Consider the following 115,343-nt stretch of genomic DNA (forward strand, 5'->3'; position numbering starts at 1 on the left):
TGGCTACTGAATAAGTTTTTCGATCGTATTTTTGTTCAATTCTTTCTGTAGCTAAAAGGAAAAATGATTTTCTAATCTTAGTTCCTACTAATTTTTTCTTTATCTCTTTAATTGATATCCTATCCTCATTCTGAAAAGAAATATTAGTAGCCTCTGTCAATTTTTTCCTTAAAAAATTATTAAGACGTTGAGAGTTTTGATGGCTTCTCTTTACCATACCACTTTCCTTATCCCAATCTTTTTCCAAAACATACTGTCCTAGAAAACTATAATTAGTAGCATAATTTTCACTTATTCTAAGTGCTAAAGGCGCTGTACCATCTTTCCGTTCTTTATTCTTTCTTCTTACTACTTTTATAGATGCCATAACAACAATGTTTCTTCTAATAAAGATAACGGAAACATTCTAAAAATGGGTACAGAATAGGTACAGAATAATTTAATTTTAAATGATATTATTTAATATCATTTAAAATTAAAAAACACATAAACAGCTAATTACCAGTATATTTGATATATTTCGATATAATAATTTTTAGGTTCATAACCCGGAGGTCCCGAGTTCAAATCTCGGTCTCGCTACGACTTAAAATCCCTTCAATATTGAAGGGATTTTTTTATTCTCAAAATTTAAATCCTGCTCGATTCCCCTAATTAAAAAGTGAACTATAAATCTGGATTTTAGGCATTAAATTCAATTCTATCCAAGGAATAGTTATCTTAATAATGATCGTAATCATTTATCTCCTTAAATTAAGATACTATCTTAGATAGGATATTCAAAGATCATAATATGCGAACAGGACTGGTTTTATCGGGCGGAGGCGCCCGGGGTGTTGCTCAAATTGGTATTATAAAAGCGCTTGAAGAGCATGGTATAGAGATCACTCATATTTCTGGTAGTAGTGCCGGCGCTATAATTGGTGCGATGTATGCCTATGGCGCTTCCTGGGAACAGATACTCAAGTTTTTCAAATCTGTGCCTATTTTTCATTATAAACGTTATGCCAGAAATAAACCAGGATTTATTGACACAATCAAATTTTATAATGACTTTGCTAATTTTTTCCCCGAAGACAATTTCAGTATATTAAAAAAGAAATTATATGTAAATACCACTAATTTGATCACTGGTCACAAGGAGATCTTTGAAAGCGGAGAATTGATAAAACCACTGTTAGCCTCTGCTTCTATTCCCGGTATTTTTACCCCGGTATCATTTAATGAAGGACTATATGCAGACGGAGGAATTACGAATAATTTTCCAGTTGAATCACTCATTCCAGAATGTGATACGATTATTGGCGGTTATGTGAATCCTTTAAAAAATATTCAATCTAACCGACTTAGGCATTCATACCAGGTTATTACACGTGCATACCAAATTAGCCTAGATCATCAATGTCGTAGAAAGTTTAAAAAATGTGATCTTTTGATCGTTCCTAAGGAATTGGAGAATTATGGATTGTTCAGTTTAAAGACCATGGATGCGATCTTTAATATTGGGTATAATGAGGCTAAAATGGTATTGGAAGAAAAAGCAGGTCATTTACTTTCGAAAAAAGGTGAAAACAACCTATAAATTCCCTAAATATTAATTATTGAATAGTTCAGTTGCTCTCATTTTTTTCTTTCATTTCTTCCTTCTCTTTTTTACGTTCCAGTTTTCTGAAATATCCACGGAACAAAAAGTTATGCTTTAATGCTTCCATATTTTCATTTAGTTTTTTTGTAGATTCTTTCATATTAATAAGAGTTGTGTCAATATTATAAACAAATCCCTTATCCTGAGTTAAATAATTCAAGGCCCCTTCTCCATTCTTAATTTCTTTGATAAGTACACCTATATTATCTGTTATTGTAGAAATTCGATAACTCGAGGAATCCAGGTTTTTAATAATATTATCCATACGATCCCTGGAAATTGTATCGCTCAATAATACACCGGCCAGACTTTCGTTAAAATTGATATTCGCCAACTCCCTATTCACCTTTTTCATGGCCCTGGTAGTTTGCTCACTGGTTTCTTTGAGGTTACTTAAAGTTAGTTTTATATCTTCTGCCAGTAGTGTATCACTAACCAACACTCCCAATGTTCCTTTGGCTTCCAGAATCTTATTAGTGATCTTTAAGAGGTCTGAAGTAAGCAATGCCGCATTCTCATTAGTAACATTTAATGTAGATAGCATATCATCTGCACCAATTCTACTATAAGTTTCAATGGTATCCCCTGGCTTCACAATGGCCAGATCTTCTCCTCCAGGTAGGATATTCACTACCATACTACCAACCAGTCCATCAGATCCAATGGTTGCGATGGCATCCTTTTTAATAAATCTGCCTGTAGACTCTTCTATCATCATTTGAACAAGAATACGGGATTCAGCAAACATTTCAATTTTACTAACTGTGCCTACATTTATTCCGGAGTATCTAACATTATTACCTATTTGCAATCCATTTACATTTTCAAATTCTGCAAAGACAGGAATATTCTTTGTAAAAATATGCTGCCTGTTTCCAATGAAATAAAGGGCTAATATTAGAATAGTCATTCCTAATACTACAAATACCCCTAATTTAATTCTTTGTGAAGCTGATTTTTTCATGACTCCTAATTTTTAAAAAACGCCTGAACCTTTGGATCTTTAGATCTCGATAATTCACTATAGGTTCCTTCGGCATAATTAACTCCATCTACCAAAAGTATCATCCTGTTAGAGATCACTCTCGCGCAATCCATATCGTGGGTGATTATAAGAGAAGACGTATTATAAGTTGCCTGAATATTGCGCATTAATTGAATAATTTCTTTTGAAGTTATGGGATCTAAACCCGTTGTAGGTTCATCATAAAGAATAATTTCAGGTTTTAATATTAAAGCTCGCGCCAGGGCTATTCTTCTTTGCATACCACCAGATAACTCTGATGGCATAAGATCTAAAGTATCCTCTAGTCCCACATTTTTTAAAGCTTCTCGTACTAAAACTTCAGTATCTTGCTTTAGATGAAGTTCCTTCTTATGTCTTCTTAAGGGAAATTCTAGATTTTCACGAACTGTCATAGAATCATAAAGTGCACTTCCCTGGAATAGAAACCCTATATGAGTCCTTAATAGATCCAGCTCCTCTCTACCTAATATTTCAATATCCTGTTCCTTGATCCTTATAGTCCCGCTATCAGCCTGCATCAAACCAACCAGGCACTTAATCATGACCGATTTTCCAGAGCCAGATTTCCCCATTACTACCAGGTTTTCACCTTTATATAGATTTAAGTTGAAACCATTCAATACAGAGTTATCTTTAAAGGACTTTTTTAAGTCTTTAATTTCTAAAATTGGTACTTTATTTCCTGAATTGTTTTCCATCATCCAAAGAAAATATCAGTTACAAAAACTGCTATAAAGTCTATAACAAATAGTAACATCGAAGTATACACTACCGCAGCGTTCGAAGCTTCACCTACACCTACCGTTCCATTAGTACAGTAATATCCCTTATAACACCCCACCAGACCAATAGCAAAACCAAAAAAGAAAGATTTTACCGTAGCTGGTATCACATCTGCAAATCGCAGAGCATCAAACACCTGGTTAAAATACAGTAAGAAAGAAACCTCTCCCTTTAAATTTTCAATTATTGCAGATCCAAATAAGGCAATAGCATCGCCCACTATAATTAAAAGGGGGAGCATTAAAGTGGTCGCAACTATCCTCGTAACCACTAAATACTTAAAAGGATTAGTGCCAGAAACCTCCATGGCATCTATTTGTTCTGTAACTCTCATAGATCCCAATTCAGCGCCAATTCCTGAACCTATTCTTCCAGCACAAATAAGCGCGATAATTACGGGGCCAATTTCGCGAACAATAGATATGCTAACCATAGATGGCATCCATGATTCTGCACCAAACTCCATTAAGGTTGGCCTGGATTGCAGGGTGAAAACGAGTCCCAGAATAAACCCGGTCACCGCAACAAGCAATAGAGATTTGTTACCCATATAGTAACACTGCCTTAATAATTCCTTGAATTCAAAAGGCGGTTTAAAAACTTCCCTGAAGAAGCGAGAGGTAAAATATACCATACCCCCAGCTTCTTCAAAGAATAATCTTGTTCTGCTCCAGATCGTATTTCCTTCAACCATACTTTAATAATTCGGATTTTTATAAATAAAAACCAAAACAAACTGATTTACAATGACATATATCAGGTTTAATACAAAACGATTGAATAAATATCGGTTACAGAATTACCGAACAAAGACCAATAATATTTAAATTGAGGAATTACCAAACGCTGTTAAACTTATTTAAAATCTATACTGGACCTTTTATACCACCGGAACAAAATTTATATTCAGAAAAAAGAACTCATGAAAAAATTAGGTAATACTTCGCTTAACTGTCCACCCATAATTTTTGGCGGAAATGTATTTGGATGGACTGCCAATAAAAAGGAATCTTATAAACTGATGGATGAAATGCTGGATCTCGGTATTAATATGATAGATTCTGCAGATGTTTACTCCCGGTGGGCTACTGGAAATAAAGGTGGTGAGTCTGAAAGGATCATAGGAGAATACTTAAAAGATCGCAAAAATAGAGAGGATTTGATCATCGCTACTAAAGTTGGCTCCAGCATGCAGCAGGGTGGCGATAAAGATATTTCTGAAGCCCATGTCATCGTAGCTATTGAAGACTCCTTGAAAAGACTTAAAACAGATTATGTAGATCTTTATTTTACGCACTGGGATGATAATAAAACTCCTGTGGAAGAAACCCTGGGAGCTTATGAGAAATTAATAAAACAGGGAAAAGTAAGATATATAGGTGCTTCTAATCTATCTCCGGAAAGACTACAGGAATCACTTGATGCTGCAAGGACCAATAATCTACCTAAATATGAAGTCTTTCAGCCGGAATATAGTTTAGCCGTGAGGGATAAGTATGAAGGTAAGACCAAACAAATATGCATGGATAATAATTTAGGAGTTACAGGATATTTTTCTTTAGCTAGTGGTTTTTTAACTGGAAAATACCAGAGTGAGGAGGATATAAAAGGAACCGATCGTCAGCAATTCTTAAAGTCATATTTCGATGAAAGAGGCAAGAAAATTTTAAAGGCTTTAAAAGACATTTCAGATCATCATAATATCTCACAAGCTGCTATAGCTTTAAGGTGGATAATGCAACGCCCGGGAATTACTGCGCCTATAGCCAGCGCCTCAAAACCTGAACATTTACAGTCTTTTAAAGAAGCTATGAATATGGATTTAAGTACAGAAGAAATGGAAAAATTGAACCAGGCTAGCAGATAAAAATAAAGCCTTCAAAATTTTTGAAGGCTCTATTTTAATTATTCAATATATGATATTATTTCAGGATACTTGAAAGTCCTTCAAAATCAAGATTTGATTGTTCTCCAGATTTCATATTCTTTAGGGTGAATTTTTGCTGTTCCATCTCTTCTTCCCCCGCCAACACTGTAAAAGGAATATTCCTTTTATCGGCATATTTCATTTGTTTTCCCATTTTAGCTGCATCTGGATAAAGTTCCGCTGTGATATTTTCACCTCTAAGCCTATTAATCGCCTTCATTGCATACAAAGCTTCCTTTTCACCGAAATTGATAAATAAAACTTTAGTATTCTCTGTCACCGTAGCCGGAAATAGCTCCAGTTCTTCCAGCACTAGGTAAATACGGTCCAGGCCAAATGAAATACCAATTCCGCTCATATCTTTTAAGCCAAAAATTCCGGTAAGATCATCGTAACGGCCTCCACCACCAATAGATCCCATTTTTACTTTCTCTGGAGCGGCCACTTCGTAGATCGCCCCGGTATAATAATTAAGACCTCTGGCCAGCGTCACATCAAGGTCGAGTTTTGCAGTTTTCAAAGGCATTTCATTTATTGCATCCTGGATAAATTGAAGTTCCTCAATCCCTTTCTGTCCAGTATCTGAACCCTCCAGGATAGATCTTAGACCTTCTATCTTTTCAGCAAAATTACCATGAAGATTAAAAATAGGCTGAATTTTAGTCAATGCATCTTCAGAAATTCCTTTCTCTCTCATTTCCTTTTTCACCCCATCCTCACCAATTTTATCCAGCTTATCTAAAGCCACAGTGAAGTCTATCAATCTATCCTGCTCACCGATCACTTCAGCAAAACCTGAAAGGACTTTTCTATTATTGATTTTTATAGTGACACTCTCGAGCCCAAGTTTACTAAAAACAGCATCATATAATTGAACAAATTCAACTTCCTGCCATAGACTTTTACTCCCAACTACATCTGCATCACATTGAAAAAACTCTCTAAACCTTCCCTTTTGTGGGCGATCTGCCCTCCATACCGGTTGTATCTGGTATCTCTTAAATGGAAATTCGATCTCATTCTGATGCTGAACCACGTACCTGGCAAAAGGAACAGTTAGATCATAACGCAATGCTTTTTCACTTATTGAAGAAGTTAGATTAAGACTGTCTTTTTCTGAAAGCGCTTTTTCATCAGCTTTTTTAAGAAAGTCTCCTGAATTAAGAATTTTGAAAATCAATCGATCACCTTCATCACCATATTTCCCCATCAGGGTAGATGAGTTTTCAAAACTTGGAGTTTCAATAGGCTGAAAACCAAATCTTTTAAATTCGGATTGAATAATTTCAAAAATATAATTTCTCTTTGCGACTTCTTCCGGTGAAAAATCCCTTGTACCTTTTGGTATTGATGGTTTTTGTGCCATGATCTGTATTAAGCTGAATTTGCTATTTAGGACTGCAAATATCTTAATTTTTAGACGAACCCAAACAAAATTGAAATTTTAAGTAACAAAGTTCTAATTTTATAGTCTAACCGGTAAGCCAGAAAAATCAACCCATGTTCTCACTATTTCGGGAAAATATAAGGATCGCCCTAAATTCCATCAAAAACCAATCTTTAAGAACTATCCTAACTGTTCTTATTATTGCCATTGGAATAACTGCCCTCGTGGGTATATTAAGTGCCGTAGCGGCTCTTGAAAACACAATAAGCAATGATTTTGCTTCCATGGGTTCGAATACTTTCAACCTTCAGCGATATGAATTCCGTACGCAGAGTTCCCGTAATGAGGACAGAAAAGTAAATCCTGTGATAAGCTACCGGGATGTAAAAGAATTTGAGGAAAAGTTCGAGTATCCCTATACTAAAACGGCAATTTCCTTTACCGGAACATCTTCTGCTGAAATAAAATATGAAAATGAAAAGACCGATCCAGAAATTGCAGTTTTAGGAGTTAATGAATTCTACCTGGAAAATAGCGGAATTAATGTTGAAGATGGGCGGGAATTCAATGTCTTTGATATAGAGAATAATAATAATGTGGCCGTCATAGGATCAGATTTTAAAGATGGTATATTTAAAGGATTTGATCCTGTAAACCGTACTATTAGTATACGTGGTGCAAAATTTAAAGTTATCGGGGTTTTAGAATCTAAAGGAAGTACCTTCGGGAATAACCAGGATCTAAGAGTATTTATTCCAATTCAACATGCTCGTTCCATTTTTTCTCAACCCAATATAAATTACAGTTTAAGTGTAAAAGTTGAAGACAAGGAATTACTGGATTCTGCAATGGATGAAGCAATTATTACATTCAGAAATATTCGTGCTTTAAACCCTAAAGAAGAAAATAATTTCGGACTAGAACGCAGCGATGATCTTATTAATAGAATTTTATCTATCACCGGCGCTTTAAATGTAGCAGCCTGGATCATTTCTATAATCACCATTTTTGGTTCGTCAATAGCATTAATGAATATTATGCTTGTAACCGTAACCGAAAGAACACGAGAAATTGGAGTTCGTAAAGCACTTGGAGCTAAGAAGAATACTATTGCTACGCAGTTCTTTTTAGAAACCCTGGTGATTGGTCAAATTGGAGGTTTATTAGGAATTCTCCTGGGAATAGGAATTGGTTACGCTGTAGCAACTTCTCTCGACTTCGCCTTTACTACTCCATGGAAAGCAATGCTTTGGGCAACAGGGATTACTATACTTGTAGCAATACTTGCAGGAAGTTACCCGGCAGCGAAAGCAGCAAAACAGGATCCAATAGAATCACTTAGATACGAATAATTAACTTTCTACAATATCCTCGAAATACCCATATAATTTTCCCTGAGTGATATTTGCTCCTTGCTTGATCAAAGCGAAAATATCTTTATTCCTGTCTTCACTAATAGCCTTGGTGGAAGTATAGATATTTACAGTTTCATCCATAAGATTAGTCTGCAACCATTGATATCCTTCCCTGGTTGTAATATCTATCGCCTCATTTTCAACTTTAATCGCTATAAGCTCGATGGTTGCCGTATTAATGTGAAAAAGGAAGATCTGGTTAGAAGAAAAATGCTCGAGATATTCTACTTTATTTAAAACCCCTTCCCAGATAAGGTCACTAAAGATATCCAGTTCTTCTTCAGCTGCCTCTGGTTTATCCTTTTTAATTTGCTCCCATTCATTGGCAGTAATAGATTGTGTCGCCAGGAAATTGATAAATTCCTGGTGCATTTCTTCAAACTGCTCTTTTGTTAATCTTGCGTATTTCATACTATAGTTTAAAAAAAGAAAAGCCCACTCAAAAAATGAGCAGGCTTTTTTCTATAAGTAAAATAAATTAAGCGTCTCCTACAACGTCGAAAGAAAAGTTAGAAACTACTTCACGGTGAAAACGTAAAGTTGCATCATACTGTCCTAAACGCTTGATGTTTCCACCGGCGATGCTAATATATTTCTTTTCAATCTCTACACCTTCTTTAGCAAGAGCGTCAGCTAGATCACCATTAGTGATAGAACCAAATAACTTATCACCTGCACCTGCCTTAGCAGTGATCTTGATCTCAAGATTGTTAAGTTTTTCAGCTTGCTTCTTAGCTTCGTCAATATGCTTTTGTTCTTTATAGGCACGCTGCTTCAAAGTTTCAGATAAAACTTTTCTTGCAGAAGGAGTTGCCAATTCAGCGTATCCATGTGGAATAAGATAATTTCTACCGTAACCGTTCTTAACAGCCACTACATCATCTTTAAAACCTAGATTGTCTACGTCTTTTTTAAGTATTACGTCCATAACTGCCTCTTTTTATTTTAATAAATCACCTACGTAAGGCATTAATGCTAAGTGACGAGCACGTTTAACCGCTGTTGCCACTTTTCTCTGAAACTTTAAAGAAGTACCTGTTAAACGACGAGGTAACAATTTACCCTGCTCGTTTACAAAGCCCATTAAGAAATCAGGATCTTTGTAATCAATGTACTTAATACCAGATCTTTTGAATCTACAGTATTTTTTAGCTTTGGTTGTTTCTATATTAAGAGGAGTAAGATACCTGATCTCTCCATCTTTTTTTCCTTTTGCTTGTTGTTCAATAGATGTTGCCATGATTACGCTTTTTCCTTGTTACGTTTTCTTCTTTTTTCAGCCCAGGCGATAGCATGCTTATCTAACTTCACAGTTAGGTAACGCATCATACGCTCTTCTCTTCTGAATTCTAACTCTAGCGGCTCAATAGCATCACCAGGAGCTTTGTATTCAAATAAGTGATAAAAACCACTTTTCTTGTGTTGGATTGCATAAGCCAGTTTTCTTAGGCCCCAATCTTCTTTAGCTACCATCTCAGCTCCTTTAGAAACAAGAAAATCTTCGTATTTCTTAACTGTCTCCTTTATCTGCTCATCAGATAAAACGGGATTCAAGATGAAAACAGTTTCATAATTGTTCATAAAATTATTCTTTAAATTAAATCGGGTGCAAAAATATAATTAATAATCCATATTTCAAAGCTTATTAAGAAGGATAAAACACTATTTATATCGGTGAAAATTTATTTTACCTTGTATTTCTTATTTTTAATGAGTAATATTGTTAGTGACTAACCTATTAACCGTGGAAGAAGTATTACTTAAATGTGCTGTTGTAGATGACTCTAGCCTCCAAAGGCTATCAATTGTCAAGTTGATAAAAGATCATCCCAACTTAAAATTAGTAGCAGAATATAATAACGCAATCGAAACCAAAAATGGTTTACTTGATACAGAAACAGATCTAATATTTCTGGATATTGAGATGCCTATTTTGTCTGGTTTTGAACTTTTAGATAACCTTCCGAACAAACCACAAATTATATTCGTAACCGGGAAGACCAAATATGCCTTTAAAGCATTTGATTATGATGCTGTGGATTATATACATAAACCGGTAACTAAAGACAGGTTTAGTAATGCGGTAAATAAAGCCGTAAATCTTTATAAACTTAAACACCAGACTGCTGTTCCAGAAGATGACGACTTTATCTTTGTTAAGAGTAATCTTAAAAACAGAAAAGTATTCCTTAGTAAACTAAAGTATATTCAGGCGCTTGGTGATTATGTAAAGTTTGTTACTGAAAAAGACAATTTTGTAGTACTGGCTACTATGAAGAGTTTTGAAAAGCAATTGCCTAACGAAAGATTCTTAAGAACTCACAAGTCTTATATTGTAAATCTGGATAAGATTGAAAGATACAACAGTAAGAACATAGAGATCGATAAAGAAAAATTACCTCTTAGTCGCCATAAGAAAGCGAATCTTGTAGAAGCATTAAGCGCCATACAATAGAGAAAATATTACCCTGTTATATATAAAGCCACTCCTAAAGTGGCTTTTTTTTATTGCGGATCTACATTCACCACTACCCTAACCGACCTATAAGCACCAATAGAATTAAAGGTTTTTAGAATACGGTGAACCATTTTTTTTGTTTTCCCCAATGATTGCTTCTTCGGAATCTTGATAAGTATATTCTTATAATATTCATTCCTGATTCTCGCTACAGGAGGGAATTCCGGACCTAATACATATCTATCAAAGACATTCTCTAGTGCCCTGGCCAACCATTCTGCAGCTTCATTGGTTTTAGAATAATCCCTGCATTTTAGTGTTAACCGTATTAAGCGAAAATATGGAGGATATTGATATTGATAGCGGTCTTCCAGCTGTTCCTTATACATTTCAGCATAATTACCAGTAGATACCTGCTGAATGATCTGGTGATGCGGATTATAAGTTTGAATAAGTACTTTACCTCTCTTCTTAGTTCTACCCGCCCTGCCAGCAACCTGCAGCATTAGCTGAAAACTTCTCTCATGTGCTCGAAAGTCGGGAAAATTCAAAAGATTATCTGCATTCATAATTCCTACAAGACTTACTTTTCTGAAATCAAGTCCTTTTGTAAGCATTTGCGTACCTATTAAAATATCGGTTTCCTCATTTTCAAAGGAAGCGATGATCTTTTCGTAGGCATATTTTCCACGCGTAGTATCCTGATCCATTCTACCTATACTGTGCTTTGGAAAAAGCGCTTTCAATTCTGTTTCCACCTGTTCAGTTCCAAAACCTTTTGTAGTGACCTCATTACTGCTACAAGCCATGCATTGATGCTGCATAGCAATATGATAACCACAATAATGACAACGCAACTGATTATTATGACTATGATAAGTCAAACTAACATCGCAATTTGGGCATTGAGGAGAATGCCCGCAGGTATTACATTCCATAATTGGAGAAAAACCACGCCGGTTCTGAAAAAGAATTACCTGCTCACCTTCCTTTAAGCTTTCCCGGATTTCCTCAATAAGCCTGTCTGAAAAATGGCCGGTCATCCTCTTTTTTCTATGGGCCGTTTTTATATCCACTACTTCAACCTCTGGCATTAAAACATCTCCATAACGTCTATTTAGCTGGACTAACGCATATTTGTTGTGTTCTGCGTTAAAATAAGATTCAATAGAAGGAGTAGCTGAACCCAGAACAATATTTGCTTTGAACATATTTGCCAGGACTACAGCCGCATCACGGGCATGGTATCTTGGCGCAGGATCAAACTGCTTGAAGGTTGATTCATGCTCTTCATCTACGACAATCACTCCCAGATCCTGAAATGGAAGAAATATACAGGACCTCGCCCCTATCACAATTTTTCCTTTTTCTGAATTATCCAGAACCTTACGATAAATTTCGACTCTTTCGTTCAGGGAATATTTACTATGATATACCAATACTCTATCCCCGAAATAATTTTGAAGTCTTTTAATAAGCTGGGTAGTAAGCGCAATTTCCGGAAGGAGATACAATGCCTGCTTTCCTTTATTTATTGCTTCCTCAATTAGCTTAATGTATATCTCTGTCTTTCCAGATGAAGTCACTCCATGTAAAAGACATACTCTATCTTCCTCAAAATTCTGTCTTATTTCGTTAAAGGCCTGCTGCTGGGCATTATTAAAGTTGATCTCATGCGAAATGATCTCTCCCGAAAATTTTACACGATCTGTTTCCTGGTAAAATTCTTCAAAAATATCCTTATCAATAAGACTTTTTAATACGGCCGAACTTGCCCCAGATTCCTTTAATAGATTTTTTACTTTAAGGGATTTCTTAGATTTTGCAGTGATAGCAAAATACGAAAGCAGGATTTCTCTTTGTTTAGGTGCACGGGAAAGTTCATCCAGCAATTTGTGCATTTCAGCTTCTGCCTCATAGGTTGGATTTAACCTAACGTAGCGAATTTCCTTAGGCTTAAATTGTTCATAGATCTCCTGATTAAGATCCACAAGCCCTTTAGATACCAGTTTATTGATAACCGGCAACACTTTTTTTCTATCCAGTAATTGCTCAATCTCCTGGATCTTCATAGAAGATTGTCTTTGCAATGCTTCTATCACAAGATATTCATCATCGTTAAGGACTTCAGATGCTATTTCAACGTCCTTAGATAACTTAACAATACTTTCGCTTTCAAGTAAAAATGCTCCCGGCAGAGCCGCTCTCATAACCTCCCCTTCTGTACATAGATAATAAGCCGACAGCCAGGTCCAGAATTTCAGCTGATTTTGAGTGAGTAAAGGTTTTTCATCAAGAATCTGATGTATTGGCTTAGCCTCGTAGACTTCAGGTGGAATTTGGTGTACTTCAGCTACTATACCTGTATATATCCTGTTTTTCCCAAATTGAACCGCCAATCGCATCCCAGGCTGAATAAACCTAGATTCCTCTTCAGTCAAGCTATAGGTGAATCGGTTATCCAAGGGCAACGGTAAGATAAGATCAGCGAAATAGGACATTTAAAATATCGGTTGGTTCATATAAAGAATAAAGCTGTTCTTAAGTTCAACTTACTTTCTAACTAGAGATTCAAAAATATCAAGAATCTTTAGTTTTTTTGAAAGTAAAACTGAAAGTTTAAGAACAGCTTTTAATTTCTTAGAATATTATTTGGCTCTGCGCCACTTCTTAGTTCTATAGAATAGTGAGATATAACCTCTAACCTTTAAAACATCTGGATTATCATCGTCAAGCCAAATCTTGCAACGGTATTCTTTACCAGATTTTGGGTCAACAATCGTTCCGCCTACATACTCATCTCCATCCTTTTCCAGTCCTTTCATCAACTCCATACCTTCTATGGGCTCATTCTTTAGATCTCCCTCGCATTTGGTACAAACACGATCTCGATCTTCTTCCTTCATTATCCTGTCTACCTTTCCAAAGACCTTATTTTCTTTTTCATAGATATGGATAATAGAATTCACCTTTCCTTGTTCGTTGGTGTTCTCCCATTTCCCAAGCACAGTTTGTGATTGAACGGGAAAACTGAGAAATAATAAAAGAATTATTTTAAGGGGCAGGTACTTCATATTATTTACCTAGCATGGCTTCTTTAAGATCATCATCGGCAGGTCTGTTAGACAACCAAATTCCGAAAAGAGCCTTTTTGAAATCCATACCCTCAATAGTTCCTAATTCCTTATCATTCTTATAAGCTACTACACCTTTAGAGGGCATATAAACAATATCGAAAACATCATTTTTCTTGATCTCTTCCATAAAGAACCCCTGGAATTTTTTAATCTCAGCAGATAAAGGTTTGGTATTTCCACCAGTAGAATTCTGAAAACCTTCATTCACGGCATCCATCATTTTCTCACTGGTAATTAGCTTAGAAACTATATGTAATTTAATACTCATAGGTTCGTTTGCTGAAACAATAGCAGATGCATCTGAAGATTTTTTTGCAAGATACAGGCCTCCAGCATAAAGGTCTATCCACAATTTTTCTCTGACACCTGCACCATTAAGATTTAGGGTTTGTCCCTGGTAAGTTTCACTATTTGGAAGATTAACTCCTCCTACTTCGGTTTGAGCTGAAGTCAAACCAGCACTCATTAGAGCGATAAAAACAAAAATTATTTTTTTCATTATTAAGGGTTTAGTTTGGTTTAAAGTTATTTAAAATTTTTCTTCAGTTTAATTAAAGATGCATTTAGTTCAAAACCTAATAGTAACATATTAGAATTTAACCATATATAGAACATCAAAATTAAAAGCGCGCCAATAGAGCCGTATAATTCGTTATAATTTGAAAAGTTTGTAATATACAAACTAAATAAAAATGTGGTTATCATTATTAATATCGTGGTAAACAAAGCTCCCACTGAAAAGAACCTGGCTTGCCTTGCTTCCCTGGTCCCGAAGTAATAAAGTATTGCCACCGCTGTATAAATTAATATCACAAAACCGATATATTTTATTAGATCTGCTCCAAAACCATCAGAATTCACAATTCCCAGGGAGTTAAGATCATCTATAGCATAGGTTATATAAACTGCTCCTATTACAGATGTGAGCAACAACAGTGCCAATATAACCGAAACTCCCACAGCTACAGCATATTGACGTGGTATGGATCGATTTGTTTTAGTATGGTAGCTAAATTCAAAACCTGTAAAGATCGCATTAACACCATTGGTCATTAAAAAAATAGACAATATAAAGGCTACAGAAAGCAATCCACCGCGGGGAGTACTAGCGATATCCTCGAAAATAGTTCCAAAAAAATCAGAAGTCTCGGGAGGCAAAAGATTTTCATCCATGAACACTAAAAACTTTATCTGGAAATCATCAATAAAGGTTATATATGGAATTAGGTTCAGTACAAATAACAGGAACGGGAATATGGCCATGAAAAAGCTAAACGCGATAGAACTGGCTCTGGTAGAAAAAGTTCCTCGCACTATCCCACCCCAATATATAATCCATAAATTATAAAGCGATAAACCTTCTAAACCCGGCAAAATAATCTTCTTGGTCTTTCGCTTCCACCAATCTGAAAAATTTTCAAGTTTGCTTTTAATCGCTTTTTGTGGGGCCATATTATACGGCTTTTAAGCTCAGGTCTAGATTGTACACAGAATGCGTAAGGGCTCCGCTGGAAATAAAGTCAACTCCACACTCCGCATAGCTTCTAGCGGTCTCGAGTGTAATACCGCCACTGGACTCTGTTAGGCACTTACCATTTATAAGGTCTACTGCCTTACGGGTATCTTCATAATTGAAATTATCGATAAGTATTCTATAAACCCCATCAGATCTTAAGATCTCTCTAATCTCATCCATATTCCTGGCTTCGACTATAATTTTAAGATCCAGATCTTTTTCTATCAAATAATTCGTGGTCTTCTGGATAGCCTTCGTTATCCCCCCAGCAAAGTCTATATGATTATCTTTTAGCATCACCATATCATAAAGTGCAAAACGGTGATTCTCTCCTCCTCCAATTTTCACTGCCCATTTTTCTATAGCACGAATTCCAGGAGTAGTTTTCCTGGTATCTAAGATTTTAGTCTTTGTACCCTCAAGTTTCTTAACAAATTCGGAAGTTTTCGTAGCTATTGCGCTCATTCTTTGCATAGCATTAAGCACTAATCTTTCAGCTTTTAAAATAGACTGTGAGCTGCCTTTAACATAAAATGCGACATCACCCTTCTTAATAGGATCCCCATCCTTTAAAATTTGCTCAATTTCCATTTCAGGATCCACATAATTAAAAACTCTTTTAGCAAATTCAACTCCGGCCAGGATTCCCTGATCTTTCACCAGTAATTTAGCTTTTCCAGTTGCATTAGTAGGAATACAGGCAAGGGAACTGTGATCACCGTCACCAACATCCTCTCGTATTGCGTTATTAATAATTAATTCAATTTCTTTTTCGAATTGTTCCGGTGAGATCATATTCTCTGCTTATTTTTGTAAATGTAGTAAAGTCTGTACTAAAATCACGGGATGACAATAAAATTAGTCTGTATAGGAAAAACAGATAAAAAAGAACTCGAGGAATTGATCAAGGTCTATTCAGATAGACTTCAGCATTATATAAAATTTGAATTTGAAATAATTCCCGATCTCAAAAAGACTAAAAATCTGGATGAAAATCAACAAAAATCTAAGGAAGGAGATTTGATACTTTCTGGAGTTCAGAATTCAGATTTCGTGGTGCTACTTGATGAAAACGGAAAGCAATTCAGTTCAGAAAACTTTTCGGAATATATTCAGAAACGTATGAATACCGGGCTTAAGAGATTGATATTTGTAATAGGAGGACCTTATGGTTTTTCTGAAGATGTTTACAATAGAGCTGACTCTAAGATCTCACTTTCTAAAATGACCTTTTCCCATCAAATGGTAAGATTATTCTTTACCGAGCAATTATACAGAGCATTTACAATTTTAAAGAACGAACCTTACCACCACAGATAATTTAAGAACATGAAATTAGTTTTCGCAACTCACAATCCCAATAAATTCAAGGAGATACAAAGCTTGCTACCCGATCATATTGAACTTCTATCCCTTAAAGATATCGGCTGTGATGAAGATATTGAAGAAACCGGGGATACAATAGATGAGAATGCTATAATCAAGGCTGAATATGTTAAAAACCACTATGGATATGACTGTTTTGCAGATGACACGGGCCTGGAAGTAAATTCTCTAGCCGGCGCTCCTGGAGTATTCTCTGCAAGATACGCAGGTGAGAAAAAAGATGATAATGCCAATGTAGAAAAGCTATTAAGTCAGTTAGAAAAAAGAGACGATAGATCTGCTCGTTTTAAAACGGTCATAGCTCTAAACCTTAAAGGAAATGAAAACCTATTCACCGGTATTTGTGAAGGTAAAATCACCTATAAACGAAAGGGTGATAAAGGATTTGGTTATGACCCCATCTTTGTACCAACTGGATTTGACAAGACCTTTGCGGAAATGGATCTAAGTGAAAAATCAAAAATCAGTCATCGAGGTATGGCGTTTAAAGAATTAATAGAGTATCTATCTAAATAGATTTCCATATAGCAGAGTTATAGGATGGTTGAAATAAAATCTGCACTTGATTGAAATATGGATTATTCAGAAGGCAGAATTACATATTAATTTCGTTCCTCAAAGACTTTCTGTTATAAACTAAAACTTGTAATCAAGTTTAAAATCACCTTCAAAACACTTGATTATCAGTAGTTTATTTTAAATAATTCACTTTTAGGGCTGGAACCAGAAATAAAAGTGTACATTTGCCGCTTGAAAAATTCCTCAGGGTGAGGATGTGTTACTGGAAGTTTAGGTTTAAGTATGTCGATTCGCTTCTTATGTAACACTTACATAATACAATCGAATACTTACATAAAAACGAATGAACGCATTCCAAAAACTTGGACTTGACGCAGACTTGCTTAAGGCCATCGAAGACATGGGGTTTGAAACTCCAAGTGAAGTACAGGAAAAATCAATCCCAATTTTATTAGAACAGGAAACAGACCTTGTTTCTCTTGCACAAACAGGAACCGGCAAAACTGCCGCTTTTGGTTTCCCACTAATTCAAAAGATCGATCCTAATTCTAAAAAGACTCAGGCATTGATCCTTTCTCCTACCAGAGAACTTTGTTTACAGATCACTAATGAGATCAAGAACTATTCAAAATATAAGAAATCTTTAAATGTAGTTGCCGTTTACGGTGGCGCTAGCATTACAGATCAGGCCAGATCTATTGAGAGAGGAGCACAAATCATTGTTGCTACTCCAGGTAGAATGCAGGATATGATTAGAAGAAGATTGGCTAACATCTCCTCTATTGGGTATTGTGTACTTGATGAGGCAGACGAAATGCTGAATATGGGATTTTATGAGGATATTAAAAGCATCCTTTCTCATACTCCAAAAGAAAAGAAAACCTGGTTGTTCTCTGCAACAATGCCAAAAGAGGTAGCAAAGATCGCCAAGAAATTCATGACAAATCCTATAGAAATTACTGTAGGTTCAAAGAATAAAGGTACTTCTAACGTATCTCATGAATACTATTTAGTGAATCATCGTAATAGATATGACGCTTTAAAGCGATTAGCCGATGCCAATCCTGAAATATTCTCAGTAATTTTCTGTAGAACCAAAAGGGATACTCAGAAGGTAGCTGAAAAACTTATTGAAGATGGTTATAATGCAGCAGCACTTCACGGAGATCTAAGTCAGAATCAACGTGACCTGGTAATGAAAAGTTTCAGAAGCCGTCAGATCCAGATGCTTGTAGCAACAGATGTTGCAGCTCGTGGAATTGATGTTGATGATATTACGCATGTAATTAACTATCAATTGCCAGATGAGATAGAAACTTACACTCACCGTAGTGGTAGAACTGGTAGAGCTGGAAAGAATGGTGTTTCTATGGTGATCATTTCTAAAAGTGAAGTTCGCAAGATTAGAACTGTAGAAAAGATTATTCAGCAGAAATTCGAGGAAAAGTCTATTCCAGATGGAAAAGAGATCTGTAAAACACAGCTTTTCCATTTAGCAAATGATATTAAAAAGACAGAGATCAATCACGATATTGATCCATATCTTCCAACAATAAATGAGGCTCTTGAAGATTTCACAAAAGAAGAACTAATCAAAAAATTCTTTTCTGTAGAATTCACCCGCTTCTATAATTATTACGAAAAGGCTCCAGACCTTTCATCTGAATCTGCAGGAGGAAGACCTGAAGTGTCTGAAGGAAATACAAGATACTTTATCAACGTAGGCTCTAAAGATGGTTATGACTGGAAGAGTCTAAAAGACTTCCTTACAGAAGAACTTAATTTAGACAGGGATGATATCTTTAAAGTAGATACCAAAGCAAGTTTTTCTTTCTTTAATACAGATGAAAAGCACGCAGATCTTATCCTAAGTACATTTACAGATTACCAGCAAAATGGAAGATTTGTAAATGTTGAAATCACAAAAGATCAGAAATCTGAAAGAGGCGGAGGACGAAGAAGAGAACGCAGCGGAGGCGGCGGAGGTAGAAGAAACTCCAAAGGCTTTGATGATAAAAAAGGTGGTAAATTCAGCGGGAAAAGAAGATCTGAAAAAAGAGATGATAAAAGCCCAAGAAAAGGTGGTCGAAATAAGAATATCGAAAACTCTATAAAGAGAAGAAGATCTAAAGCTTAATAATTTAAATTAATGCCAAACTTAAATCTCTAAGTTTGGCATTGTTTTTTATAAGGATTTTATATTTTTAGCCCCAATTGTTATGAAAAACATCTTCTTTATACTTTTTGTTCTCTTAACCGGGTACATGTCTGCTCAGGATATGGTATCAGGAACGGTTATGAATGCCGCCAATGATAAACCTATCGAGAACGTACATATTGTAAACCTGAACCAGGTTAAAGGGGCAACTACAGGCGAGAGTGGTGAATTTGAACTACAGGCTACAGTAAATGATACTTTATATTTTTCATACTTAGGATTCAGGTCTATACGAGTTAGAGTTACCAATGACTGGCTAAAATATGGTAATGTAAAGGTAAAAATGACTGAACTAGGTTTCGCTCTCGAAGAAGTAACGGTAAACTCTATAAATTTAACGGGTTATCTTGAGATCGATGCTAAGAATATTCCTATCTATGATAATTACAGGTATAGTATATCAGGCTTAAATTCCGGGTATGAAGGTGGAGACTCCTCTCCTAGTGCTGTAACAAAAGCCATACGTTCGCTTTCCAACCCTGCGGACCTCGTCTACAATATTTTTGGAACTAGACCACGACAAATGAAAAAATTAAGGCAAATGAAAAAGGATGATAACATCCGGAATTTGCTGCGTAATAAATTTGATCGTGAAACTTTAATGGCCTTGCTACAAGTGAACAGAGCCGAAATTGATGAGATTCTTAATAATTGCAACTACTCACAGGATTTCATGAAAACCGCCAATGATCTTCAAATACTTGACGCGATCAACAGCTGTTACGAAGAGTATAAGGTTCTTCAGAAAAATTAATTGGTCTCCAGAATATCTTTCAATTCTTTTAAACCATCCTGAAATTTATCTCCTAAAGCCTTTTCTGGTGGATAGAAAATACTGATTATGGTCAATGGAAATGCTAAATGACCACGCGTACCCCAAACCATTTTTGTCTTTTCGGCTTCAATTTCTTTTACTCCAACATAGGTAAGAGCATTGACTTTTACAGGTTTTACAAATAGAATTTTGGTTTCTAATACCCTTCCCTGTTTTGTTTTTACAATACGTTGGATTCCCTCACCTACCTTACTGTTTCCTTTCCAGTAAAAACTTGATCCAACTTTACCATCCTCGCCTTTATACTTTAATGTAGCCTCAGTATCTCTTTTGAACCAGGGATTCCAGAGAGGTTGCTTTTTTAATTGCCTTACAAAATTGAAAACCTCTTCTCTAGGCTTGTTTATTACCACAGTTCTACTTACATCATATTCTTTCTTAGCCCACGCGTGTAGGAAAGCAAAAAATGTGATAAATGCAATTATCAGATAAAAAAAGAGGGTCATCAATAAAATTTAAGGCGATGAAAAGTTACAAATAATTACTGATTCAAAAATCGTTCAATAATTTCTTCTGAATTTTTTATAGTTTTCTTTGTCCAGCTCATACGGATATTAGTCTTTTCTGTCTCAGTAAATTGCCAGTCAACACCTGAACTTCTTAATTTTGAAGTAAGATTTTGTAAAATTATCGCCGCCGAAACTGAAATATTCAAACTTTCTGTAAATCCGTACATGGGTATTTTAATGCTTGCATCTGCTTCTCGCATAATTTCTTCAGAAAGTCCATCTTTTTCGGTTCCAAAAAAAAGTGCTGCCGGAGAACTAATATCGAAATCATTCAACATCTGCGAATCATCATGAGGGCTGGTGGCTATTATCCTGTAGCCTTCTGCTCTTAATCTCTTTAGACAGGCTTTCGTAGAAGTATATCGGTTTATATCAACCCATTTTTGAGCTCCCATTGCTATTTCCTTATCAATACGTCGGGGGATCTTTTCTTCTATCACATGAATATTCTGAATTCCGAATACATCACAACTTCGAACCACAGCGCTTGTATTATGCAATTGAAAAACATCCTGTGCCACAACCGTTAAATGATTGGTACGTTCAGCCAGGACCTTCTCAAACAACATTTTTCGCCTTGGGGTGAGGTATTCCTGCAGGTGATCTAAGATTTCTTTATCGTTCATTTCGGGCATAAAATAAAAAAACCCGCCATGAAGTCGGGTTCTTTTCTGAAATAATTTTAAAGTTTATGTGGCATTCAACCCTATGTTTCCCTGAGCAACAAGAACTCCTAATTCTTCTGCGTTTAAATGAATATTAATGTAACCATCATACTCTATCAATGCGTTGTAATCTATAGTTTCAGCATCTTCTCCGTTAAAAGCCGATACATTTGTCACACTTATACCAGTAGTTCCATTCACGCTATTTAATGTAATAGCTATATCTCCAGGAGCATCAGCTATAGAACCCACATGAATATGAGCCGGATACATCGCACCTTCTACAGTGTTTTCTAAAGAGAGTATAACCAGAGTCTCTCCATTTACTCTTTTTTTGAATATTGCATTTCCCATAATTGCAGCTACATCTACACTATTTAAAGAATAAGAAGTCGTATCACCGGTTAATTCATTCTGTCCAATATCCCCCTGAGCTACCAATATTTCAAGTTCTTCAGCATCTAAATGAACATTGATATAACCGTCGTAATTCAATACATCAGCATAGCCAAACATTTCACCTTCGTCTAAAGCAGCTACATTGGTTTTACTCATTCCGGTAGTTCCATTAACTGAATTAAATGTAAAAGCGATATCACCGCTTTCTGCAGCCGTATTCATATGAATATGTGCTGGGTGCATACCTCCATCCGGGGTATTTTCAAGCTTTAAAGTAGCTAAGGCCTCACCATTTACTCGTTCTTCAAAAGTTGCGGTTCCCATTATTCCTTCAACATCTTTCTCCCCGAGTTCAAAAACTTTCGCCTGGCCGGTTAGATCATTTTCACCGATATCTCCCTGTGCTACTAGAGTTTCCAGTTCTTCAGTACTTAAATGTACATTAATATAACCATCAAAAGTTACAGCTTCAGCATAGGTAATTGGAGAACCATCATCTAAAGTTGAAAATGTTGTTGTACTCAATCCTGACGAACCATCAATAGGCTCAAAGGTTAAGGCGACATCCCCTCCTTCTGCAGCATTATTAAAATGAATATGTGCTGGATGCATTCCAGAACTGTTACCATTCAATTGAATCTCAACAGTTATGCTATTATCCTCATTTTCCATGAATGTTGCATTTCCAGAAATAGCCGCATCGCTAACAGCTGAAAGATCAAAAGTAACAGTAGCCCCGTTAAATTGCTGACCTACTGGCTGCATTGCATCATCACTACTACAGCTCAATAAAACAAAGGGCAATGTTATTAGAAAAGCTCGAAATAAATTTCTCATTAGAATAAGTATTTAGTAATTTTCATTGCTTGGATAGTTTTATTTCCTTTTCAACCTTTTATTTCTGTAAGATAATTACTCTGAATGATACTCTTAAGGTGAAAGCAAGAAAAGAAATTTATACTAATTAACGTTAACATGGAAAAAATTGTTGTCTTAACTGGCGCGGGGATAAGTGCTGAAAGTGGAATTAAAACTTTTAGAGACGCTGATGGATTATGGGAGGGTCATGATGTTATGGAAGTAGCCTCTCCTATTGGTTGGCAAAATAACATGGAGATGGTTCTTGATTTTTATAATCAAAGAAGACGGCAATTGCTAAAAGTTCAGCCTAATGAAGCTCATCATGCGCTGGTGAGATTACAGGACAAATTTGATGTAGAAATTATTACTCAAAACATAGATGATCTACATGAAAGAGCTGGGAGTTCTAAAGTAACTCATCTACATGGGGAATTGCTTAAAGCAAGAAGCACCTTTGATGATGACCTGGTTATGGACTGGAAAAAAGATATAAGTGTAGGTGATTTTTGCGAACACAATCATCAATTGCGCCCGCACGTGGTATGGTTTGGCGAGGCCGTACCCATGTTTCAAAAATCTGCCGAAATAGCTTCAACTGCCGATATTATAATTGTTATAGGTACATCTATGCAGGTTTATCCCGCAGCCAGCCTGGTAGATTTTGCCCCCAGACACGCTCCTATCTATTTTATAGATCCTAATCCAAATATTCAGGAGAGTAGTCGGCTTAAAATAATTAACGATAAGGCCGTAATTGGAGTTCCAAAACTTGTAGAAACCTTACTTCAGAAAGAGTAATGAAAATTCAGGAAATCCTAAATAAGACAGATGCTACCTTAATTAAAAGAACAATGGCTTCTCAAAAATTAATTGAATCTGAAGAATTAAGAAAACAGGCCGTTGAATTAATCAAAAATAGGGATACAGAATACTCTTTAAAAGCATTGATGGTATTAGAGGTATTCGCCAGAGAACATTTCGAATATTTAAAACCATATCTCCCGTCCCTTATAATTTATGGAAAGGAATATAATGATTCCTCCTCCAGAAGATGCCTATCTAAAATTTACAATTTCGCCATCAACAGTGCTAATAAATTTGAATCTAATTTCAATTTATCAAATCAATCAAAATCAGGGATAATAGAACAATCTTTTTTATGGCTTGTCTCAAAAGAAAAGACTGCCGTTAAAGTTTTTTGCATGCAGAATTTATATGAATTAAGGGAAGAAAAACATTGGATATCAGATCAATTAAAAGGAATTCTTGAGAAGGATATGGCACAATCATCTGCAGGTTTTAAATCTCGTGGAATAAAGATTTTAAGGAAATTAAAGCAGTAGTTTTTTTGTAAAATTTGAAGCGGTATCTTTACCCTTTTAATTTTTAAAAGTAAAAGATGACATCACTTTCTGCAGTTTCTCCAATTGATGGACGATACAGATCTAAGACCAAGAAGCTTTCGCCCTATTTTAGTGAAGAAGCATTGATAAAATACAGAATTCTTGTTGAAGTTGAATATTTTATTGCGCTACATGAGCAGGGTTTAGCTCAGCTGAAAGATGTTGATACTAATAATTTCAAAAAGTTAAGAGAATTATATGAGAACTTTACCAGCATTGATGCACAGGCGGTAAAAAAGATCGAAAAAGTTACCAACCACGACGTTAAAGCGGTGGAGTATTTTCTGAAAGAAGAGTTCGAGAAACTGGGAATGCAAACTTCCAAAGAGTTTATCCATTTTGGACTTACTTCCCAGGATATTAATAATACGGCCATTCCATTAAGCCTGAAAGATGCCGTAAATGAAGTTTATTTACCAGAATTAAATGAGATCATAGCAAGGCTTCAGGAACTGGCAGAAGGATGGAAAGACATTCCTCTTTTAGCAAGGACACATGGTCAGCCAGCTTCACCAACAAGGCTAGGGAAAGAAATAAATGTATTCGTTGTACGAATCCAGGAGCAAATGAGATTGCTGAAGGATATACCTCACGCAGCGAAATTTGGTGGCGCTACGGGTAATTTTAACGCTCACAAAGTTGCATACCCTGAAACTGACTGGAAGAAATTTGGAAATAACTTTGTAGAGAACAAATTGGGTCTACATCACTCCTTCCCTACTACACAGATAGAGCATTACGATCATGCTGCGGCACTATTTGACTCCCTTAAAAGGATCAATAATATTTTACTGGATCTTGATCGTGATATCTGGACCTATATTTCAATGGATTATTTTAAACAAAAGATCAAAAAAGGTGAAATAGGCTCTTCTGCGATGCCACACAAGGTAAATCCTATTGATTTTGAAAATAGTGAAGGAAACCTGGGAATAGCTAATGCGATCTTTGAGCATCTGTCTGCAAAACTTCCTGTGAGTAGATTACAAAGAGACCTAACAGATAGTACGGTTTTAAGAAATATAGGTGTACCAATAGGTCATACCCTTATTGCTTTTAAATCAACCTTAAAAGGTCTCAATAAGCTTTTACTAAACGAGGAGAAACTTAACGCCGATTTAGAAAATAACTGGGCTGTTGTTGCGGAGGCCATTCAAACAATATTGAGACGTGAAGGTTTCAAAAACCCTTATGAAGCACTTAAAGGATTAACCAGAACTAATGAAAGGATTACTGAAAAAAGTATGTCTGAGTTCATTGACCAACTGGAAGTTTCAGAGAAAATAAAAGAAGAGCTACATAAGATCACTCCTCAAAACTACACAGGTATATAATTAAAAAAGCCCCGATATTTGGGGCTTTTTCTTTCAACTAATTAAATCACTAATCTTCAGTAGAGTCTACATCTACTTCAGTCTCTTCTGAATCATCAGTGCTAATTTTCATATTTACCTTTATTGAATCGTTTTTAGATTCAGAATCTCCAAATATCTTCCCCAGGCCTTTGATCCCTTCAATATCGATATTATTCTTATCCAGGGATTTAATCATTTTCATGATCTTTTCAGGATCCATATCCTCTCCAAGAACTCTAGCCACTCCTAACCCCTGCTCATCATCATATCCATAAACAATAAGCTCATCTATAGCATCATCTTCGCCTGTGAAATAAAGAGCAGCTTTTCTATTACCACCTCCGTATTTCATTAATAACTGATACTTTTCATCTTTAAAGATCTCGTCCAGCTTCAATTTCTCTTCTTCAAATTTGGACGGATTATCTTCTTTTTTTAAAGCCAGTACATTAATTTTCTTGATACTTTCTAATGTTGCTTTCTCTTCAGCTTTTAAAGAACCGGTATTCGTGAACATACTGGTAGGTACGTCCAGAGCTAGGAAATCTGTATCTTCTTGATTCTCGACATAATATTTTTGAAGTGATTTCCCGTCATCACATGACGTAAAACCTGCCATCAATAGTATTCCTAGTAAAAATTTAATTGTCTTCATGATTTATGATTTTTTGTTGGCTTTCTTTAATTCTTCAGCTCCAGGAACTTTGAGATCTGAGGTTAACTTTGAAAGTTGAGAAAGATCTATTTCTCCGGTGATACTAAGTATTACAGACATTGGCTTATCACCTTCAGATCCTTCCAGATACATAAATAATTCTCTTACATAATTATCATTCTTACCTGGTAAGGAGTAGAATTTAATATTTTGCCCGTTATCATTTACTCGCATCAACTCCTCAAGAGAACCTTTTTGAAGGTAAGACTTCACATCGGTTGCCATTTGCGACATAATATTAGAGTTGGAAGACTTATAGATCTGGATACGATCTAAATTCTCAATGAGCTTCATATACTCCCTTGCTTCAGGATCATTTTCACTCAAATCTACTTTAGCCAGCATTTTAAACATTTTGCTGGTCATCACCATAGCATCCACATCTTTCATATCCTCATATTTCTCAAAATTTTGAGACTGAGAAAACATGGGAGCCATTGCTAAGAGGAGGGTAATTACTAATTTATTCATGATTTCTGATTTTAATCTATTTGAATTATTTTATTTTTCGTGTTATTAAACTCTTTAAGGTAAACAAGGTCTGATTTCCCCTCATTCATAAATTGAGACACCATAGCTAAGGTCTCCTTTGCCTTTTCAAGAGCAATTTCTTCCTCGGTAATGGTTCCAAGATCATTTTCGTTTAGATTTCGAGAATTATCGTTGAAGAAAAATACTCCCATTGCTACAATAAATATTGCGGCTATAGAAGTCCAGATGTACCATTTATTGGTTGATTTCTCTTCTGGCTGCTCTGGTAACTTTTCATTTACCTGTTTATTTGAAAACATGAACATGAGCTGATAGCTTCTTAAATTTTCAGGAATATCGTTACGGAGAAAATATTCCCTCAGCAACTTTTCCTCGGCTAACGAAGTCTTTCCTTCATCATATCGCTCCAGAAGCTTTTCAATTTTACTTAATTCCATAGTTATGTTTTTTTATTAAATTTTCTCTAATCGCTTTACGTGCACGGGATAAGGAAACCCTTATTGCCGTTTGATTCATTTCCATAATTTCAGCGATCTCGTCATAGTCGTATTGTTCTATATCCCTTAACTGGAATATCATTTTCTGTTGTTCCGGTAAACTGGCAACAATCCTGCCTAACCATTCCATTTCATCGTTTACTTCTATCTCAGATTGCAGGGATTGATTTTTACTTTCATAATTCTGATGAACGATTCTAAGATTATTATTTTGCTTCAGTTTTAACTGGTCCAAACAATAATTTTTAGTGACCGTCATTGCAAAAGCTTCGACATTGGCATAATGCTTGATCTTTTGTTTGCGATTCCATAATTTAAGAATCACCTCCTGAGTGGCATCTTCGGCTGCTTCCTTTGAAGTTAATAACCGCAATGCTAATCTATACATCTTATCCTTAACCGGATTTATTATTTCAAGGAAGGTATGTTCTTTCATTAGGTTGTGGTTAGTTTTATACTGCCTTCTCAACTTTACAACGAATCTCAAATAGTTTTGTTACAAATTATTTTTTAATTGTAGATATGTAGCTATTTTTAGAAAAAATTGTTAGAAAAATATTAACCCTAAACTTAATTATGAAAATTTATAAATTTTTACTCCTTACCATTCTTTCATTCGGCCTTTTCACCTCCTGCTCAGACGATGACAGTCCAGGTCCAAAATCGACCGACTTACCGGGAGAAGAACCAAATAGTAGCGTCCAGTTAGAAGTTAAAGATTTTGTCTGGAAGGCTATGAATAATATATATGTTTATAAAAGTGATGTGCCTGTTTTAGGAGATAGCTATTTCTCTACTCAAAATGAATTAAATGATTATTTAGAAGATTGGGATTCACCTGAGGATTTGTTTTATGAAGGGCTCCGTTCAGATCAGGATAGATTTAGCTGGGTGGTTGATGATTATGAAATCCTGGAAAGTCAACTACAAGCTACAAATAAGTCTGCTGGTTTTAAGTACGATTGGGCAAGAGTACCAAATAGTGATACTAGGCTGGTTGCCTTTGTAGTTTATGTATCTCCTAATGGTCCGGCAGACCAGGCTGGGCTCAAACGAGGGGATTATATCACTGAAGTAAATGGCCAAACGATCACCATTGATAATTATAGAAACGGGATATTTAATCCTGATATTTTAAATCTTGGATTGTCTGTGATTGAAGAAGGCCAGGCAGTTTCTTCGGGAGATCCAATTTCAATTACTAAAAATGTTTTTAAGGAAGAGACTATTCCAGTAAAAAAGGTTTTCACTCAAGACGGTGTGAAAATAGGTTACATACTTCTTTCAACCTTCTTAGGTGAACGTGGAGTAGATGATGCCAGGCTGAACGATGTATTTGGTGAATTTAAATCGGAGAATATTGAAGAGTTAATAGTCGATGTCCGTTATAACCAGGGAGGATGGTCAGACTTCTCTTCAGACTTAGGAAGTATGGTAACTGGTCAATTTGAAAATAAAATATTCACGAAACAACAATGGAATGATACTTATCAAACCTATTTCGAGGAGGAAAACCCAGAAAGACTAGTTAGCAGATTTGATTCAAAAGTAATTAATGGAGATGAAATTAACAGTCTTAACCTCAACAAGGTTTATGTAATTGCAACCGGAAGGAGTTATTCGGCTAGCGAAAGCTTTATAATTGGTTTAGAGCCTTATATTGATGTAATTCATATTGGAACCGCTACTGGAGGTAAATTTCAAGGTTCAGTAACCATGTATGATGGTGATAATTTCGGAAAAACCAACATAAATACAAATCATAAATATGCCATTCAGCCTTTGGTATATAAATATGCCAATGCTAATGGATATACAGATTTTGTGAATGGATTAGAACCTGATGTTATAATTGAGGAATATCCATCAACTCTGGGACAGTTAGGGGATCTGGATGAGCCATTATTATCTGAGGCAATTTCCCAGATAACAGGTGTTAGAAGCCAAATACCTGAAGAAATTAATCGATGGGAATCTGGCAATTTAAAAGTAGAGTCTGAAAAAGGTTACTTCATTGATTCACCAGAACCTTTTAAAGGCCTATCTAGAAAAAAATCGATTTTTATAAAATAATTTTCTTTAGACAAAAATAAACCCGCTGTATAGCGGGTTTTTTTATGTTTATAAATTAGGTGCTAATTAAAGTAAATCCCATTAGGATTTATTCCAGTGGTATACCTATCCAGTAGACTTCCATCATTCAGATCATAAATTAAAAGATCTCCATTTCCAGTAAAATCTACTCTTGGAGAGGCTACATAAATTTTATTTTCAACGATCTCAAAGCCATATAATACAGAAACTTCTTCCAGAGTAAATTCTGGAATAATAGGTAGATCACCACCTATATCGTATTTATATACAGATTTATTTATAGTTAGGTAAACTGCACCGTTAGAAAACCTTAAATTATTAGGGTGTATTGTATTATCAGGAAATTTGAAACTCTCTACAACTCCATTGGTAGTTAAATCTATACGAGTCAATTCTCCGGCAGTTTCTTCATCAGCATAAGCAGGCTTCCCAGATGAAAGGACCCATAGATCATTACCGTTAACAACTATAGAATTTGGAATATGCCCCACTTCAATTTCATTTGCGAGCTCATTTGAAGTTCCATTAATAACTGACACTATATTATTAAAGGAAAAACCTCCTTTATGAGCTACATAAAGTAAACCGGCGTGCTCTATTAATTTTTCCGGACCTTCGGCAACTGGTATGGCTTGTTTAAAACTAAAGTCTAACAAACTGAATACAGCAACAAAATCGTCATTAGGGTCCATCCCATCTCCCCAATTACTTACATATAAATTATTCCCTATTATTTCGGCAAATCTTGGATTGGACAGATTCGAACTAATTGTACCTAAACTTTCAAAAGTAAACCTGTTTACGATCTCGATCTTATTAGAGACATTAACCACGACCGCAGCTATATTTTCATGTAATTCGATACTTTGTGCTGTATCGCCAAGTGGAGCGCCATTAATATTGGCAAAAATTGAAGCGCTGTTTACCTGTTCCTCTTCATTAATAAAACTCACAGATGCATTTGAAGATCCAAAATTTCCTTCATTCAAAACAAAGATACCAGACTGGAATTCAGCTTCAGTTTCTGGCATAGGGCAGCAATACTGGTCATCTTCACAGGAGTTTAAAAAGATCGCGATAGAAAATAATAGAAATAAGTGTTTGTAGTTCATGTTTAAAAATTGAATGTTAGTGTTGATTGTAAAGATCTACCGGGCATAATTCGAGAAGGCAGACTTTGATATTTCTCATTAAAAAGATTATTTACCTGTACGCTTAATCCAATTTCGGGTTTGCTAGAGATTGTATATCCAACTCTAAAATTGGATAATAAATAGGCTTCTATTTCGTAGGCATTATCTGAAGATGTATATATGCTTCCATTATATAGCGATTGCCAAAACAATGAAAAACCTTCAATATCATAACCTGCAGAAATTGTCCCCTTATGTTTTGGAGTATAAATAAGCTGTTTATCTGTTTCCTTATCTATAGACCTGGTAAATGCATAGGTCCCACTTAGATTTAATGGCTTTCCAAGCAAATTTGAAGTCCAGTCAGCAAAGAGTTCCAGGCCATAATTATTTGCTTCGGCAGTATTTACAGGTCGCCAAAGTCCAGCCTCATCTGGAACCCATCTAATAAGGTTATCAATATCAATAAAATACGCGGTCAGGTTTAGATTAAGTTCATTGAAACTGAATTCATTACCAATTTCTGCCTGAATAGAAGTTTCTGGGTCCAGATCTAAATTCCCTCCATTAGGCCAGTAGAGATCATTAAAGGTTGGAATTCTGAAGTTCCGGGAGGAATTAATTCTTAGGAGATAATTCTCTGAAAATTGATAAGACGCTCCCGCAGAAAATAATAATGGCGAATTATATTCCTCGGTAATTTCCTGTCTTAAGCTTAATTTATATTTAAGATCTTCAATGCTGTGGTTCCATAACACCGACACCCCTCCTATTTCCCTGGTTTCATTTTCAATTCCTGCACCTTTTCCTTTAACGCTGGTATAATCTGCAATAAAATTTAGTTTCTTCTCAGAGGAAAATTCATATCCCAGATCGTATTTTATAATTCCTGTATTGGCTTCACCAAAACTATAATTACCTGAATCACGGTTTTCATAATATTTAAAGGCCTCTCCTAACCAGGCAAATTTCAGGCTACTGGTGAAATTTCCGGTGAAAGCCTTCCATTCCAGAAGGTTCCTGGAATTTCTATCCTCATATTTACTATTAGAAGGCTGAGTTATTGTTCCTGAAAAGCCCCTGTCACCCTGGTAATAATTTGAATAGAATTTGAAAATATTAGAATCACCCACCCACTGCGCTAAAGAGGCACTAAAAGATGCATTATAAAAATCTCCATTCTCATTATAAATATCGGTTCCACGGTATTCAAAATCATTTTCAGAACTTATTCCAGTTAAACCAATATTCAAGCTGGTAGTTTCATTAGAAAATTTACCGTTATATGTGGCCTGGTACGTATCAAAACTGCCATATCCCAGGTTTAATTGATTTACTGAATTTCCGCTGAAAGTAAATTCGTTGTTAAGATGAATAGTTCCACCAATGGCACCACTACCATAAACCACACTTCCTCCCCCTGGCCTCAAGCTTATATTATCAAACACCTTCGTATTTATAGTATTAAAATCTGTTTGACCGGTAAACTGAGAATTGATATTAATACCATTCCAGACCACTGCTGTTTGAGATGCCCCGGTCCCTCTTACAGATGCTGACGAAACCATGCCGTACCCGTTTTCACGGAAAAAGAAAGGAGAATTGAATTTTAAGATTGAAGTTAATAATGGTTCAGATTGCTGAATAATAGAATCATCTAGTACTTTCACCAGCTGTCCTTCAGAATTGGTTTTAAGTCTAACATCGCTTAATCTAACTTCATCAAGCCAGTTAATAGAATCGTTTTGAGCCACTGTATCTAAACAAGAGCACCCAATAATAATGAATAAAAGGAATATATTTCTGTTCATAATCTGCCGACCTTTATCCCGAAAGTCACTCGATATTAGTTGAAATTCAGGCAGGTCTCCTGGCTCACGTACTGCAATTCACCTTCCCATTCCTAAAGAACAGTGGTTTGAAGAATTATTGCAGCCACCCTAAAGGGCTAAGCTTACAGTTGCGGGAACAGCTCAGGTTTAGAAATTAACTCTTCTCCCTGATTCCCTTTTAATCCACACAGAAATAAATCGGTGTTGAACCAAAATTTCGAGACAAAATTAAACAAATTAGTTTGGTAACCGATTCAAAAAATTAAATAATCTTACTTTTGATTTCAAATTGACCGTGTTGAAAAAATTTCTTTTCCTATTTCTTAGTCTTACAACGCTTGCATGCAAGGACAGCTCGAAAAGCCAAAAAACTACTTCTAATGAAGGAATTGAAATGTCTATTGAGAATGCAAAAGGCTTTACCATAAAAGAATTCCAAGGCTACAGCCTTATCGAAGTTAAAACTCCCTGGCCAGATGCTGAAAAACCCTTCAGGTATATATTTAAGGAAAGTGGAAGTACCTTGCCGGAAAATCTCAAATATGACCAGATAATTCAGGTACCAGTTGAAAAAGTCGTTATCACCTCAACCACTCACATCCCGGCTATAGAAGCTTTGAACAAAGAAAATACGATAAAAGGGTTTCCTGGATTAAATTATATTTCTTCAGATAAAACAAGGAAGCTTATAGATAAAGGTGAAATTTCAGAATTGGGTCAGAATGAAAATATCAATACCGAAGTACTTATAGAACTTGCGCCGAATGTGGTAATTGGATTTGCAATTAATGCTTCCAATAAAAGTTTTGAGACCATCCAGAAGACAGGAATTCCTGTAATTTATAACGGTGACTGGACAGAACAAACTCCTTTAGGCAAGGCAGAATGGATCAAGTTTTTCGGAGCTTTATACGGAAAGGAAAATGAAGCAACGGAAATATTCAACGAAATTAAATCTGAGTATAATTCAGCTAAAGAATTAGCACAAACTGCCGAAAATAGTCCAAATGTTATAAGCGGAGCGATGTATAATGACAATTGGTATATGCCCTATGGAAATTCCTGGCAGGCTCAATTTTTAAAAGATGCTAATGCCAATTATCTATATGCCGACACTCAGGGTGACGGCAGCCTTTCCCTCGCCTTTGAAAGCGTATTGGAAAAAGCGGAAGACGCTGAATACTGGGTTAGTTCCGGGCAGTTTACCTCTTATGAACAACTTTTCAATGAATCTGAACATTACAAAAGATTCAATGCCGTAAAGAATAAAAATGTTTATAGTGTAAGTTTGTCCCAGGGAGAAACTGGCGGAATCCTTTTTTATGAATTAGGACCACAGAGACCAGACCTTATTTTAAAAGACCTGATCTCAATTTTTCACCCGGATCTGCTTAAAGACTACGAACCGGTATTTTACAAACCGCTTAATTAATGTTAAACCAGAAGAAATACACTTTCTCGATCTTATTACTTTTCCTGGCAGTAGTCCTAACCGGATTACTTAACATTAGCCTGGGTTCAGTAAGTATTCCCATATCAGAAGTTACCTCTTCTCTTTTGGGATTTGAAGTTGAAAAGGAGACCTGGCGATATATAGTTTTAAACTATAGATTACCCAAAGCCATTACCGCAATAATAACGGGATCAGGACTTGCTGTTAGCGGTTTATTGATGCAAACCCTATTTAGAAATCCCCTGGCAGGACCTTATGTCTTAGGCCTTAGTAGTGGAGCCAGCCTGGGTGTAGCGATCGTTTTTATGGGCGCCTCTGTTTTTGGAGCTTCTTTCGCAGCGACCTTACTTTCAAAATGGAGTCTCGTAATAGCTTCCAGCCTTGGAAGTTTACTGGTGCTATTTGCCGTAATACTAGCTTCTATCCGCTTAAGAGACACTATGGCTATACTTATCATAGGATTGATGTTTGCGAGCCTTACAGCCGCTATAGTTAGTGTTCTGGCTTATTTTAGTCCGGCGTCACAATTACAACAATACGTATTCTGGTCATATGGTAGCCTGGGTGACCTTAGCTGGGATGAAGTAATGATCCTGAGTTTATTCTGGATCGTTGGTCTTTTAATTAGCATTGGGAGTATCAAGAATTTAAACTCCCTGCTACTTGGAGAACAATACGCCAGAAGCCTGGGAACGAATATTAAAAGAAACAGGTTTGCGATCATCATAGCTACCAGTCTTCTTGCAGGAAGCATAACAGCTTTCGCGGGACCTATAGCTTTTGTTGGTCTTGCTGTACCACATTTGATAAGGCAGATCATCCCTTCTGCTAATCATATAACACTGGTACCAGCAGTTATTTTTGGCGGGGCAATTTTAATGCTTTTATGTGATATCATTGCGCAATTACCAGGAAGTGAGTTTAGTTTACCAATAAACGCCATAACTTCTATAATAGGTGCACCAGTTGTTATCTGGTTGCTGGTAAGAAAAAGAAAGTTCAATTTTTAATGCATACTAATAACTCTAATAGCGTACTTAAAACAGATAACCTGAGTATAGGTTACAGAAAAAAAAGCAAGGCTCAAATCATTGCTTCAGGAATAAATATTGAGGTAAATGCAGGAGAATTAGTAGCCGTGATAGGCGTAAACGGAGCGGGAAAATCAACATTATTAAAAACTTTAAGTGGAATAGCTCAAAGTATTGATGGACAGGTTTTTATAGACTCCGATAAGTTAGAGAAAATAGAGGCTGACAACTTGTCAAAACACATAAGCCTCGTGTTAACAGAGCAGATGATCTCTAAAAACCTTAGTGTTCTTGAGCTGGTCGCATTAGGTCGTCAACCTTACACAAATTGGATTGGATCACTCACCAAAAATGATCTAAAAAAGATCATGCACTCTATACGGTTAGTAAATATTGAAGAGATAAAAAATAAGAAGTGTCACGAACTTAGTGACGGGCAATTTCAAAAAGTACTAATTGCGAGGGCACTTGCTCAGGATACATCTATGATCATACTTGATGAACCCACTACCCACCTGGACCTATATCACAAAGCTTATGTTTTAAAATTGCTTCAAAAACTAAGCAAAGAAACAGGAAAGGCAATATTATTTGCTTCGCACGAGATCAATCTGGCTCTGCAACTTTGCGATAAACTGGTTATACTAAAGGACGATAAAGCCTTATTCGGAACTCCTGCAGATCTGATAAACGATAATGCGTTGGATGACCTTTTCCCTGAGAATTTAATTCAATTCGACAAAAAGACATCAAGCTTTAAAATTAAATAAGCAGTAGATTCAATTTTCTCACCTCAATCTTCTCTAAAATTCTTAAATAAGTATCTTTGAGGAAACCGCCCATTACATGAACGAATATCTTCTGGTCACTTTTATATTTTTAATTGCACTAGGAATTGGCACCTATCTCGGGAAGTTAATTTCCGGCTTAAAATCTAAATCTGAAAACGGCAAACTGGAAGAAAGAAATCATCAACTATCACTTCAATTAGAAGAAGTCAAGAATCAGTTAAACAGTAATTTAGAAAATTACAAGACAGACCTTCAGCAGCTTAAAAATGAATCTCGTGTGAATATCGAAAAGATCGAACTTGAGCGAGAAGATCTTAGAAAAGAGAAAGAATATTTAAGCCTTCAGCTCACCAAGAAAATTTCAGAATTCAATAATTTAGAGGAAAGAAATGAGGAGCAAAAAGCTGAAGTAGAAAAACTGCAGGAAAAATTCTCTAAGGAATTTGAAAATCTTGCCAACAGGATACTTGATCAAAAATCTGAAAAATTCACCAACCTTAATAAACAGAACATTGAAAATATCCTTGATCCTTTAAATAAAAAAATCAGGGAATTTGAGGAGAAAGTTAGTCTAAGCAATACAGAATCTGTAAAAAGGCATGCTGAACTTGGCGAAAAACTAAAATTCCTGAATGAGCAAAATATCAAAATTAGCGAGGAAGCAACCAATTTAACCAGGGCATTAAAAGGAGATACTAAAATGCAGGGGAATTGGGGCGAGATGGTACTGGAAAGAGTATTGGAACGCAGTGGGCTGCAAAAGGATAGCGAATATTTCGTTCAGCAAAGTTTTAATACCGAAGATGGCAAACGGGTTATGCCAGATGTGGTTATTCACCTACCCGGTGACAAGAAGATGGTGGTAGATTCAAAAGTTTCTCTCAATGCGTACGAGAGATATATTAACGCTACAGATGAAGAGGATAAAAATTCACATTTAAAAAACCACTTGATTTCGGTAAAGAACAGGGTAAACGAACTGGGAAATAAGAATTACCATTCGCTTTATCAAATGGAAAGTCCTGATTTTGTGCTTCTATTTATCCCAATTGAAGCTGCTTTTGCCATAGCCTCTAATGAATATCCCGCTTTATATGGTGATGCTTTTGAAAAGAATATCATCATTGTTACGCCTACTACTCTTCTTGCGGTTCTCAAGACCATAGATTCTATGTGGCAGAACGAGAAGCAGAAACAAAATGCTATCGAGATCGCTACCCAGGCTGGTGCATTGTACGACTCATTTACCAGCCTAACCGATGAATTATTAAAAATTGGTCGTCAAATAGGCACGGTTCAGAATTCATACGAGGGAGCAATGAAAAAGCTTACCGGAAAAGGCAATTTGATTCGAAGGGTAGAAAAACTCAAGAAATTAGGCGCTAAAGCCAGCAAACAAATAGATCAAAAACTTCTGAATCGTTTAGAAACCGAGGATGAACAGGAGGAAAATGAAACACCTTCCTTAAACCACAATAATTAAAAATGAAGAAAACACTAATTTACATCCTTGGAGGAATATTTATTTTATGGCTTCTTTATTATGCCTTTATCTATTTTGTACCCTATAGTGAAGGTACTCGAAGCGGGGAATTGATAAAATTCAGCCATAAAGGTGTGATCGTAAAGACCTGGGAAGGTGAAATAAGCCAGGGTATAAGCGGGGCACAGATATTTCAATTTTCGGTACTTGATAGAAATGATGAAGTAATTCAACAATTACAGGAATATGAAGGAAATTATGTAAAACTCACTTATGTAGAACGCTTTTCTACTTTCTTCTTCTGGGGTGATACCAAATATTTCATCACAGAGGTCGAAAAATCTGAAAGCCCACATTTTAGAAAATAACTATGCAGAAAGATTTCAAGAGAGTAAAAGATAGCCAGGTAGTAATATCAGAATTAATGCTTCCCTCCCATTCTAATTTTAACGGAAAGATCCATGGAGGCTATATTTTGTCATTATTAGATCAGATTGCTTTTGCTTGCGCTTCAAAGCATTCAAGAGCCTATTGTGTTACCGCCAGTGTAGATACGGTAGATTTTTTAAGACCTATAGAAATTGGGGAACTTGTTACCATGAAAGCTTCAGTAAACTACGTGGGACGCAGCTCGATGGTTATTGGGATAAGGGTTGAGGCTGAAAATATTCAGACCGGTGATATAAAACATTGTAATTCTTCATATTTCACCATGGTTGCTAAAAATGATAAAGGTAAATCTGTAGCAGTTCCGGGGCTTATTCTTAAGACCGACAACCAGATAAGACGTTTTGCAAAAAGCATAAAAAGAAAGAATATGAAGAGCAATAGAGTCAAAGAATTTCATGAAACCGATTTTTCTTCAGAAAAATATCTTCACATTCTTGAAGATCACAAGGTAAAAATAGAATTAGATTCTTGAAATCTCACGGATTCATATTCGCAATATTCATCGCGATAGGTATAGCCTATTTCTTTCCTCAAGGTATAGATCTACTGCCTTTAAAGACAATTACAGATATAGGTATAGGGCTCATCTTCTTTTTGTATGGCCTGAAACTTTCTCCGTCAGAATTTAAAGCGGGTGTTGTGAATTACAAAGTTCACATTATTATTCAGCTAACAACTTTTATAGTTTTTCCGCTATTATGCCTGCTCTGTTTACCTCTATTTGAAGATGGTTTAAAATCTGATCTATGGATTGCCTTATTTTTCCTTGGAGCCTTACCCTCAACTGTTTCCTCCTCTGTGGTAATGGTTGCATTGGCAAAAGGTAACCTACCAACCGCCATATTCAATGCAAGTCTTTCTGGCTTGATCGGAATTGTAGCAACTCCCCTATGGATTGGATTTATCCTGGAAAAATCTACCGATTTTGATTTTCTTATAGTTCTGCAAAAACTTTGCTTACAGATAATCCTTCCACTAGTCATTGGTCTATTCCTGCAAAGATATTTTGGTCAAATTGCGAGGAAATACGGAAGGCAATTGAGCCTTTTTGATAAAACCACGATCATCCTGATCATCTATTCCAGTTTTAGTAGTTCATTCACTTCAGACCTAATAAAAAATATTGAACTTATTGATTTGTTTAAAATGACTGCTATCGTACTCACTCTTTTCTTCCTGGTATTTTTCGGATTGGCATTTATTTCTAGATTAAGTGGTCTAAATACTGAAGATAAGATCGCCGCTCAATTCTGCGGAACAAAGAAATCACTTGTTCACGGTTCTGTAATGGTTAGAGTACTTTTCGGAAATGCAGCAAATTCAGGATTATTATTACTCCCTATAATGATCTATCACTCTACCCAATTGATCCTCGTAGCCTGGTATGCTGAAAAATACAGAAAAAGAAAATTTACGGATTCAGGTAAAGCGCTATTTCAGAAAGATTGATCGTCAATAAAATCCATCCAATTATTAACAATAGTCCTCCAAAAGGTGTAACAGGCCCAAGGAATTTTAGTTTTTTCCCATTTGCTGAACTCCAGGTTAGTCCGTAAATACTAAATGAAAAGAGGATAATACCAATTATAAAACACCATCCCATAACAATCTGTGAGGTTTCTAAGAATGGAAAGGTTATTCCACAAATTATTAAAACCATAGCATGATACATCTGGTATTTCACACCGGTTTCAAAACTCTTTAACTGGTCTTCACTAAAACGTTTCTTCAAGGCATGAGCCCCAAACGCTCCTAAAACCACAGATAAACCTCCGAATATTCCTCCAAATATCAATATTAATTCTTTCATATTTTCAGCATAAAAAAAGGTCATTCCAAATATAATTGAAATGACCTTTTTAAAATTTAATTACTATTATTTACTTAAATACATCTTTCTTCTAGAGTAAAGATCGTAGAAACTATCATCCTTTAAGCTTTCAATAAAGAGAATGCTCTCACCCGTACTTTTCATTTCAGGTCCTAATTGTTTATTTACATTATAGAACTTATTGAAAGAGAAAACCGGCTGCTTGATCGCATACCCCTCTAATTGAGGATTGAAATTGAAATCTTTAACTTTCTTTTCGCCAAGCATTACCTTAGTCGCATAATTCACATACGGCTCTTTATAAGCCTTAGCGATAAAAGGAACTGTTCTGGAAGCTCTTGGGTTTGCTTCAATAATAAAAACTTTGTCGTCCTTGATCGCAAACTGAATATTAATAAGACCCACCGTATTCAATGCAAGTGCAATTTTACGTGTATGATCTTTGATCTGCTGCATTACAAGATCACCAAGATTAAATGGAGGTAGTACGGCATTTGAATCCCCTGAGTGGATTCCACAAGGTTCAATATGTTCCATAATCCCTATGATATAAACATCTTCACCGTCACAGATCGCATCTGCTTCAGCTTCAATAGCACCATCCAGATAATGATCCAGTAATAATTTATTGTTAGGTATTTTTCTAAGAAGATCTACAACATGAGCTTCCAGATCATCTTTATTGATCACGATCTTCATTCCCTGTCCTCCTAGAACATAAGAAGGTCTTACCAGGATTGGGAAGTCAAGTTCATCTGCAAGAGCAAGGGCCTCATCAGCATTTTCAGCAGTTCCGAAATCTGGATAAGGAATATCATTTTCCTGAAGTAATCTGGAGAAGCTACCTCGGTCTTCAGCAAGATCCAAGGCTTCAAAACTTGTTCCCATGATCTTGATACCATATCTCTCCAGCTTTTCAGCCAGTTTAAGAGCAGTTTGCCCACCAAGTTGTACAATTACACCTTCAGGCTTCTCATGTCTTATAATATCGTAGATATGCTCCCAGAATACTGGCTCAAAATATAATTTATCGGCAATATCAAAATCTGTAGAAACAGTTTCCGGGTTACAGTTGATCATAATAGTCTCATAACCACATTCTGCTGCAGCGAGAACACCGTGAACACAACTATAGTCAAATTCAATCCCCTGTCCTATCCTGTTTGGACCAGAGCCAAGAACTACTATTTTTTTACGGTCTGAAACTTTACTCTCATTGGCTACATAAATATCGCCTTCTTTAGATCTTATTTCTTCTTCGAAAGTTGAATAATAATAAGGAGTTTCTGCTTTAAATTCAGCTGCACAGGTATCTACTAATTTATAAACCCTGTTAACCCCCAATTCTTCTCTTTTCTTATACACTTCACTTTCCCAGCAATCCAGCATATGAGCGATCTGTCTGTCTGCAAAACCTTTTTGCTTTGCTTCCAGTAATAGATCTTTAGGAAGTGAATGAATATCGTAGCCCGAAATTTCAACATCCAGGGCATGCAATTCTTCATATTGTTTAAGGAACCACATGTCAATTTTAGTGATCTCATGGATCCTGCTTAATGGAATACCCATTTGTATCGCATCATAGATCACAAAAACTCTATCCCAGCTTGGGTTGGTTAATTTGTCTATTATCTGATCATAATCTTTATAACCTTTCCCGTCTGCACCAAGCCCGTTACGTTTGATTTCAAGAGACTGGGTAGCTTTATGTAAAGCTTCCTGGAATGATCTTCCAATTCCCATAACCTCACCTACAGATTTCATTTGAAGTCCTAAAGTTCTATCTGAACCTTCAAATTTATCGAAGTTCCATCGTGGAATTTTAACGATCACATAATCCAGAGAAGGTTCAAATAACGCTGATGTAGATTGAGTGATCTGGTTATCCAGCTCATCCAGATTGTAACCTAAGGCAAGTTTAGTAGCAATCTTAGCAATTGGATATCCCGTTGCTTTAGAAGCAAGCGCAGAAGATCTGGAAACACGAGGATTAATCTCAATTGCTACAATATCCTCTTTTTCATCTGGACTCACAGCAAATTGCACGTTACAACCACCAGCGAAATCACCAATATTTCGCATCATTTTTATTGCCATGTCTCTCATCTTCTGATAAGTCTTATCACTAAGAGTCATTGCTGGAGCAACAGTAATAGAATCACCGGTATGAATCCCCATAGGATCCATATTCTCGATGGCACATATGATCACAACATTATCATTACGATCACGTAGTAATTCAAGCTCATATTCTTTCCAGCCTAATAAAGCTTTATCTATTAAAACCTCATGAATTGGAGAAGCTTCCAGTCCACGGGAAAGCATTTCATCAAAATCTTCAGCTTTATGAACAAAAGAAGCGCCTCCACCACCTAAGGTAAAGGAAGCACGAATTACTAGCGGAAAACCAAATTCCTGAGCTACCTCTTTACCTTGAAGGTAAGAAGTAACAGTTTTAGCAGGAGCAACCGGAATATCTATTCTGCCCATCAATTGCTTAAACTGCTCTCTATCCTCACAAATATTGATAGCGTCTATATCTACTCCAATGAGTTTTACTCCAAAATCACCCCAGATCCCTTTTTCGTCTGCCTCAATACAAAGATTTAAGGCTGTTTGACCTCCCATGGTAGGAAGTACAGCATCAATTTCAGGATGATCTTTCAGGATCTCGATAAGAGATTTTGTAACAAGTGGCTTTAAATACACATGATCGGCCATAGAAGGGTCGGTCATGATGGTTGCTGGATTAGAGTTTATCAGGATGGTCTTAATCCCGTCTTCTCTAAGGGAACGAAGGGATTGAGTTCCAGAATAATCGAATTCACAGGCCTGTCCTATAATAATTGGTCCAGATCCTATAATTAAAACGCACTTGATGTCTTTGTTTTTTGGCATGATAATATGTTGTGTTTCCGTTGAGTTGTTGGGACTAAAAATAAGAAGCGTCTGGGTATAAAAAAAGGCGTTACTTAAAAAGTAACACCTTTATTATTTCGAACACTATGATTCATTAGTGTTTATGTCTGTTTTCAGAAGATACAGATAATTTCTTTCTACCTTTAGCTCTTCTACGAGCAAGGACTTTTCTTCCGTTTGCACTGGCCATACGCTCCCTGAATCCGTGCTTATTTTTTCTTTTCCTTTTAGATGGTTGAAACGTTCTTTTCATTGTGAGTATCTTTTATCTTCTGTAAATTCGTTTTGTCTGTCTTTAAAACTGCGTGCAAATATACAAAGCTTTTTAAGTACTGCAAATACTAAATTAAAATATTTTTAATTGTTTTTATTACCTTTGCCGACTGGAAAATCAAGATAAAAAATGTTCAACAAAAATATTAAGTTAGTTTTAGCCGGTTTAAGTATTGCAATAGCGGTCTGGCAGTTCATCGAAGGAAATATAGGTAACGGTATCGCCCTGATACTTTTATCTGGAATTTTCATTTTCCTTTATTTTAAAAATGAAATGATCTTACTGGCTTTTTTAAAGCTAAGAAAGCAAGATTTCCCTGGCGCTAAGAAATGGCTAGACAAAATAAACAATCCTGAAACTGCACTTGTAAAGAAGCAACAAGGGTATTACTGGTACCTTCACGGCCTAATGGTTTCCCAAACAAACATCACCCAGGCTGAAAAATTCTTTAAGCGAGCTCTTAAACTCGGTTTATCTATGGATCATGATCTGGCTATGGCCAAGCTTAATCTTGCAGGAATCGCCATGACCAAAAGAAGGAAACGTGAGGCTACTACACTTTTAAATGAAGCAAAAAAGCTAGATAAGCATGGAATGATGAACGATCAAATCAGGATGATGAAAGAGCAAATGAAAAAGATCTAATTCCCATCTTATTAACATTTTAAGAACAAAATAGCTTTTAACTAAAATATAGGCACTTTAACGATATTTTTTTCTTGTAAGAAAAAGCTGATATACTTTTGACAAAACCAGCCCCACAAATTACATGAAAAAACTATTATTAGTTTTTCTTTTTATTGGACCTATAGTATTTTCTCAGCAAGAGTTGGAGGAAAAAACTTATTTCTCCGAGGCTTTATACTTCAACCTTTCAGACTACAACAGAAAAGCTGATATAGCTTATCGGTTTAATGATTATGAAAAGGGAAAAGAACTTTTTGAAAATTTCACCAGCACCCACCTTGAAGGGTCCTACATGGATAATTTTAAATTCAGAAATTTAAGAAAAAAGGAAGTTCAGCTTTACGATTTTAAAAAACCTGTTTTCCTTATTACCTATGCCTCCTGGTGCGTGCCAAGTAAAGGTGAGATTCCTGCTCTAAATGAACTTGCTGCTGAATACAAGGATATAGATTTTGTAGTATTATTCTGGGACAGACGTGAAAAAGTCAAGGAGCTGGCTGAAAGTTTTTCGAAGGATATTTCAGTAGTATATGTAGATGAAAGCCAGAACAATGGAGCTTATGTGGTAAGGCAATTAAAACATTCACTTGGTTTACCTACCTGTTTCCTGCTTTCAGGAGATAAAAAAATAATGGACATTAGAAGAAGTGTATTCCCTCCCCTGCAAACAGAGGAGGAAACCGCTTATCGCGAAAACTATATCGCTTTAGAAACTTCTATTTCGAATAACCTGGTAAACTCCTATGACGAAGTTTACGCAGATAATGTCCAGGTAGAATAATACTTTTCTTACTTCACTTCCGGATAATTCCCATTTTCAGGAATATCTATGAAATATGTTTTCCTGGATGCATTCTTTAAATGATCATCACGCAGCCAAGGATTATGTATTTTCAGAATTTTATAATTGATTCCGAATTTATCAGCAAAATCTGGAAAATTCTTCACTACAGTATCTACTTTTACTTTTTTAACCGGAATATGCTTATAAAGGTCGTTTTCAGTATAATTAAAACCATACTTTTTGGGATTATTCATGATTTCTTTTAAAGCCAGAATTCTAAAAACGTACCTTCCAGTTTCCTCACCAAGTAAAAGATCATAATAATCCTTTACTTTTTGTCTATCCAATTGTTTATCCACCCCATATTGTCCGGCGTTATAAGAAGCTGCGGCTAAGGTCCAGGAACCAAATCTCTCTTTTGCTTTTTTCAGATAATCGGCTGCGACACGAGTAGACTTTTCTATATTATATCTCTCATCTACATTATCGTTGATCTCAAGACCATATTCCTTACCAGTACCTTCGAGGATTTGCCAGAACCCAACTGCCCTTGCTGGTGATACAGCCTGGGTAAGACCACTTTCAATAACCGCGAGATATTTAAAATCATCAGGTATCCCCTCCTCCTTTAAGATAGGCTCGATTACAGGGAAATATTTATTTGCCCTTTTCATTAATAGCAAGGCATTAGATTGCCAGTACGTATTCACCAGTAATTCACGATCCATTCTTTCATAAACATCAGGATCTTCTAAGGGAACATTTTCACCTGCAAACTCAAGATTATCTGGCATGGGAAGAGCTACTATCCTGTAGCCGTCTGCGACGCTTTAGTCTTCTTTATTTACTACTGTTTCATTATTACCAGTAGAACCTCCATCTTCCTGCTGCACTGCATTTATACTTACTGCACACACTGTAAATAATCCTACAATCAATAATGCATTCTTTAAAATCTTCATAGTTGCTTAATTAACTTGTTTTTTTTGTTCTTTCTTTTTCATTTTACCAGTTTCGATCAATTCCGGTAAATGCTCATTAAACCATCGAAAACGATTTATGATCATTATATGAGTTCCTCCCGGAACCACAAAGGCTCCGTTTATATTTTTTATTGGAAATACTTCATCCCTGTCTCCATGTATATGTATTACTTTTTCATCGGGATTCTCGCATTTCCAATTAACCATATTCTTAATTGCCCAGTTAAGGTATTGTTTATCTGTAATAGAAATATACTGTTTATATAACCTAGCTCTTTTCTTTAGAAATTCACCAACGGCAACCTTTTCGAATAGATCAACATAATCTACCAGTCCCGTAGGAATCAATCTAAACAATCCAGTTTTAGAGGCAAATTTCATTCGTGGAGGTAGCTCTTCAGTACATTTTACACTGGAAATTATAATTAGCCTCTTAAGTTCTACAAACCTTGCCATTTCCTGTACAATTACCCCGCCAAAGGATACACCTATCAAAACTGAATTTTGATGTTTCATATACTTCAACATTCTCTTTGCATAACTTTCCAGGGTCTCATCTGGATCTGGGATCTCCCATTCTAAAGAATGAATAATGTATTTATCCTCAGGAAGAAAAATATTTTCAAATATCGACGGAGCAGCAGCCATTCCTGGCATCAAATATACATGAGTAAGAGAATCTTCCTGTTTCATTTTAACATGTATATAACAAAGATAACTGCCATTTAATCGTAAATTTAACAATCAAAATTACTGCATAATACTTGACTTTCAAATTTACCAACCTATAAAAAATGGAGAAAGTAATACATCCTGCAAATTCGCGGGGTAAAGCCAATCACGGATGGCTCAACGCTAATTTTTCATTCAGCTTTGCTAATTATTTTAACCCGGAAAAGGTCCAGTTCGGGCTATTAAGGGTTCTAAACGATGACTTCGTAAAGCCAGGAATGGGTTTTGGTACACATCCTCACCAAAATATGGAAATTATCTCTATTCCTTTAAAGGGAGAGATACGACATAAAGATACTATGGATCATACAGCTGTTGTAAAAGCCGGTGAGGTCCAGGTGATGAGTGCAGGTACCGGAGTTGAGCATAGTGAATTCAATTCTTCAAACGAGGAATTGAATATGCTACAGATCTGGATATTTCCTGAAGAGAATGAATTAGACCCCAGATATGACCAAAAGGATTTTTCAGAATTATTAAAAAATGACGGTTTGGTTAATATTGTTTCTCCAAAATCTGATCAATCTGAAAACTCTCTATTCATCAATCAGCAGGCATATCTGCATTTAGGTGATTTCCAGATTGGCAGGAAAATTGAGTATAAGTTGAAGAATGAAGGCCATGGAGTCTATATATTCCTTATTGAAGGTGAAGCTGAAGTTGCAAATACTTCTTTAAATGATCGTGACGCAGTTGGAATATGGGATACAGATGAAATTTCTATGGAATTCATTAAACCTTCAAAGGTTCTTCTTATTGAAGTACCAATGAACTAAAAACAAAAGCAATGAGCAAGGAAGATTTAGTGATTTCAGATAATGAGTTTCTTAGACAATTTGAAACTTTTATCAATAATGAATTGGCGTGTATCGAATATTCGCAACAGGAAAGAAAAATTTTTCTTACTAAACTAAGAATGCCCGACGGAACTGAAGATAGACAGGAAGACTTTATTATAGCCGTACTTGCCGAAATTAAAGAAAGAAACACCAGAGTTGTACCAACCAGTCCTGAAATCGCAGGATTTATGAGAAGAAATCGTCGTAAATATAAAGACCTTCTACCAGTAGGCATTAATATTTAAACAGTTACCGGAGTCGGTACTTCTTCAAACCTTACCAGACCGTCCTCATCTATTTCAGTTAATTTAATTTCCTGAAGGGTATTTACTTTACCCGGATCCCAGGGAGCTTTCACCTTGACGTAGTTCTCAGTAAATCCATGAATATATCCTTCTTTATTCTCACCTTCAAAGAGAACCGTACACTCATTATCTAACTGACTTTCGTAGAAAGCACGTCTTTTCTTAGCGGAAAGCCCACGTAACATTTTACTTCTCTTTTTACGTATTTTAAGTGGTACTACCCCATTCATTTCTGCTGCCGGAGTGTTATCTCTTTCGGAATAAGTAAAAACATGTAAATAAGAAATATCAAGCTCATTAAGGAAATTATAAGTTTCCAGGAAATGCTCTTCAGTCTCCCCAGGGAAACCAACAATGACATCAACACCAATACAGGCATTCGGCATTACCTCCCTGATCTTATTCACCCTATCAACATAAAGATCACTCATATACCTCCTACGCATAAGCTTAAGGATCTCATCACTTCCACTTTGAAGTGGAATATGAAAATGAGGCACAAAGGTTTTACTTTTAGAAACAAAATCTATAGTCTCATTTTTAAGAAGGTTAGGCTCTATTGAAGAAATTCTAAGTCTTTCAATGCCATTAACTTCATCTAATGCCTTAACCAGATCTAAAAATGTATGTTCATGTTTTTTATTCCCGAACTCTCCTTTCCCATAATCCCCGATATTAACACCGGTCAAAACGATCTCCTTGATTCCCTGTTCAGAAATTTCTGCGGCATTATTCAAGACATTTTCAAGCTTATCGCTTCTGGAAATCCCTCTGGCTAAAGGAATGGTACAATAGGTACATTTATAATCACAACCATCCTGAACCTTTAAAAAGGCCCTGGTGCGGTCACCTATAGAATATGAGCCTACATAAAAATCTGCTTCATTGATCTCACAGGAATGAACTTCACCATGATCATTTTTGGTAAGATCATTCAGATAATCTGTGATCTTAAATTTTTCTGTGGCTCCTAGAACAAGATCTACCCCATCTACCGCTGCAAGTTCTTCTGGTTTTAACTGAGCATAGCAACCCACAGCAATTAGAAAAGCATCTTCATTTGCTTTCTGAGCTTGTTTCACTATGGTTTTAAAACGTTTATCTGCATTTTCAGTAACAGAACAGGTATTGATAACATATATATCTGCCACCTCTGAAAATTCAACCCTTTCAAAACCTTCATTTTCAAAAGACCTTGCTATAGTTGATGTTTCAGAAAAATTGAGTTTACAACCCAATGTATAAAATGCGACTTTCTTAACGTTCATATTCCCTCATTTAAAAACCAAACCCGTGAATAGGGCTGCAAAGATACCAACTTAAAACGTTTCTATAAAATTCAATTAAGATTGTAATCCTAAGAGACTGTGAATATTAAATAAATACTGAGCAATTATTCGTATATTCCATCTCTTTTATCAATAACATCAATATGAAATTTGGCAGAGCAAATCCCGCCAATTTTGACTACGAGGGCAAAGAAGAAAATGCCACTTTGAGGGAATCAGGAAATGGATTTAAAAGGATTATGTCCAGATCGCGAATCACCGAAGAAGACCTTGAGCATTTTCGATTAGAGATCATTAAGGAACATAAAAAAAAGCATTCCAGAGTTTTATTGGTCTCTGCAATACTTTTTCTATGCTTATTAGTTCTAGTTTCTATTTTTAGCTTCTAGGCTCTGCGCCATTTAGCCGAATAGTCGAATGCATATTTAAGAATATCCCGGTCATCCTGGGTTAGATCAATATTACGCCTTTGCATTACTAGTTCAGCCGTTTCCAATGCCTTTTCCAGCTTATAAGTAGTGGTTCCTGCGCTTCCTCCCCAGCTAAATCCCGGAATAAAATTACGAGGAAAGCCGCTACCAAATATATTGGCACTTACTCCAACCACTGTTCCAGTATTAAACATAGTATTGATTCCGCATTTACTATGATCTCCCATTATAAGCCCACAGAACTGCAAGCCGGTTTTCGCGAAATTCTCGGTCCTGTAATTCCATATTCTTACTTCAGCATAGTTGTTTTTCAAGTTAGAATTATTTGAATCCGCCCCTATATTACACCATTCACCTAGCACAGAATTCCCAAGATAACCATCGTGACCTTTATTTGAATTCTGAAAGAAAACGGAATTATTAATTTCTCCTCCTACTTTACAGAAAGGCCCTATAGTAGTTGGTCCATATATTTTTGCGCCTAATTTTACGGTAGCATTCTCACAAATAGCAAAAGGACCTCTAATCAAAGAACCTTCCATTACTGTGGCATTTTTACCGATATAAATAGGTCCGGATGAAGCATTCAAAGAACAATTTTCTACAACAGCCCCTTCTTCGATAAAAATATTTTCAGCAGCTTTTACAAAATTAGATCCATCAATATCTTTTGATTTTCGCTCCCTGGTTAAAAGTGCAAAATCCAGATTCAAAGCTTCTCCATTTTTTGAAAATATATCCCAGGTATTTGAAATAGAAAGTACATCATTGCTAGCTTTCTTAGAGTCAAACCCAGAAATATCTTTGTCTAAGGTTCCCTCCTGAAAATATGCAACTACCTTATCATCTCTGATCAATTTTTCATTTGCTTGCAAGGCATTTATTTCCCTAATCAATTCTTCGGTAGGGATAACAGATGAATTGATAAAAATATTTTGCTCTTTAACCCCTAAAGGCCATTTACCACTTAGATACTCTTCAGTTTTGGTTGAAGTTTTCTTTCCCAACATTTTCTCCCATTTCTCCCTGATCGTAAGTATACCAATCCTGATATCTGCGACTGGCCGGGTAAAGGTAAACGGCAGAAGGTCTTCTCTTTCAGGACCATCATAAAGAATATAATTCATCTTTGGTGAAATTTTTCTCAAAATTAATAGTTCCTGATTAATTAAAAAGGAATTATCTCAAAATCATCAACGTAAAAAAGCCGCTTAATAGCGGCTTTATATATATTTAAAAGACAGGAAAAATTACTTCTTCTTGAATTTTGAGTATTTGTTCTTGAATTTGTCAATTCTACCAGCACTATCCACAAGCTTAGTTTGTCCTGTGTAATACGGGTGAGAAGTTCTGGAGATTTCCAGTTTTATCAACGGGTATTCAGTTCCGTCAACTTCAATAGTTTCTTTTGTTTTCGCTGTAGACTTAGTAATAAATACATCTTCGTTAGACATATCTTTAAAAGCTACTAATCTATAATTTTCCGGATGGATTCCCTGCTTCATCGCTTTGATCTTTTAATTTTCGAGGTGCAAATTTAAGTAATAACTTCCCAACTACAAACATTTTTCAAAAAAGTTTTTCTGGAATTTTGAATGTAACGTTTTACTATATTTGTTAACTAACTGCTAAACTAATCAAACTTCTATTAAACTATGGAAAATCCAGCTAAAAAAATTTCTACTTCCTATGGCCTTTATTTAGGTTTATCATTAATACTAATCGTTGTATTAGCTTATGCGTTTGATCTTAGCCTATTTACAAAATGGTGGTTTGGTATTTCTCTGCTTGTTTTTGTTATCATTATGGCAAGTATGGCTACCAGCAAGGCTAAAAAAGTAAGCACCAGCCTTTTTAAATTCAAAGATGCATTTGGGGCTTATTTTCTAACGGTTTTTATCGGAACTTTCATTTCTTTGCTTTTTACAATGATCCTTTTTAATGTTGTTGACTCTGAAGCTGCTGAAACATTAACTGAATTGACCATTGAATCCACCAGGGATATGATGGAAGGTTTTGGAGCTCAGGAAGCTCAGATAAATGAAGCTCTTCAGCAAATGCAGGAGGAGAACCAATATTCTTTTTTAAATCAATTAAAGGGATATGCTTTCCAGTTGATCATGTACGCAGTTGTAGGGCTTATAGTAGCTCTTGTTTTTAAAGAAAAAGATACCACAAACGCATAAATATGCAGATATCGGTTGTAATACCACTTCTTAACGAAGAACAATCTCTTGTTGAATTATATAATTGGATCGTAAAAGTTTTACGGTCCAATTCCTTTTCTTACGAGATCATTTTTATTGATGATGGCAGCACAGATGGTTCCTGGAGAACCATTGAAGCTTTATCTAATAAGGATGACCGGGTTAAGGGAATTCGCTTCAACCGTAATTATGGTAAATCTCAGGCTCTGCATGCAGGATTTTTAAAAGCTGAAGGAGATGTTGTAATCACTATGGATGCAGATCTTCAGGATAATCCTGAGGAGATCCCAGAACTTTACGACATGATCATCAAAAAGGAAAATGATCTTGTCTCGGGTTGGAAGAAGAAGCGTTATGACAACGTGCTGACTAAGAATTTACCATCCAAACTTTTCAATGCGGCCGCAAGAAAAACTTCAGGAGTAAAACTTCATGATTTTAACTGCGGACTTAAAGCTTACCGGAAGGATGTCATAAAAAATATTGACGTTTATGGAGAAATGCACCGTTATATTCCAGTTTTAGCAAAAAATGCAGGTTTTTACAGGATAACTGAAAAAGAAGTTCAACACCAGGCTAGAAAATATGGGACTACAAAATTTGGGGTTAACCGTTTTATTTACGGCTTCCTGGATCTAATAAGCATCTGGTTCTTATCTAAGTTTGGCCGTAGACCAATGCATTTATTTGGCGCCCTTGGTGTTCTTATGTTCCTCATAGGTTTTATTACAGCAGGATGGATAGGACTTTCTAAACTCTATAAATTATACCATGGTATTCCTAATATACTTGTGGTAGATAATCCCTGGTTCTACATCGCGTTAATCGTAATGGTCATAGGTACTCAGTTTTTCCTGGCGGGCTTTCTCGGGGAACTCATACTCAGGTCTAAACGTGATAAGGATCGATACTTAATAAAGAAAACCACTCCTAATATTTAGGGGCTTTCAGGTTTTAATCATTATTTTTGCCTAGCAAAACAATCTAATTATGGCTACTAATAAACCAGAAATTCTTCAAAAAGCTGAAGAATGGCTTACTGATATATTTGACAATGATACCAGGTCTGAGATCAACAGGCTTATCGAAGAAAATCCTAAAGAATTAGAAGAGAGCTTTTATAAAAATGCTGAATTCGGGACCGGGGGAATGCGTGGAGTTATGGGTGTGGGGACCAACCGAATCAATAAATACACGCTCGGTAAAAACACCCAGGGATTATCAAATTATCTAAAAAAATCTTTTCCTGAAAAAGACATTAAAGTAGCCATAGCATACGATTGCCGTAATAACAGCCAGGAATTAGCAAAAGTAGTTGCTGATGTTTTTTCAGCGAACGGGATAAAGGTTTTCCTTTTTTCTGAATTAAGACCAACTCCTGAACTTTCTTTTGCGGTGAAACATTTGGATTGTCAATGCGGAATTGTATTAACGGCAAGCCATAATCCTCCTGAATATAATGGATATAAAGTTTACTGGGAAGATGGAGGTCAGCTTGTTCCCCCACAGGACATAGAATTGATAGAAACTATCAATAATCTTGATTATAGTGCTGTCAATTTTAAAGCAAATGAAGATCTTATTGAAAAGATCGATGAAGAAGTTGATAAGGTTTTCGCCCAGGCTTCGGTTGAAAATGGAAGTTTTGATACGCCGGCTAAAGATCGTGAGAATCTTAAAGTTGTATTCACTTCTCTTCACGGGACTTCAATAACCATGGTACCTGAGGTTCTTGAAAAAGCTGGTTTTACCAATGTTCATATTGTGGAAGAACAAAGAGCGCCCAATGGTAATTTCCCCACTGTTATATCGCCCAACCCAGAAGAGCCGGAAGCTTTAAAAATGGCACTTGAAATTGCAGATAGAGAAAATGCTGATATTGTAATTGGTACAGACCCGGATTGTGATCGTCTTGGAGTTGCTGTTAGAGATCTTAACGGAAAAATGATCTTGCTAAATGGAAACCAAACCATGCTCGTTATGACCTGGTTTTTACTGGAGCAATGGAAAAGGTCTGGTAAGATGGACGGAAATGAATTTGTGGCCTCAACCATCGTTTCTACGCCAATGCTTAAGAATCTTACTGAAGCGTATAACGTAGAATACATAGAAGTTCTTACGGGCTTCAAATGGATAGCCAAACTTATTAAAGATCATCCGGAACTTGATTTCATAGGAGGCGGAGAGGAAAGTTTTGGTTATATGGTTGGTGACTTTGTTCGCGATAAGGATGCAGTTACCGCTACCCTACTCGCTTGCGAAATTGCAGCAAAAATGAAGGCAGAAGGAAATTCTTTCTATAGAAAACTATTACAGCTATACACTCAATATGGTCTTTATAGAGAGGAATTAATTTCTTTAGTGAAAAAAGGAATTCAGGGAGAACAGGAGATCAAACAAATGTTGATCGACCTAAGAGAGAATCCCTGGGAAGAAATTGATGGAGAAAAAGTAGTTCTTATAGAAGACTATAAATTATCTATCGCCAAGAACGTTCAGGATTATACAGAAAGTGCAATTGATATTCCAAAATCTAATGTGCTTATTTATTATACTGAAAATGGGACTAAGATCGCAGCAAGACCTAGTGGTACAGAACCAAAGATCAAATTCTACATCAGTGTGAATTCAGATCTTGAAGCTGTTGAGAATTACCAGGAGGAAGACCAGAAACTGAGTGACAAAATTGCCCGAATAAGACAGGAACTACAACTGGGCTAACTATTATTAAATGACCTACTTTAGGAAAATACTTCAATTCGCAATTCCTTATAAGCGTTTTGCGATACTGAATATTATTTGCAACGTCTTTTACGCTATCTTCAGCACCCTTTCATTTATTGCATTGATTCCTGTAATCCAGGTTTTATTTGATAAAACTAAAAGGGTTTCTAAAAAACCTGTATGGGATGGAATTAGAAATATCAAGGATTATATTTCAGACTACTTTAATTACGAGGTCACACAACGCGTTAACGAAGATGAAGTAGCCGCTTTAGTATTTATCTGCGGAATAGTTGTCCTACTATTTTTTCTAAAGAATTTATTTGGTTACTTAAGTTCATTTTTTCTAACATTTCTGCGGAATGGAGTTCTCAGGGACCTTAGAGATGCGATGTATAAAAAAATACTTGCTTTACCGGTTTCTTATTTTTCTGAAAAACGAAAAGGAGATACTATTTCAAGAATAACGGCAGATGTTAACGAAGTACAAACATCCTTTCTATCTATTCTTGAATTAATTGTTAGAGAACCACTTACTATTCTTTTCACCATCATTGCCATGCTGTTGATGAGTGCAAAGCTTACCTTGTTTGTATTTATTTTTCTTCCGGTAGCTGGATTTATTATATCGATTATTGGTAAACAATTAAAAAAGCAATCTAACCTGGCCCAGGAAGAAAATGGCCATTTTTTGAGTATCGTGGAGGAAACATTATCAAGCCTTAAAATCGTTAAAGGTTTTAATGCCGAGGATAAGTTTTATAATCGATTTCAGGATTCTACCAACAGACTGAATCATATTCTTAATAAACTGGTGAATCGCCAGAATTTAGCCTCACCAACCAGTGAATTTCTGGGAATCTTTGTGATAGTGATCATACTTTGGGTAGGTGGAAATATGGTCCTTGTAGAAGGCAGCCTTGATGCGGCAACTTTTATAGCTTTTCTCGGCCTCGCCTATAATATTCTTACACCTGCGAAGCAAATTTCAAAAGCATCTTACAGTGTAAAAAAGGGAAATGCAGCTGCTGAAAGAATTCTCGCAGTACTGGAAACACCATCTACGATTACAGATGCTCCAAACGCTATAGATAAGAAAAATTTTGATTCAGAAATAAGTATTGAGAATATAGATTTTAAATACGAGGATGAAAAAGTATTGAAAAACTTCAGCGTTACCGTACCTAAAGGTCAAACTGTAGCATTGGTAGGTCAGTCTGGATCAGGTAAATCAACAATTGCGAATCTTATCACGAGATTCTATGATGTAAATGAAGGCTCTATTAAAATAGATGGAACAGATATAAGGCAAATAAAAAAGGCCTCGTTAAGAAATTTAATGGGTCTGGTGACTCAAGATTCCATTTTATTCAATGATACTATTAGAAATAATGTTTCACTGGGTAAAGACTATGCATCAGATGCAGAGATCATAGATTCTTTAAAAATTGCTAATGCCTGGGAATTTGTAAAAGACCTACCTGCAGGCCTGGATACAAATATTGGTGATAGCGGTAATAAATTAAGTGGTGGTCAAAAACAGCGCTTATCCATAGCCAGAGCGGTACTTAAAAATCCTCCGGTGATGATACTTGACGAAGCCACTTCAGCTCTTGATACCGAAAGCGAAAAGCTTGTACAGAAAGCACTGGAAAATATGATGAGAAATAGAACTTCTGTAGTTATAGCTCATAGGTTATCTACCATTCAAAACGCAGATAAGATCGTAGTGATGCAACGGGGTGAAATTGTAGAGCAGGGAAGGCATCAAGAATTGATTAGTGCTAATGGCACTTATAAAAAGCTTGTAGAAATGCAATCCTTTGATTAAAATATAAAAGCCCGGTTTACTTCGGGCTTTTTTTTACTTGAGATATTTCTTGCGCTGCTAAAGCCTGGTCATAATTTGCTTTTAAAACTGAAAAACTTCCGAAGAACTTTTTGCCATCCTTCCTTTTTATTTTAATGATTGTATTACCATTTTCAACTTGATTAACTTCAGTTATCTCAACTAAAATTCCATCGAGTTTCTTATAATTCGCCACTCCTCCCCTTTTAATAATAAAATTAGGCCTTGGAAATTGTAAGTGAGAATACTGATAATTTTCCGAAGCTTCAATTCTTAAAAGGTCACCTACCTCAATATCTTCAGTATGTTGAGCCACAACAGGATTTGAAAAACAAAGCATGAATAAAATTGCCAGACTACTAATACGTTTCATAAGATTTAACTTTTTAAATGATTCTTACCAGAAATAATAAAATAAAAAAATGGATGATATATGTAGGTATCATCCATTTTTTATTAAAATTATTTTCACTTTGGGGCAAGTAAAAATAATGCGACTCAACTCAATTTTGTTTGGGGCAAAAAAAGATTAAATCATTTTGATAGTATAAAGATAAGAATAAAAACTATTCAAACAAGTAAAAATAGCTTTTTATCTGTTTTTTATGTCTTTTATCGATGTTATTCCTTGAATTCGCCTATATTATCCTACATAAATCAAGTTGAAAATTGACTTAGGAAACTTTATTGTTTTCAATACCTTTACGCAAAAGAAAAAGCTATTCACCCTGTGCTGCCAAATTCCGAAGAACAATTTGTAAAAAAATTGCAGAACAGCTCCACTTCACAGGAAGCTTTCAGGGAACTTATATCTCTTTATAAGGAAAGGCTCTATTGGCATATTCGAAATATGGTAAAGAGTCACGATGACACAGATGATGTTCTTCAGAATACTTTTGTAAAGATCTTCAGAAATATTGATAAGTTCAAAGGAGATAGCAAGCTATATAGCTGGATGTACCGTATAGCCACAAATGAAGCGATTACCTTTTTGAATAAAAAGGCTCGAAGATTGCAAATCACTTCTGAAGAATTAAAAGATCAGATTATAGACAACCTTCAAAGTGATGTTTATTTTGAAGGTGACGAGATAAAACTAAAATTACAAAAGGCAATTTCAACACTTCCTGAGAAGCAACAGCAGGTTTTCAATATGAAATACTTTGAGGAATTGAAATATCGCGAAATGTCTGAAATACTAGAAACAAGTGAGGGCGCTTTAAAAGCCTCCTACCACATTGCTTCTAAAAAAATAGAGGAATATTTAAAAACGAATTAAACCTTTACTTAAAAACACTGTCAAAGAATTGATGAAAACCAATAGACCAAAATATTCACACATATCTGGATTCAAGGTCCCTGAAGATTACTTCGGGAATCTTGAAGACAAGATGCTGGATAATTTTAATATGCAAGAGTCTGTTGAATTAAAATCAACTGGGAGTGGATTTAAAGTTCCAGACGGTTATTTTGATACGCTGGAAGAAACAATTACCTCCAGAACAAATCAACAGAAACCTCGTGTTATAAGTCTTTTTAAGAAAGAGTATATTTTCTATGCTGCTGCAGTAATTGCATTATTTGCATTGTTGTTAGGTGATTTCTTTAAATCTGGTTCAAATCAAAACATAGGCTGGGATGATATAGAACTTTCGGCCATGGAAAACTATATTGATGAAGGTTATGAGATGGGTTATATTGATTTGAACTCCTCAGAATATTCAGATTTTATATTTAACGGTGGTCAGCTGGTTCAGGAAGAGGATTTCAATTCTGTAAATTCTGATGCTGTTTTTGAATATATCGATGAAAATTTAGAAGACCCGGCCTTTATACTTGAATGATATGAAAAAACTAATTTTAATATTCTGTATTTTCCTGACCGCTTTACCTTCTATGGCGCAGGATAAAGATAAAGAAGCTCATAGAGAACGTATTAAAGCTCTTAAGGTCGCCTACTTTACTCAGGAGCTTAATTTAAATGAGAAAATTGCAGAGAAGTTCTGGCCCATCTATAATAAGTACGAGAAAGAAAGGCGTGATCTACACAAGCGTGAGCATATAGACTTAAAAAATGTAGAATGCATTTCTGAAAATGAGGCTGAAGATCTTATTGATGAATTTCTTAATGTAGAGAGTGAGGAATACAAGATAAAGAAGCAACTTTTTAAGGACCTGAAACAGATCATTTCAGCAAAAGATATCATCAAGCTTCATAAACTTGAAGATGAGTTTCATAAAAAATTAATAAAAGAATATCGCTCTAAACGAGAGCAGAAAGACGCTAATAGTAGTGAATAGACTTCTATTCACGTTTAGTTTTTTGGTTAGTTAGTTAAATAAACCGGTAAATAATCTCTACCGGTTTATTTTTTTATTGGAATTTCAATTTTGCAATCCTGCCCTTTCCCGCTGCATATGCTACACTGTCGTTTATAAATCTCAAGGTATAAAATCCTTCGTCTGAAAGCTTTTCCCAGTTTTCACCTGAGTCCTTACTATAATGGATTCCTGTAAAACCTGTAGCAACAAGGCCTTCACCTTTAGAATCTGGCACAAATCGTATAGCACTTTTATAACCAGGATCTTTACCTTCCGCAATTAATTGCCAGGATTTCCCACCGTCATTAGTAATTGCTTTATTACCAGAATTGCCTTCAGGATTGGTATAATCTCCCCCAATAATTACGCCTTTCTTAGCATCATAAAAATCTACACTATATCCTCCGGTTGTCGCTTCTCCCTGAAGCAAAGGAGTATCAAATACTTCCCAGTTCTTCCCTTTATCTGCTGAATATAATATTCTTGATTTCATTCCTCCAGTAAGTATCCATGTATGATCACCTTTAATCGAGATATTAGAATTACTGGCAGCAAATGCAGCTTCTCCTTCAGCCGCTTCGGGTAGATCTTTACAATCAACTTTTTTCCAGCTATTACCGCCATTTCTGGTTATGATCATAGAAATACAGCCATCGGTTGGATCGCCCATTGCTATACCTTCCTTATCATTCCAGAAAATCATGGAATCATAAAAAACCTTTTCATTCTCTTCCATATATACAAGTTCCATTTCACCGTTATCTCCGGTTTTATATAATAGTGCAGGATTGGCTACGCTAAGCATGAAAAAGTCATTCGAAGTACTGGCGACAGCCCTGAATTCAGGACTAATTGTATCGAATTTCTGAGTATTGATCTTCCAGGTATTATTCGATGAATTGAATAGTCCATAGGTTCCATTATTCGCAGCAAAGGCCAGGCTACTACCCATGATCTCTATTGCTCGTATACTAAGTGAATCATTTTCAAGTATAACTTCTGTTTCTACAGATGTGAATTCCCTTGGTTCTGTTTGAGCACTTTCCTCTACCGAATTTTCCTTATCGCTTTTACAGGCAAATGACAGTAAAATCAGTAAAAAACATAATTTTTTCATCTTTAAAATATTATAATATAGCCTTCATTAATGGTTGATCAATTTGATTGGTAATGGCTTTTTACCAAATATTCCTTATTGACTTTCAATTTTAGAATTTGGATCAAATATAAATTAATCCGTTTCAAAAAACCGTAACTTTGCCGCCTTAAAGAATATTTATGCGCCTACACAGGAATCTTGTTTTTGCTACTATTGATGCTTTAGCCGAAATTTTTAATGAAGGAAGTTATGCCGATAAGGTTATAGAGAAAACCTTGAAAAGGGATAAACGATGGGGATCGCGTGATAGAAGCTTTATTGCAGAAACTACTTATGACATTGTTCGATGGAAAAGACTTTACGCTGAAATTGCTGAAGTTAAGGAGCCTTTTAAAAGGGAAGATCTCTTTAGAATGTTAGCTGTTTGGTGCGTGCTTAGAGGAGTCCAGATTCCTGACTGGCCTCAATTCGAAAAGACTCCCGAGAGACGTATAAAAGGAAAGTTTGATGAACTAAGTAGAATTAGAAAATTCAGGGAATCTATCCCAGACTGGATGGACAAGCTTGGTGAAGAGGAACTTGGAGATAAAGTGTGGACCAAGGAATTAAGTGCGTTAAATAGCCAGGCTCCAGTAGTTATAAGAGCTAATAAGTTGAAGACTACACCGAAGGAGCTTGCGGTAAAGCTGAGTGAAGAAGGAATTGAAACTACCGACCTTAGAAATTATCCAGAAGCCCTGGAATTAAAGCAACGTGCTAATATATTCAGAACTAATGCCTTTAAAGATGGCCTTTTTGAAGTTCAGGATGCTAGCTCACAGCGAGTGGCAGAATTCATGGATGTTCAGCCGGGTATGCGTGTAGTAGATACTTGTGCTGGTGCAGGAGGAAAAACCTTGCATCTAGCTGCATTAATGGAAAATAAAGGACAGATCATTGCCCTTGACATCTACGGAAATAAGCTTAAGGAATTAAAACGAAGAGCTAAGCGTGCTGGTGCCCATAACGTGGAAACTAGAAGTATAGATTCTACAAAAGTCATCAAGAAACTATATAATTCTGCAGATCGTGTTCTTATAGACGCACCTTGTAGTGGTCTTGGTGTATTAAGTCGAAATCCAGATGCTAAATGGAAGTTACAACCAGATTTCCTGGACAAGATCAGAAATACTCAGCTCGAAATTTTAGAGCAGTATTCTAAGATCGTGAAGAAAGGCGGAAAATTGGTTTATGCAACCTGTTCTGTTCTACCTTCAGAGAACCAAAAACAAGTTCAAAAATTCTTGAAAACCGAAGCAGGTAAAGATTTTAAATTATTACGCGAGAAAAGTATTCTTTCCAGTGAAAGCGGTTACGATGGCTTTTACATGGCCGCTCTTGAAAAATCATAAAGCGACCAGACTAGTTCAAAATCTGGAATTCAGCTTAGTTTGTAATACTTTGCAGAAGAAGACTTTCGTCTGGACCGTGAATAAAGGTTCCTGTGACTTTTTCTTTTGTATTTAATTCTTCTGTAAGTGTTTCGCACATACTACTGCAGTCAATTTTATATTGATTGAGTAGAAAAAATTCGTTTTCAGATTGAGTCACGAAATTTTCATTATAAGATTTTAAGTGAATATCAAAGGTTTTACCATTCTGAACCCTTTCTTTAGAACTTACGCTTACCAATACATATTTTATCGAGGAACCATCTGCAGGTGGATTTTCGATATTGATCTTTCTCGCTTTAATTGTATAAATATATCCAAGCTCATAATCGAAACCTTCAATTTCATCATAAAAAAAGTGCCAGTTATTTGCTCCAATCTCGCCTCCTTCCTGCACGAGATATACCAGACACTGGCCCTCACCTACAGCGGTTTGACGAAAATGATTAATCCGAATATCCACTATATCAGTGGTACCTGGAGAATCACCATTTAAAGAACAGGATACACTTAAAAATGAAGTTAGTAATCCCATTAAAAGAATGAAGTGTAATTTTAGATCCATAACAATATTGATTGATGATATTAAGGTAAGAAATAACTTAATTTACTAGAATGCTTTAATCGTTAAATATTTATTTTTCAACGTTTTGAGTTAATAATTATTTCTAAAGAAATAAAACCTTATAGCATTCTAAATTCAGGTAAAAGACTTCAAAGAATTATTCAGGGTATTAATTTTAATGATTAGGTATAAAAAAGTAAATTTGTGCCTTTGAAAAACAACACAAACACAACCTAAATGATCCTTTTCTTCGGAAACCAAACAACCAAGATCTTTGCTGTGGAAACACACTCAGAACTTTCAGCTCAGGAAATTTCTAAACTCAACTGGCTTTTCGGAAATACGCAACAAATACATAAATCTGCTCTGGCAGATTTTTTTGTTGGTCCCCGTGCCGCCATGATCACTCCCTGGAGTACCAATGCAGTTGAAATTACCCAGAACATGGGCATACATGGCCTAATTAGAATCGAAGAGTTTTTAAGAGTAGATGAGCATTTTCATGATTTTGATCCCATGCTATCTCAAAAATATGAGGCGCTGGATCAGGATATTTTTGATATTCATATTAATCCTGCCCAGATCATTGAGGTTGATGATATTGAAGCTTATAACAAACAGGAGGGTCTGGCCCTGAATTCTGAGGAAGTAGCCTACCTGCAAGGATTAGCAGATAAATTAGGTAGGAAATTGACAGACTCTGAAGTATTTGGGTTTTCTCAGGTGAATTCTGAACATTGTCGCCACAAGATCTTCAATGGAACTTTTGTGATAGATGGAGAAGAAAAATCTGAATCCTTATTCAAATTAATTAGAAAGACTTCCGAAGAAAACCCGAATGAAATAGTTTCGGCTTATAAAGATAACGTTGCCTTCGTAAAAGGTCCAAGGGTAGAACAATTTGCACCTAAGGCTCCAGATATTCCTGAATATTACCAGGTTAAAGATTTTGATTCGGTAATTTCTTTAAAAGCCGAAACCCATAATTTCCCTACTACCGTAGAACCGTTTAACGGAGCTGCAACCGGTAGTGGTGGTGAAATTCGCGACAGACTTGCCGGTGGTAAAGGTTCACTCCCACTTGCAGGAACTGCAGTATATATGACATCTTATTCCCGATTGGAAAAAGATCGTAAATGGGAAAACGGAATGAAAGAGAGAGACTGGTTGTACCAGACTCCAATGGATATTCTTATAAAAGCTTCTAACGGAGCTTCAGATTTTGGAAATAAATTCGGGCAGCCCTTGATCTCGGGTTCAGTTCTTACTTTTGAGCACTCAGAACATGATCGCTCTCTTGCCTATGACAAGGTGATCATGCTTGCCGGTGGTATTGGATATGGAAAAGAGAACCAGGCCCTGAAAGACGTCCCAAATAAAGGAGATAAAATTGTTGTTCTTGGCGGTGAGAATTATAGAATTGGAATGGGTGGAGCTGCTGTATCATCTGCAGATACTGGTGCATTTAGCAGTGGTATAGAATTGAATGCAATTCAACGATCAAATCCAGAAATGCAGAAACGTGCGGCCAATGCTGTTCGCGGAATGGTAGAGCTTGATAGAAATCCAATAGTATCTATTCACGATCATGGTGCCGGCGGGCATCTTAACTGTCTTAGTGAACTTGTAGAGGAAAAAGGCGGAAAAATAGATCTGGACGCCTTACCAATTGGAGATCCTACCCTTTCAGCAAAAGAAATTATAGGCAATGAATCCCAGGAAAGAATGGGGTTGGTAATAGGTGAAGCCGAAATAGCCCAACTAAAAAGAGTGGCAGATCGTGAAAGATCGCCAATGTATGAAGTAGGAAATGTGACGGGTGACTATCGATTCACTTTTGAAGGGGAAAAATCGGGACAGAAGCCGATGGATCTTGAACTTTCAGATATGTTTGGCAGTTCTCCTAAAACGGTAATGACCGATAAAACGATTAAAAGAAGTTATGAAGACCTAAGCTATCAAACTTCTAAGATCCATGATTACCTTAACCAGGTTCTGCAATTAGAAGCTGTAGCCTGTAAAGACTGGTTAACCAATAAGGTAGACCGCTGTGTAACTGGAAGGGTTGCCAAACAGCAGACTGCTGGCCCCCTACAATTACCATTGAATAACTGCGGAGTTATGGCTCTGGATTATAAAGGAAAAGAAGGTGTGGCAACCTCTATTGGCCACTCCCCTATTTCTGCCTTGGTAGATCCTGTTGCTGGTTCAAAGAATTCTATTGCCGAATCTTTATCTAACCTTGTTTGGGCTCCCGTAGAAAAAGGTTTGAAATCTATTTCACTTTCGGCTAACTGGATGTGGCCTTGTAACAATGAAGGTGAAGATGCCAGATTGTATGAAGCCGTAGAAGGTATTTCGAAATTTGCCATTTCACTTGGAATAAATGTTCCTACAGGAAAGGATTCACTTTCCATGAAACAGCGATATAAAGACGGTGAAGTGATCTCTCCCGGAACGGTGATCATTTCAGCTGCTGCACATTGTAATGATATAACCAAAGTAGTTGAACCGGTACTTCAAAAGGATGGCGGTGATATTTACTATATCAACCTTTCTCAGGATAAATTTAAACTTGGTGGTTCTTCTTTTTCACAAATTCTAAATAAAGTTGGTAGTGAAGTCCCAACCATAAAGGATGATAAAAAATTTGCCGAGACTTTCAACGCTATTCAGGAATTGATTAAAAAAGATCTTATTCTTGCCGGTCATGATGTGGCTTCGGGTGGATTGATCACAACCCTTCTGGAAATGTGCTTTGCAGATTTAAAACTTGGTGCAGATCTAAACCTATCTGCATTAGACGAAAAAGACATTATAAAACTTCTTTTCAATGAAAACTGCGGAATAGTATTTCAGGCTAAAGACAATTCAGTTGAAGAATTTTTGAATGAAAAGAAGATTGAATTTTTCAATATTGGTAAAGCAACTAATGGAGATAAATTAAATATTAAAAGTTCAGGTACAGATCTAAGTTTTGATATTTCAGAATTAAGAGACACCTGGTATAAGACATCTTTCCTTCTTGATGAGCGTCAAAGCGGAATTGACAAAGCAACGGAACGCTATCATAATTATAAGGAGCAGCCTCTGGAATTCAAGTTACCTGAACATTTCACGGGAAAATTACCAAAGCTAGATTCATCAAAACCGAAGATCAAAGCTGCGATCATACGTGAAAAAGGATCAAATTCTGAAAGAGAAATGGCCAGAGCCATGTATTTAGGGGGATTTGATGTGAAAGACGTTCATATGACCGATCTTATTGCTGGAAGAGAAACCCTGGAAGATATTCAGTTTATAGCGGCAGTTGGTGGATTCTCTAATTCAGATGTATTGGGAAGTGCCAAAGGTTGGGCCGGAGCTTTCTTATATAATGAAAGAGCTAAAGAGGCTCTTGACAAATTTTTCGCTAGAAAAGATACATTATCATTAGGGGTTTGTAACGGTTGCCAGTTATTTATAGAACTTGGACTAATTAATCCAGATCATGATCAGAAGCCGAAAATGCTTCATAATGAATCACACAAATTTGAATGTAATTTCACTTCAGTAGAGATACAGCAAAATAATTCTGTGATGCTTTCAACACTTGCAGGTTCTAAATTAGGAATATGGGCAGCACACGGAGAAGGAAAATTCAGCTTCCCTTATGAAGAAGAGAAATATAATATTGTTGGGAAATATGGTTATGAAGGATACCCCGCAAACCCTAACGGCTCACATTATAATACTGCAGTTCTAACCGACGATTCTGGTAGACACCTGGTAATGATGCCACATTTAGAGCGTTCTACCTTTCAATGGAACTGGGCACATTATCCAGAAGGAAGAAAAGACGAAGTTTCTCCGTGGATAGAAGGATTCGTTAATGCCAGAAAATGGCTGGAAAAGAAGCAGTAAGCAGATATTTTTATGAATAAAATTAAAGGGATGTTAAAAACATCCCTTCTTTTTTGCATTATCAATTTGAAGTAGCCCCCTTTTTTGCTATTTTGCACAGCACATTACTAAACTGTCCAACTTGATGAATGAAATAAAACGACTCTTTGATTTCCCTTATTATCAGTTAGAAAAATTCCCTTTAGAGGAAGCACTAGCCACGAAATATGGTAACGAATGGAAAACTCTTTCTACTCAACAATATATAGATCAAGCCAATGCGATAAGCCGGGGACTTTTAAGATTAGGTATAAAGCCTAATGATAAGATCGCAGTAATATCAACTTCGAACCGGACAGAATGGAATGTCATGGATATTGGTATCCTTCAGCTTGGTGCTCAGAACGTGCCAATTTATCCTACGATTTCTGAAGAGGATTACGCATATGTTTTAAATCACAGCGAGGCAATCTACTGCTTTGTGTCAGACCAGGAAGTTCTTGATAAGGTTAACCGTATTAAGTCAACTACACAACTCAAAGAGGTATATAGCTTCGACGAAATTACAGGGTGTAAAAACTGGACTGAAATTCTGAAAGACGGTGAGGACAAAGGAAATCAAGATGAAGTAGAGAAAGCAAAGGCAGCGGTTAAACCAGATGACCTTGCCACCTTAATATATACCTCTGGAACTACAGGTAAACCAAAAGGTGTGATGCTTACGCACGATAATATTGTAAGCGATGTACTGGGGAGCGCACCACGCGTACCATTTGAGCCTGGAACTTATGTAGCCTTGAGCTTTTTACCGGTGTGTCACATCTTTGAGCGCATGATTCTATATCTATATCAATACTATTCGGTTTCTATTTATTTTGCCGAATCTATAGATAAGATAAGTGACAACCTAAAAGAGGTGAAACCACACGTAATTTCAGCTGTTCCCAGGTTACTTGAAAAGGTTTATGACAAGATTATTGCGAAAGGAACAGCCCTTGATGGTATAAAGAAAAACCTTTTCTTCTGGGCTGTAGAATTAGGTCTGGAATATGAACCATACGGAGCTAACGGATGGTGGTATGAAACAAAATTAAATCTGGCCAGAAAAATTATTTTCTCTAAATGGAAAGAAGGTCTGGGAGGTAATATAGAACTTATAGTTTCAGGTAGTGCCGCCTTACAACCGAGGCTGGCTCGTATTTTCGCTGCTGCAGAAATTCCTGTTATGGAAGGGTATGGTCTTACTGAAACATCTCCGGTTATTGCAGTGAACGATCAACGTAACCATGGCTTTAAAATAGGAACTGTAGGTAAGGTTTTAGATAATGTAGAGGTTAAAATAGCTGAAGATGGAGAGATCATGGCTAAAGGGCCAAACATCATGAAAGGTTATTATAAGGATGAGGAGAAAACAAGAGAGGTTCTAAAGGACGATGGTTTCTTCCATACCGGTGATATAGGTGAAATAGATAAAGATGGATTTCTTAAGATCACCGACAGGAAAAAAGAAATGTTCAAAACTTCTGGAGGTAAATATGTGGCTCCTCAGTTAATAGAGAATATCATGAAACAATCTAGATTCATAGAACAGATCATGGTAGTTGGAGATGGAGAAAAAATGCCTTCAGCTTTAATACAGCCAAATTTCGAATTTATTACAGACTGGGCGAATAGAAAAAATATTGATCTTGGTAAGGGAACAGAAACAGATATAGCAAATAATAAATTGGTTAAAGAACGTATACAGGAAGAGGTAGATTTCTATAATCAGAAATTTGGTAAATGGGAAAGAGTAAAAACTTTTGAGCTTACTCCAGATACCTGGTCTATAGATGAAGGTCACCTTACTCCTACTATGAAACTTAAAAGACGAATTATTAGAGATCGATATTCCGATCTTTACGAAAAACTATATGGTAGATTTTAAATTGCCATTAAGAATATGATAAAAAAAACTCCTCCTAACCAGAGGAGTTTTTTTGTTTTAAGATTATTTGGTCCGTTAATTCAGTATATTAATATTTTTAAACGTATTTTATTATGCATGCATAATATTTTTTCCTAACTTTGGATTCATTCAAAATCCAGATGAAAGAAAAAACGATTGATTATGTTTTACGTGCAACCTGGATGGCCGTCTCAAAAATGTATAATGAGGAAGCCGGAAAAGCAGGAAGCACAATGGCTACAGGATTTGCCCTATTAAGTATAGATCCTGAGGACGGTACCCCATCTACTTCGCTTGGCCCTAAAATGGGAATGGAAGCCACCAGTCTTTCCAGGATTCTCAAAACTATGGAGGAAAAAGGCCTTATCATCAGGAAAAAGAATCCTAATGACGGTCGTAGTGTACTTATCTATTTAACCGAATTCGGGAAAGAGATGAGAGACTATTCAAAACGGGTTGTTCTAAGGTTTGATGAAGCCGTTAAGGAAAATGTTTCAGATAAAGATCTGAAGACCTTTATAGAAGTAGCTAATACCATACTGGAACTAATAAGCGAAAAGAAAATATATACCGAAGAAATAAGTATCAGATAAAATAATAAAAACCAGAAAATGAAAAGAAGGATTAATAAAGTTGCAGTTGTAGGATCCGGAATTATGGGTAGCGGTATCGCTTGCCATTTCGCTAATATTGGCGTAGAAGTCTTACTTCTGGACATAGTTCCTCGTGAACTTAACGAAAAGGAAAAGAAAAAAGGCCTGAGCCTGGATGATAAAGTTGTTCGTAATAGAATTGTGAACGATTCACTTCAGGATTCTGTAAAATCTAAGCCCTCTCCTATTTACCATAAAGATTTTGTGAATAGAATCACAACAGGAAACCTGGAAGATGATATTTCAAAAGTTTCTGAGGTAGACTGGATCATTGAGGTGGTTGTTGAACGTCTTGATATTAAAAAACAGGTTTTTGAAAACCTTGAGAAGCACAGAAAGTCAGGAACTTTGATCACTTCAAATACTTCTGGTATTCCAATTAATTTTATGACCGAAGGTCGTAGTGATGATTTCAAGAAACATTTCTGCGGAACGCACTTCTTTAACCCACCAAGATATTTGAGGTTATTTGAGATCATTCCTGGAAAGGAAACTTCAAATGATGTTCTTGAGTTCCTTGAGATGTACGGCGAGAAATTCCTAGGGAAAAAGGCAGTTCTGGCAAAAGACACTCCTGCATTTATAGGTAACAGAATCGGGATTTTTTCTATTATGAGTCTTTTCCATATGGTAAAGGATATGGGAATGACCATAGAAGAGGTTGATAAGCTTACCGGTCCTGTAATTGGGCGCCAGAAATCGGCAACCTTTAGAACTGTTGATGTTGTTGGATTAGATACTCTAGTTCACGTTGCAAATGGTCTACATGAAAATGTACCTAATGATGAGCAGCACGATCTGTTTGCTCTGCCCGATTTCATCAACACCATGATGGAGAACAAATGGTTAGGTAGTAAAACAGGACAGGGATTCTATAAGAAAATAAAGAAAGAAGACGGTTCAAGTGAGATCAAATCTTTAGATCTGGATACCTTAGAATATCGCGATCAGAAGAAAGCTTCCTTTGCAACACTGGAAATGACAAAAACAATCGACAATGTTGCCGATCGTTTTGAGGTGCTGGTAAATGGAAAAGATAAAGCCGGAGAATTCTACAGAAAGACTTTCTCGGCACTTTTCGCATATGTATCGAATCGTATACCAGAAATTTCAGATGAACTTTATAAGATAGACGATGCCATGAAAGCCGGTTTCGGTTGGGAACACGGTCCATTCCAGATCTGGGATGCGATTGGAGTTCAGAAAGGTATCGAAATGATGAAAGAGCAGGGTTACGAACCTGCTGCATGGGTTACTGAAATGCTGGAAAGTGGAAGCGACAGTTTCTACACCGTTAAAGAAGGAAATACCTACTATTATAATTTAGACGATAAAAAACAAACCAAAGTTCCTGGTCAGGATGCATTTATAATTCTGGACAATATCAGGGAATCTAAGGAAGTCTTCAAGAACAGCGGCGTAGTTGTCGAAGATCTTGGCGATGGAATCCTGAATGTAGAATTCAGAAGTAAAATGAATTCTATTGGTGGTGATGTTCTTGACGGTATTAATAAAGCCATAGATATTGCTGAAAAAGACTATCAGGGACTGGTTGTGGCCAATAACGGTAAAAACTTCTCTGTAGGGGCAAATATCGGGATGATCTTTATGATGGCTGTGGAGCAGGAATATGAAGAGCTGAACATGGCGATCAAATACTTCCAGGACACCATGATGAGAATGCGCTACTCCTCTATTCCAACTGTTGCTGCACCACATGCGATGACACTTGGTGGTGGATGTGAAATGTCTTTACATGCAGATATGGTTGTTGCTGCTGCTGAAACCTACATCGGATTAGTAGAATTTGGTGTTGGTGTGATCCCCGGTGGTGGTGGAACCAAAGAAATGACGGTTAGAGCTGCAGATACTTTTCAGAAAGATGATGTAGAGCTAAACCGACTAAGGGAAAACTTCCTTACTATAGGAATGGCAAAGGTATCTACTTCAGCTTATGAAGCTTATGACCTGAACCTACTTCAGAAAGGAAAAGATATAGTGGTAGTAAATCCAGATAGACAATTGGCGATCGCTAAGAAACATGCTTTGCTAATTGCCGAAAACGGATATACTCAACCTATTGCACGTAAGGATATTAAAGTTCTTGGTAAACAGGCATTGGGTGCTTTCTTAGTGGGAACAGACCAGATGGCTGCAGGAAAATATATCAGCGAACATGATAAGAAGATCGCGAACAAACTAGCTTATGTAATGGCCGGTGGTGATCTATCATCGAATCAGTTGGTAAGTGAACAATATTTATTAGAACTGGAACGAGAAGCATTCCTATCGCTTACAGGAGAAAGAAAAACCCTGGAGCGTCTTCAGCATATGCTGAAAAAGGGGAAACCGCTACGTAATTAGTAGTTAGTATTGAGTAAAGAGTATTTAGAAATGCACAAATTAGAAGATTTAAAAGTTTGGAACAAAGCGATGAAAGTTGCTGAAGAGATTTATGTCTTGAGTTCCGGTTTTCCTTCTTCTGAAAAATTTGGCTTAACCAGCCAGATTCGAAGAAGTGCTGTTTCTATTGCTTCTAATATAGCTGAAGGGGCCGGGAGAAATACGAAAGGTGAATTCAGAAACTTTTTAAGTATTGCCAGCGGTTCTTCCTATGAACTTTTTACTCAATTAACTTTAGCTTATAAATTAAAACTTACTTCTCAGAATTTGGTGGATCCAATTTTGGAGGAAGTTGTTGAGATTCAAAAAATGAATTACTCTTTAATAAAAACTTTAGTGTAATGTTTATCTCAATACTCATTACTAAATTCTAAATACTAAAAACAATGAAAACAGCATATATAGTAAAAGCATATAGAACCGCAGTAGGGAAAGCTCCAAGAGGTGTATTTCGCTTTAAGAGACCTGATGAACTGGCTGCGGAAACCATCCAGTACATGATGGATAAATTACCAGATTTCGACAAGACGCGAATTGACGACGTGATGGTTGGAAACGCCATGCCGGAAGCAGAACAGGGATTAAATGTTGGTAGATTGATCTCACTCATGGGATTAAAGATCGAAGACGTTCCCGGTATGACCGTGAATAGATATTGTGCATCAGGATTGGAAACGATCTCTATTGCAACAGCGAAAATTCAAAATGGAATGGCCGATTGTGTGATCGCAGGAGGAGCGGAGAGTATGAGTTATATCCCTATGGGAGGTTATAAACCGGTACCAGATTATAAAGTCGCCAAAGAAGGTAACGAAGATTATTACTGGGGAATGGGATTAACTGCGGAAGCAGTTGCGAATAAATACAAGGTTTCTCGTGAAGACCAGGATGAGTTCGCTTATAACTCTCATCAAAAAGCGATCAAAGCCCAGGCTGAAGATCGTTTTCAGGATCAGATCGTTCCAATCAACATTGATGAGACTTATGTAGATGATAATGGTAAAAAACAAACCAGATCTTACACTGTAAATAAAGACGAGGGTCCAAGAAAAGATACTTCCATTGAAGTTCTTAATAAACTACGCCCGGTGTTTGCTGAAGGCGGAAGTGTTACAGCAGGTAACTCTTCCCAGATGAGTGATGGTGCAGCCTTCGTAATGGTAATGAGCGAGGATATGGTGAAAGAATTAAACCTTGAACCAATCGCCAGAATGGTAAGTTACTCAGCAGTTGGTGTAGAGCCGAGAATTATGGGTATCGGGCCGGTTCATGCAATCCCGAAGGCATTAAAGCAAGCCGGACTAAAGCAGGATGATATAGAACTAACCGAATTGAATGAAGCATTTGCCTCCCAATCCTTAGCAGTTATTAGAGAGTTAGGTTTAGACAAGGATAAAGTAAACCCTAATGGTGGAGCCATTTCTATGGGTCACCCGCTTGGATGTACTGGGGCAAAACTTTCAGTTCAGATCTTTGATGAAATGCGTAAGCGTGAATTAAAGGACAAGCATTGCATGGTCACCATGTGTGTGGGTACAGGACAGGGTGCAGCCGGAGTATTTGAATTTTTGAACTAGAATTGAGTATTGAGATCTTAGTAATGAGATTTCTAATTACATAAAAATTAAAAACAACTTATAAAGTGAGATTCTCAATACTAATATCTCACATCTAATTACTTTAAAAATGAGTACAGAAACAACAAAAAAAGATCTTTTAAGAGGTGGTCAGTTCTTAGTAAAAGAGACTAAGTGCGAAGACGTTTTTACACCAGAAGATTTTAATGAGGAACAAAAGATGATGCGTGATTCCGTTAAGGAATTTGTTGAAAGAGAAATTTGGCCTCATAAAGAAGAATTTGAAAAGAAAAATTATGCATTAACTGAAGAGGTAATGCGCAAAGCCGGGGAACTTGGTTTCCTTGGAGTTGCAGTTCCAGAAGAATATGACGGTCTAGGAATGGGATTCGTTTCTACCATGCTAGTTTGTGACTATATATCTGGAGCTACAGGATCTGTAGCCACCGCTTTTGGTGCGCATACAGGAATTGGTACGATGCCAATTACTCTATACGGAACAGAAGAGCAAAAGAAAAAATATGTACCAAAACTTGCCACGGGTGGATGGTTTGGCGCTTACTGTTTAACTGAACCTGGAGCAGGATCTGATGCAAATTCAGGAAAAACTAAAGCTGTACTTTCTGATGACGGTAAGCATTACAGCATTAGCGGACAGAAAATGTGGATTTCCAATGCAGGATTTGCTAACGTTTTCATCGTATTTGCAAGAATCGAAGATGATAAGAATATCACCGGATTTATCGTAGAAAATGATAAAGACAACGGAATCAGTTTTGGTGAAGAAGAAAAGAAATTAGGTATTCACTCCTCTTCTACTCGCCAGGTATTCTTCAACGATACTAAAGTACCGGTTGAAAATATGCTTTCTGAAAGAGGTAACGGATTTAAGATCGCGATGAACGCTCTTAATGTTGGGCGTATCAAATTAGCAGCAGCTTCTCTTGATGCTCAAAGAAGAGTTACAGATCTTTCAGTAAAATATGCAAATGACAGAATTCAGTTTGATACTCCAATTGCAAAATTTGGAGCTATCAAATCTAAACTAGCTGAAATGGCTACATCGGCGTATGTTGGTGAAGCAGCCTCTTATCGTGCCGCTAAGAATATCGAGGACAGAATTAATATCCGCCTTGAAGAAGGAGCTTCACATTCTGAAGCCGAATTGAAAGGTGTTGAAGAATATGCCATAGAATGTTCTATTCTTAAAGTTGCATGTTCTGAAGATGTACAGAACTGTAGTGACGAAGGTATCCAGGTTTTTGGAGGTATGGGATTCTCTGCAGATACTCCAATGGAATCTGCGTGGAGAGATGCTCGTATTGCTCGTATCTACGAAGGAACCAATGAGATCAACAGAATGCTATCTGTGGGCATGTTGGTTAAAAAAGCTATGAAAGGACATGTAGATCTACTTGGTCCTGCGACGAAAGTGGCTGATGAACTTACTGGAATTCCATCAATGGACAAACCTGATTATTCTGAACTTTTTGCTGAAGAGAAGGAAATGGTTGCCAAGCTTAAGAAAGTTTTCTTAATGGTAGCTGGTAGCGCCGTTCAGAAATTTGGACCACAACTGGAAGAACATCAACAATTATTGATGGCGGCTTCAGATATTCTTATTGAAATTTATATGGCCGAATCTGGTATCCTTAGAGCTGAAAAGAACGCCAAAAAACTAGGTGTAGATGCTCAGAAAGAAGAGATTGCAATGGCAAAATTATATTTATACCATGCTGTAGATACCGTGATTGTAAAAGCAAAAGAAGGTATTGGATCCTTTGCTGAGGGTGATGAACAACGTATGATGTTTATGGGACTTAAGCGTTTCACTAAATACACGAATCAGCCAAATGTAGTTGCATTGAGAAATACAATTGCAGAAAAACTGACTTCAGAAAATAAATATTGTTTCTAATGGAAACATTCTTTTAAACTGAAAAAAGCCACTCAAATTGAGTGGCTTTTTTTTGCCATAATAACACTTCAGATGTTAAATTATAAAGATTTATACTTATTTTCTTAAGATTATTTAAAGATTTAAATATATTCGAGCAAAATCAAACAAAACCCTATTAATTATGAAAAAAGTTATTTTAGGAATAGCTGCAATGGCTTTCCTATTTGCTTCCTGTGAGCAAGACCCAAATCAAACTATCGTTGAGGAGCAGCAGGAGGCTCAGATAGACATGAGCGATTTTTATCTTTATACCGATTCTTCAGATGAGAAAAGATCAGAAAATGCTCCTGAAAAGTGCTACTCAATGAAGAACCTTAACCGACTTCTGAATGAGAAAAAAGGTCTACACAAAAAAATGTATGATGTGGAAGCACATACCAGAAAAATTCTTGCTAAAAAACCTGATGGTGTCGGAAACGGCAATGGAGGTGGCGGAAACGACGGTGGTGGTGGAACCACAGATCCGGGAGATAACCTTGGTGTTGTGAATATTCCTGTAGTAGTACATGTTATCTACAGTAATTCACAGGAAAACATTTCAGATCAACAGATCAATTCTCAAATATCTGTATTAAATTCAGATTTTGCTGCTAGCAACAATGATGCTAATAATGTTCCTTCTGAATTTGCTGGTTTAGTTGCAGATTCAGAAATTTCTTTTACTCTAGCTGAAGTTAGACGTGAAGCAAATTCAAGAACTTCATGGGGAACGAGAGATGATATGAAATATGCTTATCCTCCTGTTTCACCAGCAAACACTCTTAATATCTGGGTTTGTAACATTGGTGGAGGTATCCTTGGATACGCTCAATTTCCTGGAGGTCCAGCATCTACTGACGGTGTAGTTATTTCTCCTCAGTATTTCGGTACAACAGGATACGTTTCTGCTCCATTTGATAAAGGTAGAACCGCAACTCACGAAGTAGGTCACTACCTTAACCTTCGTCACATCTGGGGTGATGGTAGATGTAAGCAAGATGATTTTGTAGCTGATACACCTGAGTCTGATGGACCAAACTACGGATGTCCATCTTACCCTACTGTTAACTGTAGAAATACAGATATGACGATGAACTACATGGATTATACGAATGATGCTTGTATGTATATGTTCTCTGAAGGACAGAAATCTCGTATGAGAACTTTGTTTATGGATGGAGGAGCTAGAACAGGTTTTATAAACTAGATCTGTTTTTTTATAGAATATAAAAGCCACCCAATCTGGGTGGCTTTTTTTTCCTGTCAATTTATTCTATCTTTTTGACCATGAAGCCCAATTACTGCAGTGCCCGGCTTCATCAGTTCTTTGAATATCTGTATAAGCTCCTCCAACATATCCGGCGTTCATTACGGCCCTTGGTGAGAAGTGAAATTTTTCATTCGAATTTGTTTGAAATAACTTTCCAAAATGCGCCTGACTCAAACCATGACCTGCTTCATGCAGCGCAATGCTTTCTACATCAAATGTACTACCATCATTCCAGGTAAAGTTATCATTATAGTAAATCTCTCTCCATGCGACATCACTTTTTCCGTTGTTATCAAGGTCTATTGGAATCCCAAACTCATCTGTATAATTTATTGTAAAGGTTACGCCAATAACTGAATCTGACCCGCCTTCAGACCCGAATATAATAGGTATATCAAAAAATTCTGCTGGCAACCACCCGCTATGAACTACATCTCCAAAATAATCATAGCTTCCACCAAAATCTGTGGTAGTATATCCAAGGTCGAATAATAATTTGGTAATATAACCAGTGGAAACTATTTCTTCTGGTACATATTCATAGATTCCAAGATCTGAACAAGTTAATTCATCCCAGGTATTCATTGCCCTGTCTATTGCAGCATTAGTAACATTTACATCTAAATCTTTAGAGGGGCGACTATTATCTACATAGTAAGATATATCTGAAGTTCCATCTTCAGATAAAAATGGCACAAAATCAAAACTCAGTTTTTTATTCCCTCTATTATTAAAATAAATTGTATTCCCTATCTGTCCGCTTTCGGTACTGGTTATATATTCGGCCATAGCCAGGGCAACATAAGTATCCTTAGATTGTTTTTTACCAGATGCAGGGTTTTTCAATTTCATTACCGGACTATCAATATTACGGTAAAGCGGTTCGGGAGTAAATTCTTGCTGATCTGAGAAGTTATAATCCGCTTCGCTTTCTGTACTACAGGAAATTAAAATAAGGCATAGAAATAGTGAGAAAAGATTGATTGCTTTCATAATTTTTAATTTAGTTGTTAATGGTTTTCTAAATATAGAATTAATTTTTAACAACCTGAAGATCAAATATTTAAATACATTTTTTAATATCTCTAAGAGTTATTATTGTAGATTCTTAAGACTTAATTTTAAAGGAAAAATCATACTTAATTTCTTTTTGGTAAATTTCAAATTTTATTGCTGTAGGGATTTATACTATCTTTCAATGCCGACCAAAAAAATTCTAATGACCTCAATAAAAGTCAAATTTCTCATCCTCTTAATTTATTTAATACCCTATGTTGGGTTTGCTTTTCAACAGGAAAAGGATACTGCCAATCAATCTAAAGATCAAAAATTACCCAGCAAAGCAACTGTTCTTAGCGATTCCATGGCTATTGCTACTAACGATATAGGAGAATATGCAGATGCCTACTACCAGACACAGCAATGGAATGAAGGTATAGGTTTCCCTCCTAACACAATAAATCTACAGTCTCCTCAAGCAGCTCTCGAACATTTTATAGTACAATCCAGAAATAATAAATTTGAAGAGGCTATTTATGCAATGAATTTTAATTTGTTGCCTGATAATATTTCCAAAGCAGATGCAGCTATACTCGCTGAAAAACTACATTTTGTTCTGGAGCAGCGAATTTCTATAGCCTGGGATGGCCTCCCCGATCGTCCAGATGGACAAGTAGATGTTAGCACCTCCACAAACGCAGCGGTTGCTGGCAAACCCAGGAGAAGTATTCTCTTTGGTACGACTACGCTGGACGATCGTGATATTGCGTTTAGGGTTCAACGAGTTAAATACAAGGATGAGCATCCTATATGGTTGATCTCTTCTCAAACCGTTGAAAATACTGAACCTCTTTACACCGTCTATGGTCCAAGAAAACTGGACAGAATGATTCCTAAATGGATAAGTTTCGAAATTCTAGGAATACCGATTTGGAAGGTTGTAGGGACACTATTACTTTTCCTTATCTGCTACTTGATCGCCAAGGGTATAACCGCAATTATAAGAAAAACGTTTTCAGGGGTGGACCCGTACTGGATCCGGAATATTGCGAATAGATTAGCGTCTCCTGCAGGAGCTGCCATAGGAATACTGGCTTTTTATTTATTACTCAATAATTTAATTTCATTTACTGGCTCCTTTGCCAAAGGTATTTACACGTTCATTTTAATTGTTCTTATAACCATATTTACCTGGCTTATCATGCGGGTAATAGATTATGTCATGGACTTTTTTGCCGTTCATAAGGTTGGAGATATTAGGACCGAAGAGGATAATCAGGCAAAAAGTTTAATGACTTATATCTCCGTTGGTAGACGAATATTTATTTTTATAGTCGTGATCATTGGTGCTTCAGTGATGTTCTCTCAGTTTCCATCTCTCGAGAAGCTAGGTATATCACTAATGGCTTCCGCAGGAATCGCCACAGTAGTAGTTGGTATTGCAGCACAAAGTACTCTAGGAAATATCATAGCCGGGGTTCAGATCGCTCTAACACGTCCTGCGAAGATTGGTGATGCTGTGATCATTGAAGGTGAATATGGATTTGTAGAGGACATTACCTTTACCTACATGGTGGTTAATACTTTTAAATTGAGAAGAGTAGTCATCCCTTTAACCAATGTGATTTCTGAAAGTTTTGAGAACCTGTCTATGTCAAATCCTCAAAACATCATGGAGATCGAGTTATTTGTAGATCATCGAATAGATGTACAGAAAGTACGCGAAAAATTCTCCGAATTATTAAAAGCATCAGATAACTGGGATGGAGATGAAAATAGATCACCTCTGGTCGAAGCTTCAGGAATGGATCATAATTACCTTAAATTAAGATGCCTGGTAAGTGCAAAAGATTTTCCAACTGCATGGATTCTTCATTGTGAGCTTAGGGAAAATATTATGCGATACATCAGTGAACTCGAAGATGGGATCTATTTGAAAAGAGAGCGAGTTGCTCTTGATAGCAAATATTCAGAAGAAGAAAAAAATGAAGAGCAAGGCTAAGACCATGTTAGTCCAATTAAACCTGGTTTAGCCTATCTAAAAATCATCAATTTTAAATGAACCCATCCTGATTTAAATTAGAATTAGCCTGAAACATAATACTATATTTGAGGCAACATATGAGATCGTAGGTGATCTTTACACAGTTGGTATTAAATTAAATGTGGCGTGTATTTATTCTTTAATTCCGGGTAATAAAATATTTGCCCACTGCCCTTCACCTCGAAGTATTTCTTCGAAAGAAAATACTGCAATTTATTCAGCCGGATTTTACCGTATCTAAGACCCCAATTTCTATAAAATAAAGATCCTGAAATTTAATCCTGATACAACATACCTTCGGTAGCTATTCCTTTGCTGAAATTAGCCGCAGTTTCTATCAATGCCAAATGAGAATATGCCTGCGGGAAATTCCCCAGCAATCTTTTAGTCTTAAAGTCTATATCCTCACTGAATAGTCCCAGGTGATTGCTGTATGAAAGTAGCTGATCAAACATTTCTTTAGCCTTTTTCTTCTCCCCTATTTTGAATAAACTATCAATCAGCCAGAAGGTACAAATGGTAAACGAAGATGTCGGTTTACCAAAATCATCATTATTCTTATACCTATACATCAGGCCATCTTCACATAATTCTTTTTCTGTAGCCTGCACCGTACTTATAAAGCGTGGATCATCTGCTTCTATAAAACCATAAGGCTGCATTAATAAAGTAGAAGCATCAAGATCTGAAGATCCATAATACTGAGTGTAAGCCTGTTTCTCCTCATTCCAACCATTCTGGTATATATCCTGATAAATCTCTTCTCTCAGGCTCTTCCATTTGGTATCGTTGATTCCCATTCTAAGGACTTCGCCAATTTTTATAGCCCTATCTACAGCTACCCAGCAGAGGAGTTTAGAGAATACAAAATGACGATCTTCGGTTCTTAATTCCCAGATACCTTTATCGGGTTTCTTCCAGTTTTCCTGAACAATCATCACTATACCTCTTACCAACGTCCATAACTCCTCTGAATTTTCCAGGGAAGTTTCGAACATCAAGAATTGCTGATAGATCACTTCCATTAATATCCCGTAGATATCATTTTGCTTCTGAATATACGCTGCATTACCAGTACGAACCGGATGCGAATCTTTATATCCACTTAAATGGTTTAAAATATGTTCTGTAAGTTCTTTTTCACCATTAATACCATACATGATCTGTATCTTCTCATCTTTATGTGGAATGATATTAATGATAAATTGAAGAAATTCCCTAGCAGACTTAATATGCCCCAATCCTGCCATTACCTTAATAACCATGGACGCGTCCCGAATCCAGCAAAATCTGTAATCCCAGTTACGCTCCTCCCCTATAGTTTCTGGCAAGGAAGTGGTTGCAGCCGCAAGTACAGCTCCCGACTTTTTATAACTTAAAGCTTTTAAGACCAGTGCACTTCTCATGATCTCATTACCATAGTGAGTATAGCGGGTAGTTTTATCACTCCAGTTCATCCAGTAAACCTTGGTTCTCTGAAATTTCAGGTATGATCTATCCAGTGTTTGTTCTATCAACTTTTCATGGTAGCCCACGAGACAATATGCATTACCGGTTAAAGTGATCTCTTTTCTATCTATTATATCCTGAAGGTCAAAACTTGAATAGAAAAATGCAGAATCATATTTCCCTTCTTTTGTAAAACTTTTTATGTATTCACCCTTGTGCTCGCTATACGTTTTTTCCCTGGCGAAATCCAGCTTGGGATCATACTTTATAGCAAATTTTGGCTTTCCGCTTATCAATCTAAAAAACCTGATAATATCTGGTGGAGCATAATATGAGCCATCTTCCCTTGGATACCTTGGCATAAAATCTATAAGCTGAAAAGAATCTGTGCCATTATCAAAAACTGTACTTAAGATATTCGTTTCCCATAGATACTCCTGTTTAATTTTGTAATCGTCACTAATTAGAATTTCAAAACTCCCTCCAATTTCTTCATCAAGGATCTTTGCAAACATTGCCGATGAATTAAAATTTGGCATGCAACACCAATCTAAGGATCCGGTTTTTGAAATTAAGGCCGCACTTTTACAATTACTTATTATACCGTAGTCGAGGTTATCCATATATCTTAAAAATCTTATAAATCAATGGCTGTCTGAAATGATTTTCGGAAATTTAATAAAAATCAAACTCGTCACAACAGCATTTACAATTAATTATGAGTAAAACAATCATTATTTCCAACCGGTTACCACTACAAATTTCAATAGAAGATGGTAAGCTAGAAGTCACTCCCAGTGTAGGTGGACTTGCAACAGGCTTAAAATCATTTCATAAGGATGGGGATAGCGTTTGGATAGGCTGGCCGGGACTTACAGAAGAAGAAATTCCGGAGAATTTAAAGGAAGATGTTCAGAAAAAAGCGCGCGAAGAAAATTGTGTAGCAGTCCATTTGACTTCAGACGAGATCGATGGATTTTATTATGGTTTCAGTAATCGTACTATCTGGCCTCTGTTTCATTACTTTATGGAGTATACGGAATCTGATGATGAGTACTGGAAATCCTACCAACAGGTTAATCAAAAATATGCTGATGAAATTCTAAAACATTATGAAGAAGGGGATGTTATATGGGTTCACGATTATCAGCTTCTTCTGGTTCCAAACATGATTCGGGAACAAAGGCCTGAGGCTGTGATTGGATTTTTTAACCATATCCCATTTCCTTCTTATGAGGTTTTCAGGACATTACCCTGGAGAGATGAAGTGTTAAAAGGTGTCCTTGGAGCAGATCTCATTGGTTTCCATACCTACGACTATGAGCGTCACTTCTTAAGTTCCGTAAGTCGTATTTTGAGACATCAGGTAGATTTTAATGAAATCACTCTCCCAGACAGGATCGTAAAGGTAGATTCTTTCCCGATGGGTATAGACTATAAGAAATTTGAACAGGCCGCCTTAGATCATTTTGAGAGTACGGCTGCAGATCAGTCTGAATTACAAAAAAGACTGGATCACCACCTGGAGGCTACGCCCGATGCTAAAATGATTTTAAGTATAGACAGGTTGGATTATACAAAAGGTATAGCTCATCGTATTAGAGCCTACGAGTATTTCCTGGATAAGAACCCTCAACATATAGAAAAGGTAAGGTTGGTTATGCTGGCTGTACCTTCCAGATCTAATGTTCCTCAATATAGACGACTTAAAAGAGAGATCGATGAACTCGTGGGTAGAATAAACGGAAAATTCTCTACTGTTAGCTGGACTCCAATCTGGTATTTCTATCGCTCTATGCCATTTAATAACCTTATAGATCTATATACTACTTGTGATATCGCATTGCTTACTCCTATAAGAGACGGGATGAATCTGGTTGCAAAAGAATATATCGCTACCAGAACCAACCATACTGGAGTGCTTATTCTCAGCGAGATGGCTGGGGCTGCTCATGAAATGAATGAGGCATTGATCATAAACCCTAATAACTTTGAGCAGGTTTCAGAAGCATTAAAAACAGCTTTTGAAATGCCTAAAGAAGAACAGATCGAAAGGAATAAAATGCTACAGAAGAGATTAAGAAGATATAGCGTTGATAAATGGGCTAATGACTTTATGAAATCGCTGCGAGCAACGAGAGAGAATAGAGATTCATTTAAATCTATAAGGATCACACCAGATATTTCTGAAGAGATCATGAATCAATTTAAAAAGGCTCAAAGGAGAATACTTTTTATAGATTATGATGGCACACTGGTGAATTTTGTTGATAAACCAGAAAATGCCCGCCCGGATGAGGAGCTAAAAGAACTAATAAGAGCATTGAATGCGCAGGAAAATACCGATGTGATCTTAATTAGTGGAAGAGATAAAAATACACTAGGTAGCTGGTGGAAGGATGTCCCGGTAGAACTCATCTCTGAACATGGCGTATGGATGCGACAAATTGATGGAGAATGGGAACTTTCTGAAAATGTAAAAAGCGAATGGATGGATGCAGTAAGACCCGTTATAGAGAATTTTGTTGATAGAACTCCCGGTACTTTTATCGAAGAAAAAAATTACTCTCTTGCGTGGCACTATAGGAAGGCAGATCCAGAGTTAGGTGAGATTCGAGCTAATGAGTTAAGCACGGTATTAAAAGAACTAATTTCTAATCGTGGACTAAGTGTGCTGGAGGGAAATAAGGTTCTTGAAATTAAAAGTAGTGATGTTAATAAAGGTAAAGCTTCCTCGAAAAAACTTATTGGGAAGAATTACGACTTCATATTTGCTATTGGTGATGACTGGACAGACGAATATATGTTCCAGGAGTTACCAGAAACATCTTATACTGTAAAAGTAGGAATCAAGAAAACGAGTGCCAGATACTATGTTGAAGGCACTCCAAAAGTTCGCAAATTACTTGAGGCATTCAAAGAAAATTTATAGCAAAAATTCCTTGTTAAATTATTTGGCAATTTTGATTAAAGTTTAAATATACATTAACTCATTGCCTATGGTGCGGGTCTGTTTTCTGCTTAATTTTACCCTATGAATTTAAATCAAACCAATTTAAAACCAAATTCTATGAAATCAGGAAAATTGTTATTAGGACTAGTATCCGGAGCTGTGGCAGGAGCAGTAGTTGGACTTTTATATGCACCTAACAAAGGTAAAGATACCCGTAAGGCTATCACAGAAAAAGGAGATGATTATATCAAAGGAGCAAATAAAAGTATTAATGACTTTACAGATTCAGTAAATCATAAAGTTGAAGCTCTTAAAGCCAAGACCAAAGCTAATTTAGCAAACTCAAAATCAGAAGAAAAAATTAATAAAGCTAAAGCTGAAATGCATAATGTAGCTAGTTAATTTATAGAAAGATTGATTATCAACAAAGCCTCGGGGATATCCTCGGGGCTTTGTTATTTTTATATTCTTGAAACTTCTGTATTTTAGAGAGCTAAAAAAAGAAACTATGAAAATCAGCCCCATTAAAATTCTAACCTTTATTTCTATTTTAGGGTCAGGCATTATTGCATATGCCCAGAATACGGATAAAAAAATTTATGACATAATAGACGAAGTTTCTGCAGATAGCATCGAGCATGATATAAAGAAACTAGCCGGTTTTGGAACCCGGAATACTTTTAGTGATACCATTTCTGACACCCGCGGGATAGGTGCTGCAAGGAGATGGATAAAATCTGAATTTGATAAAATCTCTTCTAATTGCAATAATTGCCTTGATGTCTTTTATCAAAAGGATTTTGTAACTCCTGAAGACGGAGAAAGAATACCGAAGGAAGCGTGGGTGGTAAACGTGGTTGCAATTCAAAAAGGAACCAAATACCCTAACCGCTATGTGATCATGAGCGGAGACATAGATTCCCGAGCCAGCAATACGATGGATTTCACTACAGATGCTCCTGGAGCTAATGACAATGCCAGCGGAATGGCAGGAACCATGGAAGCAGCCCGGGTACTTTCTAAATACCAATTTGAAAGCAGTATAATTTATGTAGGATTGTCTGGTGAGGAACAGGGACTTTTTGGTGGTAAAGGCCTTGCCGAATATGCCAAAAAGAATAACTGGGATATCACTGGAATTCTTAATAATGACATGATAGGAAACATTGAAGGTGTAGATGGAGTGATTGATAATAGAAGTTTCAGGATCTTTTCTGAACCAGTACCTCCTACCGAAACTGAACAGGAAAGAAGAATGAGAAGGTTTTATGGTGGTGAAGTAGATGGCATCTCGAGACAGCTTGCAAGATATATTCATAAAAATGTAGAAACCTATATGCCCGAGATGAACCCAATGATGATCTACCGCCTGGATAGATTTGGTCGTGGTGGCCATCACCGCCCCTTTAATGACTTTGGGTTTGCCGGAGTAAGAATTATGGAAGCTCATGAAAATTACAATCGCCAGCATCAGGACATTCGTACAGAAAATGGTATTGAATATGGTGATGTAGTTGAGGGAGTAAATTTTAATTATGCAAAAAAGCTAACCGCTGTAAATGCTATTAATCTGGCGAGCCTTGCGTGGGCTCCACCTGCTCCATCTAAAGTTGAAATAGGAGGAATTGTTGAACCTAGTACGAAATTAAAATGGGAGCCTGTTAAAGGCGAAATTGCTGGTTATAAAATATACTGGAGAGATACCACTGCTCCACAATGGCAATATTCAAGGTTTGTGGGCGATGTAACCGAATTTACTTTAGAAGGAATTGTAATAGACAACTATTTATTCGGGGTAACTGCAGTTGGAAAGAACGGCCATGAGAGCCTGGTTGTTTTTCCTACAGGTACGTTTAGATAACCTATACTGGATAATAGAAAATATCTGATAATGCCGGGCACGCCAAGATAACCTGTCATGAAAATGATGCTCAGAAAGAAAATAAAAATGTACATAAGAAAGCCTGAAAGCGATTACTAAAATTAATGGAGTAATCTCTTATTTACCAAATCTAAGAAAGCCGGTTAAACGATATCCGGCTTTTTTTATTGAAGAAAGAAGCCCATTCTAAACAAAAGACTAATTAACAATACTTTACACTAAGATTAGATAAAATTAGGAGCACTGCTATGTAATTTAGACTTAGATCTAACCAAAAAAAATACACGATCATGGCAGATATAAGAATCGAAAAGAAAAAACCAGTTTGGCCCTGGTTAATTCTTATAATAATTTTAGCAGTGGTGGCTTTTTTATATTTCTACGGTAGTATGGAAACAGACGAAACTGACGATATGGAGAACTCTGAGATTGAAGAGGTAACTTATAAAGGTTCAGCAACAAACCTTTATAAAAATGAAGTTGAATTTATATAAAAAATCAAAATTATGAGTACTAGAGAAAAGCATTTATATTATCTGTCTGAGTTGAAAGATTATAAGGTAAATAGTAAAGATTCAGATATAAGAGGATGGGAAGTAAAAGATTTAGATAATAATATCTTAGGAAAGGTTGATAATTTACTGGTTAACAAAGAGCTTGGCAAGGTGGTCTACGTTGATGTAGAAGTTGAACAAAGTATTATTAATGTGAATCATGATCCTTATTCCAATACTAGCAAGGCAGAATATAGTGAGTTCATTAATAAGGAAGGGGAAAATCATATTATTATCCCAATTGGATTAATTGATCTAAACCGGGATAAAAAAAATGTGATCACACATAATATCAATTATGAAACCTTTGCAGAAACAAAACGCTACAGGTCTGGTTCTAGAATTACCAGGGATTATGAACATCATGTTCTAGATTCCTATGATCGTAGACGAGAGCGTAATGAAGATCCTGAAAGAGAGAATATTAAAAAAACAGGTTCTGCATACGACCATGAAGAAACCAATGAAAGAATAAGAGATGAAAGTATAAGAAGAGAGAAAGAGCAATTAAAATACACTTCAGAGGACAGGAAAAGAAATGTTGATAATGAAACCTCTACGAAATATAAGGATGAATCTGGTAATCTTAAACCTGAAAGAACATTAGATGAAGATCTTGATTGGAAAAAAGAAGAGAGAGGGATGGAAAGTGAAGAGCATTATGACAATAGGCGTAGACGAGAACTTTCAGATGAAGAATTTTATAGAAGACAGGAATTTAATCGAAGGGATTTAGATTAGCCCCCCGACATATTAAAAGTGGAGATAATAAATATCTCCACTTTTTTTTTATTGAAGTTTTCATGCTGCGTTATTTAAGAATCATATGATCTTCTCTCTTTCAGAATGATGAATCGCTTTCTCGCTATCTCTAAAATAACAGGTGCTTACATTCATCGTCTCAATATTTGCCAGAACCCGCTGAACCTTCTTATTCTGTTTACTGGTTGTTTGCCTTATATATACCGCTTTAATATTCATAGGAAATACTTTACAGATCCTTTCATACAAGTAAGGATCATGTTGCGAATCGTCTCCCATTAGAACATACTTAAGGTGAGGATAAAAAGAAATTATATCCTTGATCTTAATAAATTTATGGTCATGATTTCCTCTACCCGAACTTACAAAATCACGAAGACCTGTCTTTATCTTTTTTAATTTGATCACAGCCTTGGGTAGACCATGAAGGTTAGCAAATTCATCTATAAAATCATAGAGATTCCATTCACTACTCGATACAAAGAAAAATGAATTGGTAGCTTCTTTACTATCCTGCCCGGCCTGACTAAGCCTGCTATAATGCTTTACCACATCATCATAAACTTTTCGTTTATTAATGTTTTTAGAAAGCATAACATATAGTTTCTTAAAAAAAGTGTTACTATGAGAGATCAAAAAAGTATCATCAATATCTGAAATGATCCCTAACTTACCAGGGTAAGGCTTCAATAACTCCCCTTTCTCAATCATCCCCACCTCATACATTTTACAGCTAATCTCATAATCGTGCCACCCAGGTTCCAGAGCGGCATTATAAGGGATGGTAAATCTAAAATAACCATCTTCCTGGGTTTTTGTGGTAACGTCCAGATCATTGAACTTTAAGCGTACTTTGAAGTTTTTCAGGGGTTTTATCCTGAACTTATGGAGAATCGCATGTGCATGTTTAATACCCCTTTTTTCGATACTGAATTTATCAGGAGCCCAGGATTCAAATAGATGCCCAAAAACCACGAGTTCACCATCATTCACATATCCGCGGTATAACTTAAGATCTAGTTTCAAAATATTGGCCTTTTTTTAAAATTCCTTCATTCCAAAATACTTAATTTTAAGCTTATCATAAAGGTTAAGGAATGAATTTTAAGGAAGTTTTATTGGTTGTAAATCCTATTGCTGGCCACACAGACAAGAAAAAGATCATTTCTGGAATTCAAGAATATCTGGAAAAAAGCAAGATAAATTTTCACTTATATTCCACAACCGGTGAAAATGACAGGGAAAATATCAAAGCTCGAATCCAGGATCATGACATAGATCGTGTTCTGGTAGCTGGTGGAGATGGGACTATAAATCTTGTCGCAGATGCAATTAAAGATTTAAACCTAACCTTAGGCATTCTACCGGCAGGTTCTGCGAACGGTCTGGCAAAGAACTTCAATATTCCAGAGGAACTGGATATGCAGATAAACGCTGCCCTGGGATCTAATTTTATAGACCTGGACTTGCTTTGCTTAAATAATATAATCTGCCTTCATTTAAGCGATTTGGGTATAAATGCAGAGTTAATTAAGAATTACGATAGTTCGGCTATTCGGGGAAAGTTCGGATATTTGATTCAGTCTATTCCCACGCTTATGCAAAGTGAATATCCTTTTGATTTTACAATAGAAACTGAAAAAGGAAAAACAAATGCTCAGGCCGTTCTATTAGGAATTGCAAATGCAAAAAAATATGGAACCGGTGCAAATGTAAATCCTCAGGGAATCCCTAATGATGGGGTATTTGAAATATTGATCTTCAAAAAATTGAGTTTAGGTGAAATTTTAAAAACTTTAAGAAATGAAACCGATCTGGATCCCGATTTTGTGGAAACTATTCCTGCTAAACAGGCTAAGGTTTTCAGTAAAAAACCTGTTGCTTTTCAAATTGATGGAGAGTATATAGGGAAAGTAACCGAAATTGACATCAAAATTCTTCCAGAAAAACTAAGGATTGCAATTCCTGAAAGCAGTTAGTTTAGAATTGGTAAATAAATTTCTGCTTTCCAGTTTAATTCGTTCATGTCTATCTTCGGGTTATCATGATAGACTTCCATTGGCCAGCCATACCGTTTATGTCCTCGCTCTCCTGCCAAATAAATAAGATCGAACCAGCTAACATGGGATAATCTGTAATTGCCGTTAAAAATTAATTTTAAAGCTTTCTTAGAAGGATATTTTTTTATCCGAATGGTGTTTGTTCCAGTGAGTTTGCTAATATCGCTAACAGGAAAACAGAAATCAAAATCTATTAGATCTTTTTCTCTATCCCAATCGGTTACTTTTAAAAATGGATAACCACTAATCCCGATCTTATTATTAAGGACAAAATTCTCTAAAGAAGAAATCGTTCGCATCATCTCCTTGGCTTTGCCCGTAAGGGGAATGTTTCTGGAGGCACTACAAATACAATCCATTGCGGGAGTTTCAACAATATTATTCGAAGGTGTAATTTTATATTGATTTTGATTGTCTCTTAGCTGTTTACTAAAATTAAGGACCTGTTTTTTAAGACTATCTATATAATTACTTTTCTGAAAAGGATTTACTATAGCAATACGATTGGTTAATTTATTCTTGGGTGATAAAACATTTAGAGTAACTGAAGTGGAACTATCATTGAGCCTTTCCAGCTCCCATTTAAATTCAAGCGATTTAGAACTATCTATTTTAATTTTCTGGGTAAGAGAATTAAAATCTTTCCTTTCTACAACTTCAATATCACCAGAATTTTCAAGACCGTTTAGTCGTTTCCATTCAGATAACTCATAAGATACAGCTCCAGGTCCATATCTGGCCGTAGTTTCGAACTGATAATCGTACTTTTTAATGAATAGATACCAACCTAAACCGGCAATTATAAGTACCAGGATCACAATTATAATTTTCTTCATGATCAATTCGAAGCCAGGTTTTGAGCATCAGTAGTTAACTTTAAATTCTCCACTACAAAATTCCCAAGGTCTCTACCCTGCTTAAGGCCTACCTCTATGGCCGCTCTATAGTGGATACCTCCAAAAAGCCTACTGTTTGCTGCTTCCCTTGAAGCTTCGTTAAACGAATTAAAAGTTCTTACCGGTAATCCATAGCTTACCTCTGTATCATCCTCAAAACTAAAATTATCGCCGAAGATATTGGTTAAAACTACAGCTGCTGCCCCGGAAACAACTGAATGTCCGCTGGTATATTCTGGAAATGGTGGAGTTTGTAAAACCGGAGTCCAGTTTTCATCTATATATTTATTGATCAGAGTTTCAGGCCTAACCAGGCTGCTTCGATATTTCTCGTCCCAACAGCTTATAAAAGCATCTGCCATTGCAATAGAAGTCCTGGTATAGGCATAAACAGTCTTATTGAAATCTGCATTGGTCTTTCTGCAAGCGATCTTAGTAATTCCTATCCAGTGACCACCAGGAGTGATCTTTTTAGTTGCAAACATAAGATGCCCTTTTTGAGTAGAAACGTAAGGATTACAATCCCAGAATTTAGCGATCTGGAGTTTTTCATTCTTCTCACTATCCCCTATAGAATCCATTTCCTTTTTCACTTTATAGACTTCCATTAATTCTGAGTAAAATTCAGAATCGGACTCCATAGAAAATTCCGGCGGAGGAGTAGGTTTAAACTGGCCTGCTGAATCAATAACAAAAGGCCTTATCTTCATCCAATGTGGTTCAATTCCATCCATGTAAGAAGGCGGAGTGGGTTGCCACCTACTCTCATCATCTGTATACAATGAAAACTTAGGCATAGTACGGGTTGCAGCATAGTTATCATGTTTCATCCAGGCTTTAATATGATCTGCAACCTGCAGGCCATATACTTTAGATCTCATGAAACTCTCTGGATTTGTATTTTCCCAATCCTGGTAAATGCTATCCCGGAATTTTTCTATTCGTTCTTCCGAAAAGATCAAACTTTTTCCTATTTCATAAAAAGCCACAATAGATGACACACGAAGATTTAATCCTGTAGTATCATTAGGGGCTGGAACTGGAGTTAGTTCATTGACCTGTCCTACCAGGCTCTTATATTCTGAATTTCCAGCCTGTAAGGCCTCATATGCAGCAATGTTTGAATAGGCATAGATCCTACTAGCTACCGGTGGTGAGAAAATATCGTGCACCTGAACTTCAGTAAGTTTATCAACTGCTGTATGATAATCATCAGCAGATACCACAATTGGCTCATGCTTTTCACAGGAACTAAAAAGTAGAACCAGTATAATTACTGCAACTATTTTATTTAAAATCTTCATATAGAATCCTGAAATTTATAAATGACCGGTTCGGTATCATTCACTAAACCGATGAAATATCTAATTTTATTAATTTTTATTTCAATAAGCTTATTTAAAGCCTTACCAGTGAAATCTATTCCGGTTCTTAACTCTTCCTTCATTTCTTTGCCAGAAAGAATCATTGCTCCTGGAAATGCTCCAAAAGCACCATGGTAAGGAGTAACACCAAAATAATTTCCTCCCAGAATGGCAGCCTCGCCTTTATTCTGTAAATCACTCACTACTAATATAGTATTTATAGGAGCAAATTGTAAATTATTGTTAAATGGAATGAAAATAAGTTTACCATTATCATTTTTCAGGTAACCCGATTCTGTAGTTTTAATTTCTCTAATAGCTAATTTATTAAGTGCTTCACCAAATATTTCATCAACATTTTTGCCCGCGAATTTTTTATAATTCGGGAATTTTTTCTTTAAAAAATTCATTTGCCCAACAAGGTCATCCAGACCTGCAAATGTGTAATATTTACCATTTACATTTCGTGCTAGAATTGTTTCGGTATCACCATTCTGGTCTATATCTCCATAATACATTCTTAAGGGAGCTTTTTCTGAAGCCTTAAATTTTGAATTTACACCCCAGTTACCGAGTAAATAATCCTTATCACCATCATTATCAATATCGAAAGGCTCAATGGTTTGCCACAAACCGGTCAACTGGTATAATGCTTCATCTTTAGAAAGGCTAAGAGTTTTTCCATTATTTCTGAAAACCTTTGGATACATCCATTCTCCAATCACAATCAATTCTGGAAAGCCATCATTATCAAGATCATCCCAAATGGCATCGGTTATCATTCCTGCCTGTCTAATTTCATCGTTTTGAACCAACCGGAATTTCCCATCAATATTTTCCAATAAGTATGATTCCGGTATTTTACCAAAATCGCCGGCTACCGCACGTCCTCCTATGAAAATATCAAGATCCCCATCTTTATCCATATCGCTAGAAGCTATCACCCCGGCATCAGAATAATATTCAGGTAAGTCTACCTTTTCCCAGGAACCACTAATTTTTGTCCAGTAGCTATCTTTTAATACATCCAGGGTTCCGGTGAATTCTCCACCTCCTGTTACGTAGAAAAGATCATCCTGACCATCTCCATTAAAATCGGCAATTTCTACTCCGCGGACCTCAGCATTTTTAGTTTCTGCTAGAAATGGGTAATCTGCCTGTTTAAGGCCATCTTCTCTTTGCAAATAGACTTCGGAAACTACTCCCCGAGAATTTCCTATAAAAATATCTTCAAGTCCGTCGTTATTCAAGTCTCCAGTGGCCGCTACCGGCATTTCATCTGAAATGCGATATGGAATCAGCTTCTGTCGATCAAAATCATTATAAGAGTTCTCCTTGTGCGCATATGAAAATCCAGCAATGCTATCTACAAGTTCAAAAGTTTTATTTCCTGGAGAATATTTAGAAACCAAAGGATTTTCACTTGAAGTACCGGTAGGACTCAAAATTAATTTCTGATTTGTTTTTACATTTTTAAGTTTCTTGAAACGTCCATCTGGCCAGAACACAAGAATTGAATCTATTTCCTTCTTATTTCCATAGCCAAAATGAATCAGTGGTTCAGATGATGACTGGAAACCTTTGCTAGTAAACAATTGATCGTATTGCAATTCCCCATCTACATAGGAATAAACCTTTGCTCCTATCCCAAAAGTGTTCTTGCCGGATTCTTTGAATTGAATAGTTAGGTAGTTATTATTCTTAGAGGCCGAATTCGAATAAATATAGGCTTCAGCATTAATATTATTAGTAACCAGATCCAAATCACCGTCGTTATCAAGATCGCCGTACGCACTACCATTTGAGAAAGACGCTTCAGGAATTACCCATTTAGAGGACTTGTCTTTGAATTTCAGATTTTTTGAACCTTTGTAAAAATAATTATTCACCTTTCCTTCAGGCATCATATTTAAAGCTTCTTTATCAATAAACCCGGCATCACTATTTTTTTTATTGATCTGGGAGTTAGATATAAATCTTATATAATCCAGGTCATTCGGCCTTCTTACAATTCCATTAGATACAAAAAGGTCATTTTCACCGTCCTGGTCATAATCTGCAAATAAAGGAGACCAGCTCCAATCTGTCGCTTCAATATCACTTAGCAGTGCAATTTCATGAAAGTTCTTACCGGAATTATTAAGTTGTAGCATATTCCGGCTAAATTGCCTGTGATAACCATATTTCATCCGCAGGTTTAATATATTAATATCTTCATCACCTACTGAAGCTTTTAAAACAGTTTCATCTTCAGGCAACATATCTACCGACAGGATATCCGGATAGCCATCATGATTGATATCTGCAATATCACTTCCCATAGAAAACCTGCTAACCTGGGTCATTTTACTTTTCATTTCCTCGGTAAAGCTCCCATCTCCATCGTTCATATAGAGATAGTCATCTTCATGAAAATCGTTACTTACGTAGATATCTGTGAAACCATCATTATTTAGATCGGCGGTCGCTAAACCCAGTCCGTAAGCGTTTGGACCACCATAAATACCAGCCTTTTCATTAACATCAATAAATTTTCCATCTTTAAATTCAAATAGTTTATCTCCGCTGGATTCAGTCCTTATATCCCTTATATTTGAAGGACTGAAAGATTCATCTGTATGTACGGCATGATTAAGAACATACAGGTCCAGGTCTCCGTCATTATCATAATCAAAGAAAGATGCTGCAGTTCCATAATTTTCCAGCGCAATTCCGTATTCCGTAGCAGCCTCGGTGAAGGTATTGTCCTGGTTATTAATGAATAATTCGTTTTTACCTTTCAATCCCTTGATTCCACTTACAGCGAGAACATATATGTCAAGATATCCGTCTGAATTTACATCGGCCATGGTTACGCCGGTGTTCCAATCTGAATTGCCCTTAATTCCTGAAGATTTGGAAATATCCTGAAACTTCATTTCGCCATGATTCAGGAACAACCTGTTCTCTTCTTGATTGGAGGTAAAGAAAATATCTGGTAATCCGTCATTATTAATGTCTCCAATTGCAACACCTCCGCCATTGTAATAATAGAGGTATTCCAGGATGTTTAAAGAATCTGTTTCGGTAAGGTCGTTACGGAAATTCATATCTGTTTCCTCTGATCTTAACCTCTGAAAAAGAAAATCTGTTTCCTTCGCAAACTTTTCGTTTTCTTCTTTTGCACAAGAATTAAGAAAGATCAAAATCAATAAAAAAAAGCCCCATGAAATTTTACTCATTTCGCTTAAAAAGTTTGGGTTTTTCGTTGGTAATCCCGGCCAGCAGGTATTCATTTCCGTTCTTGTCTTTCAACCATTTCAGGGATTTAACTTCTCCCTTTAATGTTAATCCTGAAGTTTTAGAATCTGCGACCTCGAATCCTTCATCAGCATTTAATAAAATAGTTCCAAAACTTGCATCCATTCGACCAAACTGAGGTTTTAAAGAATAATTATTACCGGCAAGGATAATATCCTGTTTTCCATCCTGGTTAAAGTCACCGGCAGTAATACTACAAACACAGGAATATTGGGCCTCCGGCGGTAAAGAATGAACTTTAAAATTAGCCTTTCCATCATTATAGGCTATAATACTTTCAAAATTAGTTATTATACTTACCTCAGCATTCTCCAAAACCTCGGGTTCAAAAAGATCCTGAACAGATTTACTAGAATATTCACTGAATTTCATATTCTGCTTTTTAATAGATACAACCTGCCCGGCCAATTCCCGTTTGGTATGCAAAGGAATGTCACGGCCTTCAATTGTTCTTGTGAAGATCTGTTCCGTTGTTCCATTAAGATCAAAATCTGCCACGAACATTTTAGCAGGTTCACTTTCAGAAGCCTGGAAACTGGCATTTCTACCCCGGTTTCCAAAGATCAGATCGGCAAACCCATCGTTATTAAGATCCCGGGCAAAAACACTATTGTATAAACCAGTGTATTCAGAAAGTTGATCTTCTTTGAGATCAAAATTGCCATTTTTATTGATAAAAATCCTGGGACTCATCCATTCTCCTACAACACTTAGATCAGGCTGACCATCTGAATTAAGATCTTCAAAAATTGCTGCCTTAACCATTCCGATATGCTTTAATCCTGGAGCTGCAGTCTCTGTAATATTTTTAAAAACACCTTTGCCGTTATTTTCAAGAAGCTGGCTCGAAACCTTCAGTCCATAGATACCGGGAACCGTGTAAATTCCCAGAAAAAGGTCTACATCTCCATCATTATCTATATCTGCCACTTCTACATTGGAAATATTATTTGGGGAATATGCCACTACTTTATAGTCACTAAATTGTAAGTTCCCATTATTTATATAGGCCCTGAGACCCGTCCTGGCATTTTTAAAATTCCCTCCTGAAGTTACTAATAGATCCAGATCACTATCTCCATCGATATCTGCAAATTCAGCATCAGTATCTTCGAAATTATCTCCTGCATTAAAATCGATCTGTTTTAATTCACCTGGTTTTTTTTGGAGGTAGATCTTACCAGAACTCCCAAAGGCACCTCCAATATAAATATCATCATTACCATCACCATCCAGGTCGCCTACTGCTATAGCAGGACCTTCTCGAGACTGCATTTTTGGAATAAGCCCTTCATAATCAAAATCTACATGCCTGTCCTCTTTATTAATTTCAAATTCCGTGGCTATTTCTTCGAACCAGGCTTCTTTATTATCAGATGCTTTTTTCCAGCTACTTTTAGCATTAGCCTGGTCTAGAACTAAGGTTGAGTTTAATTCAGGTGCCTTTACAATTAATTGTTTTTTGTTTGGGAAAACGATTCTTACTGAATCTATCTTCTGCTTTTTTCCTAAACCTATGGTTTGCACATAGTCTACTGAAGACTGAAATCCACGAGTAGGAATAAGCTCCTGCCGGATTACTTCGCCATCGCCATAAAGATCCAGTACACTCCCAATAGCCATCGTATTTTTTCCTTCACCTTTTATTTTAAGCTTAATAAAGCTATTCCCGGTTTTTTCACTATTATTTCTATATACAAAAGCTGGCATATTGAAGTTGTTCACAATCAGGTCAAGATCACCATCATTATCTAGATCTGCATAGGCTGAACCATTTGAAAACCCCGGATGATCCAGGCCCCATTCTTCTGCCATATTTTCAAAAACTAAATCCTTACCATTTTTCAAGGCATAATTAGGAATTGGTGTAGACGGCATTTTGTTAATCACTTTATCTATATCCTCTTTCTTGCCGGTAATACTCATCTTCTGAATAATATCATTGGCAAAAAAGTCCATGAAATCATTATTGGTGAGATCATGGAAAATACCATTGCTCACAAAAATATCGCGGTAGCCATCATTGTCCATGTCAAACATTAAAGCTCCCCAGCTCCAGTCGGTTTTCGCAACGCCACTAAAATGGGCAATTTCAGAAAAGGTTCCGTCCCCATTATTCAGCTGCAGCGTATTCTGCATATATTGATTATAAAAATCACGGCTTTTCTTAAGCTGGAATAGATCATACCTTTCATAATCTCCAGTTTCCTTAAGGCGTTTATCATCCTCGGGCAGCATATCTGTAACAAAGATCTCGGGCAAGCCGTCATTATTAAGATCGGCCATATCTGCTCCCATAGAAGACAGGCTTAAATGCTGCATATAATCCTTGATTTCTTCAGAAAAAGTACCGTCCCCTTTATTTATATATAGATAATCACGCTCATAGAAGTCATTAGAAACATAAATATCAGGTAGAAAATCACCGTTAATATCTCCTATGGTTACACCTAAGCCAAAACCAATTAAACTGCCATAAATACCAGCCTCCTCACTAACATCAGTAAATTTCCCATTATCATTCCTTAATAATTTGTCTCCTCCACCTTTTAAGACCTCAGGAATATTCCAGTCTTCGCTGCGTAATTCTCTTTTATTCACATACCCGAGACTACTTACGGGTATAAAACTGTTATTCAATAAATAAACATCCAGGTCACCATCACCATCATAATCAAAAAAAGCAGCGTGGGTTCCAAAACCACTGTCGTCTAAATTGTACTCTTCTGCTTTCTCTGTAAAAGTGAGGTCTCCATTATTTATAAAAAGTTCATTTTTTTTATCGTCGCCTTCCAGGTTACCCGCATTACATACATAAATATCCAGGAAGCCATCAGCATTGATATCTACCAGTGTTACCCCAGTCGACCAGGATCTGCTTCCTTCCACACCTGCCGAGACACTAATATCTTCGAATTTAAAATTTCCCTTATTTAGATAGAGATTATTCTTTTGCCGATTAGCAGTTAGATAAACATCCGGGAAACCATCATTATTTAGGTCTCCTATTCCTACACCTCCCCCATTATAAAAGTTCCTGTAATTAAAAATATTAAAGTCTTTTTCGTTTTCAACCCTATTTACAAAATCTATTCCTGTTGAATCTGAAGGCATTTCTGTAAATAGTTTTTGCTCTTGAGACTCATTATAAGTGTGTTCACTTTTTTTATCCTTTTCGCAGGAGAACGCAATTAATATATTGAGTAGTAATACAATTTTCTTGATCATTGATATTTGGATATTAAACAATGCTGCAAAATTCTGAACTTAAGATAAGCACTTCCATAAAATTAGGTTCTAAAATCAGATCGATTTTTCACTATTATTTTTTAAGTTACGGTTTAGTTTGCTCTATTTAGTTTTAAATAAACTTCTAATGAAATTGGTAGGCTTTGAGACTTTTTAAATCAAAAGCCTCCCCTGATTAAGGAAAGGCTTCTAATTTTGAAATATAAATACTATCTAATATCCAGGATTCTGATTTAAATTAGGATTGGTAGATAATGCTGCCGGCGGAATTGGAAATAATAAATACGTCTCAGAAGTTGCTGGTTTTTCGTAATGCGCATCAAGGAATGTCGAAAAACGAATTTGATCATTTCTTCTCCATCCTTCCCAATATAATTCTCTAGCTCTTTCGTCAAGAATTTCATCTAAGGTAACTGCACCAAGATCTGAAGCTCCTCTCACTGATCGTATAGAATTAACTAAGGATTCAGGAGTATCTCCATTAGTAGTAGATCCACCTCTAAGGATAGCTTCCGCTTTCATCAATAATGCATCAGCATATCTAAAATGCACATAATCATTTCCCGGTGATGCTGTATTTGTAAAATCTACAGGATATTTAATTACCCTTATCCCTGCTACCTCACTGGAGGCAGTAAGAGAAAAATCTCTGGTAAATGCTAAAGGATCACCATTTCTATCCTCTAATGGACTTCCATCTGCAGCAAATTGCTGACCGAGTAAAAATCCAGCATTCATACCAGTATTACCTTCGAAATAATCTGGAGTGAATTCTCGTCTCATATCGCCATCTTCATAGAGATCATAAATTTCTGCCAGGGTTACAAAACCGTTCCAGCCATCGGGCTGGTTATTATAATGCAAGGTCATATGCCATCTGGAATGCGTATTCGCAGGGTTATTTCCTCGGTCATTCTCACTTACAAATATATTTTCAGAACTATCATCTGTATTGGTCGGAGAGAAATTATCGAAATACATTGTTTCCAATTGATAATCACCTGAATTAATAATTGCATCCACATGGGTTATTACATTATTCATATCTCCAGAATCGAAGTTAAAAGGGCCCGGCGATGCAGCATTTGAACCTTCATCTGTAGCCAAATAGACTGCCCTGTTGAGATATGCTTTAGCTAATAAAAAATGAGCGGCATTCTGGCTAGCTAAAGTTTGATCCCCAGTATCCGGTAGATCATTAATTACTTCTTCCAGTTCTGCAATTATAAACTCAATCCCTTCTGGTCTAGATAAGGTAATAGAAGGAGGCTCAGTGAGATTTTCTCCCGGCTCTCTACCTAAAACTATCCCAAAATTATCCAGTAAGTGGAAAGCGAAAAAGGCTCTAAGAAATCTAGCTTGTGCGGCTTGCTCAGGGGTAGGATCGAATTCCAAAACCTGTGTTGACCGAAAAATACCAGATAACATACTAGTATATGCATTTTGAATAAAGCCATTAGAACTAGACCAGGTATGAGTATGAAAGTTTCTCCAAACTCCACCATCATCCCAGTCGGCCCCTCTGGTAGGGCCCGCCATTTCATCTGAACTATGTTCCTGAAGTGCAAAGATATTATCCTGGGTATCAAAAGCCCTCATTGCCTGATACGCTGAAATGAGCAAGGATTCTGTATCTGCAGTCGCAGCTGCCACATCACTACCAACTGAATCGTTTAACTCTTCATCCAGGCTTGTACACCCAAATGCAAGAATACTAACGAATAAAATTAATACTATTTTTTTCATAAGAATTTTTTATTAAAAGTTTGCATTTATTCCTATCGTAAAACTTCTGCTTCTTGGATAGGAAGTATAATCAATACCAAATGAAGGAACTTCATCAATAGCCTTGTTTACATTCACCTCAGGGTCAAACCCATCATATGGTGTAATTACAAAAAGGTTTTGACCAGCTACATAGACACGAAGTGAATTCATCCATTCTATTGAAAAATCCTCTTCACCTTTAAAAGTATAGCCGATAGAGGCACTATTAAGCCTTAAAAAGTCACCACTTTGAAGATCTTTTGTAGATAAGAATGGACCTCCATTTGCTGGATCGGCCCCAGAATTAACTTCTACATACGTCGCATTATCCCCATTCGCAACTGCTGCTTTATAAAATAATGCCGCGTTCGTATTATCATATATCTGATGACCATAAGCTCCATTTAAGTTTGCGCTAAAGTCAAAATTTCTGAATGTAGCATTTAATCCTATACCCAAAGTTATATCTGGGTTAGGATCTCCAACGAAATCTCTATCAGATGTTCTTCCCGGACCATCAAAGTTGGGATTTACCGTACCATCTCCATTTACATCTACGTAAGTCGGTGCTCCATTTGCATCATATCCGTTAAATAGCGGTAAATAAAAAGCGTACAGAGGTTGGTTATCATATAATAACTGTGACTGTTGTCCTGTTAAACTTCTACCATCAACCTGACCGGTTGGAATACCAATAGGAAATTGATTACTTACATTGCTAATAACATTATCCAGGAATGCCATATTATAGGAAACATCAAATGTCCAGTCATCATTTTGAATAACATTTGCGTTAAAAGAAATTTCAAAACCTTCGTTCTCAATCTCGATATCGTCAAAATTTGTCCAGTAATTCACATCCGGAGCAGGTTGAATGGCCGGTAATCTAAATAACAAATCATTCGTAGTTCTGTTAAAATAATCCAGTGTACCAGTAAGACGGTCATTAAAAAATCCAAAATCAATACCAATACCATACTGTTCTGTAGTTTCCCATTGTAAATCTGGATTCGCAACATTAACCTGTTGAATAGCTGAACCATCATCTGTAGGACCAAATTGAGTTTGAGCAGATCCGGCAGGAAATTCCTGATTACCCGTTATACCCCAACTACCTCTAAGTTTAAGATTGGAAAATATTGTAGGTATAAATTCTTCTTCTGAAATTCTCCACGCAGCTCCAACGGAAGGGAAATATCCATATCTGTTATTTTTACCGAATTTACTGGAACCATCAGCTCTCAAGGTTGCAGTAAAAAGATATTTACTCAACCAGTTAAAATTTGCCCTACCAAAGAAGGATTGTAATTCTGAAGATGGATTATAATATGCAAGGGATTCAGTAGGCTGGAAAGTAGCCGCATACCCTATATCCTTAATATACTTATCCTGATCTGCGATACTAAAATCTCGCGCTATTAAACTATTACCTTTGGATTCAAAACTTTGATAGGAATATCCTACCACCGCATCAAGTTTCAGGTCTGTAGCAATAACTGAGTTATAACTTAAAGTATGTTCAAAAAGTTTATTGAAGTTATAGTTGTCTTCATATGAAGCAACCCCACGTCCAAAAATATTATTAGCATTAAATGCCGTAGAAATTGCGGTTCGTCTAGTAGATTCACTTCTGTCCAAACCTACATTAAATTTATAATCAAGGCCTTCAATAATATTTACTGTGGCAGACATATTTGCCAGAATTCTTGAAGTCTCAGTTTTATCCTCGAAATAATCTAGAAAAGCCTGGGGGTTTCTCTGGTTATCACTTGGTTGATTAAATGATCCATCATCATTATAAAAAGGACGGGTTGGATTCCATCTTAAAGCTGATGACATTAGATCCCCCTCTGCCGATGCATCTTCAAAAATTGCTTCTCCATCATCTTTTATGTAAGAATAAATAATATTAGATTTAAAGGTTACTACGTCTTTAAATACACGCTGAGTAATATTTATATTACCGGTATATTTTTCCTGCCCAGTACCTTTAACAATTCCTTCCTGATCCAGCAACCCTAAGGAAATTCTGAAATTCCCTGTATCTCCTCCAGAACCATAAGAAAAATCATGCTGCTGGGTAAATGCGGTGCGTAAAATAGATCCTAGAGGATCCACTCTAGCGCCAAAATCTGAGTTAGAATTTCCAACGCTAGAGGCGATACCTGGATAGTCTTCCGCAGATATCAGGTCGTATTCATTGGATATATTACTGGTTTGAAATGATGAATTGAAACTTATCTGAGGTTTTCCACTTCTACCTCCACGAGTAGTGATCAAAACAACTCCATTTGCTCCACGTGAACCATAAATAGCAGTTGCCGAAGCATCTTTCAAAATATCAATACTTGCAATATCACTTGAATTAATAAATGCAAGAGGGTTGGTAGAACCTCTTCTTCCCAGCCCGGTATCATTTCCCGGACTTACATTACCACCACTTAGCGGCACACCATCTACAACTATTAAAGGATCATTTCCAGCTCGAATGGAGGATGTACCTCTAACTCTAATATTAGCCCCTGCACCTGGTTCACCACTTGCTTGTGTAATTTGAACACCGGCGACTCTACCTTGAAGTAATTGGTCTGGGGAGGTGTTAATACCTTTATTAAATTCATCAGATTTAACAGATGATACTGCACCTGTCGCATCTCGAACGGTCGTTTGACCATATCCAATAAGCACTACTTCTTCAAGTTCAGAAGCATCAGCTGCTAAATTAATATCAATAATTGATCTACCCTCTAATAACACTTCCTGGGTTTCATACCCAACAAAGCTATATACTAGAGTAGCATCTGCTGGAACATTGTTGAGGGTGTAATTACCATCAAAATCTGTAGTAGTACCCGTAGAAGTTCCTTTAATTGCAACGGTAGCTCCCGGTAGCGGACCAGTTTCATCAGTAACCGTTCCTGTGACCGTTTGTTGTGCATTTGCCATCCCATATAAAAGGAAGATTGATGCAAACAAAAAGCCCCTGAAGATAATTTGTTTCATATGTAAAAGTTTTAGTTGGAGTAATCCAGAATTATTTCTGAACGCACTTAAATTTATATAAATTATTACTACTTAATAAGTTAAATGTGAAAAAAATTAAAATTTACACGTTGTTTTACATGCTAATTTGCTAAATGTTTAGCATGTAAAATGAATAATTATTAATTATGCAATATATCCAGTATTCAAATTATCAACTACTCAATTCAACTATGCATTAGATAATGCTTGAAATAATCACACGCCTTTTTATTTTAACCTTCAACTATAAAGACATAGCCTTTCCCCCTCCAAACTCATCTATAGAACCACATGGAATATATTCACCAGGAATTGGGTCGTACCACATTACATTTTCTCCTATTTCTTCGCTATTCTTCCAGGCCCAGATTCCTACACCTCTAATACTGGTTAAATAGGCAAAAGCACCGGCATCATCATCAATTTCAACTTCAGGATCCTGATTTTGAGCATCCTGAGTTTCTGTATTTCTTTTAGCGTAAGCTTCTTTTTCAGCTGGAGTTGCCTTCAGGTATTTTTTTATAAGTTGCTCAAAGTCTTCTTCACTTCCTTCCCCCTGCTCTTTATCAAATTCTTTTTTAAATGATCTTGAAAACGCATTTGCAGAACGAAGAAACCTATCTCTTCTTTCCTCATCGGCAACCTTATCCATATAAGAATCTATAAATTGAGGAATATTTAAGTCAGTTGCTCCAGGTGTATCTGAAGTAGGAAGAATTATATTCAGAATTTTTTTTAAAGCGTATCCATGAGACGCTGTTAGAAATGCTGGTTCCCAATCATATTCAGGTTCATTCTTACAACTTTGTAATAAACTAAGAGCAGAGGGCCCTATTACAAATATCCCGGCTCCTAATCCTATATTCTTTAATGCCTGTCTCCTTTTCATAATCTATATTTTATGCATTAGACTTTTTGAAGTTCTTTGAAGCATGATCTGCCGCCCTTGCTGTCATCGCCATATAGGTTAATGATGGATTCTGACAACCAGCAGAAGTCATAAAGGCGCCATCTGTTACATATACATTAGAAACTCCATGCACCTGGTTATTTCCGTTTAAAACGGAAGTTTTTGGATCTCGTCCCATTCTGGCCATTCCCATTTCATGAATACCAAGACCGGGGGCTCCAATATCGTCGTATCCTTCTACGTCCTTAAAACCTGCTTTTTCCAACATTTCTACGGCCTGGGAAACCATGTCTTCACGCATTTTAAGTTCATTTTCTTTGAATTCGGCATCGAAAGTAACCGTTGGAAGATCCCATTCATCAAGTTTATTATAATCCAGGGTCATTTTATTTTCATGGTATGGTAAAGTTTCACCAAATCCCATAAGTCCCATATTCCATCCTCCCGGTTCTACAATAGCTTTTTTAAGTTCTTCTCCGTAGGCAGCTTCTGCAATGTTATCAGACCAGTTTGTTCTACTTGCACCACCCTGGTATCCATACCCTCTAATAAAACCTAGGTTCTCATCGTTACCATTTAGATTTCGAAATCTGGGTAAGTAAATACCATTCGGTTTTCGTCCTTTATAATATTTATCGTCAAAACCATCATAATTTCCAGATGCACCAGCTTTAAAATGATGATCCATTACGTTATGGCCAAGCTCACCAGAATCGTTCCCCATTCCGTCAGGGAATCTATCAGATTTTGATTGCATCAAAATACTTGCAGAAGCTACGGCAGAAGCACAAAGAAAAATAACTTTAGCCTTGAACTCCATCGTCTCTTTCGTATTGGCATCTATCACTTTAACTCCTGTAGCTTTTTTAGTTTCAGGATCATACATCACCTGGCTAACTACAGAGTTAGGTCTCAAGGTCATATTACCCGTTCTTTCTGCAGCTGGTAAAGTAGAGGAATTACTACTAAAATACCCTCCATAAGGACAACCCCTTATACATCTGTTTCTATACTGGCATTTAGACCTGCCTTCAAATTTTTTATCACCGGTGATGTGAGCCACCCTTCCTGAGGTCATAACTCTACCATCAAAGTTTTCAGCTATACTCTCTCTGAAATAATCCTCCACACAGTTAAGGTCCATTGGTGGTAAAAACTGACCATCTGGCAACTGACTTAACCCAAGTTTTTCTCCACAAACACCTATATAAGATTCAACATGATCATACCATGGAGCAATATCTTTATATCTAATAGGCCAGTCTATACCAAAACCATCTTTCTTATTGGCCTCGAAATCCATATCACTTAACCGATAACTATGGCGACCCCACATGATAGACCTACCACCTACGTGATAACCACGCATCCAGTCAAAACGTTTTACCTCATTATAAGGATGCTTAATATCATCTACAAACCAGTGCTTACTAGGTTCTGCAACAGTATACCCGGTTCTGGCCTGTTTCAACTGTCTTTTTTTTTCTTCTCTGGGAACCTGTCCTTTGAACTTATAATCCCATGGATCATCGTTCATCGTAGGATAATCCTTAACATGTTCAACCATTCGTCCTCTTTCCAAAACAAGCGTTTTGAAGCCTTTTTCACAAAGTTCCTTGGCAGCCCAGCCACCACTGATACCTGTGCCTACAACTATAGCGTCATAATTGTCATTTTCATAATATTTACTCACAATTATTTGTTTTTTTGATGAAGAATCCGTTCGAAGTATATCAAATATATAAATTAATAGGTATAATTTTGCATCTTTAAAAAAAAGCCTACATTTATTTTTCATTTTGAAAATATAAGTAATGCCTTCAATAACACCCAGATAGACAATGACTCTCAAGCCGCTCAAAAATCTTCTAATTATCATAATCAGTTCTTTAATCGTAAGTTTTGTTTCGTGTAAACAAAAAGCTGATAACAACCAATTAAATCCTGAAAAAGCGACTTCAGAAAATTCACAAGATTCTCTTTTTTTCAAACTATCTCTGGCAGAATGGTCTTTACATACACAAATTGAAGAAGGAGAATTGAATCCTATGGATTTTGCAGAAAAAGCAAGTGAACTGGGATTTGAAGGCATAGAGTATGTTACCAGTTTTTATGCAGATAGCATTAAAAAAGCTGAAGATCCTGAAGCCAGAATGCAGGCGATGCTTAAAAAACTCAAATCAAGTAGTGAGAAATTTGGCGTTACAAACGTATTACTGATGATTGATGGAGAAGGTGATCTTGCGGTATCAGATTCTATAGAGCGAAATAAGGCGGTAGAAAATCACAAAAAATGGGTAGATGCTGCTAATTATCTTGGATGTCATTCCATAAGAGTAAATCTTTTTGGCAGTAATGATCCTGAAGAATGGAAAGCTAATTCGGCAGATGCTCTTGCAAAACTCTCGAAATATGCTGCCGGCAGGAATGTGAATGTTCTGGTAGAAAATCACGGATATTTATCTTCCAATGCCGACCTATTGGTAGAGGTGATGAAAATGGTAAATATGGAAAATTGCGGGACTTTACCAGATTTCGGGAATTTCTGCCTGCAAAGAAAAGGTGGAGAAAGATGGGATGCGTCTTGCATTGAAGAATATCCTCGATATGAAGGAGTTAAAAAAATGATGCCTTACGCCAAAGCGGTTAGCGCAAAATCCTATACGTTTAATGATAATGGCGAGGAAGAGACTATAAATTATAAGAAAATGTTGAATATAATTAAGGATGGCGGATATAATGGTTTTATAGGAGTGGAATTCGAAGGAACAGATATATCTCCTGAAGAAGGAATTCTGAAAACTAAAAATCTGCTTCTTGAAGCGGGGAAAACATTATAAAACCCAATTTCTCAGTTATGAATAAACTAATAAGATTTCAACTTTCCCTGATGATGTTCCTCGAATTCTTTATATGGGGAGGCTGGTTCGTTACCCTGGGAACATTTCTTGGTTACAATCTTAATGCTACAGATGTACAAATTTCAACTGCATTCTCTACACAGTCCTGGGGAGCAATTATCGCTCCTTTTATTATTGGGCTAATTGCCGACCGCTTTTTTAATGCGGAAAGGATTCTTGGTATCTTACATATAATAGGCGCTATTCTGCTTTATTTAATGTACATAAGCACAGATTTTGCTGAATTCTACCCACTCGTGCTGGGTTATATGATCGCTTATATGCCAACATTAGCTTTAGTGAATTCGGTTAGTTTTAACCAAATGAAAGACCCGGCCAAGGAATTTTCTTATATCAGGGTTTTTGGAACGATAGGATGGATCGTGGCGGGATTAGTAATTAGCTATTTATTCTACTGGGATGCTCCGGAAGCAAGACAGGACGGGATGTTGAAATATACCTTTCTAATGGTAAGTATTGCCTCTGCTTTTCTTGGGTTATTCAGTTTTACATTGCCTGAAACACCTCCTACAGCCGACAGGTCTAAAAAGGTTAGTATCGTTGAGACACTAGGTCTAGATGCGCTGAGCCTACTGAAGGATCGAAATTTCTTAATTTTCTTCGTTGCATCTGTGCTCATATGTATTCCACTAGCTTTTTATTACCAGAATACAAATCCATTCTTATCTGAAATTGGAGTTGAAAATCCAACCGGCCTTATGACCTTAGGCCAGGTTTCTGAAGTATTATTCATGCTGCTTCTTCCCTTCTTCTTTAAAAAGTTTGGCTTTAAAATGACTATTATCGCCGGGATGCTGGCTTGGACGCTTCGATATATATTATTTGCCTATGGAGATTCTGGAGAGCTGATTTTTATGCTCCTTACAGGTATAGCATTACACGGAATCTGTTATGACTTTTTCTTTGTATCTGGACAGATCTATACTGATTTTAAAGCTGGTTCAAAATTTAAAAGTTCAGCCCAAGGACTTATCACTCTGGCAACCTATGGCGTGGGAATGCTCATTGGTTTTTACGTTGCTGGACTTATCACCAATGCATATTTAACCGGAGAAAAAATGCACGATTGGGAAACGATCTGGATCTATCCTGCAGGATTTGCATTTGGAGTAATGCTACTTTTTGCCTTATTTTTTAAAAATGAAAAGATCGATAAAAAGGATATTGAAATATAAATGTGAATTGAATTATGGCTAAGATCAGACTAGGAATATTAGGCGGAGGAGAAGATTCCTTAATTGGAATATTACACAGGGTTGCGGCAAACATGTTTGACCAGTTCGAGATTACAGGAGGAGTTTTTGACGTTAAACATGAGAAAAGTCTGCAATTTGGTGAAAAACTTCAATTAGATAAATCAAGGGTTTATAAAGATCTGGATCATTTAATTGAAACAGAGAAACAACTACCCGAGGATAAACGAATTCAAGCTGTTTCTATACTAACGCCCAATTTTCTACATTTTCCCATGGCAAAAAAGTTACTGGAAAATGGCTTCAACGTGATCTGCGAAAAACCTCTTACCACCACCTATGAAGAGGCCAAAATACTAAATGAACTTCAGCAAAGATCTAATGTAATTTTCGCGGTTACCTATACTTATACGGGATATCCCATGATAAGGCAAATGAAGACAATGATCGCGAATGGAGATATTGGAAAGATTCAAAAAGTAGATGTTCAATATTACCAGGGATGGATCAATCCATTGATTCATGACAAGGAAAAAAGATCTGCGACCTGGCGATTAGATCCTGAAAAATCTGGAATTAGCTGTTGCATTGGAGATATAGGAACCCACGCTTTCAATATGGCGGAATTTGTCACGGGTATGACAGTAGAAAACATCCTGGCAGATCTTAATTATCTATATGAAGACAACCCTATGGATATTGACGGTACCGTTCTTCTAAGATTTCAGGATAACATTAAAGGAGTACTTAGAGCCAGCCAGATCGCTACCGGGGAAGAAAACAATTTCACTGTTCAGATCTATGGAGATAAAGGCGGACTAAAATGGGAACAGGAAAATCCTAATCACCTTTATTTACTAAAAGAAGACCAGCCATTACAGGTTATTAAACCAGGTCATGGCTTTCTAAGCGAATTCTCTTTAGAAGGCACTAAACTACCGCCGGGCCACCCAGAAGGAATTTTTGATTCTATGGGTAACATATACTACGGTGTGGCAATGGCTATTAGAGATAAATCAAAATTCGAAGGAGCTTATCCCAAGCTCAATGATGGTTTACGCGGAATGAATTTTATTGAAAAAACTGTTTCCTCACACAAAAAGGGGAATGTTTGGATAGAAATGAAAGACTAATATAAAATATTAGAAAATGAAGACGATCAAAGGACCTGCTGTATTTTTAGCACAGTTCATGGACGATAAAGAACCTTTTAATTCACTGGATGGTTTATGTAAATGGGCATCAAAGTTAGGTTATAAAGGTATCCAGATCCCAACCTGGGAAACCAGGTTAATAGACATAGAAAAAGCAGCTAATAGTAAAACTTATTGTGACGAACTAAAAGGTAACATTGAATCTTATGGGCTGGAAATAACCGAGCTTAGTTCTCATTTACAGGGACAGCTTGTAGCAGTTCATCCTGCTTATGATATTATGTTCGATAATTTTGCGCCTGATGATTACAAGAACAATCCTGAAAAAAGGACAAAATGGGCTATAGATCAACTAAAATATTGTGCAAAAGCCAGCCGTAATTTAGGATTGGATGTGCATGGTACTTTTAGTGGTTCTTTTCTATGGCATACTATGCATCCATGGCCTCAAAGACCAGAAGGCCTCGTAGAAATGGGTTTTAAGGAATTAGCGAAACGCTGGATGCCTATTCTAAATGAATTTGACGAACAGGGAGTAGACGTTTGTTACGAAATTCATCCCGGTGAAGACCTGCATGACGGAGTCACTTTTGAGCGTTTTCTGGATGCTACAAATAATCATAAAAGGGTGAATATTCTATATGATCCAAGCCATTTTGTTTTACAGCAACTTGACTATATTGAATATATAGACCATTATCACGATTATATAAAAATGTTCCATGTAAAAGATGCTGAATTTAATCCTACCGGAAAAAAAGGAATGTTTGGTGGTTTTGGTGACTGGAAAGATAGGGCCGGTAGATACAGACATCCTGGAGATGGTCAGGTAGATTTTCAAACTGTTTTTTCAAAATTAACAGAATATGGCTGTGATGTTTGGGCAGTCCTGGAATGGGAATGTTGTATTAAATCACCAGATCAGGGAGCTAGAGAAGGAGCTCCGTTTATTAAAAAATATATTATTGAAGCAACAGAAAAAAGGTTCGATGACTTTGCAGGATCTGAAATTGATGAAAGTAAACTAAAACGAATTTTAGGAATTAATAAAAATTGATAATGAAAAGAATAATTTTAATAGGATGTTCCATACTGGCTTTGACTTCATGCAAAAACGATAAGAAAGAATCTCAGGAAGTTGAAGTAGCCAAAACTGAAAAGATGGAAGCTAAGACCAATGAAAATAAGGAATGGAAAGTACTTTTTAGTGGAGAAGATCTGGAAGGCTGGCAGACCTATAATAGGGATTCGATTTCTAGCCAGTGGAAAGTGGAGGATGGTGCGATCTCATTTGCTCCTGCAAAAGGTGATAAAAGGATCAAAGAGTATTTAATGACTAAAGATAAATATGAAAATTTTGAGCTTCAGATCGAATGGAAAATTTCTGAAGGTGGAAATAGCGGAATATTATATGGGGTACAGGAAATGGATAAATACGATGAGCCTTATTACACCGGCCCTGAAATACAGATCCTTGATAATCAAAAACATCCAGATGCAAAAAACGGTTTAAACCGTACTGCTGGTGCTTTATACGATATGGTACCTCCAAATAAAGATGTTACGAAATCTGCCGGGGAATGGAATAAGGAAGTTATTCATATAGATCATAAAGAAAATATAGGCTGGGTAAAATTAAATGGAGTGAAGGTGACTGAATTTCCTGTAAATGGAGAAAAATGGAAAAATATGGTCCAGGACTCTAAATTTAGTCAATGGGAAGACTTTGGAACCAGTAGCAAAGGCTATATAGCATTGCAGGATCATGATGATAAAGTCTGGTTTAGAAATATTAAAATAAAAGAACTTTAAGAATAGTTTATCAAATTAAAAGCTGCCACCAAGGCAGCTTTTTTTTATTCTTGATATTTACCAGGAAATTCTGTTTCCTTAATTATATAATTATGCAAAAGATCGACGTAAGCTTCAAGAATTCAGATTCTAAAACCTTGAAAGGAGTTATAGAATTACCATTCAATAAAAACCCGGAAAACTTTGTTCTTTTTGCACATTGCTTTACCTGTAATAAGAATTTTCATGCTCCATCAAATATTAGTAAGAGCCTTGCCTCTAAAGGCTATGGAGTTTTAAGGTTCGATTTTACCGGACTGGGAGATAGTGAAGGAGAATTTGAAGATACAAGTTTCTCTGGAAACGTAGATGACCTGGTTGCGGCAGCAAAGTTCCTGGAAAAAGAATATAATGCACCTGCCTTGATAGTGGGTCATTCTTTAGGTGGTGCCGCTGCCCTATTCGCTTCAGCAAAGATCGAATCTGTTAAAGCTATAGTCACCATCAATGCCCCTTCCAATCTAACCCACGTTCAAAAACATTTTGAGTCTAGTTTGAATGAAATTGAAAACGAAGGTTCAGCAAATATTAAAATTGGTGGTCGCAGTTTCAAGATTAAAAAGCATTTTGTAGATGACCTTGAGAAAAATAAAGATGCCAGGGCCATGAATAAAATAAGAAAACCATTGCTTATTATGCATTCACCACAGGATGAAATCGTATCTATAGACCATGCTGAAGAACTATACAAAGCTGCATGGCATCCAAAAAGTTTTATTTCTCTGGATGGTGCAGATCATATGTTAAGCAACAAGCCTGATTCTCAATATGCCGGTACCGTGATTGCGGCATGGGCCAGCAACTACATCAAAGAAACTGAAGTGCCAGAATTGGAAACAGACCACGAAGTTATGGCAAATCTTGGCCATGAGGGTTATACCACTCAAATGGTAGCTGGCAGGCATCATTTTATTGCAGATGAACCGGTAAAAGCTGGTGGTAGTGATCTTGGACCAAATCCATATGAATTAGTGTCGAGCGGACTGGCAGCATGTACTTCCATGACTATACAAATGTACGCTCGTAGAAAAAAATGGAATGTTGATAATGTTGAAACCCACGTAAATTATTCCAAAAAGCATGCTGATGATTGTGCAGATTGCGAAAATGATATGGCCAAAATAGACAGTTTTGACCGTGAGATCTCTTTAAAAGGTGACCTGGATGATAAACAGGTCAAAAGATTAATGGAAATAGCAGATAAGTGCCCGGTACATAAAACCTTATCTGCAAAAGCACAGATTAAAACGAAGTTGAGAAATTCTTAGATCTGTCCCCTAATATTTTCCCATTGTTAAGCTATACTTAAATCTTTGGTGATCCCTTTGAATAGGATTAATTTAGAGTCATTAAATGATTTTTAAACCAATCGAAACACTATGAAACGTATTAGCTTATCTCTTGTTCTTTGTGCAGGATTAATCTTCACAAGTTGCAAGAATGACAAAAAAGAAAAAGAAATGGAAGACCAGTCAGAAACTGAAATGACTTCTGATATGGAGACCGAAGAGGAAAAAGAAGTAAAAAAAGTAAAGGTTACTCTTAATTCGGTTAGTGATTCTGATTTATCAGGAAACGTAGTATTCACTGAAGAAGATGGTGAAGTATCTATGACCGCGATCATTTCTGGTTTAGCCGAAGGTACACATGCTATACATATCCATGAAAAAGGAGACTGTTCTGCTGCTGATGGTAAATCTGCTGGAGGTCACTGGAACCCAACCGATGCTCAACATGGTGAATGGGGAGACTCTGAAGGATATCATAAAGGAGATATCGGGAATTTCGAAGTTGATGCCAATGGTAATGGTACTGTTAATATGAGTACAGATGAGTGGTGTATAGGATGTGGCGATGCTAAAAAGGATATTTTAGGAAAAGCTGTAATCGTACACGATGGTATTGATGACTATACTTCTCAACCTTCTGGTGCAGCCGGAACCCGCGTAGGATGTGGAGAAATTAATATGTAAAGAATTTTCAAATACTATTTTAAAGCGGCCGAAAAGCCGCTTTTTTTATATACTTATAAAACTTATATTTATTTCCTCAAACAAAATTTATGCAGCAGGACGGACTTATCCTTGAACTCCAAAATGGTAATGAAAGGGCTTTTCAACGTATTTATGAATTATATTCTGAAAGCGTTTACGGTATCATATATAGTATATTAAATGATGAGGCTATAGCACAGGAAATACTTCAGGATGTATTTCTTAAGATCTGGAATAACTCTTCTTCTTATAATTCTGATAAAGGAAGGTTTTTTACCTGGATCCTGAATATAGCCCGAAATGCTTCTATAGACCACATAAGATCTAAAAGCCATAAGAACAGTAAGAAAAACCTTGCTGCAGATAATTTCGTAGATATTCTGGAGAGCAGATCAAACTTTTCAGCTAAAGCTGATGCGATCGGGATCAAAAAGTATATCGATATTCTTAAGCCGGTTTGTAAAAAGTTGATAGACCTTTTATTTTTTAAAGGTTATACCCAAAAAGAAACCGCTGAAGAACTTGAAATGCCCCTGGGAACTGTCAAAACGAGAAACAGAGCCTGTATAAATAAGTTAAGGGAAATGTTAGCAGAATAAGAAATGGATATAAAAGAATACATATCATCTGGAATACTGGAATTATACGTTTACGGTGCGCTTACTGAAGCAGAAAGCCGTGAAGTTAGCCAGGCATTAAGGGAACATCCTGAAATAAGAAAAGAGGTTGAGGAGATCGAAGTTGCCCTGCAGAAATTATCTGCTGCAGCCGCTCCGTCATATAATGCAGAGGCGATACTTGCCAGTATAAAGAAAAAATTAGGAAACAAATCTGAAGGTACTGTTATTGGTATCGAAAGGAAAAAGGAAACAGACTGGGTCGCTTACATGGGATGGGCCGCAACTGTGGTACTTCTTGTTGGACTATTCTTCGTATTTGAAGATAAGAATAACCTGAGAGAACAGCTTAGCTCAGAACAGGCTGAAAATGCTAAAATGGAGCAGCAGATCGCTGATGCAAGAGAAGATGCAGAAAAGTCTGAAGAACTACTTGCCGTATTAAGGGACAAGAACGTTTCAAAAGTATCTTTACAGGGACAGAATGTAGCACCAGAGGCATATGCCGCCGTTTACTGGAATAAGGAAGAAAACAAAGCGTATATAGACGCTAAAGATCTTCCGGAACCTCCTAGAGGTAAGGTTTACCAGGTATGGTCTTTAAAACTGGAGCCACTTACTCCTACCAGTATTGGATTACTTGATGAATTTGATATGGATGACAATAAGATCTTCGCCTTAGAAAATGCCAATGAATCACAGGCATTTGGTATTACACTTGAGCCAGAAGGTGGTAGTGATTCACCTACAATGGATCAATTATACGTACTGGGTGCGGTAGCTGCGGCTCCTTAATGATCTATTCAAAATAATTATAAACAATAAGCCCCGCGTGAAAACGCGGGGCTTATCTTTGTAAATACTTAGAAAAATTCCGGGAGGAATTTGTTAACCTCTAAGCATCTAACCAACCAAAAAAATCAAAAACTCAAAATCGATAATTTGACAAAAGGCAAATTATTCAATAACAAACCTTAGAGTTATATCAAGATATACGGAAGGAGATGCACGTTGGTTTTTAAATTTTCAATTTTAACATTTATAAATCAGTTATTTAACCAGGTCTTGAAATCCCTTACCCTTTCCCTGCTTACTATTAGCTGGAATTCATTAAAGTTTTCAAGCTTTACCTCTAATCTGGAATTAGTGTATGAGACGATATCTTTAATTGCATTGATGTTCAAAATACACTTTCTATTGATACGGTAGAATTTATCAGGATCAAGATCTTCTTCAAGTTGCTCTAACGGAATGTCTATTGGATAATTTCTACCTGAATTGCAATGAATATAGGTAGCTTTATTTTCAGAAAAAAAACAGGCTACATCTGCAATCTCAACAAGTTTAAGATGTTGCCCGATTTGAGCCGTGAATCTCGTTTTATAATTCTTGCTATTAGTAGATTGAGTTAGTAAAGATCTTAATTCACTTACATCAAAGTTACTGGACTGCTTTTGGGTATTATTAAATTTAGTGATCGCAGCCTCCAGTTCCTCTTCATCTATTGGCTTTAAAAGATAATCTATGCTATTTAGCTTAAAAGCCTTTAGTGCGTATTCATCGTACGCGGTCGTAAAAATAATCGCACTATCTGTTTTTATATGCTCAAATATCTCAAAAGAAAGGCCATCGCTTAATTGAATGTCCAGGAATATAAGATCTGGATGTTGGTTATTATTAAACCAGTCTACAGCTTCTGCAACCGAATGAAGCATGATCTGGGTTTCTATTCCCAGTTTTGCAAGCATTCTTTGTAAGCGCCTGGCAGCCGGCTTTTCGTCTTCAATAATTATAACTCTTATCACTCTTTAATTATATATGTAAATACTTTATTTCCAGATCTGCTTTTTATCCTGCTCCATCAGCTCTTTAATCTTTTTCTCTTCCCACCTTTTACTGAAGAGAAAATTTGGACCAAAAACACTTGCCCAATGGGCGAATAGACCAATACCCCAGAAAAATATGGTAGAGTAGTTTGAAATATCTGAAAGGCCATTAACGAATCCTTCGTCCTGGGTGGTAACAATAAAAATAGCGATGTTAATGAACAAATAAACTACCAGGTGTACGTAAAAACCTTTGATATCTTTAACCCGTTTTTGAGCAGCTTTATAACTGATATTTTCTTTATAATTCGTTTCCATTATTTCCATGATTTAGGTTGATTCTGATCTTTCTCCATAAGCTCTTTTATCTTACGTTCTTCCCAGTCTGATCCATATCCAAATACTGAAAACCCGTGAATTGTTAGTCCAATTCCCCATCCGAATAAAGGGAACCAAAACCACTGAAAATCCCAATAGGTGTAGTAATTGATGAAAATAAGGAAAGGAATGACTACGCTGTATGATATCAGGTTTCCGTAGAATTCCTTGATCTCCTTTACTCTCTGTTTTGCTTTAAAATAAGCGTTCTCCTGGTTGATTTCATTTGTATCCATAACTGAAATTTGTTTGGTTAATACAGGTAATTTTACACTGAAAATTTCTTCGTTTTGTTCGATTAAAACTTTTCTTTGGGTGACTTCGTTATATCTATTCACAATATTTTGAAGCCCTACTCCTTTCCTACCGCTTAAAACTTCTTTCTTCTGAAAATTGTTCTCTACGATAAGATATCCGTCAGCTTCATAGATCCTGATCCTTAATGGTTTATTCTCGCTTACAATATTATGTTTGATAGTATTTTCCAGTAATAACTGCAGGGAAAGCGGCACTACCTTAGCATCTTCGTTAGATAACTCTTCAGGTATTTCAAAATAAATACTATTCTCAAATCGCATTTTCAGCAATTTCATGTAGGTATTTGCAAAGTTTAATTCTTCCTTTACACTCACCAGCTCCTTGTCCTTTTGCTCCAACACATATCTATATATCTTAGAAAGTGCAGTGGTAAACTTCTGTGCCTGGTCTGGGTTTTCATCAATAAGTGAAGCCAGCACGTTCAGGCTATTAAAAAGAAAGTGGGGATCTAATTGATTCTTAAGGGCATCAAATTTGGCAGATGCTGTACCTGCTATGATCTTCTGTTGCTTTACTTTTTTCTCCTGAACTGCCTTATAGAAATATACCAGGTGAAAAAAGAGAGAAATGATCGCCGTAAACATTAATGGGAAAAAGTAAAACCCAATGCTTTCATTTTCCAGAAAGCTTTCTAAAGCTATCCCCTGATAGAGCGTTTTATCGACTAATCTGCAGAAAAAGAATCCTATTAAGGTAATAACTATAGAGCCAGCGGTTGCGATGATCACCCTTTTTACACCAGCTTGTGCCCAGCCAATCTTTTTTCCGAAGAACCAGAAATAGAGTGAATTTAAAGCGGTAAGCACAAAGGAATAGAAAAAATACATTCCCCAGTAATCTGCATTTTTAAAATTCTCGTAGTCCATTCCGTTAAAAGTGGTATCCAGCAAAATAACCAGGAGCGTTACCACAAAACTGATCTTTAATATTTTAAACAGAAATTTCATAGTCAATTTATATTCTGAAGCTAATTTGAGAAGATTGTACGCTAGATCGAAAACTAAACTTCTGAATTGTCAATTTTCCATTCCGAATTGTATTCTTATCTCGATTTTGGCTTTTCAACCTGAAAATTAAATAATCTTTAACATTTAAATGAATAACTTGAGGTCAAATCCAAAAAATTAAATAATGACCATTTTTGAAGCCTTAAGACAGGAGCACGAAATACAAAGAGATCTTATAGATAAATTGATCAAAACTGAAGGAAAGACCGAAGAGAGAAAGAAATTATTTGAAGATCTAAAACACGAATTAAAAATTCATGAAGATGCAGAAGAACGCCACTTTTACATTCCGTTAATGGAAAAGGATATGACCCAGGAAAAGGCAAGGCATAGTGTTGCAGAACATCATGAAATGGATGAACTGGTGGAGCAACTAGAAGATACAGAGATGGATGCTTCAAATTGGTTAAAATTAGCCAAAGATCTGGAACATCAACTAATTCATCACCTCGATGAAGAAGAACATGAGGTTTTTCAAATGGCTGGTAAAGTGCTAACCGATAAACAAAAAAC

Annotated in this window: 104 protein-coding genes, 1 pseudogene and 1 riboswitch (2 of these 106 running past the window's edge); of the genes and pseudogenes, 57 read left to right on the plus strand and 48 right to left on the minus strand. The window is 36.5% G+C overall.

The window, feature by feature from the left end; all coding sequences use genetic code 11:
- A protein-coding gene (locus G530_RS0110880; RefSeq protein WP_026934568.1) for a phage integrase SAM-like domain-containing protein crosses the window boundary here: on the minus strand, positions 1-367 show its 5' end (the start). It extends 965 nt beyond the left edge of the window; only the first 367 of its 1,332 coding nucleotides appear in the window; it begins with the start codon at positions 365-367; its stop codon lies beyond the left edge, outside the window.
- A 426-nt stretch (positions 368-793) separates the two neighbouring features.
- Between G530_RS0110880 and G530_RS0110885 the strand changes: the two genes are divergently transcribed.
- Positions 794-1,582 carry a patatin-like phospholipase family protein gene (locus G530_RS0110885; protein WP_035716232.1) on the plus strand — a complete coding sequence of 263 codons (789 nt, stop codon included), beginning with the start codon at positions 794-796 and terminating at the stop codon, positions 1,580-1,582.
- A gap of 28 nt (positions 1,583-1,610) precedes the next feature.
- Here the strand turns inward: G530_RS0110885 and G530_RS0110890 are convergent, their stop codons facing one another.
- Genes G530_RS0110890 through G530_RS0110900 form a run of 3 tightly spaced genes read right to left on the minus strand, consistent with a single transcriptional unit; the run spans position 1,611 to position 4,149 of the window.
- Positions 1,611-2,609, minus strand: coding sequence for an MlaD family protein (locus G530_RS0110890; protein ID WP_026934570.1), 999 nt, complete (start codon positions 2,607-2,609; stop codon positions 1,611-1,613).
- A gap of 5 nt (positions 2,610-2,614) precedes the next feature.
- Positions 2,615-3,373, minus strand: a complete 759-nt coding sequence (locus G530_RS0110895; RefSeq protein WP_240472152.1) for an ABC transporter ATP-binding protein — start codon at positions 3,371-3,373, stop codon at positions 2,615-2,617.
- Entirely contained in the window at positions 3,370-4,149 is a 780-nt protein-coding gene (locus G530_RS0110900; RefSeq protein WP_026934572.1) for an MlaE family ABC transporter permease, read from the minus strand. Before G530_RS0110900 ends, G530_RS0110895 begins: the two co-directional genes overlap by 4 nt.
- Before the next feature lie 228 nt (positions 4,150-4,377).
- On the opposite strand from G530_RS0110900, the gene G530_RS0110905 reads away from it, so the two are divergent.
- Positions 4,378-5,322, plus strand: coding sequence for an aldo/keto reductase (locus tag G530_RS0110905; protein ID WP_035716234.1), 945 nt, complete (start codon positions 4,378-4,380; stop codon positions 5,320-5,322).
- A 55-nt stretch (positions 5,323-5,377) separates the two neighbouring features.
- Here the strand turns inward: G530_RS0110905 and hisS are convergent, their stop codons facing one another.
- On the minus strand, positions 5,378-6,748 hold the full coding sequence (gene hisS, locus G530_RS0110910; protein WP_026934574.1) for a histidine--tRNA ligase: 1,371 nt from the start codon (positions 6,746-6,748) through the stop codon (positions 5,378-5,380).
- Positions 6,749-6,882: 134 nt separating this feature from the next.
- Between hisS and G530_RS0110915 the strand changes: the two genes are divergently transcribed.
- Positions 6,883-8,121, plus strand: coding sequence for an ABC transporter permease (locus G530_RS0110915; RefSeq protein WP_026934575.1), 1,239 nt, complete (start codon positions 6,883-6,885; stop codon positions 8,119-8,121).
- Here G530_RS0110915 and G530_RS0110920 read toward each other — a convergent pair whose 3' ends face one another.
- The 4 genes from G530_RS0110920 to rpsF form a co-directional block, all read right to left on the minus strand.
- Complete coding sequence (locus G530_RS0110920; protein WP_026934576.1) at positions 8,122-8,595, minus strand: DUF6495 family protein; 474 nt, start codon at positions 8,593-8,595, stop codon at positions 8,122-8,124.
- Between the two features lie 67 nt (positions 8,596-8,662).
- The gene (gene rplI, locus G530_RS0110925) at positions 8,663-9,112 is read right to left on the minus strand and encodes a 50S ribosomal protein L9 (RefSeq protein ID WP_026934577.1); all 450 of its coding nucleotides are present in this window, start codon (positions 9,110-9,112) and stop codon (positions 8,663-8,665) included.
- A gap of 12 nt (positions 9,113-9,124) precedes the next feature.
- Positions 9,125-9,424, minus strand: a complete 300-nt coding sequence (rpsR, locus tag G530_RS0110930) for a 30S ribosomal protein S18 (protein ID WP_011709002.1) — start codon at positions 9,422-9,424, stop codon at positions 9,125-9,127.
- Between the two features lie 2 nt (positions 9,425-9,426).
- Complete coding sequence (gene rpsF / locus G530_RS0110935) at positions 9,427-9,765, minus strand: 30S ribosomal protein S6 (protein ID WP_011709001.1); 339 nt, start codon at positions 9,763-9,765, stop codon at positions 9,427-9,429.
- A gap of 163 nt (positions 9,766-9,928) precedes the next feature.
- Between rpsF and G530_RS0110940 the strand changes: the two genes are divergently transcribed.
- Positions 9,929-10,639, plus strand: a complete 711-nt coding sequence (locus tag G530_RS0110940) for a LytR/AlgR family response regulator transcription factor (protein ID WP_026934578.1) — start codon at positions 9,929-9,931, stop codon at positions 10,637-10,639.
- 50 nt (positions 10,640-10,689) lie between these two features.
- Here the strand turns inward: G530_RS0110940 and priA are convergent, their stop codons facing one another.
- The 5 genes from priA to nadC all read right to left on the minus strand — a co-directional run bounded on the left by priA (position 10,690) and on the right by nadC (position 16,090).
- A complete protein-coding gene (gene priA / locus G530_RS0110945; RefSeq protein WP_026934579.1) occupies positions 10,690-13,143 on the minus strand; it encodes a replication restart helicase PriA in 2,454 nt (817 codons plus the stop codon).
- Between the two features lie 147 nt (positions 13,144-13,290).
- Positions 13,291-13,716 carry a DUF2147 domain-containing protein gene (locus tag G530_RS0110950; protein ID WP_026934580.1) on the minus strand — a complete coding sequence of 142 codons (426 nt, stop codon included), beginning with the start codon at positions 13,714-13,716 and terminating at the stop codon, positions 13,291-13,293.
- A 1-nt stretch (position 13,717) separates the two neighbouring features.
- A complete protein-coding gene (locus tag G530_RS0110955) occupies positions 13,718-14,278 on the minus strand; it encodes a chalcone isomerase family protein (protein ID WP_026934581.1) in 561 nt (186 codons plus the stop codon).
- A 26-nt stretch (positions 14,279-14,304) separates the two neighbouring features.
- Complete coding sequence (locus G530_RS0110960; RefSeq protein ID WP_026934582.1) at positions 14,305-15,231, minus strand: YihY/virulence factor BrkB family protein; 927 nt, start codon at positions 15,229-15,231, stop codon at positions 14,305-14,307.
- 1 nt (position 15,232) lies between these two features.
- On the minus strand, positions 15,233-16,090 hold the full coding sequence (nadC, locus tag G530_RS0110965) for a carboxylating nicotinate-nucleotide diphosphorylase (RefSeq protein ID WP_026934583.1): 858 nt from the start codon (positions 16,088-16,090) through the stop codon (positions 15,233-15,235).
- Between the two features lie 51 nt (positions 16,091-16,141).
- Between nadC and rlmH the strand changes: the two genes are divergently transcribed.
- The 4 genes from rlmH to G530_RS0110985 all read left to right on the plus strand — a co-directional run bounded on the left by rlmH (position 16,142) and on the right by G530_RS0110985 (position 20,172).
- Positions 16,142-16,615: a 23S rRNA (pseudouridine(1915)-N(3))-methyltransferase RlmH gene (rlmH, locus tag G530_RS0110970; protein ID WP_026934584.1), complete on the plus strand. Its 474-nt coding sequence runs from the start codon at positions 16,142-16,144 to the stop codon at positions 16,613-16,615.
- A gap of 9 nt (positions 16,616-16,624) precedes the next feature.
- A complete protein-coding gene (locus G530_RS0110975) occupies positions 16,625-17,197 on the plus strand; it encodes a non-canonical purine NTP diphosphatase (RefSeq protein WP_026934585.1) in 573 nt (190 codons plus the stop codon).
- A 346-nt stretch (positions 17,198-17,543) separates the two neighbouring features.
- Positions 17,544-19,337 (plus strand): DEAD/DEAH box helicase, encoded by a 1,794-nt coding sequence (locus G530_RS0110980; RefSeq protein ID WP_026934586.1) that lies wholly within the window; start codon positions 17,544-17,546, stop codon positions 19,335-19,337.
- Between the two features lie 82 nt (positions 19,338-19,419).
- Entirely contained in the window at positions 19,420-20,172 is a 753-nt protein-coding gene (locus tag G530_RS0110985; protein ID WP_026934587.1) for a carboxypeptidase-like regulatory domain-containing protein, read from the plus strand.
- Here G530_RS0110985 and G530_RS0110990 read toward each other — a convergent pair.
- From G530_RS0110990 to G530_RS0111000, 3 genes are all read right to left on the minus strand, one after another.
- Positions 20,169-20,699, minus strand: a complete 531-nt coding sequence (locus G530_RS0110990; protein ID WP_026934588.1) for an SRPBCC family protein — start codon at positions 20,697-20,699, stop codon at positions 20,169-20,171. The genes G530_RS0110985 and G530_RS0110990 overlap by 4 nt on opposite strands.
- A gap of 35 nt (positions 20,700-20,734) precedes the next feature.
- Positions 20,735-21,388, minus strand: coding sequence for a TrmH family RNA methyltransferase (locus tag G530_RS0110995; protein WP_026934589.1), 654 nt, complete (start codon positions 21,386-21,388; stop codon positions 20,735-20,737).
- 63 nt (positions 21,389-21,451) lie between these two features.
- The gene (locus tag G530_RS0111000; protein ID WP_026934590.1) at positions 21,452-22,663 is read right to left on the minus strand and encodes a CHRD domain-containing protein; all 1,212 of its coding nucleotides are present in this window, start codon (positions 22,661-22,663) and stop codon (positions 21,452-21,454) included.
- Between the two features lie 138 nt (positions 22,664-22,801).
- Here G530_RS0111000 and G530_RS0111005 point away from each other — a divergent pair, with 138 nt between their 5' ends.
- Genes G530_RS0111005 through purB form a run of 3 tightly spaced genes read left to right on the plus strand, consistent with a single transcriptional unit; the run spans position 22,802 to position 25,424 of the window.
- On the plus strand, positions 22,802-23,485 hold the full coding sequence (locus G530_RS0111005) for an SIR2 family NAD-dependent protein deacylase (RefSeq protein WP_026934591.1): 684 nt from the start codon (positions 22,802-22,804) through the stop codon (positions 23,483-23,485).
- Between the two features lie 53 nt (positions 23,486-23,538).
- Positions 23,539-24,030 (plus strand): hypothetical protein, encoded by a 492-nt coding sequence (locus G530_RS17360; RefSeq protein ID WP_156888622.1) that lies wholly within the window; start codon positions 23,539-23,541, stop codon positions 24,028-24,030.
- A 56-nt stretch (positions 24,031-24,086) separates the two neighbouring features.
- Positions 24,087-25,424: an adenylosuccinate lyase gene (gene purB, locus G530_RS0111015; RefSeq protein WP_026934592.1), complete on the plus strand. Its 1,338-nt coding sequence runs from the start codon at positions 24,087-24,089 to the stop codon at positions 25,422-25,424.
- Between the two features lie 49 nt (positions 25,425-25,473).
- On the opposite strand, the gene G530_RS16815 is transcribed toward purB, so the two are convergent.
- Genes G530_RS16815 through G530_RS0111035 form a run of 4 tightly spaced genes read right to left on the minus strand, consistent with a single transcriptional unit; the run spans position 25,474 to position 27,585 of the window.
- Positions 25,474-26,100 carry a DUF4252 domain-containing protein gene (locus G530_RS16815; protein WP_051199764.1) on the minus strand — a complete coding sequence of 209 codons (627 nt, stop codon included), beginning with the start codon at positions 26,098-26,100 and terminating at the stop codon, positions 25,474-25,476.
- A 3-nt stretch (positions 26,101-26,103) separates the two neighbouring features.
- On the minus strand, positions 26,104-26,631 hold the full coding sequence (locus G530_RS0111025; RefSeq protein WP_026934593.1) for a DUF4252 domain-containing protein: 528 nt from the start codon (positions 26,629-26,631) through the stop codon (positions 26,104-26,106).
- A gap of 11 nt (positions 26,632-26,642) precedes the next feature.
- Positions 26,643-27,089 (minus strand): hypothetical protein, encoded by a 447-nt coding sequence (locus G530_RS0111030; protein WP_026934594.1) that lies wholly within the window; start codon positions 27,087-27,089, stop codon positions 26,643-26,645.
- On the minus strand, positions 27,076-27,585 hold the full coding sequence (locus G530_RS0111035; RefSeq protein WP_026934595.1) for an RNA polymerase sigma factor: 510 nt from the start codon (positions 27,583-27,585) through the stop codon (positions 27,076-27,078). The genes G530_RS0111030 and G530_RS0111035 overlap by 14 nt, the downstream gene beginning before the upstream one ends.
- A gap of 140 nt (positions 27,586-27,725) precedes the next feature.
- Between G530_RS0111035 and G530_RS0111040 the strand changes: the two genes are divergently transcribed.
- Entirely contained in the window at positions 27,726-29,222 is a 1,497-nt protein-coding gene (locus tag G530_RS0111040) for a S41 family peptidase (RefSeq protein WP_026934596.1), read from the plus strand.
- Between the two features lie 62 nt (positions 29,223-29,284).
- Here the strand turns inward: G530_RS0111040 and G530_RS0111045 are convergent, their stop codons facing one another.
- On the minus strand, positions 29,285-30,355 hold the full coding sequence (locus G530_RS0111045) for a YncE family protein (protein ID WP_026934597.1): 1,071 nt from the start codon (positions 30,353-30,355) through the stop codon (positions 29,285-29,287).
- Positions 30,356-30,357: 2 nt separating this feature from the next.
- Complete coding sequence (locus G530_RS0111050; protein ID WP_026934598.1) at positions 30,358-32,187, minus strand: TonB-dependent receptor; 1,830 nt, start codon at positions 32,185-32,187, stop codon at positions 30,358-30,360.
- 32 nt (positions 32,188-32,219) lie between these two features.
- A riboswitch (cobalamin riboswitch) is annotated at positions 32,220-32,437 on the minus strand.
- Between the two features lie 66 nt (positions 32,438-32,503).
- On the opposite strand from G530_RS0111050, the gene G530_RS0111055 reads away from it, so the two are divergent.
- From G530_RS0111055 to G530_RS16820, 7 genes are all read left to right on the plus strand, one after another.
- Complete coding sequence (locus G530_RS0111055) at positions 32,504-33,640, plus strand: ABC transporter substrate-binding protein (RefSeq protein WP_340139852.1); 1,137 nt, start codon at positions 32,504-32,506, stop codon at positions 33,638-33,640.
- The gene (locus G530_RS0111060) at positions 33,640-34,671 is read left to right on the plus strand and encodes an iron ABC transporter permease (protein WP_026934600.1); all 1,032 of its coding nucleotides are present in this window, start codon (positions 33,640-33,642) and stop codon (positions 34,669-34,671) included. The genes G530_RS0111055 and G530_RS0111060 overlap by 1 nt, the downstream gene beginning before the upstream one ends.
- Entirely contained in the window at positions 34,671-35,462 is a 792-nt protein-coding gene (locus G530_RS0111065) for an ABC transporter ATP-binding protein (RefSeq protein ID WP_026934601.1), read from the plus strand. Before G530_RS0111060 ends, G530_RS0111065 begins: the two co-directional genes overlap by 1 nt.
- 76 nt (positions 35,463-35,538) lie before the next feature.
- Positions 35,539-36,966, plus strand: coding sequence for a DNA recombination protein RmuC (locus tag G530_RS0111070; protein ID WP_026934602.1), 1,428 nt, complete (start codon positions 35,539-35,541; stop codon positions 36,964-36,966).
- A gap of 2 nt (positions 36,967-36,968) precedes the next feature.
- Positions 36,969-37,334, plus strand: coding sequence for a hypothetical protein (locus G530_RS0111075; protein ID WP_026934603.1), 366 nt, complete (start codon positions 36,969-36,971; stop codon positions 37,332-37,334).
- A 2-nt stretch (positions 37,335-37,336) separates the two neighbouring features.
- The gene (locus G530_RS0111080) at positions 37,337-37,888 is read left to right on the plus strand and encodes an acyl-CoA thioesterase (protein ID WP_026934604.1); all 552 of its coding nucleotides are present in this window, start codon (positions 37,337-37,339) and stop codon (positions 37,886-37,888) included.
- Positions 37,885-38,865, plus strand: coding sequence for a bile acid:sodium symporter (locus G530_RS16820; RefSeq protein ID WP_035716238.1), 981 nt, complete (start codon positions 37,885-37,887; stop codon positions 38,863-38,865). The genes G530_RS0111080 and G530_RS16820 overlap by 4 nt, the downstream gene beginning before the upstream one ends.
- On the opposite strand, the gene G530_RS0111090 is transcribed toward G530_RS16820, so the two are convergent.
- The 3 genes from G530_RS0111090 to rpmH all read right to left on the minus strand — a co-directional run bounded on the left by G530_RS0111090 (position 38,828) and on the right by rpmH (position 42,419).
- Complete coding sequence (locus G530_RS0111090) at positions 38,828-39,226, minus strand: DUF423 domain-containing protein (RefSeq protein ID WP_026934605.1); 399 nt, start codon at positions 39,224-39,226, stop codon at positions 38,828-38,830. The two genes, G530_RS16820 and G530_RS0111090, sit on opposite strands and share 38 nt — an antisense overlap.
- A 66-nt stretch (positions 39,227-39,292) precedes the next feature.
- Complete coding sequence (carB, locus tag G530_RS0111095) at positions 39,293-42,145, minus strand: carbamoyl-phosphate synthase large subunit (protein ID WP_026934606.1); 2,853 nt, start codon at positions 42,143-42,145, stop codon at positions 39,293-39,295.
- Positions 42,146-42,260: 115 nt separating this feature from the next.
- Positions 42,261-42,419, minus strand: a complete 159-nt coding sequence (rpmH, locus tag G530_RS0111100; RefSeq protein WP_011708966.1) for a 50S ribosomal protein L34 — start codon at positions 42,417-42,419, stop codon at positions 42,261-42,263.
- A gap of 150 nt (positions 42,420-42,569) precedes the next feature.
- Between rpmH and G530_RS0111105 the strand changes: the two genes are divergently transcribed.
- Together G530_RS0111105 and G530_RS0111110 are read left to right on the plus strand one after the other, a co-directional pair.
- Positions 42,570-43,085, plus strand: a complete 516-nt coding sequence (locus tag G530_RS0111105) for a tetratricopeptide repeat protein (RefSeq protein ID WP_026934607.1) — start codon at positions 42,570-42,572, stop codon at positions 43,083-43,085.
- 124 nt (positions 43,086-43,209) lie between these two features.
- Positions 43,210-43,908: a TlpA family protein disulfide reductase gene (locus G530_RS0111110; protein WP_026934608.1), complete on the plus strand. Its 699-nt coding sequence runs from the start codon at positions 43,210-43,212 to the stop codon at positions 43,906-43,908.
- Positions 43,909-43,916: 8 nt separating this feature from the next.
- Here G530_RS0111110 and G530_RS16825 read toward each other — a convergent pair.
- Together G530_RS16825 and G530_RS0111120 are read right to left on the minus strand one after the other, a co-directional pair.
- Positions 43,917-44,720, minus strand: a pseudogene (locus G530_RS16825) (lytic transglycosylase domain-containing protein); the annotation flags it as partial.
- Between the two features lie 159 nt (positions 44,721-44,879).
- Positions 44,880-45,587 (minus strand): alpha/beta fold hydrolase, encoded by a 708-nt coding sequence (locus tag G530_RS0111120; RefSeq protein WP_035716241.1) that lies wholly within the window; start codon positions 45,585-45,587, stop codon positions 44,880-44,882.
- Between the two features lie 101 nt (positions 45,588-45,688).
- On the opposite strand from G530_RS0111120, the gene G530_RS0111125 reads away from it, so the two are divergent.
- Both G530_RS0111125 and G530_RS0111130 read left to right on the plus strand, forming a co-directional pair.
- Positions 45,689-46,402 carry a pirin family protein gene (locus G530_RS0111125; protein WP_026934610.1) on the plus strand — a complete coding sequence of 238 codons (714 nt, stop codon included), beginning with the start codon at positions 45,689-45,691 and terminating at the stop codon, positions 46,400-46,402.
- Positions 46,403-46,413: 11 nt separating this feature from the next.
- Complete coding sequence (locus G530_RS0111130) at positions 46,414-46,710, plus strand: GNAT family protein (protein ID WP_026934611.1); 297 nt, start codon at positions 46,414-46,416, stop codon at positions 46,708-46,710.
- On the opposite strand, the gene mtaB is transcribed toward G530_RS0111130, so the two are convergent.
- Positions 46,707-48,038, minus strand: a complete 1,332-nt coding sequence (gene mtaB / locus G530_RS0111135) for a tRNA (N(6)-L-threonylcarbamoyladenosine(37)-C(2))-methylthiotransferase MtaB (protein ID WP_026934612.1) — start codon at positions 48,036-48,038, stop codon at positions 46,707-46,709. The two genes, G530_RS0111130 and mtaB, sit on opposite strands and share 4 nt — an antisense overlap.
- Before the next feature lie 164 nt (positions 48,039-48,202).
- Between mtaB and G530_RS0111140 the strand changes: the two genes are divergently transcribed.
- Positions 48,203-48,448: a hypothetical protein gene (locus tag G530_RS0111140; protein ID WP_026934613.1), complete on the plus strand. Its 246-nt coding sequence runs from the start codon at positions 48,203-48,205 to the stop codon at positions 48,446-48,448.
- Here the strand turns inward: G530_RS0111140 and G530_RS0111145 are convergent.
- Complete coding sequence (locus G530_RS0111145) at positions 48,445-49,617, minus strand: GlmU family protein (RefSeq protein ID WP_026934614.1); 1,173 nt, start codon at positions 49,615-49,617, stop codon at positions 48,445-48,447. The genes G530_RS0111140 and G530_RS0111145 overlap by 4 nt on opposite strands.
- Positions 49,618-49,740: 123 nt before the next feature.
- A complete protein-coding gene (locus G530_RS0111150; RefSeq protein WP_026934615.1) occupies positions 49,741-49,995 on the minus strand; it encodes a type B 50S ribosomal protein L31 in 255 nt (84 codons plus the stop codon).
- A gap of 150 nt (positions 49,996-50,145) precedes the next feature.
- Between G530_RS0111150 and G530_RS0111155 the strand changes: the two genes are divergently transcribed.
- The 4 genes from G530_RS0111155 to G530_RS0111170 are packed head-to-tail and all read left to right on the plus strand — an operon-like array spanning position 50,146 to position 55,252.
- A complete protein-coding gene (locus G530_RS0111155; RefSeq protein ID WP_026934616.1) occupies positions 50,146-50,676 on the plus strand; it encodes a DUF4199 domain-containing protein in 531 nt (176 codons plus the stop codon).
- Between the two features lie 2 nt (positions 50,677-50,678).
- Positions 50,679-51,638: a glycosyltransferase family 2 protein gene (locus tag G530_RS0111160; RefSeq protein ID WP_026934617.1), complete on the plus strand. Its 960-nt coding sequence runs from the start codon at positions 50,679-50,681 to the stop codon at positions 51,636-51,638.
- A gap of 49 nt (positions 51,639-51,687) precedes the next feature.
- The gene (locus G530_RS0111165) at positions 51,688-53,418 is read left to right on the plus strand and encodes a phospho-sugar mutase (protein ID WP_026934618.1); all 1,731 of its coding nucleotides are present in this window, start codon (positions 51,688-51,690) and stop codon (positions 53,416-53,418) included.
- A gap of 10 nt (positions 53,419-53,428) precedes the next feature.
- Entirely contained in the window at positions 53,429-55,252 is a 1,824-nt protein-coding gene (locus G530_RS0111170) for an ABC transporter ATP-binding protein (protein ID WP_026934619.1), read from the plus strand.
- Positions 55,253-55,268: 16 nt separating this feature from the next.
- On the opposite strand, the gene G530_RS0111175 is transcribed toward G530_RS0111170, so the two are convergent.
- Positions 55,269-55,643, minus strand: a complete 375-nt coding sequence (locus G530_RS0111175) for a hypothetical protein (protein ID WP_026934620.1) — start codon at positions 55,641-55,643, stop codon at positions 55,269-55,271.
- A gap of 393 nt (positions 55,644-56,036) precedes the next feature.
- Between G530_RS0111175 and G530_RS0111180 the strand changes: the two genes are divergently transcribed.
- The 3 genes from G530_RS0111180 to G530_RS0111190 are packed head-to-tail and all read left to right on the plus strand — an operon-like array spanning position 56,037 to position 57,571.
- A complete protein-coding gene (locus tag G530_RS0111180) occupies positions 56,037-56,549 on the plus strand; it encodes an RNA polymerase sigma factor (RefSeq protein ID WP_422678747.1) in 513 nt (170 codons plus the stop codon).
- Positions 56,550-56,580: 31 nt separating this feature from the next.
- Positions 56,581-57,114, plus strand: a complete 534-nt coding sequence (locus G530_RS0111185) for a hypothetical protein (RefSeq protein WP_026934622.1) — start codon at positions 56,581-56,583, stop codon at positions 57,112-57,114.
- Position 57,115: 1 nt separating this feature from the next.
- Entirely contained in the window at positions 57,116-57,571 is a 456-nt protein-coding gene (locus tag G530_RS0111190; RefSeq protein WP_026934623.1) for a hypothetical protein, read from the plus strand.
- A gap of 73 nt (positions 57,572-57,644) precedes the next feature.
- Here the strand turns inward: G530_RS0111190 and G530_RS0111195 are convergent, their stop codons facing one another.
- Positions 57,645-58,709, minus strand: coding sequence for a WD40/YVTN/BNR-like repeat-containing protein (locus G530_RS0111195; protein ID WP_026934624.1), 1,065 nt, complete (start codon positions 58,707-58,709; stop codon positions 57,645-57,647).
- A gap of 161 nt (positions 58,710-58,870) precedes the next feature.
- On the opposite strand from G530_RS0111195, the gene G530_RS0111200 reads away from it, so the two are divergent.
- Positions 58,871-60,082 carry an RsmB/NOP family class I SAM-dependent RNA methyltransferase gene (locus G530_RS0111200; RefSeq protein ID WP_026934625.1) on the plus strand — a complete coding sequence of 404 codons (1,212 nt, stop codon included), beginning with the start codon at positions 58,871-58,873 and terminating at the stop codon, positions 60,080-60,082.
- A gap of 34 nt (positions 60,083-60,116) precedes the next feature.
- On the opposite strand, the gene G530_RS0111205 is transcribed toward G530_RS0111200, so the two are convergent.
- Positions 60,117-60,686: a DUF4377 domain-containing protein gene (locus G530_RS0111205; protein ID WP_084519457.1), complete on the minus strand. Its 570-nt coding sequence runs from the start codon at positions 60,684-60,686 to the stop codon at positions 60,117-60,119.
- A gap of 237 nt (positions 60,687-60,923) precedes the next feature.
- On the opposite strand from G530_RS0111205, the gene purL reads away from it, so the two are divergent.
- The 8 genes from purL to G530_RS0111245 all read left to right on the plus strand — a co-directional run bounded on the left by purL (position 60,924) and on the right by G530_RS0111245 (position 74,295).
- Positions 60,924-64,589 (plus strand): phosphoribosylformylglycinamidine synthase, encoded by a 3,666-nt coding sequence (gene purL, locus G530_RS0111210; RefSeq protein ID WP_026934627.1) that lies wholly within the window; start codon positions 60,924-60,926, stop codon positions 64,587-64,589.
- Positions 64,590-64,713: 124 nt separating this feature from the next.
- Positions 64,714-66,495: an AMP-dependent synthetase/ligase gene (locus tag G530_RS0111215; RefSeq protein ID WP_026934628.1), complete on the plus strand. Its 1,782-nt coding sequence runs from the start codon at positions 64,714-64,716 to the stop codon at positions 66,493-66,495.
- Between the two features lie 161 nt (positions 66,496-66,656).
- Positions 66,657-67,109 carry a MarR family winged helix-turn-helix transcriptional regulator gene (locus G530_RS0111220; RefSeq protein ID WP_026934629.1) on the plus strand — a complete coding sequence of 151 codons (453 nt, stop codon included), beginning with the start codon at positions 66,657-66,659 and terminating at the stop codon, positions 67,107-67,109.
- Between the two features lie 18 nt (positions 67,110-67,127).
- On the plus strand, positions 67,128-69,533 hold the full coding sequence (locus G530_RS0111225; RefSeq protein WP_026934630.1) for a 3-hydroxyacyl-CoA dehydrogenase/enoyl-CoA hydratase family protein: 2,406 nt from the start codon (positions 67,128-67,130) through the stop codon (positions 69,531-69,533).
- Between the two features lie 30 nt (positions 69,534-69,563).
- Complete coding sequence (locus G530_RS0111230) at positions 69,564-69,914, plus strand: four helix bundle protein (RefSeq protein WP_026934631.1); 351 nt, start codon at positions 69,564-69,566, stop codon at positions 69,912-69,914.
- Between the two features lie 44 nt (positions 69,915-69,958).
- Positions 69,959-71,149: an acetyl-CoA C-acyltransferase gene (locus G530_RS0111235; protein ID WP_026934632.1), complete on the plus strand. Its 1,191-nt coding sequence runs from the start codon at positions 69,959-69,961 to the stop codon at positions 71,147-71,149.
- A gap of 109 nt (positions 71,150-71,258) precedes the next feature.
- Positions 71,259-73,067, plus strand: coding sequence for an acyl-CoA dehydrogenase family protein (locus G530_RS0111240; protein WP_026934633.1), 1,809 nt, complete (start codon positions 71,259-71,261; stop codon positions 73,065-73,067).
- A 163-nt stretch (positions 73,068-73,230) separates the two neighbouring features.
- Positions 73,231-74,295, plus strand: a complete 1,065-nt coding sequence (locus tag G530_RS0111245; RefSeq protein ID WP_026934634.1) for a zinc metalloprotease — start codon at positions 73,231-73,233, stop codon at positions 74,293-74,295.
- 66 nt (positions 74,296-74,361) lie between these two features.
- On the opposite strand, the gene G530_RS0111250 is transcribed toward G530_RS0111245, so the two are convergent.
- Positions 74,362-75,351, minus strand: coding sequence for a hypothetical protein (locus G530_RS0111250; RefSeq protein ID WP_026934635.1), 990 nt, complete (start codon positions 75,349-75,351; stop codon positions 74,362-74,364).
- A gap of 226 nt (positions 75,352-75,577) precedes the next feature.
- Between G530_RS0111250 and G530_RS16830 the strand changes: the two genes are divergently transcribed.
- Positions 75,578-77,359: a mechanosensitive ion channel family protein gene (locus tag G530_RS16830; protein ID WP_035716304.1), complete on the plus strand. Its 1,782-nt coding sequence runs from the start codon at positions 75,578-75,580 to the stop codon at positions 77,357-77,359.
- 317 nt (positions 77,360-77,676) lie between these two features.
- Here G530_RS16830 and G530_RS0111260 read toward each other — a convergent pair whose 3' ends face one another.
- Positions 77,677-79,473: a glycoside hydrolase family 15 protein gene (locus G530_RS0111260; RefSeq protein ID WP_026934636.1), complete on the minus strand. Its 1,797-nt coding sequence runs from the start codon at positions 79,471-79,473 to the stop codon at positions 77,677-77,679.
- A gap of 95 nt (positions 79,474-79,568) precedes the next feature.
- On the opposite strand from G530_RS0111260, the gene G530_RS0111265 reads away from it, so the two are divergent.
- From G530_RS0111265 to G530_RS17635, 5 genes are all read left to right on the plus strand, one after another.
- Complete coding sequence (locus G530_RS0111265; protein WP_026934637.1) at positions 79,569-81,782, plus strand: bifunctional alpha,alpha-trehalose-phosphate synthase (UDP-forming)/trehalose-phosphatase; 2,214 nt, start codon at positions 79,569-79,571, stop codon at positions 81,780-81,782.
- 102 nt (positions 81,783-81,884) lie between these two features.
- Entirely contained in the window at positions 81,885-82,205 is a 321-nt protein-coding gene (locus G530_RS0111270) for a YtxH domain-containing protein (protein ID WP_084519458.1), read from the plus strand.
- Between the two features lie 106 nt (positions 82,206-82,311).
- Positions 82,312-83,664: a M28 family metallopeptidase gene (locus tag G530_RS0111275; protein WP_026934639.1), complete on the plus strand. Its 1,353-nt coding sequence runs from the start codon at positions 82,312-82,314 to the stop codon at positions 83,662-83,664.
- 311 nt (positions 83,665-83,975) lie between these two features.
- The gene (locus G530_RS16835) at positions 83,976-84,179 is read left to right on the plus strand and encodes a hypothetical protein (protein WP_035716245.1); all 204 of its coding nucleotides are present in this window, start codon (positions 83,976-83,978) and stop codon (positions 84,177-84,179) included.
- Positions 84,180-84,191: 12 nt separating this feature from the next.
- Complete coding sequence (locus tag G530_RS17635; protein WP_156888623.1) at positions 84,192-84,980, plus strand: PRC-barrel domain-containing protein; 789 nt, start codon at positions 84,192-84,194, stop codon at positions 84,978-84,980.
- 81 nt (positions 84,981-85,061) lie between these two features.
- Here G530_RS17635 and G530_RS0111290 read toward each other — a convergent pair whose 3' ends face one another.
- Positions 85,062-86,027 (minus strand): App1 family protein, encoded by a 966-nt coding sequence (locus tag G530_RS0111290; protein ID WP_026934640.1) that lies wholly within the window; start codon positions 86,025-86,027, stop codon positions 85,062-85,064.
- A gap of 71 nt (positions 86,028-86,098) precedes the next feature.
- Between G530_RS0111290 and G530_RS0111295 the strand changes: the two genes are divergently transcribed.
- Positions 86,099-86,980, plus strand: coding sequence for a diacylglycerol/lipid kinase family protein (locus G530_RS0111295; RefSeq protein WP_026934641.1), 882 nt, complete (start codon positions 86,099-86,101; stop codon positions 86,978-86,980).
- Here G530_RS0111295 and G530_RS0111300 read toward each other — a convergent pair.
- The 8 genes from G530_RS0111300 to G530_RS0111335 all read right to left on the minus strand — a co-directional run bounded on the left by G530_RS0111300 (position 86,977) and on the right by G530_RS0111335 (position 103,264).
- The gene (locus G530_RS0111300) at positions 86,977-87,897 is read right to left on the minus strand and encodes a GyrI-like domain-containing protein (RefSeq protein ID WP_026934642.1); all 921 of its coding nucleotides are present in this window, start codon (positions 87,895-87,897) and stop codon (positions 86,977-86,979) included. The two genes, G530_RS0111295 and G530_RS0111300, sit on opposite strands and share 4 nt — an antisense overlap.
- A 2-nt stretch (positions 87,898-87,899) precedes the next feature.
- Entirely contained in the window at positions 87,900-89,261 is a 1,362-nt protein-coding gene (locus G530_RS0111305; protein ID WP_026934643.1) for a vanadium-dependent haloperoxidase, read from the minus strand.
- A complete protein-coding gene (locus G530_RS0111310) occupies positions 89,258-92,542 on the minus strand; it encodes a VCBS repeat-containing protein (RefSeq protein ID WP_026934644.1) in 3,285 nt (1,094 codons plus the stop codon). Before G530_RS0111310 ends, G530_RS0111305 begins: the two co-directional genes overlap by 4 nt.
- Positions 92,535-95,849 carry a VCBS repeat-containing protein gene (locus G530_RS0111315; protein ID WP_051199769.1) on the minus strand — a complete coding sequence of 1,105 codons (3,315 nt, stop codon included), beginning with the start codon at positions 95,847-95,849 and terminating at the stop codon, positions 92,535-92,537. Before G530_RS0111315 ends, G530_RS0111310 begins: the two co-directional genes overlap by 8 nt.
- Before the next feature lie 234 nt (positions 95,850-96,083).
- A complete protein-coding gene (locus G530_RS0111320) occupies positions 96,084-97,616 on the minus strand; it encodes a RagB/SusD family nutrient uptake outer membrane protein (protein ID WP_026934646.1) in 1,533 nt (510 codons plus the stop codon).
- A 12-nt stretch (positions 97,617-97,628) separates the two neighbouring features.
- Positions 97,629-100,640: a SusC/RagA family TonB-linked outer membrane protein gene (locus G530_RS0111325; RefSeq protein WP_026934647.1), complete on the minus strand. Its 3,012-nt coding sequence runs from the start codon at positions 100,638-100,640 to the stop codon at positions 97,629-97,631.
- Positions 100,641-100,905: 265 nt separating this feature from the next.
- Positions 100,906-101,550 carry a gluconate 2-dehydrogenase subunit 3 family protein gene (locus G530_RS0111330; RefSeq protein ID WP_026934648.1) on the minus strand — a complete coding sequence of 215 codons (645 nt, stop codon included), beginning with the start codon at positions 101,548-101,550 and terminating at the stop codon, positions 100,906-100,908.
- 10 nt (positions 101,551-101,560) lie between these two features.
- On the minus strand, positions 101,561-103,264 hold the full coding sequence (locus G530_RS0111335; RefSeq protein ID WP_026934649.1) for a GMC oxidoreductase: 1,704 nt from the start codon (positions 103,262-103,264) through the stop codon (positions 101,561-101,563).
- Positions 103,265-103,412: 148 nt separating this feature from the next.
- Here G530_RS0111335 and G530_RS0111340 point away from each other — a divergent pair, with 148 nt between their 5' ends.
- The 9 genes from G530_RS0111340 (at position 103,413) to G530_RS0111380 (ending at position 112,096) form a co-directional block, all read left to right on the plus strand.
- On the plus strand, positions 103,413-104,411 hold the full coding sequence (locus tag G530_RS0111340) for a sugar phosphate isomerase/epimerase family protein (RefSeq protein WP_026934650.1): 999 nt from the start codon (positions 103,413-103,415) through the stop codon (positions 104,409-104,411).
- A 17-nt stretch (positions 104,412-104,428) separates the two neighbouring features.
- On the plus strand, positions 104,429-105,667 hold the full coding sequence (locus G530_RS0111345) for an MFS transporter (RefSeq protein ID WP_026934651.1): 1,239 nt from the start codon (positions 104,429-104,431) through the stop codon (positions 105,665-105,667).
- Between the two features lie 11 nt (positions 105,668-105,678).
- Positions 105,679-106,818 (plus strand): Gfo/Idh/MocA family protein, encoded by a 1,140-nt coding sequence (locus G530_RS0111350; protein WP_169514041.1) that lies wholly within the window; start codon positions 105,679-105,681, stop codon positions 106,816-106,818.
- A 16-nt stretch (positions 106,819-106,834) separates the two neighbouring features.
- Positions 106,835-107,896: a sugar phosphate isomerase/epimerase family protein gene (locus tag G530_RS0111355; protein WP_026934653.1), complete on the plus strand. Its 1,062-nt coding sequence runs from the start codon at positions 106,835-106,837 to the stop codon at positions 107,894-107,896.
- Positions 107,897-107,898: 2 nt separating this feature from the next.
- Complete coding sequence (locus G530_RS0111360) at positions 107,899-108,651, plus strand: 3-keto-disaccharide hydrolase (RefSeq protein WP_026934654.1); 753 nt, start codon at positions 107,899-107,901, stop codon at positions 108,649-108,651.
- A gap of 92 nt (positions 108,652-108,743) precedes the next feature.
- Positions 108,744-109,958 (plus strand): bifunctional alpha/beta hydrolase/OsmC family protein, encoded by a 1,215-nt coding sequence (locus tag G530_RS0111365; RefSeq protein ID WP_026934655.1) that lies wholly within the window; start codon positions 108,744-108,746, stop codon positions 109,956-109,958.
- Positions 109,959-110,069: 111 nt separating this feature from the next.
- On the plus strand, positions 110,070-110,663 hold the full coding sequence (locus tag G530_RS0111370) for a superoxide dismutase family protein (protein ID WP_026934656.1): 594 nt from the start codon (positions 110,070-110,072) through the stop codon (positions 110,661-110,663).
- 89 nt (positions 110,664-110,752) lie between these two features.
- Positions 110,753-111,283 carry an RNA polymerase sigma factor gene (locus G530_RS0111375; RefSeq protein ID WP_026934657.1) on the plus strand — a complete coding sequence of 177 codons (531 nt, stop codon included), beginning with the start codon at positions 110,753-110,755 and terminating at the stop codon, positions 111,281-111,283.
- A gap of 3 nt (positions 111,284-111,286) precedes the next feature.
- Positions 111,287-112,096, plus strand: coding sequence for an anti-sigma factor (locus tag G530_RS0111380; RefSeq protein ID WP_026934658.1), 810 nt, complete (start codon positions 111,287-111,289; stop codon positions 112,094-112,096).
- 251 nt (positions 112,097-112,347) lie between these two features.
- Here G530_RS0111380 and G530_RS0111385 read toward each other — a convergent pair whose 3' ends face one another.
- The 3 genes from G530_RS0111385 to G530_RS0111395 are packed head-to-tail and all read right to left on the minus strand — an operon-like array spanning position 112,348 to position 114,770.
- Positions 112,348-113,103: a LytR/AlgR family response regulator transcription factor gene (locus tag G530_RS0111385; RefSeq protein WP_026934659.1), complete on the minus strand. Its 756-nt coding sequence runs from the start codon at positions 113,101-113,103 to the stop codon at positions 112,348-112,350.
- A 27-nt stretch (positions 113,104-113,130) separates the two neighbouring features.
- Entirely contained in the window at positions 113,131-113,445 is a 315-nt protein-coding gene (locus G530_RS0111390; RefSeq protein WP_026934660.1) for a 2TM domain-containing protein, read from the minus strand.
- Positions 113,445-114,770, minus strand: coding sequence for a 2TM domain-containing protein (locus G530_RS0111395; RefSeq protein WP_026934661.1), 1,326 nt, complete (start codon positions 114,768-114,770; stop codon positions 113,445-113,447). Before G530_RS0111395 ends, G530_RS0111390 begins: the two co-directional genes overlap by 1 nt.
- Positions 114,771-114,954: 184 nt before the next feature.
- On the opposite strand from G530_RS0111395, the gene G530_RS0111400 reads away from it, so the two are divergent.
- Positions 114,955-115,343, plus strand: partial view of a hemerythrin domain-containing protein gene (locus tag G530_RS0111400; protein ID WP_026934662.1) — the 5' portion only. The gene runs 46 nt beyond the window's last position; 389 of the gene's 435 nt are visible here — the first part of the coding sequence; its start codon is at positions 114,955-114,957; the stop codon falls past the right edge of the window.

This window comes from Christiangramia echinicola DSM 19838 (assembly GCF_000423065.1).
In the GTDB taxonomy this organism is placed as follows: domain Bacteria; phylum Bacteroidota; class Bacteroidia; order Flavobacteriales; family Flavobacteriaceae; genus Christiangramia; species Christiangramia echinicola.

Bases quoted from the DNA above. Each gene is read 5' to 3' on its own strand.
- G530_RS0111145 (WP_026934614.1), bottom strand. From the start codon at position 49,617: ATGAATTATATTCTTTATGATGGTCCTGAAAGAGAAGACCTTCTGCCG.
- G530_RS0111235 (WP_026934632.1), top strand. From the start codon at position 69,959: ATGAAAACAGCATATATAGTAAAAGCATATAGAACCGCAGTAGGGAAA.
- G530_RS0111065 (WP_026934601.1), top strand. From the start codon at position 34,671: ATGCATACTAATAACTCTAATAGCGTACTTAAAACAGATAACCTGAGT.
- G530_RS0111315 (WP_051199769.1), bottom strand. From the start codon at position 95,849: ATGATCAAGAAAATTGTATTACTACTCAATATATTAATTGCGTTCTCC.
- purL (WP_026934627.1), top strand. From the start codon at position 60,924: ATGATCCTTTTCTTCGGAAACCAAACAACCAAGATCTTTGCTGTGGAA.
- G530_RS0110960 (WP_026934582.1), bottom strand. From the start codon at position 15,231: ATGGCCCCACAAAAAGCGATTAAAAGCAAACTTGAAAATTTTTCAGAT.
- G530_RS0111375 (WP_026934657.1), top strand. From the start codon at position 110,753: ATGCAGCAGGACGGACTTATCCTTGAACTCCAAAATGGTAATGAAAGG.
- G530_RS0111170 (WP_026934619.1), top strand. From the start codon at position 53,429: ATGACCTACTTTAGGAAAATACTTCAATTCGCAATTCCTTATAAGCGT.
- nadC (WP_026934583.1), bottom strand. From the start codon at position 16,090: ATGATCTCACCGGAACAATTCGAAAAAGAAATTGAATTAATTATTAAT.
- G530_RS0111195 (WP_026934624.1), bottom strand. From the start codon at position 58,709: ATGAAAAAATTATGTTTTTTACTGATTTTACTGTCATTTGCCTGTAAA.
- G530_RS16830 (WP_035716304.1), top strand. From the start codon at position 75,578: ATGACCTCAATAAAAGTCAAATTTCTCATCCTCTTAATTTATTTAATA.
- G530_RS17360 (WP_156888622.1), top strand. From the start codon at position 23,539: ATGGCTTCTCAAAAATTAATTGAATCTGAAGAATTAAGAAAACAGGCC.
- G530_RS0110955 (WP_026934581.1), bottom strand. From the start codon at position 14,278: ATGAAAAAAATAATTTTTGTTTTTATCGCTCTAATGAGTGCTGGTTTG.
- G530_RS0111110 (WP_026934608.1), top strand. From the start codon at position 43,210: ATGAAAAAACTATTATTAGTTTTTCTTTTTATTGGACCTATAGTATTT.
- G530_RS0111060 (WP_026934600.1), top strand. From the start codon at position 33,640: ATGTTAAACCAGAAGAAATACACTTTCTCGATCTTATTACTTTTCCTG.
- G530_RS0111320 (WP_026934646.1), bottom strand. From the start codon at position 97,616: ATGAAAAAAATAGTATTAATTTTATTCGTTAGTATTCTTGCATTTGGG.
- G530_RS0111325 (WP_026934647.1), bottom strand. From the start codon at position 100,640: ATGAAACAAATTATCTTCAGGGGCTTTTTGTTTGCATCAATCTTCCTT.
- G530_RS0111035 (WP_026934595.1), bottom strand. From the start codon at position 27,585: ATGAAAGAACATACCTTCCTTGAAATAATAAATCCGGTTAAGGATAAG.
- G530_RS0111125 (WP_026934610.1), top strand. From the start codon at position 45,689: ATGGAGAAAGTAATACATCCTGCAAATTCGCGGGGTAAAGCCAATCAC.
- G530_RS16815 (WP_051199764.1), bottom strand. From the start codon at position 26,100: ATGAAGACAATTAAATTTTTACTAGGAATACTATTGATGGCAGGTTTT.
- rlmH (WP_026934584.1), top strand. From the start codon at position 16,142: ATGACAATAAAATTAGTCTGTATAGGAAAAACAGATAAAAAAGAACTC.
- G530_RS0110975 (WP_026934585.1), top strand. From the start codon at position 16,625: ATGAAATTAGTTTTCGCAACTCACAATCCCAATAAATTCAAGGAGATA.
- G530_RS0110900 (WP_026934572.1), bottom strand. From the start codon at position 4,149: ATGGTTGAAGGAAATACGATCTGGAGCAGAACAAGATTATTCTTTGAA.
- G530_RS0111355 (WP_026934653.1), top strand. From the start codon at position 106,835: ATGAAGACGATCAAAGGACCTGCTGTATTTTTAGCACAGTTCATGGAC.
- G530_RS0111155 (WP_026934616.1), top strand. From the start codon at position 50,146: ATGGAAAATCCAGCTAAAAAAATTTCTACTTCCTATGGCCTTTATTTA.
- G530_RS0111075 (WP_026934603.1), top strand. From the start codon at position 36,969: ATGAAGAAAACACTAATTTACATCCTTGGAGGAATATTTATTTTATGG.
- G530_RS0110905 (WP_035716234.1), top strand. From the start codon at position 4,378: ATGAAAAAATTAGGTAATACTTCGCTTAACTGTCCACCCATAATTTTT.
- G530_RS0111185 (WP_026934622.1), top strand. From the start codon at position 56,581: ATGAAAACCAATAGACCAAAATATTCACACATATCTGGATTCAAGGTC.
- G530_RS0111380 (WP_026934658.1), top strand. From the start codon at position 111,287: ATGGATATAAAAGAATACATATCATCTGGAATACTGGAATTATACGTT.
- G530_RS0110950 (WP_026934580.1), bottom strand. From the start codon at position 13,716: ATGAAGTACCTGCCCCTTAAAATAATTCTTTTATTATTTCTCAGTTTT.
- G530_RS0111265 (WP_026934637.1), top strand. From the start codon at position 79,569: ATGAGTAAAACAATCATTATTTCCAACCGGTTACCACTACAAATTTCA.
- G530_RS0111310 (WP_026934644.1), bottom strand. From the start codon at position 92,542: ATGAGTAAAATTTCATGGGGCTTTTTTTTATTGATTTTGATCTTTCTT.
- G530_RS0111165 (WP_026934618.1), top strand. From the start codon at position 51,688: ATGGCTACTAATAAACCAGAAATTCTTCAAAAAGCTGAAGAATGGCTT.
- hisS (WP_026934574.1), bottom strand. From the start codon at position 6,748: ATGGCACAAAAACCATCAATACCAAAAGGTACAAGGGATTTTTCACCG.
- G530_RS0111040 (WP_026934596.1), top strand. From the start codon at position 27,726: ATGAAAATTTATAAATTTTTACTCCTTACCATTCTTTCATTCGGCCTT.
- G530_RS16835 (WP_035716245.1), top strand. From the start codon at position 83,976: ATGGCAGATATAAGAATCGAAAAGAAAAAACCAGTTTGGCCCTGGTTA.
- G530_RS0110915 (WP_026934575.1), top strand. From the start codon at position 6,883: ATGTTCTCACTATTTCGGGAAAATATAAGGATCGCCCTAAATTCCATC.
- G530_RS0110995 (WP_026934589.1), bottom strand. From the start codon at position 21,388: ATGAACGATAAAGAAATCTTAGATCACCTGCAGGAATACCTCACCCCA.
- G530_RS0111025 (WP_026934593.1), bottom strand. From the start codon at position 26,631: ATGAATAAATTAGTAATTACCCTCCTCTTAGCAATGGCTCCCATGTTT.
- G530_RS0111345 (WP_026934651.1), top strand. From the start codon at position 104,429: ATGAATAAACTAATAAGATTTCAACTTTCCCTGATGATGTTCCTCGAA.
- G530_RS0111130 (WP_026934611.1), top strand. From the start codon at position 46,414: ATGAGCAAGGAAGATTTAGTGATTTCAGATAATGAGTTTCTTAGACAA.
- G530_RS0110895 (WP_240472152.1), bottom strand. From the start codon at position 3,373: ATGATGGAAAACAATTCAGGAAATAAAGTACCAATTTTAGAAATTAAA.
- G530_RS0111220 (WP_026934629.1), top strand. From the start codon at position 66,657: ATGAAAGAAAAAACGATTGATTATGTTTTACGTGCAACCTGGATGGCC.
- G530_RS0110885 (WP_035716232.1), top strand. From the start codon at position 794: ATGCGAACAGGACTGGTTTTATCGGGCGGAGGCGCCCGGGGTGTTGCT.
- G530_RS0111105 (WP_026934607.1), top strand. From the start codon at position 42,570: ATGTTCAACAAAAATATTAAGTTAGTTTTAGCCGGTTTAAGTATTGCA.
- G530_RS0111205 (WP_084519457.1), bottom strand. From the start codon at position 60,686: ATGGATCTAAAATTACACTTCATTCTTTTAATGGGATTACTAACTTCA.
- G530_RS0111240 (WP_026934633.1), top strand. From the start codon at position 71,259: ATGAGTACAGAAACAACAAAAAAAGATCTTTTAAGAGGTGGTCAGTTC.
- G530_RS0111260 (WP_026934636.1), bottom strand. From the start codon at position 79,473: ATGGATAACCTCGACTACGGTATAATAAGTAATTGTAAAAGTGCGGCC.
- G530_RS0111305 (WP_026934643.1), bottom strand. From the start codon at position 89,261: ATGAAGATTTTAAATAAAATAGTTGCAGTAATTATACTGGTTCTACTT.
- G530_RS0110985 (WP_026934587.1), top strand. From the start codon at position 19,420: ATGAAAAACATCTTCTTTATACTTTTTGTTCTCTTAACCGGGTACATG.
- G530_RS0111080 (WP_026934604.1), top strand. From the start codon at position 37,337: ATGCAGAAAGATTTCAAGAGAGTAAAAGATAGCCAGGTAGTAATATCA.
- priA (WP_026934579.1), bottom strand. From the start codon at position 13,143: ATGTCCTATTTCGCTGATCTTATCTTACCGTTGCCCTTGGATAACCGA.
- G530_RS0111390 (WP_026934660.1), bottom strand. From the start codon at position 113,445: ATGGAAACGAATTATAAAGAAAATATCAGTTATAAAGCTGCTCAAAAA.
- G530_RS0111120 (WP_035716241.1), bottom strand. From the start codon at position 45,587: ATGAAACAGGAAGATTCTCTTACTCATGTATATTTGATGCCAGGAATG.
- G530_RS0111365 (WP_026934655.1), top strand. From the start codon at position 108,744: ATGCAAAAGATCGACGTAAGCTTCAAGAATTCAGATTCTAAAACCTTG.
- G530_RS0111245 (WP_026934634.1), top strand. From the start codon at position 73,231: ATGAAAAAAGTTATTTTAGGAATAGCTGCAATGGCTTTCCTATTTGCT.
- mtaB (WP_026934612.1), bottom strand. From the start codon at position 48,038: ATGAACGTTAAGAAAGTCGCATTTTATACATTGGGTTGTAAACTCAAT.
- G530_RS0111360 (WP_026934654.1), top strand. From the start codon at position 107,899: ATGAAAAGAATAATTTTAATAGGATGTTCCATACTGGCTTTGACTTCA.
- G530_RS0111050 (WP_026934598.1), bottom strand. From the start codon at position 32,187: ATGAACAGAAATATATTCCTTTTATTCATTATTATTGGGTGCTCTTGT.
- carB (WP_026934606.1), bottom strand. From the start codon at position 42,145: ATGCCAAAAAACAAAGACATCAAGTGCGTTTTAATTATAGGATCTGGA.
- rplI (WP_026934577.1), bottom strand. From the start codon at position 9,112: ATGGACGTAATACTTAAAAAAGACGTAGACAATCTAGGTTTTAAAGAT.
- G530_RS0111225 (WP_026934630.1), top strand. From the start codon at position 67,128: ATGAAAAGAAGGATTAATAAAGTTGCAGTTGTAGGATCCGGAATTATG.
- G530_RS0110890 (WP_026934570.1), bottom strand. From the start codon at position 2,609: ATGAAAAAATCAGCTTCACAAAGAATTAAATTAGGGGTATTTGTAGTA.
- G530_RS0110980 (WP_026934586.1), top strand. From the start codon at position 17,544: ATGAACGCATTCCAAAAACTTGGACTTGACGCAGACTTGCTTAAGGCC.
- G530_RS0111370 (WP_026934656.1), top strand. From the start codon at position 110,070: ATGAAACGTATTAGCTTATCTCTTGTTCTTTGTGCAGGATTAATCTTC.
- G530_RS0111150 (WP_026934615.1), bottom strand. From the start codon at position 49,995: ATGAAGCAGGGAATCCATCCGGAAAATTATAGATTAGTAGCTTTTAAA.
- rpsF (WP_011709001.1), bottom strand. From the start codon at position 9,765: ATGAACAATTATGAAACTGTTTTCATCTTGAATCCCGTTTTATCTGAT.
- G530_RS0111160 (WP_026934617.1), top strand. From the start codon at position 50,679: ATGCAGATATCGGTTGTAATACCACTTCTTAACGAAGAACAATCTCTT.
- G530_RS0111005 (WP_026934591.1), top strand. From the start codon at position 22,802: ATGGAAAAAATTGTTGTCTTAACTGGCGCGGGGATAAGTGCTGAAAGT.
- G530_RS0111215 (WP_026934628.1), top strand. From the start codon at position 64,714: ATGAATGAAATAAAACGACTCTTTGATTTCCCTTATTATCAGTTAGAA.
- G530_RS0111200 (WP_026934625.1), top strand. From the start codon at position 58,871: ATGCGCCTACACAGGAATCTTGTTTTTGCTACTATTGATGCTTTAGCC.
- purB (WP_026934592.1), top strand. From the start codon at position 24,087: ATGACATCACTTTCTGCAGTTTCTCCAATTGATGGACGATACAGATCT.
- G530_RS0110990 (WP_026934588.1), bottom strand. From the start codon at position 20,699: ATGACCCTCTTTTTTTATCTGATAATTGCATTTATCACATTTTTTGCT.
- G530_RS0111330 (WP_026934648.1), bottom strand. From the start codon at position 101,550: ATGAAAAGGAGACAGGCATTAAAGAATATAGGATTAGGAGCCGGGATA.
- rpsR (WP_011709002.1), bottom strand. From the start codon at position 9,424: ATGGCAACATCTATTGAACAACAAGCAAAAGGAAAAAAAGATGGAGAG.
- G530_RS0111045 (WP_026934597.1), bottom strand. From the start codon at position 30,355: ATGAACTACAAACACTTATTTCTATTATTTTCTATCGCGATCTTTTTA.
- G530_RS0111275 (WP_026934639.1), top strand. From the start codon at position 82,312: ATGAAAATCAGCCCCATTAAAATTCTAACCTTTATTTCTATTTTAGGG.
- G530_RS0111295 (WP_026934641.1), top strand. From the start codon at position 86,099: ATGAATTTTAAGGAAGTTTTATTGGTTGTAAATCCTATTGCTGGCCAC.
- G530_RS0111175 (WP_026934620.1), bottom strand. From the start codon at position 55,643: ATGAAACGTATTAGTAGTCTGGCAATTTTATTCATGCTTTGTTTTTCA.
- G530_RS0111250 (WP_026934635.1), bottom strand. From the start codon at position 75,351: ATGAAAGCAATCAATCTTTTCTCACTATTTCTATGCCTTATTTTAATT.
- G530_RS0111395 (WP_026934661.1), bottom strand. From the start codon at position 114,770: ATGAAATTTCTGTTTAAAATATTAAAGATCAGTTTTGTGGTAACGCTC.
- G530_RS0111070 (WP_026934602.1), top strand. From the start codon at position 35,539: ATGAACGAATATCTTCTGGTCACTTTTATATTTTTAATTGCACTAGGA.
- G530_RS0111090 (WP_026934605.1), bottom strand. From the start codon at position 39,226: ATGAAAGAATTAATATTGATATTTGGAGGAATATTCGGAGGTTTATCT.
- G530_RS17635 (WP_156888623.1), top strand. From the start codon at position 84,192: ATGAGTACTAGAGAAAAGCATTTATATTATCTGTCTGAGTTGAAAGAT.
- G530_RS0111340 (WP_026934650.1), top strand. From the start codon at position 103,413: ATGACTCTCAAGCCGCTCAAAAATCTTCTAATTATCATAATCAGTTCT.
- G530_RS0111300 (WP_026934642.1), bottom strand. From the start codon at position 87,897: ATGAAGAAAATTATAATTGTGATCCTGGTACTTATAATTGCCGGTTTA.
- rpmH (WP_011708966.1), bottom strand. From the start codon at position 42,419: ATGAAAAGAACGTTTCAACCATCTAAAAGGAAAAGAAAAAATAAGCAC.
- G530_RS0111230 (WP_026934631.1), top strand. From the start codon at position 69,564: ATGCACAAATTAGAAGATTTAAAAGTTTGGAACAAAGCGATGAAAGTT.
- G530_RS0111140 (WP_026934613.1), top strand. From the start codon at position 48,203: ATGAAATTTGGCAGAGCAAATCCCGCCAATTTTGACTACGAGGGCAAA.
- G530_RS0111270 (WP_084519458.1), top strand. From the start codon at position 81,885: ATGAATTTAAATCAAACCAATTTAAAACCAAATTCTATGAAATCAGGA.
- G530_RS0111030 (WP_026934594.1), bottom strand. From the start codon at position 27,089: ATGGAATTAAGTAAAATTGAAAAGCTTCTGGAGCGATATGATGAAGGA.
- G530_RS0111000 (WP_026934590.1), bottom strand. From the start codon at position 22,663: ATGAGAAATTTATTTCGAGCTTTTCTAATAACATTGCCCTTTGTTTTA.
- G530_RS0111190 (WP_026934623.1), top strand. From the start codon at position 57,116: ATGAAAAAACTAATTTTAATATTCTGTATTTTCCTGACCGCTTTACCT.
- G530_RS0110920 (WP_026934576.1), bottom strand. From the start codon at position 8,595: ATGAAATACGCAAGATTAACAAAAGAGCAGTTTGAAGAAATGCACCAG.